91 protein-coding genes and 2 pseudogenes are annotated in these 108,656 nt (G+C 71.8%); 37 read left to right on the plus strand and 56 right to left on the minus strand.

Annotated features, from left to right (window positions below; all coding sequences use genetic code 11):
- Positions 1 to 156 precede the first annotated feature (156 nt).
- Complete coding sequence (locus MYF83_RS29940) at positions 157 to 1,215, minus strand: Gfo/Idh/MocA family protein (protein WP_248964088.1); 1,059 nt, start codon at positions 1,213 to 1,215, stop codon at positions 157 to 159.
- Here MYF83_RS29940 and MYF83_RS29945 point away from each other — a divergent pair.
- Both MYF83_RS29945 and rfbB read left to right on the plus strand, forming a co-directional pair.
- On the plus strand, positions 1,214 to 1,972 hold the full coding sequence (locus MYF83_RS29945; RefSeq protein WP_248964089.1) for an SDR family NAD(P)-dependent oxidoreductase: 759 nt from the start codon (positions 1,214 to 1,216) through the stop codon (positions 1,970 to 1,972). The genes MYF83_RS29940 and MYF83_RS29945 overlap by 2 nt on opposite strands.
- Positions 1,973 to 2,098: 126 nt before the next feature.
- Positions 2,099 to 3,097 (plus strand): dTDP-glucose 4,6-dehydratase, encoded by a 999-nt coding sequence (gene rfbB, locus MYF83_RS29950; protein WP_248964090.1) that lies wholly within the window; start codon positions 2,099 to 2,101, stop codon positions 3,095 to 3,097.
- Between the two features lie 21 nt (positions 3,098 to 3,118).
- Here the strand turns inward: rfbB and MYF83_RS29955 are convergent, their stop codons facing one another.
- Entirely contained in the window at positions 3,119 to 4,186 is a 1,068-nt protein-coding gene (locus MYF83_RS29955) for a glucose-1-phosphate thymidylyltransferase (RefSeq protein WP_248964091.1), read from the minus strand.
- Positions 4,183 to 5,409: a nucleotide disphospho-sugar-binding domain-containing protein gene (locus tag MYF83_RS29960; protein WP_248964092.1), complete on the minus strand. Its 1,227-nt coding sequence runs from the start codon at positions 5,407 to 5,409 to the stop codon at positions 4,183 to 4,185. Before MYF83_RS29960 ends, MYF83_RS29955 begins: the two co-directional genes overlap by 4 nt.
- Positions 5,410 to 5,674: 265 nt before the next feature.
- On the opposite strand from MYF83_RS29960, the gene MYF83_RS29965 reads away from it, so the two are divergent.
- Both MYF83_RS29965 and MYF83_RS29970 read left to right on the plus strand, forming a co-directional pair.
- A complete protein-coding gene (locus MYF83_RS29965) occupies positions 5,675 to 6,829 on the plus strand; it encodes a cytochrome P450 family protein (RefSeq protein ID WP_248964093.1) in 1,155 nt (384 codons plus the stop codon).
- A gap of 28 nt (positions 6,830 to 6,857) precedes the next feature.
- Entirely contained in the window at positions 6,858 to 7,904 is a 1,047-nt protein-coding gene (locus MYF83_RS29970) for a methyltransferase (protein ID WP_248964094.1), read from the plus strand.
- Between the two features lie 19 nt (positions 7,905 to 7,923).
- Here the strand turns inward: MYF83_RS29970 and MYF83_RS29975 are convergent, their stop codons facing one another.
- From MYF83_RS29975 to MYF83_RS29995, 5 genes are all read right to left on the minus strand, one after another.
- Complete coding sequence (locus MYF83_RS29975; RefSeq protein ID WP_248964095.1) at positions 7,924 to 8,892, minus strand: TAXI family TRAP transporter solute-binding subunit; 969 nt, start codon at positions 8,890 to 8,892, stop codon at positions 7,924 to 7,926.
- A 16-nt stretch (positions 8,893 to 8,908) separates the two neighbouring features.
- Complete coding sequence (locus MYF83_RS43970) at positions 8,909 to 10,291, minus strand: HAMP domain-containing sensor histidine kinase (RefSeq protein WP_248964096.1); 1,383 nt, start codon at positions 10,289 to 10,291, stop codon at positions 8,909 to 8,911.
- A 33-nt stretch (positions 10,292 to 10,324) separates the two neighbouring features.
- The gene (locus tag MYF83_RS29985; protein ID WP_308201516.1) at positions 10,325 to 11,005 is read right to left on the minus strand and encodes a response regulator transcription factor; all 681 of its coding nucleotides are present in this window, start codon (positions 11,003 to 11,005) and stop codon (positions 10,325 to 10,327) included.
- A 562-nt stretch (positions 11,006 to 11,567) separates the two neighbouring features.
- A complete protein-coding gene (locus MYF83_RS29990) occupies positions 11,568 to 12,773 on the minus strand; it encodes an acyl-CoA dehydrogenase family protein (protein WP_248964098.1) in 1,206 nt (401 codons plus the stop codon).
- A gap of 4 nt (positions 12,774 to 12,777) precedes the next feature.
- Positions 12,778 to 13,809, minus strand: coding sequence for a phosphotransferase family protein (locus MYF83_RS29995; RefSeq protein WP_248964099.1), 1,032 nt, complete (start codon positions 13,807 to 13,809; stop codon positions 12,778 to 12,780).
- A 276-nt stretch (positions 13,810 to 14,085) separates the two neighbouring features.
- Between MYF83_RS29995 and MYF83_RS30000 the strand changes: the two genes are divergently transcribed.
- Both MYF83_RS30000 and argG read left to right on the plus strand, forming a co-directional pair.
- Complete coding sequence (locus MYF83_RS30000; protein WP_248964100.1) at positions 14,086 to 15,120, plus strand: TetR-type transcription factor C-terminal domain-containing protein; 1,035 nt, start codon at positions 14,086 to 14,088, stop codon at positions 15,118 to 15,120.
- 202 nt (positions 15,121 to 15,322) lie between these two features.
- A complete protein-coding gene (gene argG / locus MYF83_RS30005) occupies positions 15,323 to 16,774 on the plus strand; it encodes an argininosuccinate synthase (RefSeq protein WP_248964101.1) in 1,452 nt (483 codons plus the stop codon).
- A gap of 106 nt (positions 16,775 to 16,880) precedes the next feature.
- Here argG and MYF83_RS30010 read toward each other — a convergent pair whose 3' ends face one another.
- The 5 genes from MYF83_RS30010 to MYF83_RS30030 all read right to left on the minus strand — a co-directional run bounded on the left by MYF83_RS30010 (position 16,881) and on the right by MYF83_RS30030 (position 22,602).
- The gene (locus MYF83_RS30010; RefSeq protein WP_248964102.1) at positions 16,881 to 17,810 is read right to left on the minus strand and encodes an acyl-ACP desaturase; all 930 of its coding nucleotides are present in this window, start codon (positions 17,808 to 17,810) and stop codon (positions 16,881 to 16,883) included.
- Between the two features lie 238 nt (positions 17,811 to 18,048).
- Complete coding sequence (locus tag MYF83_RS30015; protein WP_504974853.1) at positions 18,049 to 18,405, minus strand: four-helix bundle copper-binding protein; 357 nt, start codon at positions 18,403 to 18,405, stop codon at positions 18,049 to 18,051.
- Positions 18,406 to 18,779: 374 nt separating this feature from the next.
- Positions 18,780 to 19,865: a CaiB/BaiF CoA transferase family protein gene (locus tag MYF83_RS30020; RefSeq protein WP_248964104.1), complete on the minus strand. Its 1,086-nt coding sequence runs from the start codon at positions 19,863 to 19,865 to the stop codon at positions 18,780 to 18,782.
- A gap of 228 nt (positions 19,866 to 20,093) precedes the next feature.
- Complete coding sequence (locus tag MYF83_RS30025; RefSeq protein WP_248964105.1) at positions 20,094 to 20,759, minus strand: TetR/AcrR family transcriptional regulator; 666 nt, start codon at positions 20,757 to 20,759, stop codon at positions 20,094 to 20,096.
- Positions 20,760 to 20,874: 115 nt separating this feature from the next.
- Positions 20,875 to 22,602 (minus strand): IclR family transcriptional regulator domain-containing protein, encoded by a 1,728-nt coding sequence (locus MYF83_RS30030; RefSeq protein ID WP_248964106.1) that lies wholly within the window; start codon positions 22,600 to 22,602, stop codon positions 20,875 to 20,877.
- 334 nt (positions 22,603 to 22,936) lie between these two features.
- Between MYF83_RS30030 and MYF83_RS30035 the strand changes: the two genes are divergently transcribed.
- The 5 genes from MYF83_RS30035 to pcaDC all read left to right on the plus strand — a co-directional run bounded on the left by MYF83_RS30035 (position 22,937) and on the right by pcaDC (position 28,417).
- On the plus strand, positions 22,937 to 24,118 hold the full coding sequence (locus MYF83_RS30035; protein ID WP_248964107.1) for a thiolase family protein: 1,182 nt from the start codon (positions 22,937 to 22,939) through the stop codon (positions 24,116 to 24,118).
- A gap of 8 nt (positions 24,119 to 24,126) precedes the next feature.
- A complete protein-coding gene (gene pcaH, locus MYF83_RS30040) occupies positions 24,127 to 24,930 on the plus strand; it encodes a protocatechuate 3,4-dioxygenase subunit beta (protein WP_248964108.1) in 804 nt (267 codons plus the stop codon).
- A complete protein-coding gene (pcaG, locus tag MYF83_RS30045) occupies positions 24,927 to 25,499 on the plus strand; it encodes a protocatechuate 3,4-dioxygenase subunit alpha (protein WP_248964109.1) in 573 nt (190 codons plus the stop codon). The genes pcaH and pcaG overlap by 4 nt, the downstream gene beginning before the upstream one ends.
- Entirely contained in the window at positions 25,486 to 27,048 is a 1,563-nt protein-coding gene (gene pcaB, locus MYF83_RS30050; protein WP_308201517.1) for a 3-carboxy-cis,cis-muconate cycloisomerase, read from the plus strand. Before pcaG ends, pcaB begins: the two co-directional genes overlap by 14 nt.
- Positions 27,049 to 27,124: 76 nt before the next feature.
- The gene (pcaDC, locus tag MYF83_RS30055) at positions 27,125 to 28,417 is read left to right on the plus strand and encodes a bifunctional 3-oxoadipate enol-lactonase/4-carboxymuconolactone decarboxylase PcaDC (RefSeq protein WP_248964110.1); all 1,293 of its coding nucleotides are present in this window, start codon (positions 27,125 to 27,127) and stop codon (positions 28,415 to 28,417) included.
- 34 nt (positions 28,418 to 28,451) lie between these two features.
- Here pcaDC and MYF83_RS30060 read toward each other — a convergent pair whose 3' ends face one another.
- The 5 genes from MYF83_RS30060 to MYF83_RS30085 form a co-directional block, all read right to left on the minus strand.
- Positions 28,452 to 31,553 carry a glycoside hydrolase family 2 TIM barrel-domain containing protein gene (locus MYF83_RS30060; RefSeq protein WP_308201518.1) on the minus strand — a complete coding sequence of 1,034 codons (3,102 nt, stop codon included), beginning with the start codon at positions 31,551 to 31,553 and terminating at the stop codon, positions 28,452 to 28,454.
- Positions 31,554 to 31,739: 186 nt separating this feature from the next.
- Entirely contained in the window at positions 31,740 to 31,955 is a 216-nt protein-coding gene (locus MYF83_RS30070) for a hypothetical protein (RefSeq protein WP_248964111.1), read from the minus strand.
- 71 nt (positions 31,956 to 32,026) lie between these two features.
- The gene (locus MYF83_RS30075; protein ID WP_248964112.1) at positions 32,027 to 33,184 is read right to left on the minus strand and encodes an acetyl-CoA C-acetyltransferase; all 1,158 of its coding nucleotides are present in this window, start codon (positions 33,182 to 33,184) and stop codon (positions 32,027 to 32,029) included.
- Between the two features lie 9 nt (positions 33,185 to 33,193).
- Complete coding sequence (locus MYF83_RS30080) at positions 33,194 to 33,811, minus strand: TetR/AcrR family transcriptional regulator (protein WP_248964113.1); 618 nt, start codon at positions 33,809 to 33,811, stop codon at positions 33,194 to 33,196.
- 15 nt (positions 33,812 to 33,826) lie between these two features.
- Positions 33,827 to 34,660: an SDR family oxidoreductase gene (locus MYF83_RS30085; RefSeq protein WP_308201519.1), complete on the minus strand. Its 834-nt coding sequence runs from the start codon at positions 34,658 to 34,660 to the stop codon at positions 33,827 to 33,829.
- 45 nt (positions 34,661 to 34,705) lie between these two features.
- Here MYF83_RS30085 and MYF83_RS30090 point away from each other — a divergent pair, with 45 nt between their 5' ends.
- The 3 genes from MYF83_RS30090 to MYF83_RS30100 all read left to right on the plus strand — a co-directional run bounded on the left by MYF83_RS30090 (position 34,706) and on the right by MYF83_RS30100 (position 37,816).
- Positions 34,706 to 35,545: an enoyl-CoA hydratase gene (locus MYF83_RS30090; RefSeq protein WP_248964114.1), complete on the plus strand. Its 840-nt coding sequence runs from the start codon at positions 34,706 to 34,708 to the stop codon at positions 35,543 to 35,545.
- Positions 35,535 to 36,662, plus strand: a complete 1,128-nt coding sequence (locus MYF83_RS30095) for an acyl-CoA dehydrogenase family protein (protein WP_248964115.1) — start codon at positions 35,535 to 35,537, stop codon at positions 36,660 to 36,662. The genes MYF83_RS30090 and MYF83_RS30095 overlap by 11 nt, the downstream gene beginning before the upstream one ends.
- Before the next feature lie 137 nt (positions 36,663 to 36,799).
- Positions 36,800 to 37,816: an acyl-CoA dehydrogenase family protein gene (locus MYF83_RS30100; protein WP_248964116.1), complete on the plus strand. Its 1,017-nt coding sequence runs from the start codon at positions 36,800 to 36,802 to the stop codon at positions 37,814 to 37,816.
- A 112-nt stretch (positions 37,817 to 37,928) separates the two neighbouring features.
- Here MYF83_RS30100 and MYF83_RS30105 read toward each other — a convergent pair whose 3' ends face one another.
- From MYF83_RS30105 to MYF83_RS30120, 4 genes are read right to left on the minus strand one after another with little or no spacing between them, the layout of a single operon-like run.
- A complete protein-coding gene (locus tag MYF83_RS30105) occupies positions 37,929 to 38,990 on the minus strand; it encodes an NAD(P)H-dependent flavin oxidoreductase (RefSeq protein ID WP_372500278.1) in 1,062 nt (353 codons plus the stop codon).
- On the minus strand, positions 38,990 to 39,745 hold the full coding sequence (locus MYF83_RS30110) for a CoA-transferase subunit beta (RefSeq protein WP_248964117.1): 756 nt from the start codon (positions 39,743 to 39,745) through the stop codon (positions 38,990 to 38,992). The genes MYF83_RS30105 and MYF83_RS30110 overlap by 1 nt, the downstream gene beginning before the upstream one ends.
- Entirely contained in the window at positions 39,742 to 40,599 is an 858-nt protein-coding gene (locus MYF83_RS30115; RefSeq protein ID WP_248964118.1) for a CoA transferase subunit A, read from the minus strand. Before MYF83_RS30115 ends, MYF83_RS30110 begins: the two co-directional genes overlap by 4 nt.
- A complete protein-coding gene (locus tag MYF83_RS30120; protein ID WP_248964119.1) occupies positions 40,599 to 41,348 on the minus strand; it encodes an enoyl-CoA hydratase family protein in 750 nt (249 codons plus the stop codon). Before MYF83_RS30120 ends, MYF83_RS30115 begins: the two co-directional genes overlap by 1 nt.
- Before the next feature lie 113 nt (positions 41,349 to 41,461).
- Between MYF83_RS30120 and MYF83_RS30125 the strand changes: the two genes are divergently transcribed.
- Positions 41,462 to 42,364 carry an SDR family oxidoreductase gene (locus MYF83_RS30125; RefSeq protein ID WP_248964120.1) on the plus strand — a complete coding sequence of 301 codons (903 nt, stop codon included), beginning with the start codon at positions 41,462 to 41,464 and terminating at the stop codon, positions 42,362 to 42,364.
- A gap of 100 nt (positions 42,365 to 42,464) precedes the next feature.
- Here the strand turns inward: MYF83_RS30125 and MYF83_RS30130 are convergent, their stop codons facing one another.
- Positions 42,465 to 44,066 (minus strand): FadD3 family acyl-CoA ligase, encoded by a 1,602-nt coding sequence (locus tag MYF83_RS30130; RefSeq protein ID WP_248964121.1) that lies wholly within the window; start codon positions 44,064 to 44,066, stop codon positions 42,465 to 42,467.
- A 299-nt stretch (positions 44,067 to 44,365) separates the two neighbouring features.
- On the opposite strand from MYF83_RS30130, the gene MYF83_RS30135 reads away from it, so the two are divergent.
- Positions 44,366 to 45,133, plus strand: coding sequence for an SDR family oxidoreductase (locus MYF83_RS30135; RefSeq protein WP_248964122.1), 768 nt, complete (start codon positions 44,366 to 44,368; stop codon positions 45,131 to 45,133).
- A 218-nt stretch (positions 45,134 to 45,351) separates the two neighbouring features.
- A complete protein-coding gene (locus tag MYF83_RS30140; RefSeq protein WP_248964123.1) occupies positions 45,352 to 46,116 on the plus strand; it encodes a hemerythrin domain-containing protein in 765 nt (254 codons plus the stop codon).
- Here MYF83_RS30140 and MYF83_RS30145 read toward each other — a convergent pair.
- The 8 genes from MYF83_RS30145 to MYF83_RS30180 form a co-directional block, all read right to left on the minus strand.
- Positions 46,099 to 46,239 carry a hypothetical protein gene (locus MYF83_RS30145; RefSeq protein ID WP_248964124.1) on the minus strand — a complete coding sequence of 47 codons (141 nt, stop codon included), beginning with the start codon at positions 46,237 to 46,239 and terminating at the stop codon, positions 46,099 to 46,101. The two genes, MYF83_RS30140 and MYF83_RS30145, sit on opposite strands and share 18 nt — an antisense overlap.
- Positions 46,240 to 46,464: 225 nt before the next feature.
- Complete coding sequence (locus MYF83_RS30150) at positions 46,465 to 47,652, minus strand: lipid-transfer protein (RefSeq protein ID WP_248964125.1); 1,188 nt, start codon at positions 47,650 to 47,652, stop codon at positions 46,465 to 46,467.
- Positions 47,649 to 48,125, minus strand: coding sequence for a MaoC family dehydratase (locus tag MYF83_RS30155; RefSeq protein WP_248964126.1), 477 nt, complete (start codon positions 48,123 to 48,125; stop codon positions 47,649 to 47,651). The genes MYF83_RS30150 and MYF83_RS30155 overlap by 4 nt, the downstream gene beginning before the upstream one ends.
- Positions 48,122 to 49,300, minus strand: coding sequence for an acyl-CoA dehydrogenase family protein (locus tag MYF83_RS30160; RefSeq protein WP_248964127.1), 1,179 nt, complete (start codon positions 49,298 to 49,300; stop codon positions 48,122 to 48,124). The genes MYF83_RS30155 and MYF83_RS30160 overlap by 4 nt, the downstream gene beginning before the upstream one ends.
- Positions 49,300 to 50,358, minus strand: a complete 1,059-nt coding sequence (locus MYF83_RS30165) for a bifunctional MaoC family dehydratase N-terminal/OB-fold nucleic acid binding domain-containing protein (protein WP_248964128.1) — start codon at positions 50,356 to 50,358, stop codon at positions 49,300 to 49,302. The genes MYF83_RS30160 and MYF83_RS30165 overlap by 1 nt, the downstream gene beginning before the upstream one ends.
- 2 nt (positions 50,359 to 50,360) lie before the next feature.
- Positions 50,361 to 51,521, minus strand: a complete 1,161-nt coding sequence (locus MYF83_RS30170) for an acyl-CoA dehydrogenase family protein (RefSeq protein WP_248964129.1) — start codon at positions 51,519 to 51,521, stop codon at positions 50,361 to 50,363.
- Positions 51,522 to 51,556: 35 nt separating this feature from the next.
- Complete coding sequence (casI, locus tag MYF83_RS30175) at positions 51,557 to 53,212, minus strand: steroid-22-oyl-CoA synthetase (RefSeq protein ID WP_248964130.1); 1,656 nt, start codon at positions 53,210 to 53,212, stop codon at positions 51,557 to 51,559.
- A 174-nt stretch (positions 53,213 to 53,386) separates the two neighbouring features.
- A complete protein-coding gene (locus MYF83_RS30180; protein WP_279340251.1) occupies positions 53,387 to 54,148 on the minus strand; it encodes an SDR family NAD(P)-dependent oxidoreductase in 762 nt (253 codons plus the stop codon).
- A gap of 225 nt (positions 54,149 to 54,373) precedes the next feature.
- On the opposite strand from MYF83_RS30180, the gene casG reads away from it, so the two are divergent.
- Together casG and MYF83_RS30190 are read left to right on the plus strand one after the other, a co-directional pair.
- Positions 54,374 to 56,056, plus strand: a complete 1,683-nt coding sequence (gene casG, locus MYF83_RS30185) for a steroid-24-oyl-CoA synthetase (RefSeq protein WP_248964132.1) — start codon at positions 54,374 to 54,376, stop codon at positions 56,054 to 56,056.
- A gap of 399 nt (positions 56,057 to 56,455) precedes the next feature.
- Complete coding sequence (locus MYF83_RS30190) at positions 56,456 to 58,789, plus strand: chondroitinase family polysaccharide lyase (RefSeq protein ID WP_248964133.1); 2,334 nt, start codon at positions 56,456 to 56,458, stop codon at positions 58,787 to 58,789.
- A 288-nt stretch (positions 58,790 to 59,077) separates the two neighbouring features.
- On the opposite strand, the gene MYF83_RS30195 is transcribed toward MYF83_RS30190, so the two are convergent.
- The 3 genes from MYF83_RS30195 to MYF83_RS30205 form a co-directional block, all read right to left on the minus strand.
- The gene (locus MYF83_RS30195) at positions 59,078 to 59,494 is read right to left on the minus strand and encodes a hypothetical protein (protein ID WP_248964134.1); all 417 of its coding nucleotides are present in this window, start codon (positions 59,492 to 59,494) and stop codon (positions 59,078 to 59,080) included.
- 87 nt (positions 59,495 to 59,581) lie between these two features.
- Positions 59,582 to 60,292, minus strand: a complete 711-nt coding sequence (locus MYF83_RS30200; protein WP_308201520.1) for a neutral zinc metallopeptidase — start codon at positions 60,290 to 60,292, stop codon at positions 59,582 to 59,584.
- Positions 60,293 to 60,379: 87 nt separating this feature from the next.
- On the minus strand, positions 60,380 to 63,568 hold the full coding sequence (locus MYF83_RS30205) for an ATP-binding protein (protein WP_248964136.1): 3,189 nt from the start codon (positions 63,566 to 63,568) through the stop codon (positions 60,380 to 60,382).
- A 75-nt stretch (positions 63,569 to 63,643) separates the two neighbouring features.
- On the opposite strand from MYF83_RS30205, the gene MYF83_RS30210 reads away from it, so the two are divergent.
- Positions 63,644 to 64,531 (plus strand): hypothetical protein, encoded by an 888-nt coding sequence (locus MYF83_RS30210; protein WP_248964137.1) that lies wholly within the window; start codon positions 63,644 to 63,646, stop codon positions 64,529 to 64,531.
- An 88-nt stretch (positions 64,532 to 64,619) separates the two neighbouring features.
- On the opposite strand, the gene MYF83_RS30215 is transcribed toward MYF83_RS30210, so the two are convergent.
- Both MYF83_RS30215 and MYF83_RS30220 read right to left on the minus strand, forming a co-directional pair.
- On the minus strand, positions 64,620 to 65,360 hold the full coding sequence (locus tag MYF83_RS30215) for a metallophosphoesterase family protein (protein ID WP_248964138.1): 741 nt from the start codon (positions 65,358 to 65,360) through the stop codon (positions 64,620 to 64,622).
- A gap of 186 nt (positions 65,361 to 65,546) precedes the next feature.
- Entirely contained in the window at positions 65,547 to 66,707 is a 1,161-nt protein-coding gene (locus MYF83_RS30220) for a steroid 3-ketoacyl-CoA thiolase (RefSeq protein ID WP_248964139.1), read from the minus strand.
- A 237-nt stretch (positions 66,708 to 66,944) separates the two neighbouring features.
- Between MYF83_RS30220 and MYF83_RS30225 the strand changes: the two genes are divergently transcribed.
- Complete coding sequence (locus MYF83_RS30225; RefSeq protein WP_248964140.1) at positions 66,945 to 67,877, plus strand: 3-oxoacyl-ACP reductase; 933 nt, start codon at positions 66,945 to 66,947, stop codon at positions 67,875 to 67,877.
- Positions 67,878 to 67,914: 37 nt separating this feature from the next.
- On the opposite strand, the gene MYF83_RS30230 is transcribed toward MYF83_RS30225, so the two are convergent.
- The gene (locus MYF83_RS30230) at positions 67,915 to 68,691 is read right to left on the minus strand and encodes an SDR family oxidoreductase (RefSeq protein WP_248964141.1); all 777 of its coding nucleotides are present in this window, start codon (positions 68,689 to 68,691) and stop codon (positions 67,915 to 67,917) included.
- Between the two features lie 179 nt (positions 68,692 to 68,870).
- Positions 68,871 to 69,503 carry a TetR/AcrR family transcriptional regulator gene (locus MYF83_RS30235; RefSeq protein ID WP_248964142.1) on the minus strand — a complete coding sequence of 211 codons (633 nt, stop codon included), beginning with the start codon at positions 69,501 to 69,503 and terminating at the stop codon, positions 68,871 to 68,873.
- A 156-nt stretch (positions 69,504 to 69,659) separates the two neighbouring features.
- Between MYF83_RS30235 and MYF83_RS30240 the strand changes: the two genes are divergently transcribed.
- On the plus strand, positions 69,660 to 71,204 hold the full coding sequence (locus tag MYF83_RS30240; RefSeq protein ID WP_248964143.1) for an FAD-dependent oxidoreductase: 1,545 nt from the start codon (positions 69,660 to 69,662) through the stop codon (positions 71,202 to 71,204).
- A gap of 117 nt (positions 71,205 to 71,321) precedes the next feature.
- Here the strand turns inward: MYF83_RS30240 and hsaA are convergent, their stop codons facing one another.
- Positions 71,322 to 72,488 carry a 3-hydroxy-9,10-secoandrosta-1,3,5(10)-triene-9,17-dione monooxygenase oxygenase subunit gene (gene hsaA, locus MYF83_RS30245; protein WP_248964144.1) on the minus strand — a complete coding sequence of 389 codons (1,167 nt, stop codon included), beginning with the start codon at positions 72,486 to 72,488 and terminating at the stop codon, positions 71,322 to 71,324.
- 272 nt (positions 72,489 to 72,760) lie between these two features.
- Between hsaA and MYF83_RS30250 the strand changes: the two genes are divergently transcribed.
- Entirely contained in the window at positions 72,761 to 73,915 is a 1,155-nt protein-coding gene (locus MYF83_RS30250) for a 3-ketosteroid-9-alpha-monooxygenase, oxygenase component (RefSeq protein ID WP_248964145.1), read from the plus strand.
- On the plus strand, positions 73,912 to 74,178 hold the full coding sequence (locus tag MYF83_RS30255) for a ferredoxin (protein ID WP_248964146.1): 267 nt from the start codon (positions 73,912 to 73,914) through the stop codon (positions 74,176 to 74,178). The genes MYF83_RS30250 and MYF83_RS30255 overlap by 4 nt, the downstream gene beginning before the upstream one ends.
- Positions 74,179 to 74,303: 125 nt before the next feature.
- On the opposite strand, the gene MYF83_RS30260 is transcribed toward MYF83_RS30255, so the two are convergent.
- The 4 genes from MYF83_RS30260 to MYF83_RS30275 form a co-directional block, all read right to left on the minus strand.
- On the minus strand, positions 74,304 to 75,788 hold the full coding sequence (locus MYF83_RS30260; RefSeq protein WP_248964147.1) for an FAD-dependent oxidoreductase: 1,485 nt from the start codon (positions 75,786 to 75,788) through the stop codon (positions 74,304 to 74,306).
- Positions 75,785 to 76,696: a VOC family protein gene (locus tag MYF83_RS30265; RefSeq protein WP_248964148.1), complete on the minus strand. Its 912-nt coding sequence runs from the start codon at positions 76,694 to 76,696 to the stop codon at positions 75,785 to 75,787. Before MYF83_RS30265 ends, MYF83_RS30260 begins: the two co-directional genes overlap by 4 nt.
- Positions 76,697 to 76,952: 256 nt before the next feature.
- The gene (locus tag MYF83_RS30270; protein ID WP_308201521.1) at positions 76,953 to 77,378 is read right to left on the minus strand and encodes a DUF742 domain-containing protein; all 426 of its coding nucleotides are present in this window, start codon (positions 77,376 to 77,378) and stop codon (positions 76,953 to 76,955) included.
- A 65-nt stretch (positions 77,379 to 77,443) separates the two neighbouring features.
- Entirely contained in the window at positions 77,444 to 80,185 is a 2,742-nt protein-coding gene (locus MYF83_RS30275) for a sensor histidine kinase (protein WP_248964149.1), read from the minus strand.
- 426 nt (positions 80,186 to 80,611) lie between these two features.
- On the opposite strand from MYF83_RS30275, the gene MYF83_RS30280 reads away from it, so the two are divergent.
- The 4 genes from MYF83_RS30280 to MYF83_RS30295 are packed head-to-tail and all read left to right on the plus strand — an operon-like array spanning position 80,612 to position 85,574.
- Entirely contained in the window at positions 80,612 to 81,694 is a 1,083-nt protein-coding gene (locus tag MYF83_RS30280) for a quaternary amine ABC transporter ATP-binding protein (RefSeq protein WP_248964150.1), read from the plus strand.
- The gene (locus MYF83_RS30285) at positions 81,691 to 83,586 is read left to right on the plus strand and encodes an ABC transporter permease (RefSeq protein ID WP_248964151.1); all 1,896 of its coding nucleotides are present in this window, start codon (positions 81,691 to 81,693) and stop codon (positions 83,584 to 83,586) included. The genes MYF83_RS30280 and MYF83_RS30285 overlap by 4 nt, the downstream gene beginning before the upstream one ends.
- Positions 83,587 to 83,603: 17 nt before the next feature.
- Complete coding sequence (locus MYF83_RS30290) at positions 83,604 to 84,587, plus strand: ABC transporter substrate-binding protein (RefSeq protein ID WP_248964152.1); 984 nt, start codon at positions 83,604 to 83,606, stop codon at positions 84,585 to 84,587.
- Between the two features lie 48 nt (positions 84,588 to 84,635).
- Positions 84,636 to 85,574, plus strand: a complete 939-nt coding sequence (locus tag MYF83_RS30295) for an ABC transporter substrate-binding protein (RefSeq protein WP_248964153.1) — start codon at positions 84,636 to 84,638, stop codon at positions 85,572 to 85,574.
- A gap of 262 nt (positions 85,575 to 85,836) precedes the next feature.
- Here MYF83_RS30295 and MYF83_RS30300 read toward each other — a convergent pair whose 3' ends face one another.
- The 7 genes from MYF83_RS30300 to MYF83_RS30330 all read right to left on the minus strand — a co-directional run bounded on the left by MYF83_RS30300 (position 85,837) and on the right by MYF83_RS30330 (position 93,571).
- Complete coding sequence (locus MYF83_RS30300; RefSeq protein WP_248964154.1) at positions 85,837 to 87,021, minus strand: acyl-CoA dehydrogenase family protein; 1,185 nt, start codon at positions 87,019 to 87,021, stop codon at positions 85,837 to 85,839.
- 8 nt (positions 87,022 to 87,029) lie between these two features.
- Positions 87,030 to 88,052, minus strand: a complete 1,023-nt coding sequence (gene dmpG, locus MYF83_RS30305; protein WP_248964155.1) for a 4-hydroxy-2-oxovalerate aldolase — start codon at positions 88,050 to 88,052, stop codon at positions 87,030 to 87,032.
- 19 nt (positions 88,053 to 88,071) lie between these two features.
- The gene (locus MYF83_RS30310) at positions 88,072 to 88,974 is read right to left on the minus strand and encodes an acetaldehyde dehydrogenase (acetylating) (protein WP_248964156.1); all 903 of its coding nucleotides are present in this window, start codon (positions 88,972 to 88,974) and stop codon (positions 88,072 to 88,074) included.
- A gap of 10 nt (positions 88,975 to 88,984) precedes the next feature.
- Positions 88,985 to 89,785 (minus strand): 2-keto-4-pentenoate hydratase, encoded by an 801-nt coding sequence (locus MYF83_RS30315; protein WP_248964157.1) that lies wholly within the window; start codon positions 89,783 to 89,785, stop codon positions 88,985 to 88,987.
- 147 nt (positions 89,786 to 89,932) lie between these two features.
- Positions 89,933 to 91,027, minus strand: coding sequence for a ferredoxin--NADP reductase (locus MYF83_RS30320; protein ID WP_248964158.1), 1,095 nt, complete (start codon positions 91,025 to 91,027; stop codon positions 89,933 to 89,935).
- 4 nt (positions 91,028 to 91,031) lie between these two features.
- Entirely contained in the window at positions 91,032 to 92,705 is a 1,674-nt protein-coding gene (locus MYF83_RS30325; RefSeq protein WP_248964159.1) for an FAD-binding protein, read from the minus strand.
- Entirely contained in the window at positions 92,702 to 93,571 is an 870-nt protein-coding gene (locus tag MYF83_RS30330; protein ID WP_248964160.1) for an alpha/beta fold hydrolase, read from the minus strand. The genes MYF83_RS30325 and MYF83_RS30330 overlap by 4 nt, the downstream gene beginning before the upstream one ends.
- 248 nt (positions 93,572 to 93,819) lie before the next feature.
- Here MYF83_RS30330 and MYF83_RS30335 point away from each other — a divergent pair, with 248 nt between their 5' ends.
- Positions 93,820 to 94,407 (plus strand): flavin reductase family protein, encoded by a 588-nt coding sequence (locus MYF83_RS30335; RefSeq protein WP_248964161.1) that lies wholly within the window; start codon positions 93,820 to 93,822, stop codon positions 94,405 to 94,407.
- A 66-nt stretch (positions 94,408 to 94,473) separates the two neighbouring features.
- Here the strand turns inward: MYF83_RS30335 and MYF83_RS30340 are convergent, their stop codons facing one another.
- Complete coding sequence (locus MYF83_RS30340; protein WP_248964162.1) at positions 94,474 to 95,364, minus strand: IclR family transcriptional regulator; 891 nt, start codon at positions 95,362 to 95,364, stop codon at positions 94,474 to 94,476.
- A 387-nt stretch (positions 95,365 to 95,751) separates the two neighbouring features.
- Here MYF83_RS30340 and MYF83_RS30345 point away from each other — a divergent pair, with 387 nt between their 5' ends.
- Positions 95,752 to 97,422, plus strand: a complete 1,671-nt coding sequence (locus MYF83_RS30345; RefSeq protein ID WP_248964163.1) for an alpha/beta hydrolase — start codon at positions 95,752 to 95,754, stop codon at positions 97,420 to 97,422.
- Positions 97,423 to 97,458: 36 nt separating this feature from the next.
- Here the strand turns inward: MYF83_RS30345 and MYF83_RS30350 are convergent, their stop codons facing one another.
- On the minus strand, positions 97,459 to 98,757 hold the full coding sequence (locus MYF83_RS30350; RefSeq protein ID WP_248964164.1) for an acyl-CoA dehydrogenase family protein: 1,299 nt from the start codon (positions 98,755 to 98,757) through the stop codon (positions 97,459 to 97,461).
- A gap of 71 nt (positions 98,758 to 98,828) precedes the next feature.
- Between MYF83_RS30350 and MYF83_RS30355 the strand changes: the two genes are divergently transcribed.
- The 3 genes from MYF83_RS30355 (at position 98,829) to MYF83_RS30365 (ending at position 101,553) form a co-directional block, all read left to right on the plus strand.
- Positions 98,829 to 100,019: an acyl-CoA dehydrogenase family protein gene (locus tag MYF83_RS30355; RefSeq protein ID WP_248964165.1), complete on the plus strand. Its 1,191-nt coding sequence runs from the start codon at positions 98,829 to 98,831 to the stop codon at positions 100,017 to 100,019.
- Between the two features lie 124 nt (positions 100,020 to 100,143).
- The gene (locus MYF83_RS30360) at positions 100,144 to 100,647 is read left to right on the plus strand and encodes an MFS transporter (RefSeq protein WP_248964166.1); all 504 of its coding nucleotides are present in this window, start codon (positions 100,144 to 100,146) and stop codon (positions 100,645 to 100,647) included.
- A 51-nt stretch (positions 100,648 to 100,698) separates the two neighbouring features.
- The gene (locus tag MYF83_RS30365) at positions 100,699 to 101,553 is read left to right on the plus strand and encodes a shikimate dehydrogenase (RefSeq protein ID WP_248964167.1); all 855 of its coding nucleotides are present in this window, start codon (positions 100,699 to 100,701) and stop codon (positions 101,551 to 101,553) included.
- A gap of 574 nt (positions 101,554 to 102,127) precedes the next feature.
- Here the strand turns inward: MYF83_RS30365 and MYF83_RS44800 are convergent.
- Positions 102,128 to 102,190: pseudogene (locus MYF83_RS44800) on the minus strand (hypothetical protein); the annotation flags it as partial.
- Positions 102,191 to 102,202: 12 nt separating this feature from the next.
- Here MYF83_RS44800 and MYF83_RS30370 point away from each other — a divergent pair.
- Positions 102,203 to 102,454: pseudogene (locus tag MYF83_RS30370) on the plus strand (VOC family protein); the annotation flags it as partial.
- Between the two features lie 115 nt (positions 102,455 to 102,569).
- Here the strand turns inward: MYF83_RS30370 and MYF83_RS30375 are convergent.
- On the minus strand, positions 102,570 to 103,106 hold the full coding sequence (locus MYF83_RS30375) for a MarR family winged helix-turn-helix transcriptional regulator (RefSeq protein WP_248964169.1): 537 nt from the start codon (positions 103,104 to 103,106) through the stop codon (positions 102,570 to 102,572).
- An 83-nt stretch (positions 103,107 to 103,189) separates the two neighbouring features.
- On the opposite strand from MYF83_RS30375, the gene MYF83_RS30380 reads away from it, so the two are divergent.
- The 3 genes from MYF83_RS30380 to MYF83_RS30390 all read left to right on the plus strand — a co-directional run bounded on the left by MYF83_RS30380 (position 103,190) and on the right by MYF83_RS30390 (position 107,445).
- Positions 103,190 to 105,496 carry an LLM class flavin-dependent oxidoreductase gene (locus MYF83_RS30380; RefSeq protein ID WP_248964170.1) on the plus strand — a complete coding sequence of 769 codons (2,307 nt, stop codon included), beginning with the start codon at positions 103,190 to 103,192 and terminating at the stop codon, positions 105,494 to 105,496.
- 102 nt (positions 105,497 to 105,598) lie between these two features.
- Entirely contained in the window at positions 105,599 to 106,873 is a 1,275-nt protein-coding gene (locus MYF83_RS30385) for an SNF2-related protein (RefSeq protein ID WP_248964171.1), read from the plus strand.
- On the plus strand, positions 106,828 to 107,445 hold the full coding sequence (locus MYF83_RS30390; RefSeq protein WP_248964172.1) for a C-terminal helicase domain-containing protein: 618 nt from the start codon (positions 106,828 to 106,830) through the stop codon (positions 107,443 to 107,445). Before MYF83_RS30385 ends, MYF83_RS30390 begins: the two co-directional genes overlap by 46 nt.
- On the opposite strand, the gene MYF83_RS30395 is transcribed toward MYF83_RS30390, so the two are convergent.
- Together MYF83_RS30395 and MYF83_RS30400 are read right to left on the minus strand one after the other, a co-directional pair.
- Positions 107,446 to 107,739: a hypothetical protein gene (locus MYF83_RS30395; RefSeq protein ID WP_248964173.1), complete on the minus strand. Its 294-nt coding sequence runs from the start codon at positions 107,737 to 107,739 to the stop codon at positions 107,446 to 107,448.
- Positions 107,740 to 107,820: 81 nt separating this feature from the next.
- On the minus strand, positions 107,821 to 108,656 hold an 836-nt coding region (locus tag MYF83_RS30400), incomplete at its 5' end, for a biotin/lipoyl-containing protein (protein ID WP_308201522.1).

Raw genomic sequence — 108,656 nt, forward strand, 5'->3', positions numbered from 1 at the left:
CATGGGATGGCTAGGCCCGGTCCTGGACGTCGCCTGACCTGGCCGTATCCCGTCCGCCCTCGCACTCGTATCCATGGCCGAAGTATCTCAGCGACTTGCTGTGCACACGCACGCAGCGAGATCGTTTACAGACCAGGCACGCAACAGCCTCTATCGCTAGCCGAGCCCGCGCGGGCGCAGTCCTGAGTGCCGGTAGAAGCCGTCGATCAGCCGCAGGGTCGCCGCCGCGTTCTCCGGACCGGTCCGGACCCGCCCATGCGAGAGGACGGCTGCGGCGAACGCCCGGAGCTGGGCGAGGTAGGTCGGCTCGCCGGGCACGCGCTCGCGCCGCGTCTCGCCGCCGGCGCGCAGGACCAGGCGGTGGAACACCTGCGGCATGAGGTAGCCGCTCACCCGCAACTCGCCGCGTTCCCCGGTCACCCGGACCGATATCGACGGGCGGGCCGCGCTCCACAGCGAGCACCGGAACCGGCCGGTCGCCCCGCCGGGAAAGACGCACTCCCCGGTCATGGCACGGTCGACGCCGGGGCCGCGCAGCAGCGCCCGGGCTCCGGTCACCACCGGCTCGCCTGGGCCGACCAGGCGCAGGCAGTCGATCGCGTAACATCCGGCGATCATGGTGGCGCCACCGCCGAGCCCGTAGTCGTACAGGACACCGTCGAAGCGCGGGACGGGCCAGCAGTTGGCGGTCTCCACGTGGATGATCGGCCCGAGCGCCTCCCGCGCGAGGACGCGCATCCGCTCGGCGAGCGGGTGATGGCGGTAGTGCATCCCCTCCATGACGACCAGGCCGGTCCGGCGGGCCGCGGCGGCCACCTCCTCGGCCTGCCGGGCGTTCGCGGCCAGTGGCTTCTCGCACAGCACGTGCTTGCCCGCCTCCAGCGCGCGCAGCGTCCACTCGGCATGCGCGGCGTTCGGCAGCGCGATGTAGACGGCGTCCACGCCCGCGTCCTCCAGCAGCGCCTGGTAGCCGGGCCGGACGCCGGGAACCCCATGGCGGGCCGCGTAGCGGCGGGCCCGTTCGGGATCGCGGGCCGCGACCGCGACCACCTCCACCTCGGGAACGGCCCGGGCCGGGCCGAACAGCGCCTCCGGCGCGACGCGCGACGCGCCGAGCACTCCCATCCGCACCACCCGCATGCCGCGACGGTAGCGGCCGGCTTTCGAGCCGACCTCGAGCCGTCCTGCAGGAGGCGTCGTTAGCGTGCCGACCATGTCATCAATGGATGGGAAGGTCGCCCTGGTCACCGGGGCGAGCAGGGGAATCGGCGCGGCGATCGCGCGGGAGCTGGCGGCGCGCGGCGCCGCCGTGGCCGTCAATTACCGGAACTCCGCCGACGGCGCCGAGCAGGTGGTCAAGGAGATCACGGCCGCGGGCGGGCGTGCCCTCGCCGTCCAGGCGGACGTCACCGACGCCGGCGCCGTGCGCGAGATGGCCGAACGGGTCGGCGCCGGGCTCGGCCCGGTGGATGTCCTGGTGCTCAACGCGCACGGCTTCGACGAGAAGGTACGGGCGCTGCCGCTCGAGGTGGACGTCGAGGCGCTGGTCGACGTCGTCGGCGGGCAGCTGCGCGCGGCCATGCTCCCCGTGCAGGCCTTCGTACCGGGGATGGCCGAGCGCGGCGGCGGGTCGGTGGTCTTCGTCTCCGCGCTCATCGCCCGTGACCCGTGGCCGCTGTCGATCACCCACGGGGCGGCCAAGGCGGCGATGGAGCTGGCCGCCAAGGTGCTGGCGCGGACCGAGGCCCGGCACGGCGTCCGGGTGAACACCGTGATCGCCGGCATCACCCGTACGCAGGCCTCCGCCCAGATCCCGCAGGACAAGCTGGACAAGCAGGCCGCCCTCATCCCGATGCGGCGGATCGGCGAGCCGGAGGACGTGGCGCGCGCCGTCGCCGCGCTCGCCGGGGACGACACCGCCTACGTGACCGGCGCCTTCGTGCCCGCCTGCGGCGGCGCGCTCATCTTCTGACCGCCACGCCTTCCGAGCGCCACAGCTTCTGACCGCCACGACGCCGGCGGGCCCGGCGGGCCCGCCGGGGCCGGCCGCGACCTGACCTCTGCCCGGCGTCGAGTGCCATCGGCCAGCATTCCGGGCATGAGCACTCTTCTCGTGACCGGCGCGGCGGGTTTCATCGGCGCCAACTTCACCCGGTACTGGCGGCGCGCGCACCCCTCCGACACGATCGTCGCGCTCGATCTCCTCACCTACGCCGGCGACGAGGGCAACCTCGCCGGCCTGGCCGGGGAGATCGTCTTCGTCCAGGGCGACATCGCCGACCTCTCGCTCGTGACCGGCCTGCTCCGCGAGCACCGCGTCGACGTGGTGGTGCACTTCGCCGCGGAGTCGCACAACAGCCTCGCGGTACTGGATCCGGGGCTGTTCTTCCGGACCAACGTGCTCGGCACCCAGACACTGCTCGACGCCTGCCGGGTCGTCGGCGTCAGCCGGTTCCACCACGTGTCCACCTGCGAGGTGTACGGGGACCTGGCCCTGGACTCGCCCGACGCCTTCACCGAGGAGTCGCCGTACCGGCCGCGCACGCCCTACAACGCGAGCAAGGCGGGCGCCGACCACGCCGTACGGGCCTACCACGAGACCTACCGGCTGCCGGTCACCATCTCGCACTGCGCCAACAACTACGGCCCGTACCAGTTCCCGGAGAAGGTCCTGCCCCTGTTCGTCACCCAGGCCCTCCTCGGCGAGCCGCTGCCGCTGTACGCCTCGACCGGCAACCGGCGGGAGTGGATCCACGTCGAGGACCACTGCCGGGCGATCGACGACATCGTGCACCAGGGCTGCGACGGCGAGGCCTACCACGTGGGCACCGGGGACGAGGTGAGCGTCGAATGCCTCGCCGACCTGGTGCTCGACGAGCTCGGCCTGCCCGCGGACCTGAAGACGATCGTCCCCGACCGGCCCGGGCACGACCGGCGCTACCTGCTCGACTCCGGCAAGATCCGGAGCGAGCTCGGCTGGAAGCCGCAGGTGCCGTTCGAGCCCGGGGTGCGCGAGACCATCCGCTGGTACCGCGACAACCGGGCGTGGTGGGAGCCCCTGCTCGGCCGGCGCCCCGTCCACGAGCCTGGCACCTGACGCTCGGCGCCCAGGGCGCGTTCAGCGGTCCAGGCGCACCAGGCTGTGGTCCCCGAGGACGAGCCGGTGCGCCTTGGGCGCGCACTCGGCGAGCGCCACGGTGACGTCCTTGCCGACCAGCGAGTCCTGGATGCGGCGGACGCCCCGGATGACCGAGCGTTCCATGACGATGGAGTACTCGATCTCGGTGTGGGACAGCTCGCAGTTCGCGCCGATGGAGGTGAACGGGCCGACGTAGCTGTCACGCACCCGCGTACCGGCGCCGATCACGAGCGGGCCGACCAGGTGGGACCCGCTCACTTCCGCCCCCTCCTCCACCACCACCCGCCCGCTCACCCGGGTGCCGGCGCAGACGCGCCCGCTGACGCGGTGCGCGACCGTCTCCAGCACCATCCGGTTGCATTCGAGCATGTCCTCGACCCGCCCAGTGTCCTTCCAGTAGCCGGAGATGACGTGCGACCGGACATCGGCGCCCCGGTCGATCAGCCACCGGAGCGCGTCGGTGATCTCCAGTTCGCCGCGGGCGCTGGGCTCTATGGCCCGGACCGCCTCGTGCATACGCGGCGTGCACAGGTACACCCCGACGATCGCCAGGTCGCTCACCGGGTGCGCCGGCTTCTCCGCGACGCCGACCACCCGCCCGGCCGTGTCCAGTTCGGCGACGCCGAAGTTACTCGGATCGGGCACCTTGGTGAGCAGGATGTCCACGTCCGGCCGGGAGACGCGGAAGGTCTCGACGAAGCCGGCGATGCCGTTGACGATGAAGTTGTCCCCCAGGTACACGACGAAGTCGTCGTCGCCGAGGAAGTCGCGGGCGATCAGCACGCAGTGCGCGAGGCCGAGCGGCGCCTCCTGCGGGATGTAGGTGACGCGCAGCCCGAAACGCGACCCGTCGCCCACCGCCGCCCGCACCTCGGCGGCGGTGTCCCCGACGATGACGCCGGCCTCCCGGACGCCCGCCTCCCGCAGGGCCTCCAAACCGTAGAACAGCACCGGCTTGTTGGCGATCGGCACGAGCTGCTTGGCCGAGGTGTTGGTGATCGGCCGGAGCCGGGTGCCTCGGCCGCCGGCGAGCACCAGTGCCTTCATCGCGCTTCCGTGCCGGCCAGCTTCTCCAGCACCGGCACGAGCCCGGCGGGCGCCGGCTGCCGCTGGATGTCGGCCTGGACGCGCCGCGCCGCCTCGCCGTACGAGGGGTCTTCGAGCAGGCCCGCCACGATTTCGCGCACGCGCTCGGCCGTGGCGTCCGCGGGGAACAGGTGGTGCCCGGCGCCGGTGGCGGCGAGCTGCTCGATGCTGATGCGCGGCTCGGGCACCTCGGTGATGCCGAGCTGGGGAACCCCGCACACGGCCGAGGTGAGCGTCGTCCCGGCGCCGCCCTGGTGGACGATGGCCGCGCAGGTCGGCAGCAGCATGTGCAGCGGCACCCAGTCGACCAGGCGCACGTTGCCCGGCAGCTCGCCGAGGTCTCGCCGCAGCTCGGCCGAGCCGGCGAAGATCACCTCGACGTCGAACCCGGCGACGGCGCCCACCACGCGGCGGACCAACTCGGTCACGCTCTCGCCGAGGATTCGCTCCTGCGTGGTGCCCCAGGTGACGCAGACGCGGGGCCGTCCCGGGGGTTCGAACAGCCAGTCCGGAGACGCGCCGGGCCCGTTGTAGGGCACGTAGCGCTCCTGGTAGCGGTTGAGCGAGGCGGGCGCGGGCCGGATCGCCAGGCCCTCCTCCAGCCGCAGGATCGGGGGGCAGGGGTCGATCCACGCGGTCGGGTGGTGCCGCGGCTCCACGCCGAACCGCTCGAACAGCTTCAGGAAGCCGGGGAGCGGTTCGCTCCCGAGGTCCTTCATCTCGATGCGGAGCAGCCCGGGCGAGCCGAACATGTGCGCGACGGTGGGGACTCCAAGGACCTGCCCGGTCACCGGCCCCGCGAAGGTGACCGGGTCGTGCACGATGACGTCGGGCCGCCAGGCCCGGCCGTACGCCACCAGGTCGTCGACCATGGCCTCGCACATCGCGAACTGCATGTTGGCGAGGTTCTCGAGCATGCCCGACCACGCCGCCCGCTGCTGCTCTTCGGGGGTCTCCGCCTTGACGTCCCGTTTCGGCGCGAAGTCGCCGCGCGCGAGCATGGCCGCCAGGTCGAGGTCGTGGCCGACCGCGACGGCCGGCAGCCCCGACTGCGTGATCGTCTCGACCAGTGAGGGGGTGCTGGCCATCCTGACCTCGTGTCCGGCGGCCATGCAGGCCCAGGCGAGGGGGACCATCGGGTAGAAGTGCGGACGCTCGGCGAACGTGGTGAAAAGCAGGCGCATGCTGATCGCCCTTCTCGGATCCGTGAACAGGCCGTGCGAAATGCTCCCGGCGCGGCATCGAGTGCCGGTCGAACAGCGGTCGAGCGGGCTGCCCGCCCGTCCTCGCGGGAGCTCTGCGGCCGTCCGCGCAAGGACCTGTCCACCAGTCCACACGAGAGCTCTCCGCCCGTCCTCGCGAGAGCTCTCCGCCCGTTCTCGTCTCCCCCTCGAGGGCGCGTCGTCTTAATCGGGGATCTGACGCCTCACCTCACTATCGGAGCAAGACATGGACGGAAACGCCCTCACGGCCGCCGTTCCCTACGCGCCCGGATTCCAGGCCGACCCCTACCCCGTGCTGGCGCGGCTGCGCGAGACCGACGGGGTCGTGCCGATCCCCCACCCCTTCCTCGACGTCTCCACCTGGCTGGTCCTGCGGTACGCCGCGGTCCGCTCGCTGGTCACGAACGGACGGGTGGTCAAGCCGGTGGAGGAGGGCGAGCCCCCCTCGCTCAACAGCGCGCCGCCCGACCACACCCGCCTGCGCAGGCTGGTCCAGCAGGGCTTCTCCACCGGCAGGATCGAAGGCATGCGCTCCCGCGTCCAGCGGATCGCCGACGACCTCGTGGACGGCTTCGCCGGGCGCGGCGAGGCCGACCTCATCGCCGAGCTCACCGGCCCGTTGCCCGTCATCGTGACCGCCGAGATGCTCGGCGTGCCCGCCGGCGAGCACGACGAGGTGCGGCGGCGCACCGCCGGGTTCCTGCACGGGGAGTCGGCCGAGGGACGCGACGAGTCGTTCAAGCTGTCGTGGGAGTACCTCGTCGACCTCGTGGCCGCCAAGCGCGCCAGGCCGGGCCCTGACATGACCAGCGCGCTGATCGCCGCCCGCGACGACGAGGACCGGCTCAGCGAGGACGAGCTCGTGCGGATGCTGCTGACCCTGCTCGTGAACGGCTTCGCCACCACCATCTGGTTCATCGCGAGCGCCGTGCACGCCCTGCTGGCCGACCCCGGCCAGCAGGAGCTGCTGCGGCGACGGCCCGATCTGCTGCCCGGCGCGGTGGAGGAGACGTTGCGGTGCGAGCCGGTCGTCAGCGGCGTCACCTGGGTGGCCGACGAGGACCTCGTCGTGGACGGTGTGCGCATCCCGCGCGGAGACCTGCTCATCACCTCCTTCCAGTCGGCCAACAGGGACCCGAGGGTCTTCGCCGATCCCGACCGTTTCGACATCTCGCGCAGCCCCAACCCCCACCTCGGTTTCTCGCACGGCATCCACCGCTGTCTCGGCGCCCCGCTGGCCCGGATGGAGACGCGCATCGTGCTCGCCACCTTGCTGCGCCGCCTTCCCGGACTGGCCCTGGCCCGCGAACCGCGCTGGCAGCCGAACAAGGTCGTGCGCGGCCTGGAAGAGCTGCCCGTGACCTTCACCCCCACGCCCTGACACCGCGAACACCGTAGAGAGGCATCAGATGACGACGATTCCGTCCGCCCCGCACGTCAGCGACGTCGCGGCGGCCACCGCCATCGTGCGGCTGAACACCGCCTACACCGCGGCCAGGACCCTGCACAGCGCCGTGGAGCTGGGCCTGTTCGAGATGCTGGCCGAGGGCCCGGCGACGCTGCCGCAGATCCGCGAGCGGCTCGGGCTCCATCCCCGCATGGCGGCCGACTTCCTCGACGCCCTCGTCGGGCTCGGCCTGCTGCTCCGCGACGACGACGGCGGCTACGCGAACGCGCTGAGCACGGCAAAGCTCCTGGTGCCCGGAACCCCCGACTACATCGGCGGCACGGTCGCCAAGAGCGCGCGCCACCACTACACGATGTGGGGTGCGCTCACCGAGGCGCTGCGCGACGGCCGGCCGCGGTCGGCCGGGCTCGCCGACAAGGAGGCGATGAAGCGGCTCTACGGCAACCCCGAGGCCACCCGCGAATTCCTCGGCCACATGGACGCGCACAACGGCTTCTGCGGACGCGAGGTCGCGCGGTGCGTGGACTGGGGTCGGCACCGCTCCTTCGTCGACGTCGGCGGCGCGCGCGGCAACGTCGCGGCGCAGATCGTGGGCCGCCATCCCCACCTGCTGGGCGGCGTCTTCGACCTGCCGGCGCTGGAACCCCACTTCGACGAGCACGTGGCGCGGCTCGGCGTGGCGGACAGGGTGACCTTCCACCCCGGCGACTTCTTCGCCGACGAGCTGCCGGAGACCGACGTCGTGGTCATCGGGCACGTGCTGCACGACTGGCCGGTGGAGGTGCGGCAGATGGTCATCGAGAAGGCCTTCCGCGCGACCCGGCCAGGCGGCTTCCTCGTGGTCTACGACCAGATGATCGACGAGGATCGGCGCGATCCGCATCCCCTGCTCACCAGCCTCAACGTGCGCCTGGTCCGCGAGGGCGGCTCGGAGTACGCGGTGGCGGAGATCCGTGACTGGGCCGAGAAGGCGGGCTACAGGTTCGCCTACTCCGTCCCGGTCGCCACCATCGGCGACGACACGGTGTTCGTGGCCGCCAAGGACTGAGCCTTCCGAGCACAGTCCCTCACAGCGTCGTCGAGGACACCGACTTGACCTCACGGTAGTAGCGGATCGCGCCGGGGTGCAGCGGGGCGGGGGCGGTGAAGATGGCCGTGCGCTCGTGCAGGTGCTGGGCCTCGGCGTGGGCCGCGGCGAACTCGCCGCGGGCCTCGAACAGCACGCGGGTCAGCCAGTACGCCTCCCCCGGGTCCATCCGGTCGTTCACGACCAGCAGGTTGTGGATGCCGACGGTCGGCACGCTGCCCTGGGACAGGTTGTAGGTCATCGCGGGGATCGTCTTGCGGACGTACACGTCCTGGTAGCGCCGCTGCAGGATCTCCACGTACTCGCCGAGCGGGATCACGTGGATGGGTTTCGCGGCGGACAGGCCGGCGATGGCCGGAGTCGGCAGCCCGCCGGAGAAGAAGAACGCCTGGATCCGGCCGCTCACCAGCGCCTGCACCGAATCGGCGACGCTCAGGTGCAGCCGCTGGAGCCCCGAGAAGCGGGCCATGCCCAGCACCCGGTTGGCGACCAGTTCCGTGCCGGAGCCGGGGGCCCCGACGCCGACGTGGTGGCCGGACAGGTCGTCCAGGTGGTCCACGGAGGTGCCGCGGAGGCTGACGATCTGCACGTAGTCGTCGTAGATCTGGGCGAGCGCGGAGAGCGGCAGGGGCCGGGTGAACGGCGGCAGGCCGGCCACCGCGAGGGCGACCGAGTCCAGGCTGGCGAAGGCGACGTCGGCCATGCCGTCGGCGACCAGCTTGAGGTTCTCCACCGACGCGGCGGTGGCGCGGACCTCGGTGTCGGAGCCCCACTGGCGGTGCAGGTGGCCGGCGAGCGCGCGGCCGAGCTCGTAGTACACGCCCCCCTTGCCGCCGGTCGCGATCACCAGCCGCCGCAGCGGGGGGCGGCCCGCGGAGCAGGCGTTCAGGGCCATCGCGAGCGGGAGCGCGAGAGCGGCCCGCCGGGTCAAGGGTGGGGTGAGCCGCATGGCTCCTCCTCGGATCTCAAGATGAGGTGGCGCTCGGCAGCGGCAGGCGGACGCGGGCGTCGACGCCGGACGGCTCCGCCACGCGCAGTTCGAACCGGCCGCCCATCCGGGTGACGAGCGTCGCGCAGATGGCGAGGCCGAGACCGGAGCCGGGTTTGCTCTCGCTGCCCGGTCCTCGCCAGAAGGGATCGGTGGCGCGTGCGGCCGCCTCCGGTGACATGCCCTCGCCGTCGTCGAGGACCCGGATGTCCACACACCCCGGGTCCTCCGGGTCCTCCGAGTCCAGGACCTCCACCTGGACGGTCACGGTGGTGCCCGGCCCGCAGAACTTGATCGCGTTGTCGATGAGCGCGTCCAGTACGTGGATGAGCATGCCGCCGCTCGACACGGCGGATGCCGAGGCGCCCCCGGTACGGCGCAGCCGTACGCAGTGGCGCGCGGCGAGCGACTCCCACGCGAGGATCCGCTCGGTGGCGATCGCGCCCACGTCCTCCACGCATGTAGTGACCGTGTCGGACTCGGCCCGGCCCAGGGCGAGCAGCCCGTCGCAGATGCCGGTCAGCCGGTCGACCTCCTCCAGGGTCTCGGTGAGCCGGGTCGCGCCGGAGGAGTACTCCTCGCAGAGGCTCTCGAGCTGGAGGCGCAGCACCGCCAGGGGGGTGCGCAGCTGGTGGCTGGTGTAGGAGATGAAGGCGCGCTGCTTGTCGATGAGCTCCTCGATCATCTTGGCCATGGTGTTGAACGAGGTGGCGAGGTTGCGCAGCTCCTCCGGCCCGGTGGAGGCGTCGGTGCGCCTGGTCAGCTCCCCGGCGGCGATGGCGTTGGCGGCCTGGTCGAGCTGCCGGACCGGGCGCAGGATCCAGCGCGCCATGGGCTCCACGACGAGGCGCGCGAGTCCGAGAATGACCAATCCGCCCAGGACCAGGATCAGCCACCACGTCAGCGTGCTCATGCGGGCACGGTCGGTGGGCGAGAGCGTCACGGCCGCGCCGACGACCTCGCCCTCCACGACGATGGGCACGGCGACGACCAGAGCCGAGGTGTCCCACGGCCAGATGAGCGACGGTGAGCTGGCGCGTTCTCCCGACAGTGCCGTCTCGATGTCGTCCTTCTCCGCGACGCCGATGCCGGTGCCGGGCCGGGTGTCGGCCGCGATCCGGTTCTCGCGCGTCACCAGCACCGCTCGCACCCCGTACAGCGTCTGGTAGCGGTCCAGCTCGGCGGCGATGTCGGTCATCGGGTGGGTGGCGGAGGTGGGCTGGGCGAGGTGCGCGAAGCGTTCGGTGTCGCTCTGCCTGTCCAGGACCATGGTCTGGGTTATCGACTGGGCCGTCACCATCGCCGCCGGGATGGCCAGGCACAGCAGCGTGAGCACGATGAACGAGAGAAAGATCACCACCAGACGTCTCCGCATGGCCCGCCCAATCCCGAATCATCCGATGTGGCGCGTGGACTCCATGTCCGAGGGCACGACGATGCGATAGCCGACGCCGCGGATGGTCTGGATCAGGCTGGGGCGGCCGAGCTTGGCGCGGAGGTTGGTGATGTGCACGTCGAGGGTCCGCCGCGCGGCCTGGCCGGTGTCGTTCCAGATCTCCAGCAGCAGGTGGTCGCGGCTGACGACCTCCCCCGGGTTGGCCATCAGGCGGGAGAGCAGGGTGAACTCCTTTCTGGTGAGGGCGATCGGGGTGCCTCCGCGAAGGACGGTGTGGTTGACGTGGTCCACCGCGACGTCGCCGACCTGCACCGCGCCGACCATTCCGGTCCTCGGTCTTCGCATCACCGCCTGCATCCTGGCCTCGAGCTCGGCCATGCTGAACGGCTTCACAAGGTAGTCGTCGGCGCCGGTGCGCAGGCCGAGCACGCGGTCGTGCTCGCTGGCGCGGGCCGAGAGCATGATGATCGGCACGTCGCTGAACTCGCGGATCGAGCGGCACACCTCCAGTCCGTCCTCGTCTGGCAGACCCAGATCGAGGAGCATCAGGTCGTACCCGAACGTCTCGCGGGCCGCCGCTCCCGATGCGGCGTGGACCACGTCGTAGCTATGGCTCCTCAATAAGGAACCGAGAGCTTTTGCCATGCGTTCGTCGTCCTCAATCAGAAGAACCCGCACGCCGCCCCCAGATTATGAATGCGAACTTATCGTCCCATACTCATATAAAAGACCGACCATGACCATGATCTTGGACCTTAACTGATCGTCAGATCCATCTGTCATGACAGAATTTCGTTCGGCAGCAGGGGTGCCGCGCGCACAATCTCGACCGGTCCACCAGGCCCTGAGCCGCCCGCAGGCCCGTTCCACGGCCCGGGCCTGCGGAATCCGGCGACGCCCCACGGCGTGACGCGCCCCGGCCGGCGCCCGCCGGCCGGAAGGCGGCCTCGGATCGGCGGTCCACACTTCACCAAAACGGAGATTCATCAACGGCATAGCCTAAACAGTGCGATTCACCTCAAGTCGCGACTTTACTCCCCGGGTACGCTGTCGGCCGCATCAGGAAAGGTGGGGATATCGGATGCCTCTCGCCCCAGGAACGCCCGCGTGAGCGGCGCATGACATAGTTAAACTTTCACCTATTACCACCGGGGGACACCGCCGGCACCTGCCTGAAGCAGCGGATCCTCTGCCCGGGACGAGCGGCGCGGCGGACGAGGATCGACCGGGGTCCAGGGTGTCAGCCGACGTAGGGGCGTTCGCGTCTGAGCTCCTCGCGGGCGATCGAGCGGCGGTGCACCGCGTCGGGCCCGTCGACGATACGCAGGACGCGGGCCCAGGCGTAGAAGTAGGCGAGCGGAGTGTCGTCGCTCACGCCCATGCCGCCGAAGACCTCGATGGCCCGGTCGATCACCTTGGTCGCCATCGCGGGCGCGGCAACCTTGATCGCCGCGACCTCGGTGCGCGCGCCCTTCGCGCCGTACTTGTCGATCAGCCAGGCGGTCTTGTACACGTACAGCCGGGCCTGGTCGATGTCGATGCGCGACTGCGCGATCAGTTCCTGGACCACGCCGTGCCCCGACAGGTGCGAGCCGAACGCCACCCGGGACTTCGCCCGGTCCACCATCAGGGCCAGCGCGCGCTCGGCCATGCCGATCGCCCGCATGGCGTGGTGGATCCGCCCAGGCCCGAGACGCGCCTGGGCGATCATGAACCCGTCGCCCTCTCCCGACAGCAGGTTCTCCGCCGGGACCCGCACGTCGCGCAACACGATCTCGGCGTGGCCGTGCTGGTCGTGGTAGCCGAAGATCGGCAGGTCCCGCACGATCTCCAGGCCCGGGGTGTCCCTCGGCACCAGGATCATGGACTGCCGGCGGTGGGTGTCCGCCTCCGGGTCGGTCTTGCCCATCACGATGAACACCTGGCAGCGCTCGTCCGCCGCGCCGCTGGTCCACCACTTCCTGCCGTTGATCACGTACTCGCCGCCGTCGCGGACGATGCTCGTCGTGATGTTGGTGGCGTCGGAGGACGCCACGTCCGGCTCGGTCATCGCGAACGCCGAGCGGATCTCCCCGTCCAGCAGCGGCTCCAGCCACCGCTTCTTCTGCTCCTCGGTCGCGAACAGGTGCAGCGTCTCCATGTTGCCGGTGTCGGGAGCCTGGCAGTTGATCGCCTCGGGCGCGATCACCGGCGACCATCCCGAGATCTCGGCGACCGCCGCGTACTCCAGGTTCGACAGCCCCGAGACCGCGGGCAGGAACAGGTTCCACAGCCCGCGCTTCTTCGCCGAGTCCTTCAGCCTCTCGAGCACCGGCGGGTGGGCGTGCGGGTGGTTCTCCGCCCGCCAGCGCTCGTACTCCTTCTCCGCGGGGAACACCTCCTCCCGCATGAAGTCCCACATCCGGGCGCAGGCTTCCTCCGCCTTCGGCGACAGCGCGAAATCCATGTCCTCAGCCTTCCTGTCCGAGCCTGGCCAGGCCGCTCTCCGCGATCCTTCGCACCTCGCCACCGAGGTCGCCGAAGTCCTGCCCGGCCATCGCCCCGGCCGCCACCCGCGCGGCGATGCCCTGGGCGATCACGGCATATTTGAAATGGGCGAACGCCTCGTAGAACGCGACGTCACCGAGCGGGACGTCCATCCGCGCGGCGTAGCGTTCCACCAGGTGCGCCCGCCCCGGGAACCCCGGAGTGCGCGACACCGCCGGTATCAACGGCTGCGGCTTCTCCCCCGCCTCGCGCCAGTAGAACAGCAGCAGCCCGAGGTCGGTCAGCGGATCGCCCAGCGCCGACAGCTCCCAGTCGAGCACGGCACTCACCCTCGACGGGTCGCCGAGGTCCATCAGGCAGTTGTCCAGCCGGTAGTCACCGTGCACGATCGAGGAACGCCCACCGGCCGGCATCCGCCGCGCCAGCAGGCGGCCGAGCGCGTCGACCGCCTTCACCTCACGGGTCTTGGACCTCTCCCACTGGCCGGTCCACCGCCGGATCTGCCGCTCCAGGAAACCGGCCGGACGCCCGTAGTCGCCCAGGCCGACCGCCTCCGGGTCCACCGAGTGCAGATCGGCGAGCACGTCGACCAGCGCGTCCACCAGCGCGACCTTCTCCCGATCGGTCTCGGCGTACCCCTCGGGCAGCCGGTCGCGGATGATGTGACCGGCGACCTTCTCCATCACGTAGAAGGGCACGCCCAGCAGGTCGCCCATGGGCTCGTGCAGGACCACGCGGGCCACCGGCACCGGCGTGCCGGCCAGGGCCCGCTGGATCCGCGCCTCGCGGCCCATGTCGTGCGCGCTCGGCAGCAGATCGCCCGACGGGGGCCGGCGCAGGATCAGCGCGCCGGCCTCGCTGGTCAGCTGGAAGGTCAGGTTCGACTTGCCGCCGGCGATGAGCGCGGCCGCGAGCGAGCGCCACCGCTCGTCGCCCGTCGCCTCGGCGACGACCGCTCCCAGCCGGTCCGGCCGTACCAGGTCGTCGATGCTCATCGCGCCTCCCCCCGCAGCTCGCGCCGCAGGATCTTCCCGGTCGAGGCGCGGAGCGGTTCCTCCATCATGGGGACTTCGGTCACGTAAGAGCCCTCCTGAACAGACGAACAGATCGATCGCTCGCCAATCGACCACAAAAGCAAGCCTCACACTGCACCATACGTGCTGTCCAGCGGCATTCACGTAGTTTTCACCCGCGATCGGATTCGCCTGCGACTGTTCAGATATTCTGAACAGGTGAACACTCCGGCAGACCAGAGGCCGACCGTAGACCCGGTGGCGCCCACCGGACGGAAACCGACTGTCGAGCACAAGCCGACCGCCGAACCCGGACCGAGCGCAGAGCCCGGGGCGGCCGGCGAACACGGACCGAGCGCAGAGCCCGGGGCGACCGGCGGGCAGGGCCCGAGCGCCGGGCAGGCCGTACGGCGGCACCGGCTCACGCTCGGCGTCTCCCTGCGCGAGCTCGCCAGACGGCTCGCCGTCAGCCCCGCGACGGTCAGCGCCATCGAGAACGGCCGGACCGGGATGTCGGTCCAGCGCCTCCACCAGATCGCCGCGGCTCTCGGCGTACCCGCGACCACCTTCGTCGAAGATCCCGCCCGCTCCCCGGACCCCTGGGAGACCGTCCCCCAGGCAGGATCGAACCCCGCCGAGGCGGGACCGAGTGCCGGCGTGAAAGGGCCGGCGAGTTCTCTGGTCACCGGTGGCGGTACCGGCAACTGGCGCGAGTTCGGACCGCTGCCCATCGACAGCGTGCTGGCCGGCGCCATCCGCGCCTTCGTCGCCACCGGCTACCACGGAGCGAGCATGCGCGACATCGCACGGCAGTCGAGCATGAGCGTCCCGGGGGTCTACCACCACTACCTCAGCAAGCAGGACCTGCTGTCGAAGATCCTCGACCTCACTATGACGGACCTGATCTGGCGGGTGGAGAGCGCGCGCGACGAGGGAAGGGACCCGCTCGAACGGATCGCGCTCGTGGTCGAGGCGATGGCGCTCTTCCACACCCGCCGCAACGACCTGGCGTTCATCGGCGCCAGCGAGATGCGCAGCCTCGAGCCCGCCAACCGCCGGCGCATCGCCGCGATGCGCGACCACGTCCAGCACCTGCTGGACGGAGTGATCGACGCCGCCATCGCCCAGGGCCTGCTCAAGATCGGCGCCGACACCCGCAACGCGGGCAAGGCCATCGCCACGATGTGCACCGGCCTGCCCTCATGGTTCCGCCTCGACGGCCCCACCACCCCCGAACAGACCGCGAGACAGTACGCCCAATTCGCGCTCCGCCTGCTGGGAACCAGCACCTAGTTGTACGGACCACTGACGCTGGAGACGGCAGGGAAGCACCAGCAGCCCGGCCACACTGCGTAATCCCAGTTGGCGAGAGAGGCATTTGCGCGATACATCCGGGATCACACCGACCACGCGGCCTGACTTGACCCCAGCGCGAATCGCTCACACTGCGGCCAGGCGTGCATGGTCATGCACTGATGTGTATATAGTTGTGCTCATGTCCAAGGTGCTCACCTCCCTTCCAGTCGGTGAACGTGTCGGCATCGCCTTCTCCGGCGGCCTCGACACTTCGGTAGCGGTCGCGTGGATGCGGGAAAAGGGTGCCGTGCCGTGCACCTATACCGCCGACATCGGCCAATACGACGAGCCCGACATCGCCTCGGTGCCCGGGCGCGCCACCGCGTACGGCGCGGAGGTCGCCCGGCTGGTCGACTGCCGGGCCGCCCTCGTGGAGGAAGGGCTCACCGCCCTGGCCTGCGGGGCGTTCCACATCCGCTCCGGTGGCCGCGCCTACTTCAACACCACCCCGCTCGGGCGGGCCGTCACGGGCACCCTGCTCGTACGCGCGATGCTCGAGGACGACGTGCAGATCTGGGGCGACGGCTCCACCTTCAAGGGCAACGACATCGAGCGGTTCTACCGCTACGGCCTGCTCGCCAACCCCTCCCTGCGGATCTACAAGCCGTGGCTGGACGCCGACTTCGTCAGCGAGCTCGGCGGTCGCAAGGAGATGTCCGAGTGGCTGCTCGCCCACGACCTGCCCTACCGGGACAGCACGGAGAAGGCCTACTCCACCGACGCGAACATCTGGGGCGCGACCCACGAGGCCAAGGCGCTCGAGCACCTCGACGCGGGCATCGAGATCGTCGAGCCGATCATGGGCGTGCGGTTCTGGGACCCGGCCGCTGAGATAGCCGCCGAGGACGTCACGATCGGGTTCGAGCGCGGACGACCCGTGACGATCAACGGCAAGGAGTTCGCCTCCGCCGTCGACCTGGTGCTGGAGGCCAACGCCATCGGCGGCCGGCACGGCCTCGGCATGTCCGACCAGATCGAGAACCGGATCATCGAGGCCAAGAGCCGGGGCATCTACGAGGCGCCGGGAATGGCGTTGCTGCACGCGGCGTACGAGCGGCTCGTCAACGCGATCCACAACGAGGACACCCTCGCCGCCTACCACGACCAGGGACGGCGCCTGGGCAGGCTGCTCTACGAAGGCCGCTGGCTGGACCCGCAGTCACTGATGCTGCGCGAGTCGCTGCAGCGCTGGGTGAGTACGGCGGTCACCGGCGAAGTGACCCTGCGCCTGCGGCGCGGTGACGACTACTCCATCCTGGACACTTCCGGACCGGCGTTCAGCTACCACCCCGACAAGCTCTCCATGGAACGGACCGAGGACTCCGCCTTCGGGCCGGTCGACCGCATCGGCCAGCTCACCATGCGCAACCTCGACATCGCCGACTCCCGCGCCAAGCTTGAGCAGTACGCCAGGCTCGGCATGGTCGGCAGCCAACCCCCGGCGTTGCTCTACGCCGCGCAGACGGCCTCGACCGAGCTGATCGGCGCGATGCCCGAGGGCGGAGCCGAGGCGATCGCCTCCAGCGGACAGGTCCCCGGCGAAGACGACGAGCTGCTCGACCACGCCGCGATGGAATCCGGCACCGACTGACCGCCCCCCGACGCCTGGCCGTCGAGGCCGGGAGGACATCCACGGCGCCCTCCCTGCCTCGACGAGGCTCTATTTCCGAACTGCTCGGATGCGAGCAGGGGCTTTCCTACAAGGCGGCCTGGCGGGTGCGGCGGGCTTCGCGGCGTTCGACGAAGCGGGAGGCGGAGACCTCCAGGCGGGTGAGGAACTCCGACAGCTCTACGCGCGCCTTGTCTCCCTCGCCGTCGAGGTCGGCGCGGTCGAAGACGGCCCACTGGCGCAGGACGGGCATGAGGACGTCGTCGAGGTGCAGGCGAAGGTCGTAGATTCCGGCGTTGGCGATGGTCATGGCCTTGCGGGTGAAGCCTTCGATGCCGGCGCCGGGCATCTGGAAGGTGGTCACCACGTCGGTGACGGCGCGCATGGTCTGGCCCGGGCTGAGCTGGAAGGCCGCGTTGAGCAGGTTGCGGTAGAAGAGCATGTGCAGGTTCTCGTCGGCGGCGATCCTGGCGAGCAGGCGCTCGCAGTCCGGATCCTGCGAGACCTTGCCGGTGTTTCGGTGGGAGACGCGGGTGGCGAGCTCCTGGAAGGAGACGTAGGCCAGCGAGTGGAGCACGCCTTCGTAGGAGTTGGTGAACCCCTCCCCCATGTGCAGCATGCGGGCCCGCTCGAGGGCGACCGGGTCGACCGCGCGCGTGACCGTCAGGTAGTCGCGGATGGCGGTGCCGTGCCGGCCCTCTTCGGCGGTCCACCGGTGCACCCAGGTGCCCCAGGCGGCGTCGCGGCCGAAGGTCGTGGCGATCTCGTGGTGGTAGCTCGGGAGGTTGTCCTCGGTGAGCAGGTTGACGATGAGGGAGACCCGCGCCTCCTCGGGGATCGAGGAGTCGGTCTCGGCCCAGGCGTCGCCGCCGAACACGCCGTTGTAGTCGCGTCCCTGTGACCATGGGACATACTCGTGCGGAAACCACTCCTTGGCCACCGTGAGATGCCGGTCGAGCTCCCCGGCCACCACGGGCTCAAGCTCGACCAGCAGTTCGGTGTCGGTGAACTCTCGCACAGTAACTTCTCCCCACGTGGGCTACGAAACCGTAACCTACGCTAGCGTAAGTTCCTCCCTTCCGCGTCGCCGGGCAGGCCGCGTGTACACGGGGGAGAGAGATCGAACGCACGAAGCCCAGGTCTCCTATGGATCGGGAGCCTGGGCTTCGCCTCATGAGGGCCGGTCGATCTCCGGCGCGCCCAGGGCCTCGACGGCCCAGCCGCAGGAGCGCGCCCGAGATCTCGCGCGGCGGATCTCAGGCCGGCATGGCCGCCATGACGCGGCACGCCTCGGAGCACGCCTTGCACGCCTCACCGCAGCGCTTCATCATCGGGTCGCTGCTCATGGACATGCATGCCTCGGCGCACTTGGCGGTCACCTGGGCGCACATCTTGGCCATCTCCATGGCCATCGGCGACTGGCGCATCATCATGTCCGCGCACAGGCGGGTGATGTCGGAACAGTCCATGAGCGCGCCCATCATCGTCCGGTCGACGTGCTGGCCGCCCTGCTGCAGGCAGTACGTCATGGTCTGCTCACAGAGACTGTGGCTTTCCATGCACGCGTCAATGCATTTCTGCATTTCGGGACTGAGCTGTCCCTCTTTTCGCATAGTTCCTCCTCGTTAGCGACCTGCCCCACCGGGAGGCATGATCAATTCCCCTCTCATCTCGATGAATACCCTCGAACCGGATGGAAGGGCCGGGCGTTCTCCACGTTTTAACCGGCATTGCGATCATTTGGCGACGTTGGTCGGAGATCGGCCAGAGTCGAGCCCGGGCAGTGCCCGTATGCTCACCGCACGGGGGGACGGCGGTTGCCGAGGGCGCGAGAGAGCGCCAGGGCGGCGGTGTGCACCGCCGCGGGGGCGACCTGGTTCATGCGGTCGTCCTCGGGGCGGAAGGCGCCCAGCACCGTGACGACGCGCTGGAGGAAGGAGCCGTCGTCGCGTCGGGGAGGACATACCCGCCAACGGGCCTGCTCCGCTCAGGTCCAGGCGTCGATCGCCGCGCGGATGTCCTGGACCTCTCCGCTGGTCGCGGTCGCTTCCGCGTCCGCGGAGCGGGAGAACCGCGGCGCCGGCGCGGCCACCACGTCGTCGCCGGCCGCGGCGAGCGAGCCCCGGGCGGCGATGTGCGGATGGGCCGGCGCCTCGGCGAAGGTGAGCACCGGGGTGACGCAGGCGTCGGTGCCGGCGAAGAGCCGGGCCCAGTCGTCCCTCGGCCGGGTCCGGAACACCGCGGCGAAGGTGTCGGCCAGCGTGCCCCACCGCGTCCGGTCGTTCTGGTCCGGAAGCGACTCGGCGGACAGCCCCAGTCCCTTGAGCAGCAGGGCGTAGAACTGTGGCTCAAGGGCCCCGACCGCGACGAAGCGGCCGTCGGCGCACTCGTAGGTCCGGTAGAACGGCGCCGCGCCGTCGAGGAGGTTGCCGGCCCGCCGATCGTCCCACTGCCCCATGGCCCGCAGTTCCAGGATGGGCTGGACCAGGGCGCTCACGCCGTCGACCATGGCCGCGTCGACGACCTGCCCCGCCCCGGAGCGCTCCCGCTCCCACAGCGCGGCGAGGATCCCGGTCACCAGGAACATCGAGCCGCCGCCGTAGTCACCGGCCAGGTTGAGCGGCGGCACCGGATGGTCCGCCGGGCCGACCGCGTGCAGGGCGCCGGTGAGGGAGATGTAGTTGATGTCGTGTCCGGCGCTCCGCGCGAGCGGGCCGGACTGCCCCCACCCGGTCATCCGGGCGTACACCAGCCGCGGGTTGCGCTCCAGGCATGTCTCGGGCCCGAGGCCGAGCCGTTCGGTCACCCCTGGGCGGTATCCCTCCAGCAGGACGTCCGCGCGGTCGACCAGGTCGAGCACCGAGGCGAGGCCGGCCGCGTCCTTCAGATCGGCGAGCACGGTGGTGCGGCCGCGCAGCACGTGCGAGGTGTGCTGGTACTCCGCCGGTGGGGCGCTCGGGCGCACCACGCGGACGATTTCCGCACCCAGGTCGGCGAGGACCATGCCCGCGTGCGGCCCGGGACCGATCCCGGCCAGCTCGACGACCCGGAGTCCTGCCAGTGGTCTGCTCATCCGCGCTCCAGTCAAAGGATCGTCGTGGACACCGCTCGCTCGGCGGCTCCCCTCATCCCGCCTCCAGGGCGGGTCCATGCGTCAGCCTCCAACTTATTAGTTAGCGATCGCTCAGTCTAGGGCGTTTGGTGGGATATGTCGGAAATTCAGCCCTCACGGCCTGCGGGCTCGGCGTCCGCGCGGGCACCGTGTCCGCGTGCGGCTGGCCGAGTCGGGTTCGCTCGGGCGTCAGGCGGGCTTCTCGCCCATGCTGCGCCACCGTTCGAGCAACTCGGGGACGGCGCCGACCGTGTGCCCCGCGATGTCCAGATACCGGTGGGCGATCTCGTCGACCGTCAGCCGGCCGTCGGCGCGGTACCAGGTCGGGATCGCCTGGACCATGCCGAACAGGGCGCGCACGGTGTCCTTGGGCAGCGCCACGTCGAAGACTCCTGCCGCCACCCCGCCCCGCACCGCGTCCAGCAGCATGACCTCGATCTCGTCACGCCTGGCCGTGTACCTCTGGCGCAGCTCCGGCGACAACGACCGGATCTCGGCGTCCAGCGACGCGATCTTGTCGCTCTTCGCCATGAAACGGACCACGCACTCGATCAGGTTGGCGAACCGCACGGCCGGATCGCCGGACTCGGCCTGGGCCGCGCGGCACATCCGCCACAGGCGGTCGATCGACGAGTCGAGCAAGGAGAAGAGGATCGCCTCCTTGTTCTGGTGGTGGTAGTACAACGCGGGTACGGTGACCCCGACTCGACCGGCGATGTCGCGAACCGAGGTTCCGTGGTAACCCTGCTCGTAGAACGCGTCCAAGGCGGCGGTCAGAATCGGGGACAGGGCCAGCGCCGGCGACTCACGCCAGTCCAACTCCTCGTCGGAGTGCGCGGCAGGGGTGGAGATCATGGGCCCATTCTATCGCCTTATCTAGCGTTCGCTATGTGCGTTCAGGCGGGCGGCCCGCAGACCGTCTCGCCGGCGAGGCCGTCCCCGGTAGACCTCGTCCAGCGGTGCGTTGCGTTCAGCCGAGCGGGAGCCGGACGAATCGGCCGGCGACGTGCAGGTCGCGCTCGATGCGGGACGCGGCCTCACATAGCGGCGGCACCACGGTCTGGCGGGCCTGCTCGGCGGTGCGGCGGCTCGCGTGCATGGAGACGTTGACCGCCGCGACGACCGCCCCCGCGCGGTCGCGCACCGGGACGGCGACGGAGCGCAGCCCCTCCTCGAGCTCCTGGTCGACCAGGGCGTACCCGTCACGGGCGGTCTGGTCGAGAATCGCCGCCAGCCGCTTAGCCGAGGTCACGGTGCGGCGGGTCAGCGGGCGGGCGTCCACCCGCGCGAGGAAGGCGGCGCGGCCGGCCGGGGACAGGCCCGCCAGCAGGACGCGCCCCATCGACGTCGCGTACGCCGGGAACCTCGTGCCGGGGGTGATGTCGACGCTCATGATGCGCACGGTGGGCACGCGGGCGACGTACTGGATGTCGTCACCCGCGAGGACGGCCATCGACGCGGAGTCGTGGACCTGCCCGGCCAGCCAGGCCAGGTGCGGCTGGGCGATCTGGGGCAGCGTGAGCCTGGACAGGCAGGCGAAGCCCAGGTCCAGGACCCTCGGCGTCAGCCGGAACAGCCTGCCCTCCCCCGCCACGTAGCCGAGGTGCTCCAGGGTGATCAGGGCACGGCGGGTCGTCGCCCGGGCCAGCCCCGCGGCCTCGGCGAGCGCCGTGAGCGGCGCCTGCGGGCCTGCCTCCCCGAAAGCGGTCAGGACGCGCAGCCCGCGCGCGAAGGACTCCACGAACTCCGGACCGCCCCCGCGCTTCTCGGCATGCGCCGGCGACCCGGCGGGCACGGCCGCCACCGCCCCGGAGGAGGGCACGCCGAACGACGCGCCGCCCGCCGCCCCGGAGGAGGAGACGGCCGGGGACGTGGTCCCCACCGGGCCGGAGTACGGGCCGGCGGTGGACAGGGCGGCCTCCATCGCCGTGACCGTCTCGCGCAGCCGTGGCAGGACGGCGTCGCGCAGGGAGGCGGCGCTGTGCCTGCTGGTGTGGCTGACCACGCTCACGGCGCACACGTCGTGCCCGGCGCCGTCGCGCACCGGCATCGCGATGGCGACCAGCCCCGGCTCGATCAGCTGGTCGTCCAGCGACCAACCGTCCCGCCCGGCGGCGGCGATCCGCTGCTCGAAGGAGGCCGCGGCCCGCTCGACGCCCCCCGGCAGGACGGGGAACGCGGCGTCGCCGGGATCGGCCGACCGGCGCAGCCGCCACCGCCGCCGGTCGTCCTCCGTCCAGCCGGCCGCGAACAGCGCCCCGGGGGCCCCGCTCTCGGCGGGGATCAGATCGCCGACGTGGAAGGCGACCGACATCGCCCGCCTGCGGGTCACCTGATGGACGAAGCGCGTGCCGTCCCGGTCGGGGACCGCCAGGGAGACCGACTCGTCCAGCTCGCCGGCGAGCCGGTCGGCGAGCGGACCGAGCAGGGCGGGCAGCCGGGACGCGGCCAGGTAGGCGTTCCCCAGCTCCATCAGGGCGGGGGTGAGCACGGCGTCCCGGCCTTCCTGCCGGAGGTGGCCCAGGACGGCCAGCGTGTGCAGGACCCGGTCGACGGTCGATCGCGCGAGCCCGGTGTCCCGCACCAGGTCGCTGACGCCACGCCGCCCGCGCGCCACGGCGAGCGCGCGCACGACGGCCAGCCCTCGCACCAGCGGACCCACCGCCTCTTCCGGCGGCGCGGTGATCGCGTCGGTCATGCGCTCTCCATGGTGGGCGGAGCCTGGCCCGAGCCGTACCGTCCGGGTCGTTGACAGGTCCCGAGTCCAGGTACCAGACTTTATGGCACTATAATGAACAAAAGTTCGCCACGCGAACAGATTAGCAGAATACCCAGCCAATGCGTCGACGGGCCGTGGCCCTGCCGGTGCGAAGACGAGGGACATGGCCGACATCCATGCGCTCCCCCACGCGGTGGCGGAGCCGATCCGCGGCGGCGACGCGCTCAAGGCCGCCTGAGCCGTCCGCCATGACCCAGCCGCACGAGCCCGAGGAGCGCCGCGCAATGACCCAGCCGCCTGAGGGGATCCACGCATGACCGAGGTGTACATCGTCGACGCCGTCCGTACCCCGTTCGGCAAGTACGGCGGCGCGCTGTCCCGCGTCCGGCCGGACGACCTGGCCGCCCACGTCGTACGCGCGCTCGCCGACCGCAGTCCCGGCCTGGACCCGTCGCGCGTCGACGACGTCTTCTTCGGCAACGCCAACGGCGCCGGAGAGGAGAACCGCGACGTCGCGCGCATGGCCGTCCTGCTCGCGGGGCTCCCGGTCACCGTCCCCGGCACGACCGTGAACCGCCTGTGCGGCTCGGGCATGGAGGCCGTCATCCAGGCCGCGCGCGCGGTCGCCGCCGGTGACGCCTCCATCGCCGTGGCGGGCGGCGTCGAGTCCATGTCGCGGGCGCCCTGGGTGATGCCCAAGCCCGAACGCGCCTTCCCCGCCGGCCACCAGGAGCTGTACTCCACCACCCTCGGCTGGCGCATGGTCAACCCGCGCATGCCGGCCGAGTGGACCGTCCCGCTCGGCGAGGGCGCGGAGCTCATCGCCGACAAGTACGGGATCACCCGCGAGCAGCAGGACGCGTTCGCCCTGGCCAGCCACCAGAAGGCGGCCCGCGCGTGGAAGGAGGGCTCCTACGGCGGCGAGATCGTCCCCGTGGAGGGCGCCGAGCTCGCCCGTGACGAGGCCATCCGCGACGACACCTCGATGGAGTCCCTGGCCAGGCTCAAGCCCGCCTTCCGTCCCGACGGCGGCACCGTGACCGCCGGGAACTCCTCGCCGCTCAACGACGGCGCGGCCGCGCTGCTGCTGTGCGACGAGGAGGGGCTGCGGGCCGTCGGCCGCGAGCCGCTCGCCCGGATCCGGGCCTCGGCCGTCACCGCCATAGAGCCGCAGTACTACGGGCTCGGCCCCGTCGAGGCCGTACGGCGGGCACTCGCCCGCGCGGGCAAGGGCCTGGACGAGCTGACCGTCTTCGAGCTGAACGAGGCGTTCGCCGCGCAGTCCCTCGGCTGCCTCGCCGAGTGGCCCGGCCTCGACCCGGAGATCGTCAACCCTCGCGGTGGCGCCATCGCCATCGGCCACCCCCTCGGCGCCTCCGGAGCGCGCCTGGCCGGGGCGGTCGCCCACCAGCTCGCCGCCGCCGGCTCCGGCACCGGCCTGGCGGCACTGTGCATCGGCGTCGGGCAGGGTCTCGCCCTGGTCCTGGAAAGGTAGAGCGCACCATGACGACCCTCCCCCAGACCCCATCCCCCGAACAGGGGACGCCGCTCACGCAGGAGGTCATCAGCGCCGAGATCGCCCAGGCGCGCCAGGCCTACGTCAAGGCGGTCGAGGGCGGCGCGCCGCGCCGGGACCACCCCGACCGCGCCTACCCGCCCTACCGCAGCAGCGTGCTGCGCTACCCGCGGCAGCCGCTGGTCGACGTCCGCGACCCCGAGGCGGTCGAGCTGAGCGGCCCGGTGTTCGGCGTCACCGACGTCACCGACGTCGACTGGGACCTCACCCGGCAGCATCACGGCGAGCCCCTCGGCGAGCGCATCCACGTCACCGGCCGGGTGCTCGACCGCGACGGCCGGCCGGTGCGCGGCCAGCTCGTCGAGATCTGGCAGGCCAACGCCTCGGGCCGGTACGCGCACCAGCGCGACCAGCATCCGGCGCCGCTCGACCCGAACTTCACCGGCTTCGGCCGCTGCCTCACCGACGACGAGGGCCGTTACTCGTTCACCACCATCAAGCCGGGCCCTTACCCCTGGCGCAACCACGTCAACGCCTGGCGGCCCGCGCACATCCACTTCTCGCTCTTCGGCACCGCCTTCACCCAGCGGCTGGTCACGCAGATGTACTTCCCCGGCGATCCGCTGTTCCCCTACGACCCCATCATGCAGTCGGTGACCGACGACGCCGCCCGCGAGCGGCTCGTCGCCTACTACGACCACGATCTGTCCACCCCCGAGTGGTCACTCGGCTACCGCTGGGACATCATCCTGTCCGGCCCGTCCGCCACCTGGATCGAGGAGAGCCGATGACGCAGCAGCCCACCGCGTCCCAGACCGTAGGACCCTTCTACGGCTACGCCCTGCCCTTCGCCGGGGGCGGTGACATCGCCCCGGCCGGGCATCCCGGCACGGTCACGGTGCACGGCCGGGTCTTCGACGGGGCGGGCCGGCCCGTACCGGACGCCATGCTGGAGTTCTGGCAGCCGGCCGCCGACGGGTCACGGGCCGGAGCCCCGGGATCGCTGCGCCGCGACCAGGTCACCGGGGCGGTGATCGGGCGGCACGGCCTGGACTTCACCGGATTCGGGAGGGTCTCCACCGACGCCGACGGGCACTACGCGATACGCACGCTGCCGCCGGGCGGCGCGCCGTACATCTCGGTCTGCGTTTTCGCCCGCGGCCTGCTGCACCACCTGTTCACCCGCGTCTACCTGCCCGAACTCACCGACCCCGCCGCCGAGCCGCTGCTTTCCGCCCTCCCGGCGCACCGCCGCGCCACGTTGATCGCCGTCCCGGAACGCGAGAAGGTCTACGGGTTCGACATCCGCCTGCAGCACGACGGTGCGCACGAGGAGACGGTGTTCCTTGCCTTCGACTGACGGCTCCGAGTCGCGCCCACCGGCCGTCGAGCCGGCAGGTGGCGGCCAAGACGGGGCCGCGGACGCCGGCGGTGACCATCCGGCGGACTCCGGCCCGAGCGGGCCGGCCGACGTGGGGTTGCTCGCACCGGTGTGGGCGGGGTCGGCCGTCGAGGCGGCGACCGGGGACGCGGCGTTCGTCAGAGGCATGCTCGACGCCGAGGCGGCGCTGACCCGTGCCCAGGCCACGGTGGGCCTCGCCCCGGCGTCCGCCGCCGCCGCAGTCACCGCCGCGGCGGCCGGCACGGCGCGGTACGACTTCCGCGACCTGGCCCTGCGCGCCCGTTCGGGCGGCAACCCGGTCATCCCGCTGGTCGCCGACCTCACCGCGGCCGTCGCCGAGCGCGAGCCCGACGCCGCCCCGTACGTCCACCGGGGCGCCACCAGCCAGGACATCTGGGACACCGCGGCCATGCTCGTGGCGGTGCGCGCGCTCGAGCCGGTGCTGGCCGACCTGGAGCGAACGGCACACGCCCTCGCGGCACTGGCGGCCGCGCACCGCGACACCCCCATGGCCGGCCGCACGCTCACGCAGCACGCCGTGCCGACCACGTTCGGGCTCAAGGCCGCGGGCTGGCGCAGCCTCGTCCTCGGCGCCCGCGACCGCCTCGCGGCGGTCCGGGCAGCGCTCCCCGCCCAGCTCGGCGGCGCCGCCGGCACGCTCGCCGCCTTCCACGCCTTCGAGGAATTCGAGGACGGGGGCGCCGCCGGGGAGTCCGGCACCACGCCGGAGACCGGCACGGCCGCGGACGTCCGCGCCGCCGGGGGAGGCCCGGCCGGTGACATCGGGCTGCGGCTGGTCGCGGCCTTCGCGGCGGAGACGGGGCTCGCCGAGCCCGTGCTGCCGTGGCACACCCTGCGCGCGCCCATCGCCGACCTGGCCGGGGCGCTGGCGTTCGCCGCGGGGGCGCTGGGCAAGCTCGCGGCGGACGTGCTGCTGCTGTCCCGTACCGAGATCGGCGAGGTCTCCGAGCACGGTGGCGGCGGCTCCTCGGCGATGCCGCACAAGGCCAACCCGGTACGGGCCGTGCTCATCGCCGCGGCCGCCCGGCAGGTGCCCGCGCTGGCCGGCGTGCTCTTCGGCTCGCTCGCCGCCGAGGACGAGCGTCCTGCGGGAGCCTGGCACGCGGAGTGGCAGCCGATGCGCGAAGCCCTGCGCCTGGTGGGCGGCGCCGCCGATGCCGCCGCCGAGCTGGCCGAAGGGCTCCAGGTGCACCCGGCGCGCATGCGGGACGATCTCGCCCTGACCGGCGGCCTGGTCGTCGCCGAACGCCTCACCATCGCCCTGGCCGCCGTCATCGGCCGTGAGCGGGCCAAGCGGGTCGCGACGCGGGCATCCCGCCGCGCCGCCGAGGAGGGCGTCGGCCTGGCCGAGGCCCTGCGGGAGGAGCCGGACGCCATCGCGGCCCTTCCCGGGGACGGCCCGCGCGACCTCCTCGACCCGGCACGCTACCTGGGCTCGGCGGGCCCCTTGGTGGACCGCGCCCTGCGCGAGCAGGAGCCATCGTGACCGCCGTCGCCTCCCCGCCGCCGGAGAAGGAGACGACCATTCCGACCACCATCGCTTCCCGCGCGGAGACCACGTCATGACCACTGCCGCACCCCGCATGCTCCACCACCGCGTGGACGGACCGGCCACGGCGCCGCCGCTCGTCCTCGGGCCCTCGCTGGGGACGAGCCTGGCCGTCTGGGAGCCTCAGGTCTCCGCGCTGGCGCGTCACCACCAGGTGATCCGCTGGGACCTGCCCGGGCACGGCGGCTCACCCGCCGATCTTCTGCCGAGCACCGCGCCGGGCGCGACCACGGTCGCCGACCTGGGACGGCTGGTCCTCGGCCTCGCCGACGCGCTGGGCGTGGACCGCTTCGCGTACGCGGGCATCTCGCTCGGCGGAGCCGTCGGCCTCTGGCTCGCCCTTCACCACCCCGACCGGCTCGGTTCGCTGGCCATGGTGTGCTCTTCGGCGCGCTTCGGTGAGCCGGAGTCCTGGCACGAGCGCGCCGCCCTGGTGCGGGCCAAGGGCACCGATCCTCTGGCGGACACGGCCACCGCGCGCTGGTTCACCCCCGCGTTCGTGGACTCCCCGGCCGCGGCGGCGCTGACGGCGGACCTGCGCGCCGCGGACCCGGCCGGGTACGCCGCCTGCTGCGACGCGCTGGCCGGGTACGACCTGCGGGCCGAGCTGCCGGATGTCACCGTGCCCACGCTGGTGGTCGCCGGTCGCGACGACCCGGCCACCCCGCCTCGCCATGCCCGCGAGCTGGCCGACGGCATCCCGGGGGCGTCCCTCACCGAGGTCGCGCACGCCGCGCACCTCGCGGGCGTCGAGCGCCCGGCCCCCGTACTGGCCGTCCTGCTCGCACACCTGGCCGCCACCACCGGGCCGGCCGCGGATCCCGCCATCGCGTCCACCCCCGGCCACTCCGCCGGACCCGCCTCTGGCGCGCATGACGACTCCGCCGGCTCCGCTCCGGCCGCCGGGCGGCCGGGCGACGACCGCTCCCGGCACGAGGCCGGGATGGCCGTGCGCCGGGCCGTGCTCGGCGACCGGCACGTCGACCGGGCCGTCTCCGGCACCACGGCCTTCACCGCGACGTTCCAGGACTTCATCACCCGCTACGCCTGGGGTGAGATCTGGACCCGTCCCGGCCTCGACCGGCGGACCCGCAGCTGCGTCACGCTCACGGCCCTGGTGGCGCGCGGCCACCTGGAGGAACTGGCCATGCACGTGCGCGCCGCGCTGCGCAACGGGCTGACTCCGGAGGAGATCCAGGAGGTCCTGCTGCAGACCGCCGTCTACTGCGGGGTCCCGGCGGCCAACGCCGCGTTCGCCGTTGCCGACCGGGTGCTGCGCGAGGAGGACGAGGAGCGCCCGGCGTAGAGCGCGGGGAGAGGCCCGCCGGGTAGCCCCGGCGTCATCGGCGGCCGGTGGCCGGACCCGGCGGGGTCAGGCGCAGCTCGAAGGACGCCGCGGTGAGGCGCACCTCGTGTGCCGCCGGGAGGGCCGGGCCGCAGGACGCGGAGCCGATGCCCTGCTGCGCCAGATCTACGTGCAGGTACAGGACGTCCTCGGCGACCAGCGACCCCTCGTGCGGCGTGCTCGCCAGGCGGTGCGGCGAGTACCGGCTCGCGGTGAAGCCGAAGAGCGGCTCCCCCGCCAGCCTGACCCCGCCGCCGGGGCCGGCGGCCTCCACCCACGCGACGTCGAGCCGCTGCCCGTTCTCCTGCGGCCTGGCGTACGGAGTGTGCAGGTCGGCGACCGCGCGGCGGTACAGCCCGAACCGGGACGCCGAGCGCGTGTCGGCGTAAGCCTCGCCGGGGCCGCCGCCCAGCCAGGTGACCGAGTCGTACTCGGCGGGCAGCTCGAACGTCCAGCCGAGCCGGGCCACCGGGTGCTCCCAGGAGCCCTGCGGCGTAACGGCGATCGAGGCGGCGAGCACGCCGCCGTCGGCCCGCCACCGGTACCGGGTGAGGACGCCGTCCCGGAGTCCGGCCGCCGCGGTCCGCACCGTGAACTCGACCCCGTCGGGCTCCTCCCGCGCCGAGACGAGCCGGTGGGTGAGGCGGTGCAGCCCATCGGCCTCCCAGATCGCGGCCGGCGTGCCCTCCGGGTAGCGGCCCAGCCGGTCGTTGTCGGTGGGGGCGCGCCAGAGCTCCAGCCGGGGTCCCGCGACGCGCGTGCCCGCGAGTTCGCGCAACTCGCCGCGCGTCAGGTCGAAGACGGCCGGGCCGAGGCGAAGCAGCCGACCGTCTCGTACCGGCGCGACCGGTGCCCGCGTCAGGACCTCCGGCGAGGGCGCGGCCGGCCGAGGCTCACCCGGCTGGTACTCACCTGGTCGAGGCTCATCCGACTGGTACTCACCCGGCCGAGAGTCAGCCGGCTGGAATCCGCCCGCCTCTGGGGCGTCCGGCCGGGGCTCGCCAGGATGGGGGTCGGTCAGGGGGATCTGGCCCCAGGCGACGAGATGACCGGCGGGCGCCCAGGCGGTGGCGGCGGCCAGTCGCGCGCTCAGGTTGAGGAACGACCGGCCGGGGCCGGCGAGGGCCGCCGCGTCCGCGGGGACGTCCAGCTCGACGCTCTCCCACGGGGACAGCTCCGGCACCGCGAGGCCGCCCTTGCCCGCCTCTACGCCGTCGACCTCGACGGTCCAGCCGAACTCCAGGTGGGTGATGCCGATGTGGTCCTGGACATTGCGGACCCTCAGGCGTCCCGGGCCGGCCGCCTCCATGCGCACCGGCTCGATGATCTTGGCGTACTCGGCCATGCCCGGCGACGGAGTGCGGTCGGCGAACATCAGCCCGTCGCAGACGAAGTTGCCGTCGTGCGGCGACTCGCCGAAGTCCCCGCCGTACCCGAAGATCGCCCGGCCCCGCTCGTCGGTGGTGGCCAGGCCGTGGTCGATGTACTCCCACACGAACCCGCCCATGCACCGGTCGCTGGACTCCAGCACCTCGCGGTACTCCAGCAGCCCGCCCGGGCCGTTGCCCATCGCGTGCGCGTACTCGCACAGCATGTACGGCTTCGCCCGCCGGGCCGCGTCCTGCGCGGCGTCGGGCAGCGCCGGCTCGGCCCGCCGCGCGATGGCTGCCACCTGCCCGGCCGCCGGGTACATCTGGGACCACACGTCGCTGTAGCGGGTCTCCTGGTCCCCCTCGTAGTGCACGGGCCTGCCCGGGTCCGCCCGCTTCGCCCAGTCGTACATGGCGGCGAGGTTGGCGCCGGTTCCCGCCTCGTTGCCGAGGGACCACATGACCACGCTCGGGTGGTTGCGGTCGCGGGCCACCATGCGCCGCATCCGGTCGAGCAGCGCTTCGCGCCACATCGGCTCGGCCGGCGGGTTGCGCTCCCAGCCCCGCGACTCGAACCCGTGGGTCTCCAGGTCGCACTCGTCGACCACGTACAGTCCGTAGCGGTCGCACAGGTCGAGGAAGTGGGGATGCGGCGGATAGTGCGAGGTGCGCACCGCGTTCACGTTGTGCCGCTTGAGGATGAGCACGTCGTCGAGCATGTCCTGGAAAGTGAGCGCCCGGCCGCGCTCGGGGTGGAACTCGTGCCGGTTCACCCCGCGCAGCAGCACTTTGCGACCGTTGACGAGGAACGTGCCGCCCTCGATGGCGACGCGGCGGAAGCCGGCCGCGACGGTGACCCCACCGGCCGGCGTGGCGATCATCACCTCGTACAGCCGCGGGGTCTCCGCGCTCCACGGCTCGACCCGGCCGGCGGCCAGGTCCTCTCCGGTACGGCCGGACACGCCCAGCTCGGCGATCTCCACCGAGGCGGGCACGTCGGACTCGACGCGCAGCAGCCCGTGGCCGGTGGCCGGGTCGTAGCCGGCGTGCACCACCACGTCGGACGGCACTCCTGCCGGCAGCAGTTCCAGGCCGGCCGAGCGGAAGACGCCCGACAGCCACCACATGTCCTGGTCTTCGAGATAGCTCGCCGCCGACCACTGGTGCACCCGTACCGCCAGCACGTTCTCGCCGTCCACGAGGTGGCCGGTGACGTCGAACTCCGCCGGCAGCCTGGACCCCACGGTCAGGCCGAGCGGCTCGCCGTTGAGCCAGACCACGGCGGTCGAATCGACGCCCTCGAAGCGCAGCACGACCCGCCCGCCCGCCGCCACGGCGGCCCGCCAGTCCGCGCCGAGCAGGAACGACCGCCGGTAGGAGCCGACCGGGTTGTCGTCCGGGACGTGCGGCGGGTCGACCGGGAACGGGTACTGGACGTTGGTGTACCAGGGGCGGCCGTACCCGTGGAGCTGCCAGTGCGAGGGCACCGGCAGGTCGTCCCAGCCGCCGTCGTCGAACCCGGGCGCGGCGAAGCCGGCCGGCGCCCCGGCGGCCCGCTCCGCCCAGTGGAAGCGCCAGAGGCCGTCGAGCTCGACCCGCGGCCCCGGACCGGAGATGGCCGCCCGAGGGGCGCGCGTGCCGACCGGCGGCCCGGTCCAGGCGAGGTAGGCGGGAGTACCTTCGGGTGACAGGTCGTCGGAGAGCAGGGCGTCCAGATCACGCGGCACTGGTGGTCCTCTGGTCGTCGGGGAACCGGCTCTGCGCGAGCCGGGTCACGTCGGCCGGTCAGCTCCGGATCGGTCGACCGGTTCCGGATCGGTCGGTCCGTCTCCATGCTGGGAGCCGCGCGCGTCGAACGCCGCCCGGCCTGAGCGGGTGTCTCGCCACTCCGCCCGGCCTGAGCAGGTGCCTCGCTACTCCGGTGGGCGGGCGAAGAACTCGAGGTGGGAGCAGTGGGTGCAGCGGTACGCGTCGATGATCCAGCGGGGCTTGCCCAGCCGTTTGGCGCCGCCGAAGACGCCGCGTTCGAGCGCTCCTTCGATCCAGCGCGCATAGCCCCGGGATCCCTCGCCACTGTCCTCGACGAAGCCCGGCTGCAGGTCCCGCCGGTCACACTGGCTGCATCTCATTCACCGCAGTCTGCCAGGAGAGCCGCCTTCCTGACCATCGGCGCTCTCCTGGCACGACAGGGTGAACCGGCCTAAAGGCGTTCGATGACGGTGACGTTGGCCTGGCCGCCGCCCTCGCACATCGTCTGCATCCCGTACCGGCCGCCGGTGCGCTCCAGCTCGTGGAGCAGGGTGGTCATGAGCCGCGCGCCGGTGGCGCCGAGGGGGTGGCCGAGGGCGATGGCGCCGCCGTTCGGGTTCACCCGCGCCGGGTCGGCTCCGGTCTCCTTCAGCCAGGCCAGCACGACCGGGGCGAACGCCTCGTTGATCTCGACCACGTCCATGTCGGCGATCGACATGCCGGTCTTCTTCAGCGCGTACGCCGTCGCGGGGATCGGGGCGGACAGCATGCGGATGGGGTCCTCTCCGCGCGCGGAGATGTGGTGGACGCGGGCGCGCGGCAGCAGGCCGTGCGCCTTCACCGCCGCCTCCGAGGCGATCAGCAGCGCCGCCGCGCCGTCGGAGATCTGCGAGGCGAGCGCGGCGGTGAGCCGTCCGCCCTCCTCCAGGGGCTTGAGCCCCGCCATCTTCTCCAAGGAGGTGTCGCGGCGCGGGCCCTCGTCGGCCGACACGCCCTCCAGCGGGGCGATCTCGCGCTCGAAGCGTCCCTCGTCGATCGCCCGGATCGCGCGCTGGTGGGACTCGAAGGCGAACGCCTCCATGTCCCGGCGGGAGATGTCCCACTGCTCGGCGATCATCTCGGCGCCGCGGAACTGGGATACTTCCTGGTCGCCGTACCGGGCCCGCCATCCGCGCGAGCCGACGAACGGCCCCTCGGTGAAGCCGAGCGCGTCGGCGGCGCCGCGCAAGGCGTACGCGATCGGGATCTGCGACATGTTCTGCACGCCGCCGGCCACCACCAGGTCACTCGTGCCCGACATCACGGCCTGGGCCGCGAAGTGCACCGCCTGCTGAGAGGAGCCGCACTGCCGGTCGACGGTGACTCCGGGCACCTCCTCGGGCAGCCCGGCCGCGAGCCACGCGGTGCGGGCGATGTCCCCCGCCTGCGGGCCGACCGTGTCCAGGCAGCCGAAGATCACGTCCTCCACCGCCGCCGGGTCGACCCCGGAGCGGGACATGAGCTGGCTCAGCGCGTGCGCGCCCAGGTCGGCGGGGTGAACCGCGGCCAGGCCGCCGCCCCGCCTGCCCACCGGGGTGCGCACCGCCGCGACGATGTATGCCTCCGCCATCGGAACTCCTCAGGTTGTCAGGATCCCTTCCAGGACCATCGCGATGTACTGCCTGGCGATCTCGTCGGCCGACAGCCGGCCGTCGCTGCGGTACCAGCTCGCGGCCAGCCAGACCGTGTCGCGGATGAAGCGGTAGATCAGGCCGGTGTCGAGCTCGGCACGGAACATCCCGTCGGTGACGCCCCGGTCCAGGATCGACAGCCACGTCTCGCGGAACCGCCGCTGCGAGTCGAGCAGGTACGAGAAACGGGGGTTCGTCGATAGATGCTTGGACTCGTTCTGGTAGATCACCACGGCCGGCCGGTATCGGTCGATGCAGCGGAACGACTCCACGATCAGCGCCTGGAAGGTCTCCCTGGCGCCGAGGCCGGCGCCGATCACCTCGTCGTAGGCGGTCCACATGTCGTTGAGGAAGACCGAAAGGATCTCGTCGACCATCGACTCCTTGGAGTCGAAGTGGTAGTACAGGCTCCCGCCGAGCATGCCCGCCGCGTCGGCGACCTCCCTGACCGTCGTGGAGGCGTATCCACGGGACGCGAACACCTCGGCCGCGGTCGCGAGGAGCTCGGCCCGTCGCCCCGCTCGGGCGACGGCGGTGCTCTCGGAGTCTCGGCGTCGTGGGCTCATCGGAAAGTCGACCTCTCAGGGGTGCTGGCTGGAGACCGAGACGACCTCCCCGGTCATGTAGGAGGAGTAGCCGCTCGCGAGGAAGACGATAACGTTGGCCACCTCCCAGGGTTCCGCGTACCGGCCGAAGGCCTCCTTGCGGGTCAGCTCCTCCAGCAGCTCCTCGGTGGTGACCTTCGCCAGGTGCGGGTGCATGGCCAGCGACGGGGCCACCGCGTTGACCCGCACTCCGTACGGCGCGGCCTCGATCGCCGCGCACCGGGTCAGCGCCATGACGCCCGCCTTGGCCGCGGCGTAGTGGGCCTGACCCTCCTGGGCCCGCCAGCCGATCACCGAGGCGTTGTTGACGATCACGCCGCCGCCCCTCGGTTGCATGCGGGCCAGCGCGGCCCGGGTGCAGCGCATGGTGCCGGTCAGCGTGACGTCGAGCACCCTGGCCCACTGCTCGTCGGTCATCTCCACGAGCTTGGCCGTGCCGCCGAGCCCGGCGTTGTTGACCATCACCTCCACCGGGCCGAACCGCTCCTCGGCGGTGGCCAGCAGGTTCTGGACCTGCTCCTCGGAGGTGACGTCGCAGGGAACGGCGGTGACGCGGGCCGCGCCGAACTCCTTCTCCAGCCCGGCCAGGCCTTCCCCGAGCCGCCGTTCGTGGGCGTCGCTGATCACCACGCGCGCGCCCTCCTCCAGCATGCGCCGGGCGCAGGCGCCGCCGATGCCGGTGCCGGCCGCGGCGGTCACCACCGCCACCCGGTCGCGCAGCAGGCCGTGACCGGGTATGTATGCCGGCGGCGCGCCGGCCGTCGCCCGGGCCCGTTCCGGGACGGCCGGGTCCTCCTCGCTGAGCTTCACGTGGGTTACTCTATCAAATACTTGTTAGAAAGAATCGAGGGTCTCATGACCGTAGTGCGCTACGAGCGGCGCGGACCCGTGGCGGTCGTCACCATGAACCGCCCGGAGTACCGCAACGCGCAGAACTCCGCGATGACCTACGCCCTGGACGAGGCCTTCTACCGGGCCGTGGCCGACGACGAGGTCAAGGTGATCGTCCTGGCCGGCGAGGGCAAGCACTTCTCCGCCGGGCACGACATCGGCAGCCCCGAACGGGACGCGCACGTTTCTTTCGACCGCAAGGCGTCCCTGTGGTGGGACCACGTGGGCAAGGAAGGAGCGGAGAGCCGCTTCGCCCGCGAGTCGGAGGTCTACCTCGGCATGTGCCGGCGGTGGCGGGAGATCCCGAAGCCCACGATCGCGATGGTGCAGGGCGCCTGCATCGCCGGCGGGCTCATGCTCGCCTGGGTGTGCGACCTGATCGTCGCCGCCGACGACTCCTTCTTCGCCGATCCCGTGGTACGGATGGGCATCCCCGGCGTGGAGTACTTCGCGCACCCCTGGATGATGCCGCCGCGCGTCGCCAAGGAGTTCCTGTTCACCGGCGGCCGGATGCCCGCCTGGCGCGCGTACGAGGTGGGCATGGTCAACCGCGTCGTGCCCCCCGCCGAGCTGGAGACCGAGACCCTCGCGCTGGCCGAGCGGATCGCCACCATGCCGCGCATGGGCCTGGCCCTGACCAAGAAGGCGGTCAACCAGGCCGAGGACCTGCAAGGCATGCACGCCGGGATGGACTCGGTGTTCGGCCTGCACCACCTCGCCCACGCGCACAACGCCGAGACCTCCGCCGACTCCCTGGCCGGGATGGACCCCAAGAGCATGAAGGCGGCCGCCGATGGATCTTGATCTCTCGGCCGTCGAACCCTTCCGCGCCGAGGTCCGCGCGTGGCTGCGCGCCCACGTCCCCGCCACCCCCCTGCCCTCGCTGGAGACCGAGGAGGGCTTCGCCGCCCACCGCGCCTGGGAGCGCGAGCTGCACGCGGCCCGCCTGGCGGTGGTGTCCTGGCCGCGCGAGTACGGCGGGCGGGACGCGACCCCGCTGGAGTGGCTGGTCTTCGAGGAGGAGTACTACGCCGCCGGGGCGCCGGGCCGGGTCGGCCAGAACGGCATCAACCTGCTCGCGCCGACCCTGTTCCAGCACGGCACGCCCGAACAGCTCGCCCGCATCCTGCCTCCGATGGCCTCGGGTGAGGTGATCTGGGCCCAGGCCTGGTCCGAGCCGGGCGCCGGCAGCGACCTCGCCTCCCTGCGCGCCACCGCCACCCGCGCCGACGACGGCTGGCTGCTGAACGGCCAGAAGACCTGGAGCTCGCGCGCCGCCTTCGCCGACCGGGGATTCGGCCCGTTCCGCTCGGACCCGCAGGCCGAACGGCACCGCGGCCTGACCTACCTGATGTTCCCGCTGGACGCCGACGGGATCACCCGCCGGCCGATCGGCCGCATCGACGGCAAGCCCGCCTTCGCCGAACTGTTCTTCGACGACGTGTTCGTGCCCGACCGCGATGTCATCGGCCGGCCCGGCGAGGGCTGGCGCGTCGCGATGAGCACCACGGGCAACGAGCGGGGACTCACCCTGCGCAGCCCCGGCCGCTTCCTCGCCGCCGCCGACCGGCTGCTCGAGCTCTGGCGCGCGCACGGCGACCCCGCCGACACGGCGCTGCGCGACCGGGTGGCCGACGCGTGGATCAAAGCCCGCGCCTACCGGCTCAAGGGCTTCGAGACGATCTCCCGTACCGAGGACGTCGGGGCGGAGTCCAGCATCAACAAGATCTTCTGGTCCGAACTGGACCTGGCGCTGCACGAGACGGCCCTCGACCTGCTCGGCCCGGACGGCGAGCTGGCGGGCGAGTGGCTGGAGGGCTACGTCTTCTCCCTCGCCGGCCCGATCTACGCCGGGACCAACGAGATCCAGCGCGACCTCATCGCCGAACGCGTCCTCGGCCTCCCCAGAACAGGACGCTGAAACATGCGCCACCACACACGCGCGCGCGGGCGGAACCACTCGTACGACCACCGCGCCGTACACGAGCGCGACCGCGCACATGGCCGCATGCGGGAACACGACACGACCAGGACGATGAGGACGATCGGGAGGCGGCCGTGAGGTTCATCCTCGACGCCGAGCAGAAGCTGTTCGGCGAGACCCTGGACAAGCTGCTGACCGAGGCCGGCACGCCGGGCGTGGTCCGCGACTGGGCCGCCGGGACGCACGAGCCCGGCCTGGCCCTGTGGCGCTCGCTGGCCGGCGCCGGGGTCCTCGCGATCGCCGTGCCCGAACACGCGGGCGGCGCGGGGCTGCTCCCGGTGGAACTGGTGACCGCCTTCCACGAGCTCGGCCGGCACGGCGCGCCGGGGCCGTACGTCGAGACCGTCGCCGCCGCCGTCCTGCTCGACCGGCTGGGCGACCAGCCGCTCACCGGGGTGCGGGGCGATGGACCCCTTGCCGCGGCGTGGCTGCCCCGGATCGCCGAGGGCACCGCCGTCGTCTCCCTCACCCTGCCCCCGGCCGTCCCATACGCCCTGGACGCCGACACCGCCCACCTGGTCCTCACCGCGGACCGCCAGGTGTTGCACACCGCCACCCCCCGCGAGCCCTACCGCTCGCTGGATCCGGCCCGCCGGCTCTTCACCGTCGTGCCGGGCGATGTGCCGGCTTCCGGTCCGGCGGTGGCGGTGGCCGCCGCCGAGGCGTACGACATGGGTGTGCTGGTCTGCGCCGCCCAGCTCGTCGGGATCGGACGCCGGCTGCTGGAGGTGACGGTGGAGTACGCGAGGACGCGGCGGCAGTTCGGACGGCCGATCGGCGAGTTCCAGGCGGTCAAGCACCACCTGGCGAACGCGCTCGTCGGGCTGGAGTACGCCCGCCCGCTGGTACACGGCGCGGCCCTTGCCTGCGGCTCACCGGACTTCCCGCGCGAGGTGTCCGCGGCGAAGGTCGCCGCGTCGGAGGCCGCCTACACCGCGGCCAAGATCGCCCTCCAGGTGCACGGCGCCATCGGCTACACCGACGAGTACGACCCCACCCTCCTGATCCGTAAGGCCCGCACCCTGCACACCGCCTGGGGCTCCCCCACCACCCACCGAGCCCGCCTCATCACCACCTTGACCCGAATCTGACTTTCGGTCCGGCCATGGAGGAGGCAGGCGACTTGCGAGACGCCGCGCTCGGGCGGGATGTCGCCGTCCTGCCGGTAGGTCGCCCTGCCTGCACAGCCGGGTCGTATGGCGTTCAGTCAATTGGCTTCGTGCCCAGCGCGCGCAGGACGTCGGTGGCTTGGGTGATGATGGTGTCGATCAGCTCTTCGCAGGCCGGCAGGTCGTTGATGAGGGCCACGACCTGGCCGGAGGCCATTACGCCGAGGTCGGGGCGGCCGTCCACCATGGCGGCCTTCAGGAGCATCGGGGTGTTGGCGGCCATCAGGACCTGGGACCAGCTCAGCTCCTTGCCGTGCTTCATGGCGAGGCCGTCGCGGATCATCGCGGGCCAGGACATGCCGGAGATCTTCTTGAACCGCGCGGCGTTGCGGACCGCGCGGACCAGCCCCGACACCGTGCCCGATCGTTCCAGCCCGTCCACCAGCGATGTGCGCAGCACCCGGTGCGGCATGCCGTCCACCTGGCGGGTGACCACCGTCTCGGACATGCCGAGGTAGGCCTGTTTCACCGCGTCCGGAACCGAGCTGTCGGAGGTCAGCAGGAAGCGGGTGCCCATCGCCACGCCGGCCGCGCCGTACGCCAGGGCCGCCGCGAGCCCGCGCCCGTCGAAGAAGCCCCCGGCGGCGATCACCGGGATGTCCACCGCGTCGACGACCTGGGGCAGCAGCAGCGTGGTCGCGACCGGGCCGGTGTGGCCGCCGCCCTCGCCGCCCTGGACGAGTACCGCGTCGGCGCCCCAAGCCGCGACCTTCTCGGCGTGCCGCCGGGCGCCGACCGACGGGATCACCACGACGCCCGCGTCCTTCAGCTTCGCGATCAGCTCCTGGCGCGGGGCCAGGGCGAACGACGCGACCTTCACCTGGTTCCTGATGAGCAGCTCGACGCGCTCGCCCGCGTCGGAGGCGTCGGCGCGCAGGTTGACCCCGAAGGGTGCGCCGGTGCGGGAGCGGACCTCCTCGATCGCCGAGGCGAGCTGGCCGAGGGTCATCGTGGCCGAGGCGAGGATGCCCAGCCCGCCGGCGTTCGCCACCGCGGAGACCAGCCGTGGGCCCGCCACCCACCCCATACCGGTCTGCACGACCGGATGGCGGACCCCGGTGAGACGGGTCAGCGGCGTGTCCAGCATCTGCCCGATCACGCCCGGACCTCCCGGTCGCGCGCGGACGCCGGGTCGAGTACCTCGCGGATCAGCCGCAGTTCCTCATCGGTGGGACGCCGGGTCTCCGGGACGTCGCCGCCGATCTCCAGGTCGAACCCGGTCGCGGCCGACACCTGGCCGACGTCGACTCCGGGGTGCACCGAGACCAGCCGCATGGACCCGTCCGGCGTGCGGAAGTCGAACACGCCGAGGTCGGTCACCACGCGGCGCAGGGCGTGGAAGCGGGAGGCCTCGGGCCCCAGCTCGGCCGCCCGGTCGAAGCCGACGCCGCTGACCATGTCGACCTTCGGCACGAAGACGCGGGTCGAGTGCCGGGGGATCCAGTAGCTCGTCGGGTTGCAGATGGTGTTGCCGGGGGCTCCGCGCGCGCCGAGAAGCTGTGAGCTCGGCCGCGCCCAGTCACCGATGGCGGAGATGTTGGTGTTGCCGTGCCTGTCGATCTGGGAGGCGCCCATCATCACGTGCCGCCGCCCGTTCTGCACCAGCCACAGGTGCTCGCGGAAGGGCAGCCACCCTTCGACGGCGCCGGCGGGCGCGCCGAGCGGCACCGGCTCCGCCGTGAGCAGCGCGCCGCCGTCGGTGGTGAGCAGCCCGGGCTCGAACGTGAGCCGGGCCAGCCGGGCTCCCAGGATCGAGCAGGTGCCCATCGCCGCGGCCAGCATCTCGCCGTCGCCGCGCCACGCCTCGGCGCAGGCGACCACGCAGACCTCCGCGCGGGTCGCGCCGTTCATCGTCGCTCCTCCTCGTGCCACTGGCGTACCGCCTCCTGGTAGGCCGCCTCGTCGCCGGACAGGAAGCGGCCGGTGAACTCCGCCCACGCCTCCGGGCCGGCCGCCGAGGCCGCGTAGTGCCGCTGGAACGCCTCGTCCCGGGGCTGCCCCGGGCCGCGGTCGGTGAAGTGGCCGCCGTTCGGCGTCTCGGCCACCCCCGTGACGTGCATGCGGCTGACCAGCAGCGTCTGCGGCGGGCCTGCCAGCTCGCCGGGCTCGACCATCCGCTCGCAGGACAGGTAGCAGCGGACGGCGGCCTTGGCGAACAGGTCGTCCATGTAGGGGTCGGGGCCGAGGTACTGCCCGTTGCCGCGCGTGTCGGCGAGGTCGAGGTGCACGAGGGCCGCGTCCAGCGTCAGCGCGGGCACCGCGACCAGCTCCTCCCCGTCCTCGAACGGCGAGCGGACGGTGCGCAGGCCGGGGTTGACCCGCATGACGTCCGAGCCGAGCCCGGCCCGGGTGGGCAGGAACGGCAGCCGGTGCGCCGCGGCGAGCAGGCCGAACATGAACATGCCCTCGTCGTACTCGGTGAAGTGCACCGCCCCGCTCTGGCGGGCGGCCCTGAAGTGCGGTTCGAGGGCGATCGAGTCGAGCGTCACGAACGGGGCGGCCACCCGGCGGACCTTCCCCGCCGCGCACAGCAGCCCGACGTCCGGCCCGCCGTACGACACGATGGTCAGGTCGGTGAGGGAGGAACGGCAGATCGCCCGGACGAGGGCCATCGGCTTGCGCCGCGAGCCCCAGCCGCCGATCCCGATCGTCATGCCGCTCTCCAGCGAGCCGACGATCTCCTCGACCGACATCACGGCGCCCATCACTTCACCCCGTCGGCGACGAAGGCGTCACGGTGCCGGTCGCCGGCGCCGGTCAGGTTGAGCTCGAACGTGAAGCCCTGCTCGTACCGGTAGCTGCGCTTGACGTCGACCGGGTCGATGCCGTTCAGGGACTCCTTCGCCCGCCGGATGACCTGCGGATCCTTGGCGGCGATCTGGGCCGCCACGGCGAGCGCGGCGTCGCGGAGCCGGTCGGCGGGCACGACCTCCAGCACCGAGCCGAACGCGTGCAGCTGGGCCGCCGTGACGTTGCGGCAGGTGTACACCATCGCGCGCATCAGGTGCTGGGGCACCAGCCGGGCCAGATGGGTGGCCGCGCCGAGCGCGCCGCGCTCCACCTCAGGGAGCCCGAAGTAGGCGTCCTCAGCGGCCACGACGATGTCGGCGTTGCCTGCCAGGCCGACGCCGCCGCCCAGGCAGAACCCGTGCACCGCCGCGATCACCGGGACCTCGCAGTCGTAGACCGCCGCGAAGGCCGCATAGCAGCCCCGGTTCGCCCCCACCAGCGCGTCGAAGCCGGCGCTCGCCTGCATCTCCTTGATGTCCACCCCGGCGTTGAACCCGCGCCCCTCGGCGCGCAGCACCACGACGCGCGTGCCGGGGTCGCGTCCGGCCTCCCGCAGGGCGTCGGCCAGGTCGAACCAGCCTCGCACGGTCAGCGCGTTGACCGGTGGCGCGTCCATGACGACCTCGGCGATGCCGTCGCCGTGACTGCTCGTGGTGATTCCCATAAGCCACCTTTCGACCTAACATTTGTTAGAAATTTACGCTAGCAGAGCGGACCGTCTTTCTCGACGCCGCCGGCCGGCCGGTTTCCCCGGCGAGACCAGAAGGAGAGCACAAGATGATCTGCAAGGACCGGGTCGTCATCGTGACCGGCGCCGGACGCGGCCTCGGCCGCGCGCACGCGCTGGAGTTCGCCCGGCAGGGCGCCCGGGTCGTGGTCAACGACCTCGGCGTGGGCCCCTCGGGCGAAGGCGGTTCCGATGGGCCGGCGCAGGCCGTCGCCGCCGAGATCCGCGCGCTCGGCGGCGAGGCGGTGGCCGACCGCTCCGACATCGCCACCGGCGAAGGGGCGCGGCGGCTCGTCGCCACCGCCCTGGAGCGCTTCGGCCGGCTCGACGTGCTCGTCAACAACGCCGGGTTCCTGCGCGACCGCATGCTCGTGAACCTGACCGAGGAGGAGTGGGACGCCGTGACGCGCGTTCACCTCAAGGGTCACTTCCTGCCGTTGAAGCACGCCGGGCTGTACTGGCGCGCCGAGTCCAAGGCCGGCCGCCCGGTGGACGCCCGCGTCATCAACACCTCGTCCGGGGCCGGGCTGCTCGGCAGCGTGGGACAGGGCAACTACGCGGCGGCCAAGGCCGGCATCGTGGGGCTCACCCTGGTCGCCGCGGCCGAACTCGGCCGGTACGGCGTGACCGTCAACGCCATCGCCCCCGCCGCCCGCACCCGGATGACCGAGCGGGTCTTCGCCGCGACGATGGCCGCCCCCGAGGACGGCGCGTTCGACGCCATGGCTCCGGAGAACGTCTCCCCGCTGGTCGCCTGGCTCGGCTCGGCCGGGTCCAAGGACGTGACCGGGCGGATCTTCGAGGTCGAGGGCGGCCGGATCTGCGTCATGGATGGCTTCCGCCACGGCCCGGTCGCCGACAAGGGCGCCCGATGGGACGCCGCCGAACTCGGCCCCGAGATCGCCGCCCTCCTCACCAAGACCCCCCCACCCGAACCGGCATACGGCACCTGACCCGCGCCCGAGCGAGTGTGACCACGGCCGGACTCAGGGGCGAGGGGTTGATGACGGATCGGGGGCCGAGGGTGCTCATGACGGATCGGGGGGCTGGGGCTCATGACGGATCGGGAGTGATCCGGGCCAGTTCCGCCTTGACCACCTTGCCCGTCGCGTTGCGCGGCAGGCCGGCGATGATGACGACCTCGCGCGGCACCTTGAAGTTCGCGAGCCGCTCCCGGCAGTAGGCGACCAGTTCCCCGGGTGTGATGACCTCGCCCGGGCGCGCCACCACATACGCCCGGCCGACCTCCCCCAGCCGGGCGTCCGGGACGCCGACCACCGCGGCCTCGGCGACCCGCTCATGGGCGGCCAGTACCTGCTCGATCTCGGCCGGGTACACGTTGAAGCCGCCGACCACGAACATGTCCTTGGACCGGCCGGTGATGGTCAGGTTGCCCCGCTCGTCGAGCCGGCCCCGATCCCCCGTCAGCAGCACGCCGTCCCGCACCGTGGCCGCGGTCGCTTCCTCGTCGTCCAGATATCCCAGCATCACGTTGTGGCCGCGGACCAGGATCTCGCCGTCCTCCCCCACCGGAACCGGGGCGCCCTTGGCGTCGGCCACCACGACCTCCACCCCCTCGATGGGACGGCCGGAGGTGGTGGCCACCGTCGTATCATCGTCCTCCAGCGAGCAGGCGGTGACCGTGCCGCACGACTCGGTCAGCCCGTACGCGGTGAGGACCTGCGGGAACAGCTCCGCGCGCATCCGCTTGACCAGGGCGACCGGAACGACCGCGGCGCCGGTCACCGCGAGCCGCAGCGAGGACAGGTCGAACCGCGCCCGTTCCGGCGCGTCCAGCATCGAGATGTAGATGGTCGGCGCCCCGGGCAGGACGGTGATCTTCTCGGCCTCGATCAGCCGCATCGTCTCGCCGGCCTCGAAGACCGGCTGGAGCACCATCGTGGCGGCCTGAAGCAGGCACGCGAAGACCCCCGCCTTGTAGCCGAAGGAATGGAAGAACGGGTTGACGATCAGGTAGCGGTCGCCCTGGTGCAGCCCGGTCCTGCCACACCAGGCCTGATAGGTGCGAACGTTCTGGCGGTGGGTGCACATGGCGCCCTTGGGCCTGCCGGTGGTGCCGGAGGTGAACAGGATGTCGGCCACGTCGTCGGGCCGCACCGCCCGGGCGCGTGCGACCGCCTCCTCCTCCGGGACCGCCGCCGCCCCGGCGAGGAAGTCCTCCCAGCTCCTCGCCCCCGGCCGTGGCTCCGCATCGTAGGTCACCACGGCCGTGAGGGCCGGCAGCCCGAGCATTCCCGGCCCGGCTTCCGTGCCGGCGGCCTTCGCGAGCATGGCCAGGTAGTCGTTGCCGAGGAAGCCGTCCTCCACGAAGAGCGTCCGCACGCGGCTCCTGGCGAGCATCCACCGCGCCTCGTCGCCCTTGTACCTGCTGTTGACCGGGACCACGACCGCTCCCACGCTCAGCGCGCCCAGGGCGGTCACGATCCACCGCAGGCTGTTCGGCGCCCAGATCCCGATCCGGTCCCCCGGCTCAGCCCCGAGCGCGATGAAGCCTCTCGCCGCCTCGCGCACCCGGGCCTGCAGCTCCGCGTAGGTCAGCCTGGACGTGCCGTCCACCACGGCCTCCACGTCCGGGAACTCCTGGGCCGCCCGGGCAAGGACGCCGGGAATCGTCAGTGCCTCGTTGTCGCGCATAGCTCCCCTGCTCAGGTGCGGACGCCCTCCGCTTCCGGTGGCGTCTTCGTGGTGCGGGCGACCGCCGCGGTGCCGCCCGCGGTGGCACCGTGCGATGCCGCCCACGGGCGTCGAGACGGACACCGCGCGGCGCCGGCCGTTGGGAGTCGTTCGGACATCGCGCGGTGCCGCCCATGGTGTCGCGGCGATCGGGCTCAGCGGGGCGGCCGTCCCGCTGGCCGGTACCGCTCCCGCCGTCCGGCGGCGGCCGGCCCTACCCTCCGAGGGACTTGTGCGGCGGACACTGCGGGGAGGACAGGGTGGACGTGACGGTGGACTTCAGCGGCCGGGCCGTGCTGGTCACCGGGGGGACCAAGGGCATCGGCTACGTGATCGCCGAGAGCTTCCTCGCGGCAGGCGCGGGCGTGGTGGTGTGCGGGCGCAACGAGCCGGAGGTGTTGCCCGCCGCTGGGGGCAGGACCGCCCGTTTCATCCCGGCCGACATCCGGGACGCCGCTGCCGCGGCCGAGCTGGTGGAGCGGGCGGCCGGGCACCTTGGACGACTCGACGTGCTGGTCAACAATGCCGGCGGCTCCCCGTCCGCCGACGCGGCCACCGTCTCGCCACGGTTCGTCGAGCGGATCATCGACCTGAACCTGCTCGCCCCGTTCTATGTGGCGCAGCCCGCCAACAAGGTCATGCAGGGGCAGGAGACCGGCGGCTCGATCATCAACATCGGCAGCGTCTCGGCCGTGGACCCCCAACCCGGCACCGCCGCCTACTCGGCCGCCAAGGCCGGCCTGCTCGTGCTCACCAAGGCGCTGGCGCTGGAATGGTCCCCGAAGGTACGGGTCAACCACATCACTACCGGCCTCATCCGGACCGAGGCGGCGGCGTCGGTGTACGGCGAGGACGGGGGCGCGGCCGTGGCCGGGCTGATCCCGATGGGACGGATGGCGGTGCCGGCCGACGTGGCGAACACCTGCCTCTACCTGGCCAGCGACCTCGCCTCCTACGTCACCGGCGCCGACATCGCGGTACACGGCGGCGGCGAGGTCCCGGCACGTTACGTGTTGACCCGGCCCTGAGCTACGCCCATGACGGCCGGGCCGGTCAGCGTTCCGAGCCCGGCCAGGTCGAGGCAGTGCTTGGCCGATGCCGGATCCGGTACGCGGACCGTACTGCACACGCCGCAGATGAAGCATTTACCCACGTGACAGCGTGCCGCCCGGCGGTGCGGGGGACTCTCATGATCACACCTGAGTGCGTAAGAGAAACCTAAGAACCGGGCAAAAACGGAGATATCGTGGAAGATCGCCACTCGCCGGCGGTGCGCCGCCGTGACCTGCTGAGCCTGTCCACCGCCGCCCTAGCCGGCACGGTACCTCTCGCCGTCTACGCGGGATCCGGCACTCCGGCTCTCGCGGCGGCACGCGACGAGCACGTTCACCGGCAAGGGCACAAGCCGAAGGTGACACCGCCGGAGGACCTCATGCGCGAGCACGGCGTGCTGAAGAGGATCCTGCTGGTCTACCGGGAGGGGATCCGCCGGATCGAGAACGGCGAGGAGGGGATGACCGCCCAGCCGCTCAACGCCGCCGCCATCATCATCCGTGACTACATCGAGCGTTGCCACGAGCACCTGGAAGAACGGCACGTGTTCCCGCAGCTGCGCAAGGCGGGCGAACTCTGCCACACGGTCTCGATCCTGGAGTTGCAACACAAGCGCGGACGCGACCTGACCGCCCGCATCCTGGACGCCACCCGCGATTCTTCCAGTGCCTCGGCCCAGCGTTGCACCCTGGCGTCCGACATGGCCGACTTCATCCGGATGTACGAGCCGCACGAAGCCTGGGAGGACACCGTGGTGTTCCCCGCCTTCCGAAAGGTGACACCCGCCAAGGAGTTCCGCCGGCTAGGTGAGCTCTTCGAACGCGAAGAACACCGCCGCCTCGGCCCACGCGGCTTCGCCGGGGTCGTCGACGAGGTGGCCGACATCGAAAAGGCCCTGCAGATCCACGACCTGTGCCAGTTCACCCCGGAAGACATCGCCTCACCGGAGCAGGGGTAAGGTACGGCGCCGTGAGCGACGCCTTCTGCGTGCGCCGCCGGTGTCGTCCTCGACGTGCTCGGCCCTGACGAGCACGACGCCGCCGTCCGGCAGTTCGAGCTCCACGACCTCGGTATCCGCCACCCTGTGCCCCTCTCGGCCGGCCCACCCCCGCGGACAGCTTGGCTCGGCCCATCATCGGGCACAAGAGATCCCGGTGACCGGCCTTATGCGCAATTGACCGCACGTCAGCCGAATCACCCCGCAACCGGCGGCCGGGCTCGCCGGACAGCGCCGGCCGCGAACGACCCGGCGCCGAAGTACGTGCACGCTCCCTCGCCCAAGGGAGGTCGGCCGTGTCTGTCCCGCTCATTCGCCGGGACCCAGCACCAGGCCGCTGGTGGGTACGCCTGTGCCCGCCGTGACGAGTACGTTGCGCGCGTCGGGAGGCTGGTTCACGGAGGTGCCGCGGACCAGCCGGACCGCTTCGGCGATGCCGTTCATGCCGTGCAGGTACGCCTCGCCGAGCTGGCCGCCGTGGGTGTTGAAAGGCAGGCGCCCGCCCAGCTCGAGGTTGCCCTCGGCGATGAAGTCCTTCGCCTCTCCCCTGCCGCAGAAGCCGAGCTCCTCCAGTTGCGGCAGGACCAGTGGCGTGAAGTGGTCGTACAGGATCGCCGCGCCGATGTCTTCGGGAGCCAGGCCGCTCTGGCCGTACAGCTGCCGGCCGACCAGCCCCATCTCGGGGATGCCGCTGATCGTGGGCCGGTAGTAACTGGTCATCATGTGCTGGTCCTGTCCCGACCCTTGCGCGGCGGCGAGGACGACCGCGGGCGGGTGCGGCAGGTCGCGCGCCCGCTCCGCCGAGACCACGACCAGCGCCTGGCCGCCGTCGGTCTCCTGGCAGCAGTCCAGCAGCCGCAGCGGCTCGGCGATCCAGCGCGAGGCCTGGTGGTCGGCGAGGGTGATCGGCCGCTGGTAGAACCAGGCCGCCGGGTTGGCGGCGGCGTGCGCGCGGTCCACCACGGCCACCCGGCCGAAGTCCTCGCTCGTCGCGCCGTACTCGTGCATGTAGCGGCGCGCGAACATGGCGACCCACTGCGCCGGCGCGGACAGGCCGAACGGGGTCATCCAGGAGTAGGCGGCGCGGTCGGCACCGGTGTCCATCGGCCGGTCGGCCTGGCCGAGGCCGTAGCGTTCGCCTGAGCGCTCGTTGAACGCCCGGTAGCAGACGACCACCTCGGCGACGCCGGTCGCGACGGCCATGGCCGCCTGCTGGATCGTGCCGCACGCCGCGCCGCCGCCGTGCGGGATGCGGGAGAAGAACGTCAGCTCTCCGATGCCGGTGTTGCGGGCTATGTGGATCTCGGAGCTGGTGTCGGCGGTGAAGGTCACCATCCCGTCGACGTCGGACGGCTTCAGCCCGGCGTCGGCGACGGCGGCGAGCACGGCCTCGCAGGCGAGCCGCAGCTCGCTGCGGCCTGAGTCCTTGGAGAACTCGGTGGCGCCGATGCCGGCGATGGCCGCCGCGCCGGACAGGGGGTGTTGGCACGGGTTCACCGCACTGGCCCATCGCCGCCGGGTAGCTGCACGGCGACGGATCCTGTGACGTGGGCGCCCAGACTGTTGAGGCCGCGGACGGCGATTTCGACCCGGTGGCCCTCGTCGTGCTTGGCGGTGACGGTGCCGGTCAGCACCATCGTGTCGCCGGGGTGGTTGGGCGCACCCAGCCTGATCTTGATGGCCTTCACCACGGCGGCGGGCCCCGCCCACTCGGTGACGTACCGGTCGACCAGCCCGTTCGTGGTCAGGATGTTCATGAAGATGTCCCGCGATCCCCGCTCGACGGCGAGGTCCGGGTCGTGGTGGACGTCCTGGTAGTCACGGCCGGCGATCGCGGTCGCCACGATCATGGTGCGGGTCAGCGGGATCGCCAGCTCCGGCAGCCGATCTCCCACCGCCACCTCGCCGTACATCCTCCCGGACGGCGCGCCGATGCCGGATGTCGTACCGGCCGGGGACGGCGTGCTCATGAGGTCACCGCGGTGGCGAGTACGGTGCCGAGGCGGGCGAGGTCGGCGCTCGGCCCGCCCAGTGTGCCGGCGATCTGCCTGGCCCAGAGGAAGTACCGGTGCACGGGGTAGTCGACGTCGACGCCGATGCCGCCGTGGACGTGCTGCACCCGGTGGGCGACGGTCAGGCCGGCGTCGCCGGCCCACCACTTGGCGACCAGCACGGCGGCAGCGGCGGCACGTGTCGAGGTACCGGCCGCCGCATCGTCGTCCGAGGTGCCCGTCGCCTCGGTGCCTGCTTCCTCGAGGGTGGTGATGGCCTGCCAGAGGCATACGCGCATGGCGTCGATGTCGATGTAGCAGTCGGCGAGCTGGTGCTGCACCGCTTGGAAGGTGGCCAGCGGGCGGCCGAACTGCTCGCGTTCGCTGAGGTAGGTCACCGCGTGCCGCAGCGCGCCCTGGGCGACGCCGAGCTGGACCGCCGCGAGCGCGACGGTGGCGCGATCGACGATCCACTCGACGGCGCCGCCGCCGGGCGTGCCGACCGCCTGCGCGGGCGCGCCGGTCAGGATGAGAGTGCCGGCGAGGTCGTGGGTGGTGGTCTCGGCACGCTCCCAGGCGACGCCCTCGGCATCGGAGGCGACCAGGAACAGGCCCGGTCCCGCCTCGGTAATCGCCGAGACCAGCACGTGGCCCGCGCCGGTGGGCGAGGGGACGACGGCCTTGGTCCCGGTCAGCCGCCAGCCGCCCCGGGTGAACGCACCGTCCCCGTCCCGGTGGGCGGTGCAGTGTGGTGTGGTGGGGTCGGGCGGGCCGAACTCCTCCAGTGCGACGGTGAGCCGGGACGAGCCGTCCGCCGCCCCGGGCAGGAGGCTCGTGCGCTGCTCGGCGGTGCCGTACTCGGCGATCGCGAGGGCGCCGACGGCGGCCGGCCACAGCGGGACCGGGGCCACGAAGCGGCCCTGCTCCTCCAGCAGGACGCACAGGGCGTCAAGGCCGAGACCCGCGCCGCCCGCCTCCTCCGGCAGCGCGATGCCGAGCAGGCCCGCCTTGCCGAGCTCCGCCCACAGTTCCTCGTCGAGGTGGGTCGGGGAGTGCTCGACGGCGCGGACCCGGTCGGTGGTGGCGCGATCGGTGAAGATCTTGCTCGCCAGGCCGCGGACGGCTTCGAGTTCTTCGTCCAGGGTGAAATCCATCAGGGCTGATCCTCCTGCGCGACCGGCCGGAACACCGGCAGGGAGAGGCCGGGGTCGGCGTCGAGCCATTCAAGGGCGACGGGCATGTCGATCGTGACCTCTTCGGGGCGGACGCCGACCAGGTCGGTGATGAGCCGCGTGTCTTCCTCCAGTTCCACGACCGCGACGACCAGGGGGTAGGCGAACGCCGGGTGGCGGGGATGGTGGTTGACCACGAAGCTGTGGACGCGCCCCCGGCCGGACGACTCGACGGTGTCCCACTCGAACGAGCCGCACTTCGGGCAGCATGGCCCGGGCGGGTGGCGGAGTGCGCGGCATCCGGCGCAGCGCTGGATGACCAGCCGGTGCTCGCTCGCGGCCTCGAACCAGAAGGCGTTGTCCCGGTTGACGGCCGGGCGCGGCCGCAGCACCTTGGGCGGTTCGACCTGGGCGTCCGCCGCTGTCGAGGTGGGCCGGGCCGTGTTCGGGTCCCCCGGGTCCGCGGGCTTATGGGAGCGGTCCTTCGGGCGGAAGCGCAGGGTGCGCCAGCGCTGTACGGCCACGGTGGCGCCGTTGTGGTCTGTGTAGGTCCGCACGGTGGTCACGAACCGCCCGGCGCCGAGGGCGGTGGCCTTCTCGGGCGAGATCGACTCGACGACCTCCCGCACGCTGACGTGGTCGCCGGGGACGAGTTCGCGGAGGAACTCGAACTCGGAGTCGGTCGCCACCACCGAGGTGTAGCCGCCCTCGTGAAGCAGGGCGGCGAGTTCCTCGGCTCCGGGGCCGCTCCCCCGGCCCGCCACTGTGGCGGCGTACCCGCGCATCGTCCACGCCTGCGCCATCGACGCCGGCGCGACGACGCCCGGCCGGCCGGTCGCGCGGGCGGCCGCCTCGTCCAGGTAGACCGGATTGCGGTCGCCCATCGCCTCGGCCCAGTGGCGGATCATCGGCACGTTCACCGGGTCGGGGCCGGGCTTGGGCGGGACGAGTTCGCGCCCGGCGAAGGCCCGCAGCCGCTCCTCGTAGCTCGCGCCAGGTGTCCCCCGCTCACCCTGCTCGGCGCCCGCCGGCTCGCTCATGTTCAACGTCCCGTCCGGGGCAGGCCGAGGCCCTGGGTGGCGACCATGTCGCGCAGGACCTCGTTCACTCCGCCGCCGAAGGTGTTGACGATGCCCTGCCGGGAGAGCTGCTCGATCTGCCCGGCGAGCACGGCGCCCGGGGACCCGGGACGGATCCGCCCGCCGGCGCCGATGATGCCCGTCAGGGTGCGCTGCACGTCGATGTGGGTCTCGGTGCCGTAGATCTTGGCGGCGCCGGCGTCCGCGCCGGTCAGGGCGTCCCGCGCGACGGCGTCGGTCATCTTCCAGTTCATCAGCCGCATCGCCTCGAGCCGTGCGTAGGTGCGGGCGAGGTCGCGCTGTACCCACGGCAGCTCGATCGTGCCGTTGTCCTTCGCCCAATCCAGGACGCGCTCCCAGAGCTGGATCATCCGGCCGCCGAGCGCCGCCAGGCCGACGCGCTCGTGGTTGAGCTGGTGGGTGATGAGCCGCCAGCCTCCGTTGACCTCGCCGACGACGTCGCCGGCGGGCACCCGGACGCCGTCGTAGTAGGTGGCCGTGACCACCATGCCGCCCACGCACTGGATGGGGCTCCAGGAGAATCCGGGCGCGGCGGTGGGGACGATCAGGATGGAGATGCCCTTGTGCTTGGGCGCGCCGGGGTCCGTCCGGCAGGCCAGCCAGACGTGGTCGGCGGTGTTGGCGCCACTGGTGAAGACCTTGTTTCCGTCGATGATCCACTCGTCGCCGTCCCGGACGGCGCGGGTGGTGAGCGAGGCCAGGTCGGTGCCGGCGCCGGGCTCGGTGTAGCCGATGGCGAAGACGATGTCACCGGACAGGATGCCGGGCAGGAACCTGCGCTTCTGCTCCGCCGAACCGTGGCTCATGAGGGTGGGGCCGACGGTGTTGACGGTGACGAACGGGAAGGGGAGCCCGGCCCGCTGGACCTCGTCGAAGAACACGTACTGTTCCTCGATGGACCGGCCCTGCCCGCCGTACTCGGCCGGCCATCCGATGCCGAGCCAGCCGTCGGCGCCGAACCGCTTGACCACCTCGCGGAAGCGGGCGCCGCCCACGCCTTCCTCGCCGGCCCGGCGCCGCTCGTCCTCTGGCAGCAGGCTCGCGAAGTACTCCGGCAGTTCGGCGCGCAGCCGTCGTTGCGCGGGGGTCTCGCGCAGATCCATGTACCGCTCTCCTCCTCGGCCGTCGGGCCGCGTGTCTAGGGCAGGAAGCGCAGGCGCCCGCTCGCGCGGAACTCCTCGCGCAGCGCGTCCTTGTCCTCGCCGGTCATCAGGGTGTACTCGGGGGCGCCGCGGCCGGCCCAGCGGTAGACCGGGTCGCCGGTCCGCCAGCCGTCGTGCCGCATCTCCTTCTTGCGCAGCTTGCCCGAGCCGGTCGCCGGCAGCGCGCGGGAGACGCGGACGAACCGCGGGGCCCCCTTGGTGCCGAGGTCGGCCTGCCCGGCCAGGAAGGCGGGCAGGCCGAGGTCGTCGAAGGCGGAGCCCTCGGGGATCTCGATCGCGGCCATCACCTGGTCGCCGGAGCGCGGGTCGGGCACGCCGAAGACGGCGGCGGCCACGATGCGCGGGTGCCGGCGAAGCACGCGCTCGGTCAGCAGCGCGGAGATGTTCTCGCCGTCCACCCGGATCCAGTCGCCCGAGCGCCCGGCGAAGTGGAGGTAGCCGGCCTGGTCGAGGTAGCCGAGGTCTCCGGTCCAGTACCAGCCGTGGCGGACCCGCTCGGCGTTCGCGGCCTCGTTGTTGTAGTAGCCCTCGAACTTCGCCGCGCCGTCGACGTCCACGATCTCGCCGATGGCCTCCTCGGTGTTGGTCACCCGGCCGTACGCGTCCAGCATCGCCGGGGGGCAGACCCGCCGGGTCCGCGGGTCGACGACCCTGACGCCGGCGTGCGCCGGCCGGCCGAGCGCGCCCGGGGGGCCGTCCGGGGCCAGCTTGATCATGCCCGCGCTCTCGCTGGACCCGTAGGCCTCGACGAGCCGGCATCCGAAGCGGCGCAGGAAGCGGGCCTGGTCCTCCGGTGAGGCCTCGGTGCCGAAGCCGTGCGTGAGCGTGGTTTCGGCGTCGCCGGGCAGCTCCGGCGTGGCCAGGACGTAGGCGATCGCCTTGCCGACGTAGGTGAAGAACGTGACGCCGTAGAAGCGGACGTCGGGCAGGAACCCGGAGGCGGAGAACTTCGGTGTCAGCGTGACGGTGGCGCCCGCGGCCAGCGACGGCGCCCAAAGTCCCATCACCGCGTTGCCGTGGAACAGCGGCATGCAGCAGTAGGTGACGTCGTGCCGCCGGACGTCGTACTTCTCGGCGTTGGCGTGGCCGAGCCCGGCGAGCCGCCCCTGGGAGCACCGGGCCGCCTTGGACGCGCCGGTGGTTCCCGAGGTGAACAGCAGCAGCAGCTGGGTCTCCGCGGTGATCTCCGGGGCGCGGGACGGCTCGCGAGCGTGCGCGGCGACCAGCCCGGCGTACTCCGCGCCGTCGACCAGCAGGAAGCGGTCGCGCGGCACGCCGATGTCCAGGCCGTCGAGCAGCTTCAGGCCGGCCTCGTCGGTGACGAGGAGTCCCAGGTCGGTGTGCCTGACCTCCTGCTCGAGGGCGGAGCCGCGCCGGGTGGGGTTGACCCCGACGATCGTGGCGCCGGCCAGGGCCGCCGCGCCGAGCCAGAAGATGTACTCGGGCACGTTGTCGAGCAGGACCCCGATGTGGAACGGCCCGCCGTCGCGCAGGTCCCGCGCCAGGGATGCGCGGGCCGCGCTCTCGCGCACCACCTGGTCCCAGGTCCAGGTGCGCTCGCGGGTCCGCAGCCCGGGATGGCCGTCGCCGTCCCGGTCGAGAAGCAGGTCGGCGATCGTCTCTCGTCGCACCGTCGTGGCTCTCTCCTCAAGGCTCCGGCTCACTTCTCAGCCCTGCTCGTCCGGCAGGGATGAGGTTAGTCAGCGGGACCGGCCGCCGAGCGGCCGATCCCGCTGACCGGAAAGCCGCCGTCGCCCGGATACGACGCCCGGCGCGGCGGCCGCCCGGCGCCCGGCCAGGTGAGGTCACCCGAAGTGGGCCTGCCCGCCGTCGAGCGGCACGGTGGCGCCGGTCAGGTACCGCATGTCCGGCCCGACGAGGACGGCCACGGCCCGGCCGATGTCCTGCTCGCAGTCGCCGACGTAGCCGAGGGGGATCGTCCGGCGGAACTCCTCGGCCTCCTCGGGGTTGTTCTCGGTCCACCACTTCAGCCCCGGGGACAGCGCGTGCGGGGCGACGCAGTTGACGCGGATGCCGTCGGAACCCCATTCGACCGCGGCGGTACGGGTCAGCGAGCGCAGGGCCTGCTTGGCCGCCGCGTACGCCCCGTAGGTGCTCAGATCCCACCGGACCATGGCCGAGGTGACGAGGTTGACGATGCTGCCGCCGCCGCGCCGCTTCATGTGGGAGTGGCACGCCTTCATGAACGCGAAGGCGGCGAAGGGGCCGCTGCGGAAGCCTTTCTGGAAGCCGGCGTCGCTCATCGACAGCAGCGGGCCGAAGGAGCCGGAGTAGGCGTTGTTGACCAGGGTGTCCACCCCGCCGAACCGCTCCACGACGGCGTCGACCACCGCGGGGGTGGCCTCGGTGTCGCTGACGTCGCACAGGAAGGGCTCGGCCGCCGCGCCGCGCTCGTGGATGAGCGCGCAGGTCGTCTCGAGTTTGGCCATGGTGCGTCCGAGCACCGCGATGGACGCGCCTTCCGTGGCGAGGGCGAGCGCGATCCCCTGCCCCACGCCTTGACCCGCACCCGTGACAATCGCGACATTTCCCTCGAGGATTCCCATTACTTCCCGTTCCGCCGGTGGACCGCAATAAGTGGTGTCTACCGGCCCGCTCCGAGCGAGCCGTCCCGCTGACCGGAAACAGGCTCACCGAACGGAAAGCATCCGCCGTGAAGCAGTCCCGGTCACCGGGAGCGGATCCCCGGCCTGCCCTCCGATGGCCAGAATGAGCGCCGAAAGACGCACGCCGGCGTCGCGGCGCGGCAGCGGGAGAGGGAGAGGGAGCTGATGGGGACGTCGACAGATCCGAGAGCCGCCGCGATGGCGGCGGTGGCCCGCTTGACCGGCCCCGGCGGGGACTTCGAACTGGCCGAGGAGGAGGTCCTCGGCGCGCGCATGACGGTCTTCGCGAACCGCCGGCCCAACCTCGGGGAGGTGCTCGCCGCGTCGGCCGGGTTCGGCGACCGCGACTACATCGTGACCGCGGACGAGCGGCTGAGCTTCGGCGAGCACGCGCGCCAGGTCGCCTCGCTGGCCATGGCGCTGCGCGAGGACCACGGGGTACGTCCCGGCGACCGCGTCGCCATCGACGCGGCCAACCGGCCCGGCTGGATCGTGTCCTTCTGGGCGGCGGTCGCCGTGGGCGCGATCACTGTCGGCTACAACGCGTGGTGGTCGCGCCAGGAACTGGAGTACGCCCTCGGCCACACGACCCCGAAACTGCTGATCGCGGACACCAAGCGCGCCCGGGACGCCGAGCAGGCGGGGGCGGCGGGCGCGGGCACGACGGTCCTCACCCTCGAGGAGGACCTTCCCCGGCTGGCCGGCCGGTACCCGGACGCGCCGCTGGCCCCGCACGCCGCCGCCGAGGACGACCCGGCGGTCATCATCTACACCAGCGGCACGTCCGGCCGGCCGAAGGGCGCGGTGCACTCCCACCGCAACCTCACCTCGGTCATCGAGTACCACCGGATGAACGACGCGCTCAGCAAGGCGTTCGGCGATCCCACCGACCCGGCGCGGCGGCGCTACCTGCTCGCGCTGCCGCTGTTCCACATCGCGAGCCTGCACAATCTCGCCGTGCCCCGCCTGGCGACCGGCAGCGCGGTCGTCATGCACCAGGGCGCCTTCGACGTGGACCGGGTGCTGCGGCTGGTGGAGAAGGAACGGGTCACCAACTGGGGCGCCGTGCCCACGATGGCCAACCGGCTGATGGAGCACGGCGACCTGTCGGCCTACGACCTGTCCTCGCTGACCGCCTTCTCGCTGGCCTCCGCGCCGTCCTCACCGGCGTTCCAGGAGCGGCTGCGCACGGCGTTCCCGGTCGCCCGGCAGGCGCTGGTCGACAGCTACGGCCTGACCGAGTCCTCCACCGGGATCACCGTCGCCTCGCCGATGGACCTCCAGCAGGCCCCCGGGACGCTGGGCCGCCCGATCGCCACGGTGCGGGTGGAGATCCGCGACCCGGAGGGCAACCCGCTGCCCGAGGGCCAGGAGGGCGAGGTCTGCGCCCGCAGCCCGTTCAACATGCTCGGCTACTGGCAGGATCCCGAGGCCACCGCGCGGGCCGTCCGCGAGGACCGGTGGCTGCACACCGGCGACATCGGCATGGTCGAGGAGGGCCGCCTGCGCCTCACCACCCGCCGCTCCGACCTGATCCTGCGCGGCGGGGAGAACGTCTACCCCGCCGAGGTCGAGTATCCGCTGGCGGAACACCCGGGCGTCCTGGAGTGTGTCGTCCTCGGCGTCCCGCACCACGATCTCGGCCAGGAGGTCGCGGCCGTGGTCGTCACCCGCGCCGGGCACCGGACGGACGAGAAGGAGTTGCGCGCCTACCTCGAGGACCGGCTCGCCTACTACAAGATCCCGTCCCGGTGGCGGATCACCACCGAGCCGCTGCCCCGCAACGCCACCGGCAAGGTCATGCGCCACCGGGTGGAACTTCCCATCACCGGCCAATCGACTTCCTGAAGAATTTCTCCATATCCCTTTACCTGCCCCCCGGCGCTCGCGTTTCATACGCCTATCCCGATCTTCAGGAGGGCGCCGTGCTCGAGATCACTCGAAGGACCGTGCTGAGGGCCGGTACGGCGGTCGCGGCGGGGTCGGTCCTGCCGAACGCCGGCCCTCCGGCCGAGGGCGATCTCGGCCGGCGGGCCCCGGCGAATCTCAGCCGGTCAGACCCGGCCGATCTCGAGCAGCGCGCCCTGGCGATGAGCCCGCCGGTCTTCCTGCTCGAGACGGCCGTCCCGCCGCAGATGGCTCCGGGGGACGGCTCGGCGCTGGCTGTACCTCTTCGACAGGCTGCTGGCCGGGGCCCGGCCGGACCCGGCCCCGCCCTCGGCGGAGGAGACGGCCTCGCTGCGCGCGATGCACTCCCGCTACCACGACGAGTACCTCATCGCGCCGGTGAAGGTGGACGACGCCTCGGTCGCCGCCCTCGCCGCACAGACCGGCGCGCTCACCGGCCGTCCCGTCCACGCCTACCAGTCCCAGATCTACCCGCCGGAGATCGCGACCGAGCTCAAGGCGTTCGCCGACCCCGTCACGCTGAAGTCCTGCACCGACCTGATGAAGAGCCTGGCGCAGGCCCATCAGGCGGCGGGCGCCGGCCACCGTGCCACGCTGGCGTCGCTCTACCTGCGCGTCGTCGCCCACCTGCGCGAGCAGGGCTGGACCCGGGGCAGTTGCCAGGGCACCATCCACCACCTGGGCTACGACATGCGCGGCTACTACGACTCGGTCTACCTGATGCGCGACGCGCTGCGCGAGGCCGGGCTCCTCGAGGAGGTCCGCGCCGATCTGGCGTGGTTCACCGGGCTCGGCCGGATCTTCCGCGGCTGGCGGCACCGGATGGCCCACGGCAGCATCATGGACATCTTCAACACGACCTTCCGCGGCATGCTCGCCGCCGTTCTGCTCCGCGACACCGAGGCGGAACAGGTCGCCTACCTGCGGGTGCTGCGCGACTGGCTGAACACGGCCCTGCTGCCCACCGACGGCATCCAGGACGGCGTCAAGGTCGACGGGTGCGCCTTCCACCACGTGGGCTTCTTCCCCGACTACGTCCGCGACGGCTTCACCGGCCTGGCCCCGCTGGTCTACGTGATGAGCGGCGGCGCGTTCCGCATCTCGCGGGAGGCCCACGAGTCGCTGAAGAAGGCCCTGCTCACCATGCGCGTGTACGCCAACAGGACCAACTGGCCGATCTCGATCAGCGGCCGCAACCCCGGCGGGGCGACCTCGCTGTCGATCGTGCTGTACCAGTGGCTCGCGTTCGCCGGGACCCCCGGCGGCTCCGGCGACGTGGACCCCGAGATCGCCGCGGCGTTCCTGCGGCTGCTGCCCGCCGCGCCGACCTCGCAGCAGAAGGAGCTGGCGGCACGGCTGGCCGCCCGCGGCGTCACCGCCGAGCCCTCCCCCACCGGCAACTGGGCGCTCAACCACGCCGCGCTGGCCGTGCACCGGCGCGGCGAGTGGCAGGTCACCGTGCGCGGCCACAACCGGTACCTGTGGAGCACCGAGGTGTACGTCGGCGCGAACTGGTACGGCAGGTACAACACCTACGGGCAGATCCAGGTGCTGCACCGGGGAGACCCGGTGGGCAACGCCGGCAGCGGCTACTCCCAGCCGGGCTGGGACTGGAACCGCAGGCCGGGCAGCACGGTCGTCCACAAGCCGCTTGAGGAGCTGCGCGCCGACCTGACCGGCGCCATCGAGGAGATGCTGCTCACCGACGCGCGGTTCTGCGGCGCCCACACCATCGACGGCCGTCACGGCATGTTCGCCATGGACCTGCACGAGCATCCGAAGTACGACGGCTCTTACCGCGCCCGCAAGTCGGTCTTCCTGTTCGACGACCGGATCATCGCGATCGGCACCGGCATCCAGAACGCCGACACCGTGAACGAGACCGAGACGACCCTCTTCCAGACCCGGCTGGCGGCCAGGACGGCGCCCACCTACGTGGACTCCGTGGAACCCGTGGTCGCCTTCCCGCACGACGCGCCGGACCTCTCGCCGCGCTGGCTGCTGGACGACAAGGGCATCGGCTACCACCTGGCGGCCGGTCGGCGGGTGGCGCTGCGCCGCTCCACCCAGGCGTCGCGCGACAACGCCACCGAGCAGCCGACGAGCGGTGACTTCGCCACCGCCTGGATCAGGCACGGCGCCGCGCCGCGCGGCGGCCGGTACGAATACGCGATGCTGGTGAACACGACGCCCGGCAGGATGGCCGCGTTCGCCGAGGCGATGGAGGACCCCGCCCGCGCGCCGTACACGGTGCCGCGCGCGGACACCTCGGCGCACGTGGTGACCGACCGGGAAACCGGCATCACCGGCTACGCGGTGTTCGAGCCGGTGGACCTCACCCATGGCCCGGTGCGAAAGGTCGACACGCCGTCGATGGTGCTAATCCGCCCGGACGGGGACGGGTTGGTGCTGTCGGTGTGCGACCCGGACCTGAGGCTGTACGGCGGCATCGACCCCGACCAGTACGAGCGGGGCCGGTACGTCGGCCACTACAGCCCTTGGTCGCGGCCGTGGCTGACCGCGCCCAGCCATCCTCATCTGCTGCGGGTGACACTGGAGGGACGCTGGCGCCCGGACGGCGAGCAGCGATGCCGGACGACCATCCGGGGAGATCGCACCGTGGTCGAGTTCACCACCGCCCACGGCCGCCCCATCCAGGTACGGCTGCGTTAGTCCGGGCCTCGGTTCCCGCACGGGGCCGGAGGTCACCGGGCCCCCGCCCGGGGCCCCGGGGTGAGCGGCACATCACCGGGCGTAGCCCGCGAAAGGCGGTGATTCGCCGCATAATAGAGATGTCGCTACGTCTCGGGGGCCGTCCAGAGGAGCCCTATGACGTCCGCGGGTCATCCCCGGATGGCCCCGGTCGTCGCCGGGAACATGCGGAAGATGATCGGCGGCTGAGACCGTCCCGCGTCCCAGCCTGCCTTCGGGCGCGGCCTCGCCGGTGCGGCTCCGCCCGCTTCATCCGCAAGGGGAAAGGTGCCATATCTTCAGCATCGCCCGTGGAACCCGATCCGGGCAGCCACCGGTGTCACCCAGATACGACCACGCGCCCTTGCCCCGCTTGCGCCAGACGTGCGGGCCGTCTTGGTAACTGATCGGATCTCCTTTGATGCCGATCTGGCCGAGAGCCCAATAGACGTCCTTGGCGGGCGTCGCGCCTTTGATCTTCCCGTAGTAGACAGAGCTGGGACCGTCGACCTTGCTCCGGTCGACGTTCCCGGATTTCCGCCAGTACGCGTCGGCGAGGCGGCGACGGATGGTCTCGGTCAATTTCAGGTTCACGGCTTTTCCCGCGGCATTGTGAGCCGCGGGAACGGCACGCGCGGCGAACGCCACATCGGCGGTGAGGCTCGTTCCGAGGATGACGGTCGTCATTGTCACGGCCGTCAGGGCGGCTCTCTTCATGATCACCAATTTCCGGGAGAATGGCGCCCCGCCGTTCGGCGGGAAATTCGATACGGTCTAGGTCAGGCAGCCGTACACGCCGTATCCGGCGCCTCGGGTGAACGCCGCGATTCGCTGGGAGGCGCTTCCGTGGTCGCTGGCCCTGGTCCAGGGCGTCTTGTCGGCCAGCGCTCCGAGCGCGTCGGCCAGCTCTTCGACGTCGCCGTTCTCGAACCGCAGGATTCCGTCCCGGGCGGCTCCGTAGAGCGCCACCCCTGCCAGGCAGTCGGCCTGGAGCTCCTTGGCCCGTGACACCAGCCGCTGGTCCAGCAGCGCCTGGACGGCGTGACCCCACTCGTGCGCGATGATCAGATAAACCCACGCGTCTCCCGACCGGTAGCCGCGTCTCATGAGCGTGATGTCCCATGCGATGTAGTGGCCCTGTCCGCAGTACCACGCGTTGTTGTATCCGAGCCGTGCTCCGTCGCAGTACGGGGCTCTCCGCCCTCCGCCTCCGTAGGCGCCGAATATCCTCGGACGGGAATACCTTCCGGTGAAGTAGTACGGCCAGTGGGACGCCCAAAACTGATTGACCACGTCCACGGCGGTAGAAATGTCCTGATTCATGCTATCCAGCTGAACGGTGGACATCTCGGCTCTGGACGCGACGGACGTGGAAGCCGCGCTCGCGGTGGCGCCGAGTTCGGTCGAGAGGAGGGAAACACAGGAAACGATCGCGAGAGTCAGCCAGGTCATCACCCGTCGTGGCACGCGAAGACCGCCTTTCATCGGCCGGGCCCCACCGATAAGGGTAAATGTCGGTCTTCATTAGTGAAAGATGGAAGACATTACGAATCTGCCGCGCCGGCACCGGCTTCAGAATGGGAGGAAACGAGCGAGGGCCGTCTCGGCCTGGCGCAGCAGGAGCACGGAGCCTTGCGCGCCCGCCACGACCATCGCCTCCCGCAGCGGGGCCGACGCCTCCTGCGGAGACCTGCCGCGGGCCAGGAGCGCCAGCGCCCGCAGGTGCAGGTTCCTGGCCTCGAAGGCGCGCTCTCCCGTCCTGGCGGCGAGCTCGTCGGCCTCGTCGAGCCGGGCCAGCGCCGCGCCCGGCTCGTCCCGCCGGAGCTCCAGCTCGGCCAGCATCCCCAGGAAGCAGGGCCGGTTCAGCAGCGTGCCGGTACGGGACAGCTCGTCCAGCCCTTCTCTGACGCGCGCGATCCCGGTCTCCGGCTCACCCAGCTCCGCCTCCGCCCAGCCGGCCAGGATCGAGCCCATCACGCTGATAGGGGTGATGGAGTGCCGGCTCACCCGTTCGAGAGCCGCGGTGGCGTGTTCCCTGGTGAGGCCGGCGTCGCCGCGAATCCACGCGAGCCGCGCGGCGAAGATCAGGGCAAGGCCCTCCGGGACCGGGCGCGCGAGCGTGGCGGCCCGTTCCCGGGCCTCGCGGTCCAGGCGATCGGCCTCGGCGTCGTCTCCCCGCAGCGCCGCCGACAACGCGGCGATGGACCTGCCGTGCACCCGCGGATCGTTGAACCCGAGCGCGGCGGACACCTCCCCCGCGCGGTCGGCGAGGCCGATGCTCGACGTCAGCAGCTTGCTCGCCAGGTGCTGCTCTCCCCTGAAGAACACGATCATGCCCCGCGCGTGCACGGCGGCGAGCGCGGCCAGCGCGTCGTCGGGGTGCTCGGCGAGATCCAGGGCGATGCGCTCGGCCTCGTCCAGCTGCCCGCCGTTGATCCGCGCGACGCAGAGCCCCCACGGCGCGGGAACCCACTGGGCGCTCCGCAGGGCGCTGCGCGGGCTGAGATCGCGGGCGCGCAGGAAGGCCGCACGGGCCTGCGGGCTCGCGTACCCGTGCCTGCCGGCCAGCAGCGTGCCGAGCCGGACCTGGATCCGCAGCTCCTGGTCGATGCGGTCCTGCTCGCCGGGCAGGGCCCGCGCGAGCTCCAGGGCACGCCGCAGCAGCGTCTCGGCCTGCTCGTAGGCCAGGGTGCTCTGCGCCCGTCTGGCCGCCTCGAACACGTGCGGGAGCGCGACCGCCGGGCCGGTCACCGGCCACGCCTCCCACAGGTGGTGGGCGACCTCGTCGACGTCCGCGCCGGCCCGCAGCATGGCGAGCCCGATCTTCTCGTGCAACCGTGCCCGCCGCACATGGCCCAGCTGGTCGTACAGCGTCTCGCGGACCAGAGGGTGGGCGAACCGGTAGCGGCCGACCACGGCGGGGTCCTCTACGAGCAGGCCGGTGACGACGGCGGTCTCCAGGCTCTCCAGCAGGCGGTCCTCGTCCAGCCCGGTGACGGTGCGAAGCGGCGCCATGCCGAACTCCTGCCCGGCGACGGCCGCGATCGAGAGCATGCCCCGGGCGGAGTCGGGCAGCCGGTGCCAGCGGCGGCGGATGACGTCCCGGACCCCCGCGGGGATCTCCCGGGCCAGCCTGTGGCGGATGTCCTGGTCGGTGAGGGCGCGTTCGCTGCGCAGCATGCGGGCGAGCTCGGTGACGAAGAACGGGTTCCCGCCGGTCCGCTCGTGCAGGACGGCCAGGAGCTCGGGCGACGCGGCGGTCTCCGTGCAGTTCTTGACCAGCATGGTGACGTCGTCGATGTCCAGCGGGCCGAGCTGGAGCCTGCGCGTGCGCCGTTCCCGCACCAGGGAGGCCAGCAGGTCGCGGATGGCGGTGGTGTGCTCGTCGTCGCGCAGGGTCGCGATGAGCAGGACGGACGCTCGCCGCGTCTCGGCCGCGAGGTAGCCCACGAGCTGTACCGAGGGCAGGTCGGCCCAGTGCAGGTCCTCGAACACCAGCGTGAGGGACCGACGCTCCGCCAGCTTCACGACGACGCGCGCGATGGCGTCGTAGATCGGGACGCGTATGTGCTCGGAGTCGATCCGCGGGAAGCCGTGATCGGGGCGTGCGGTGGCGTTCACCAGCTCGGGGACCAGCGGTGATAGCAGCGGCGCGTACGGGCGGGCCGCGCCGGCGAACGCCTCGGGCAGTTCCTCGGCGAGCCGCCTGAGGAGCTGTACCCCGAGCCAGTACGGCGGCGTCGCCGCGTCCTCCACCGCGCGGCTCCACACGACCAGGGACCCGTGCGCCGCCGCGCGCGAGGTGACCGCCTCCGCCAGCCGGGTCTTGCCGATGCCCGGCTCGCCCACCAGCAGGATCGTGCGTCCCTCTCCCTCGAGGACCGCCTTCAGGTCGGTCTCGGCGAGGGTCAGCTCCAGGTTCCGGCCGACGAGCCGCTCGGCGGGGAAGGCGGGGGACCGCTCGGGCATGGTCAGGGGCGTGATCTCGGGAAGGGCGGGGTCGAGTGCGGCGGACTGGCTGAGGATCTCGTCGAACCGCCGGCGCAGCGCCGGTCCGGGGTCGATGCCGAACTGGTCGGCCAGCGCGAGCCGCACCGTGTGAAAGGCGTCCAGGGCCTCCGACTGGCGTCCGGCCCGGTACAGGGCGAGCATGCGCAGCGCCACCAGGCTCTCCCTCAGCGGATGTTCGGCCGTCAGCCGCTCCAGGTCCTCCAAGGCCTCCTGGTGCAGGCCGAGGGCCAGCAGGCTCTCCGCGTGCGTCTCCATCGCGATCAGGCGCAGGTCGCCCAGCCGCTCCGCCTCCTGCCGCGCGAAGGCGTACTCGGCCAGGTTCTCGTACGGCGTCGCCCGCCACAGCGCGAGGGCGCCCGCGAGGACGGCGCGGGCGTCGGCGGGCCGCCCCTTGGCGAGCAGGCTCCTCCCCTCCTTGACGGCGTCCTCGAAGACGAGCGCGTCGACCTGGTCACGGGTGACGGCGATCTTGTACCCGGGCGGCTTGGTGACGATGACCCGGGGAGGCTCGCGCGGGGCTCTGCAGGCCTCGATGACGGTGCGCAGGTTGGACACGTACGCGTGCACGGTGCCGGTCGCGGTGGGGGGAGGCAGGCTCTCCCACACCTCCTCGATGATGCGGTCGAGGGACATCACCTGGCCCGCGCGGGTGAGGAGCACCGCGAGGACCGCCCGCTGTTTCCGAGGTCCGAGGGGTAGCGGCCGGCCCTCCTCGGAGACCTCGAGCTGCCCCAGGACGCGGAACTCCATCGGACCCCCTTGGATGGCCATATCCGTGTACGTCCATGCATAGGACTTCCGAGCCGCCGGGACAACCCGATATTCGTGATCAGCGCGATCGAGGTGATGCTCTGCATCCGGGGCGGCCGGTTCGCCGAGGCCGAGACCCTGGCCGCCGCCTGCGCCCAGCGGGGCGTGACGGCGGGCGACATAGACGCCCACGGATGGTACCGAGCCCAGCTCGGGACGATCCGCTGGTACCAGGGCCGCCTCCCCACGCTGTCGGATCTGGTCAACTCCCCGACGCTCAGCACGATCGACAACGCCACCTTCGCCGGCCTCGCGGTCGCGGCGGGAGACCGCGAGCTGGCGGCCATCATGCTGGCTCGCGTGCGCGGCCGGGACCTCGCGCGCCTGCCCCGCTCCAGTAGCTGGCTCATATCCATGTACGGCGTGGTGGAGGCGGCGCATCTGCTCGCCGACACCGAGACCTCGGCCCAGGCCTACACCCTTCTCGCCCCCTTCGCGCACCGGCCCGTGCTGGTCAGCCTGGGCGTCGCCTGCGTCGGATCCGTCCACCACTGCCTCGGGGTCGCCACGCTGACCACCGGCGACGTGGACCAGGCCATCGGCCACCTGCGCGCGGCGGTCCGCGGCAATCTCGCGCTCGGGCACCGGCCGGCCGTCGTCCTGTCCCGGGCCCGCCTCGGCCAGGCGCTGGCGCTGCGGGACGGGCCCCGCGCCGAGGAGGCCCGGCGGCAGCTCGCCTACGCCGCGCAGGACGCGGCGGCGCTGGGCATGACCATGCCCAGCGTTCACGGGGGAGATGGACGGCGGGCGCGAAAGCTGGGAACAGCGCGCCCGCGAGGCCTCGTACGTGCCTCATCCCGATGTGACGAAGAAGGTCCGGCTCCTGGTCGCGGCCGACCCCGACACTCTGTCCGGCAAAGCCCGCAAGGCCCGCGGCTACGGCATCCCCATCGTCACCCCTGATGCCTTCGCCCGCATGATCGAATAATCACAGCGAGAAGAAGACCGTCCCCTCCTTCCGGCGCACCCTGTGCGCCGGTGCGGGGGTGCTTCAGCGTCCTTCGGACCTGGCGAAGACTGTGAGCGCCTCGGAGTCGGAGTAGGTGGTGGTCACGTATTCGGCCACCCACTGCTCGATCTCCTCGAACCCGCTCTCGGCGACCAGCCGGTCGGCGGCGGCCCGCGTGTCGAACGGGGTGCGACGCAGGGTCACCGCACCACTGGCCGAGTCGAGCAGCGCCCAATGGGCGCCCGCCGTGCCGTACGGCATGCCGACGGACCCCGGATTGACCACGAGCCTGCGGTCCACGAGCCGGACGAACGGCATGTGGGTGTTGCCCAGGACCACGCTGTCGGCGGTGACGTCGCCGAGCACCTCGGCCCATCGGGCGAGCGTGCTGTCGACGAGGATCATCTCGTCGTCCGCGCGCGGCGTGGCGTGCACGAACAGGGTGGTGCCCAGCATGCCGAGGTCGAGCACCTGCCGGGCGGGGAGGGCGGCGAGCAGTTCGACCTGGTCCGCACGGAGCCGCTCGCCCGCCCACTGGGAGATGGCGTACTCGCACCGCTTGCCCGCGGCCACCTCCACGAGCTCCCGATCGGCGTTGCCGTTGACCCACAGCGCCCGCCGCCCCAGCGAGATCAGCAGATCGAGCGTCTCCACCGGCTGAGGGCCCGCGGCGACGTCGCCAGTGAGGACGATCAGGTCGGCCGCGGCCACGTCAGGTTCGGCCAGCACGGCCTCCAGCGCTGGAAGCACCCCATGGATGTCGGAAAGCACGGCTACCCGCATGCCCCCACTGTGCCCGGCGATCCCGCCGTACAGCGCGGCGTTCGCGCAGCGCGGATCAGGTGCGGTCTGCCCACTTGCCGACGAGCCCGCCGTACAGCGCGGCGTTCGCGCAGCGCGATCGGATGCCGCCGTCCTCCTTGCCGCGCGGAGGCGACTGCGGCGCCTGCCCGTCCCGGTGTCGTGGTCTCAGATTCGCTCGATGATGGTGGCCGTGGCGTGGGCGCCGCCGGCGCACATGGTGATCAGGGCGGTGGAGGCGCCGGTCCGTTCCAGCTCGTGCAGCGCCTGGGTGATCAGGCGGGCGCCGGTGGAGCCGACGGCGTGCCCGAGGGCGATGGCGCCGCCGTTCACGTTGACCTTGTCCATGTCGGCCTCGTGGGCCTGTGCCCAGGAGAGCACGACGGAGGCGAACGCCTCGTTGATCTCGACCAGGTCGATGTCGGACAGCGTCATCCCCGCGGCGCGGAGCACGTGCGCGGTGGCCGCGATGGGCCCGTCGAGGTGATAGTAGGGGTCCGAGCCGACCATCCCCGAGGCGACGATGCGGGCCCGCGGGCGCAACCCGAGGCCGCGCGCCCTGTCCGCGCTCATCAGCAGCACCCCGGCCGCGCCGTCGCTGATCTGTGAGGAGTTGCCTGCCGTGTGGATCCCGCCGGGCAGGACGGGCTTCAGTTTCGCCAGCGCCTCGGCACTGGTGTCGCGCAGTCCCTGGTCCCGCGTGACGGTGGCGGTCTCCCCCGTCGGCCCGTCGGGGCTCATCACCGGCGCTTCGACCTCGATGATCTGCCCGTCGAACCTGCCCTGCGCCCAGGCCTCGGCGGCGCGGCGCTGCGAGCGCAGGCCGAGCGCGTCGGCGTCCGCGCGGCTGACGCCGTACTTGTGCGCGATCCGCTCGGCGGCGCTGAACTGGTCGGGCATGTCCAGCGACCAGGTGTCGGGGCGGGGGCTGCCGGTGCCGGGCGTGATCGCCTGGCCGAGGAAGACCCGGCTCATCGACTCGACGCCGCAGCCGATGCCGATGTCGACGGTGCCGGAGGCGATGAGGCCGGCGACCAGGTGCACCGCCTGCTGGGAGGAGCCGCACGCGCAGTCGATCGTCGTGCAGGCCGTGGTGTGCGGCAGGCCGGCGTGCAGCCACGACTGGCGGGTGACGTTGTTGGACTGCTCGCCCGCCTGGGTGACGCAGCCGCCGATCACCTGGCCGACCAGGTCCGGCTCGATCCCCGCCCGCTCGGTCAGGCCTCTGTGCACCTGGCCGAGAAGCTCGGCGGGGTGCAGCCCGGACAGCGTGCCGTTGCGCTTGCCGACCGGCGTGCGCACCGCGTCGACGATGACGGCCTCAGCCATGACTTCTCCTCGGTCGGGTCTTCCCGCAGGCTCGCCACCTGCGACGTCATGGAAGCGAGGCTAGAATTGATTCCGTTTTGACCGAGGGCGGTGTCCCGCTCAGTGGTCGCGCCCGCCGCGCCGCCTCGGCCGGGGAGGGCGGGTCGCGCACCCACTCACCGGGACCCGGAGCTGAGCTGAAACTGGAATACATACTAGTTTCCGAGCCACGTGATCCGACCGAGCAGGAGCGTGCACATGGGCTCGAACACCAGCCTCGCGGGCAGGACCGCCGTCGTCACCGGCGCGGGCGCCGGCCTCGGACGCTGCGAGGCGCTGGCCCTCGCCGAGCGGGGCGCGAACGTCGTCGTCAACGACGTGGGGTCGGCGGCCGAGGACGTCGTGGTCGAGATCAAGCGGCTCGGCGGGGAGGCCGTCGCGGTGACCGGTGACGTGGGCGACTGGTCCATGGGCGACCGCCTGGTGCAGGCGGCGGTGGACACCTTCGGCGGCCTGGACATCGTGGTGAACAACGCGGGCGTGCTCCGCGACAAGATGCTGTTCAACCTGGCGGAGTCCGACTGGGACGACGTCGTGCGGGTCCACCTCAGGGGGCACGCGGGGGTCTCCCGGGCCGCGGCGGCGTACTGGCGCGCGGCGAGCAAGGCCGCCGGCGGGCCGGTGTACGGCCGGGTCGTCAACACCTCCTCCGAGGCGTTCCTGTTCGGCTCGGCGGGCCAGCCGAACTACGCGGCGGCCAAGGCCGGCATCGTCGCGCTGACCCTCTCCACCGCCCAGGGCCTGGCGCGGTACGGCGTGCGCGCCAACGCGATCTGCCCCCGGGCGCGCACCGGCATGACGGCGGGGGTGTTCGCCGAAGGCCGCGCGGCGGGCGGGCTGGACATCCTGGCGCCCGAGCGGGTGGCCACGTTCGTGAGCTACCTCGCCTCCCCCGCCTCGGAGAAGATCAACGGCCAGGTGTTCGTCGTGTACGGCGACATGGTCGCGCTCATGGCGGCCCCGGTGGTCGAGCGGAAGTTCACCGCCGAGAGCGGCGCGTTCTCGGTCGAGGAACTCGACGCGCAGCTCACCCCGCATTTCCAGGACCGCGGGCCGTACCGGACCTACGCGGCCTACAGCGTGGCCGAACTCGACACCACCGGAACGCAGAACCCCGCCGCCCAGGGCTGACGTGTACGGCGAGTGCTCGATCTTGGGTCCGTCACTGTCAGTAGACGTCGGGGCCGCGGAGGGTGGCCTCGGCGCCGCCGTCCACGAAGACGATCTGGCCGGCCATGTGGGAGTTCTCCGGGGCGATCAGCCAGCGCAGGGCGTCGGCGATCACCTCGGGCTCGGCGTGGCCGTTCAGCGGCATCGGCACCGCCTGGTCCATGACGGCGCGCATCGCCTCGTCCTCGAACAGGGGCGCCGTCATCGGGGTGAGCACGACGCCCGGCGCGACCGCGTTGAGCGGGATGGCGCACCCGGCCCACTCGGGGGAGACCGCCCGGCTCCGCAGCCAGCGGGCGAGCGCGGACTTCGACGACGGGTAGAGCTTCCACCCTTCGCCGCGTTCGGCGGCCCGCTCGGCCAGCGCGACCGCCTGCGGCTCGGCGCCGTCCAGGCAGGCCCGCACCACCTCGGGGTCGGCCGGCTGGACGGCCGAGATGGAGGCGACCGCGGCGGCTCTCGGCTTCGGGGCCCGGGCCAGCGCCGGGCGCAGCCCTTCCAGGAGCGCGGTCACGCCGAAGAAGTTGACCCGGACCGTCTGCGCGGTCATCCCCGAGACCCCGGCGCAGGCGACGACACCGTCCAGCACGCCGTCCGACCTGGCCAGCACCGACTCGACGGCCAGCGCGCGGCCCTCAGGAGTGGACAGGTCGGCGCAGACGTCCGCGTCCTTGAGGTCGACGCCGATCACCTCGTCGCCCCCGGCCCGCAGCGAGGCGGCGAGCGCCTTGCCGATGCCCGAGCCCGAGCCGGTCACCGCGATCCTTCGAGTCACGTCGTCGCTCCTTGAGGTCAGAGTCACGTCGTCGCTCCTTGAGGTCAGAGTCACGTCGTCGTTCCGTGAGGTCAGAGTCACGTCGTCGTTCCGTGAGGTCAGAGTCACGTCGTCGTTCCGTGAGGTCAGGGTCACGTCGTCGTTCCGTGAGGTCAGGGTCGCGTTGTCGCTTCGTGAGGTCAGGCCCGGCCGGCCGGCTCGGGGACGGCGTTCGAGCGGGGTGCGAGCAGGAGCCGGGAGGCGATGCGGATGTCGCTCTCCGCGTCGGGGATCGAGATCCGCCCGTTGAGGCTCGACTGCAGTACGCCGTACCAGCACTGCATGAGCAGCCGGACCAGCGTGACGTCCATGACGGTGGGGTCGCCGACGCCGAGCGTCCGCAGGACGATCTGGCTGAAAGTGGCGTCGATGCGCCCGGCGTCGGCGACCGCGGCGGCGCTGGCGGCGTTCGCGGACTGGAGCATCGCGGTGGCGAGCGCGGGCCTGCGCAGCAGCTGCCGGCTGGCCAGCACGAGCACCTCGCCGGCGGCGTCCTCCGGGCTGGTGCCGGGATCGGGCCGCGGCACGGTCTCGCTGAACCGGTCGATCTGCTCGGCCATCAAGGCCGTGAACAGGTGGGTCTTGGAGGGGAAGTACCTGTACAGCGTCGCGATCGCGACGCCGGCCGCCTTGGCCACCTCGTGCATCTGAACGCGCTCGAGCCCCTTCTCGGCCCCCATCCGCGCCGCGGCCCGCAGGATGCGCAGGTGCCGGGCCCGCTGCTCCGGCGAGGTCGGCTCGGCCGGCGCCCTGACCTCGGCGATTCTCGGCACGCTCGCTCTCCCCTTGGTCGGTCCGGATATCGCAACGACGATACACACGGCGACCGGCGTACCCGCCAATCACCCATACCGGTGAGTGGGACGGGCTCTCCGCCGCATCCCCCGCTGCGCTTGCCTAGGTACCGCGACCGGCGGGAGGAGACGGGCATGGTGGCTGCCGAGCGGTGGGACGGCGAGTACGACGTGGTGGTGGCCGGGTCGGGCGCCGGGGCCATGACCGGCGCGCTGGCGGCGGCGGCGAGCGGGCTGCGCACGGCCGTCCTGGAGCGGACGGCGCTGCTCGGCGGCACCTCCGCCTACGCGGGCGCGGCCGTCTGGCTGCCGGGAAGCGCCGTGCAGCAGCGCGCCGGGATCGGGGACTCGACCGAGTCTGCGCGCGCCTACCTGATGGCCCTGATCGGCGAGGCGGAGGCCGAGCGGCGGGAGGCGTTCCTCGCGACCGCGCCCGAGGTCGTCGCGTTCCTCGAACGCGACCCGGCGATCGAGTTCGAGTGGCGGCCCTTCCCGGACTACTTCCCCGCCCCGGGCCGCGCGGAGGCCGGGCGCTCCCTCGTGCCGCTGGACCTGCCTGCCGAGCGGCTGGGCGCCCTCGCCGCCCTGGTGCGCCCGCCGGTGGAGCGCGACCGCACCGGGCGCGGCCACGGCGGCGGCCCGCTGACGGCGGGGCGGGCGCTGATCGGGCGGCTGCTGCTCGCCCTGACCGCGACGGGGAACGGCACCGTGCGCACAGGCACCTCGCTCACCCGGCTCATCGTCGAGGACGGCCGGGTGACCGGGGTCGAGGCGGCCACCTCCGGCGGCCCGGTGCGGTTGCGCGCCGCCCGCGGCGTCCTGCTGGCCGCGGGCGGCTTCGAGGGCAACGGCGCCATGCGCAAGGAGAACGGCGTGCCGGGGGCCGCCGAGTGGTCGATGGCCCCGGCGGGCGCGAACACGGGCGACCCGATCCTCGCCGCCGTCGCGGCCGGGGCCGCCACCGACCTGATGGAAGAGGCGTGGTGGTGCCCGGGGGTCGCCCTGCCGGACGGCCGGGCCGCGTTCACGCTGGGCTTTCACGGCGGTCTCATAGTCGACGGGACCGGCGCGAGGTTCGCCAACGAGTCGCTGCCGTACGACCGGATGGGCCGGGAGATGGCCGCCGCGCCCGGCCGCATACCGGCGTACCTGATCTTCGACTCCCGCTTCGGCGGGCGGCTGCCGGCGATCTCGCTGCCGGCCCTCCCGGCGGAGGAGCACCTGCGGGCGGGCACCTGGGTGCGGGCCGGCGACCTGGAAGAGCTGGCCGGGCGCCTCGGCGTGCCGCCCGAGGCCCTGACCGCCACCGTCGAGCGCTTCAACGGCTTCGCCGCGCGGGGCGTCGACGAGGACTTCCATCGGGGCGAGGACCCCTATGACCGGTTCTTCACCGGCGGCTCGGAGAGCCCGAACCCGTGCCTGGTCCCGGTGGACCGGCCGCCCTATTACGCGGCGCGCGTGGTCCTCGGCGACCTCGGCACCAAGGGCGGCCTGCGCACCGACCCGGACGGCCGGGTGCTCGACCGGGACGACCGGCCGATCCCCGGCCTGTACGCCGCGGGCAACACCAGCGCGTCGTTCTCCGGCCGCTGCTACCCGGGCCCGGGCATACCGATCGGTTCCGCCATGGTGTTCGCCTATCGGGCGGCGAACGCCATGGCCGGGGCCGGTAACCGCTGATCGGGACACCGGCCGGCCTGCACGCCTCAGCACCGCCTGCACGCCTCAGCACCGCCCGGGCGCCGGCCGGCGATCGGCTGCCGCACGGCCGTCCCCCACCGGGTGCGGTGTGCCGCCTCAGACCAGGTTGTCCTCGATGGCCAGGCCGAACTCGCCCTTGCCGTACATTGCGAGAGCCCGCTCGACGTCGTTGGCGACATGCACGCTGCCCGCGTGGGCGTCCCGCCAGGCGCGCTCGAGGGGGTTGCCGCGGCTGAGCGAGTTCCCGCCGGCGGTCTTGAACAGGATGTCGATGGCCGTGAGCGCCCGCTCGGTCGCGCGGACCTGGTCCCTGCGGGCGCGCAGCCGCAACTCCATCGGGATCGGCTCGCCCCGGACGGCGTGCTCGTACACCTCGCGCACGTTGCGGTCGGTCTGCAGGACGGCCGCGTCGATCTCCGACGCCGCCCGGGCCACCGCGACCTGGGCGAACTGGTCCTCGGCGAACCGGCCTCCGCCCAGGCTCAGCCGTACGCGGTCGCGCATGGACGCGACGTAGGACCGGTAGCACCCCGCCGCCATGCCGATCACCGGCGCGGTGATCGCGGTGGTGAACACCGTCCCGAACGGCATCCGGTACAGCGGGCCGGTGTTCACCTTCTGGCCGGGGCCGCGGAGCTGCGCCTGCTCGTAGTTGCGCATGGTGCGGTGGGCGGGCACGAACGCCTGCTCGACGATGATGTCGTTGCTGCCCGTGCCGCGCAGCCCGATGACGTCCCAGACGTCGTCGATCGCGTAGTCCGCGCGGGGCACGAGCACCGTCATGAAGTCGACCGGCTTGCCCTGGTCGCCCACGACCAGGCCGCCGACCAGCGCCCACGACGCGTGCTCGCACCCGGAGGAGAACCGCCACCGGCCGGAGAGCCGGTACCCGCCCTCCTCCGGGATCAGCCGCCCGACGGGGGCGTAGGAGGAGGACACCAGCGCGTCGGGGTCCTCGCCCCACAGCTCGTCCTGCGCGGCCTCGTCGAACAGGCCGAGCTGCCACGGGTGCACGCCGAGCACGGAGACCACCCAGCCGGTGGAGCCGCAGACCGCGGAGATCTCCCGGACCGCCTCGAAGAAGCTCACCGGGTCGCTCTCGGTGCCTCCATACCTCTTGGGCTGCAGCATCCGGAAGACGCCCGTCTCGACGAGCTCGCGGATCGCCTCCTCCGGGACCCGCCGGCCCTCGTCCGTGGACCGCGCCCGCTCGGCGATCTTCGGCAGCAGCCGGCGGACCGCGTCCAGGACCTCGTTGCTCATCGAAACTCCTTAAGCGTGGAGACCTCCGCCTTGAGCCGGGGGAGGGAACGCGGCACGGTGTGGAATGGTGTCTTGGAATCCCCCTCGTTCACGAGGGGAAGGACTCGGCTCTCCGTGTCACGCTCGTCGGACAGATGCCGTCCATGATGGTGCGCCGCGCCGTCGCCCGCGCGTCACGGCCATCCCGGCCAATGGGACTCGACGGTCCGGCGGGCAGCCGCACCTCCTACCTTGGCGAACTGAGAACGCGTGTCCTGAAGGGGTGGGTCGACGTGACCGCAGTAGAGGCCGGGAACAGCGGCGTCCGCAGGATCGAAGCCGAGGCGGTGCCGACGCGCTACGCCAGAGGCTGGCACTGCCTCGGCCTGTCCGCGGGCTTCAAGGACGGCAGGCCGCACACGGTCAGCGCCTTCGGCCAGAAGCTCGTGGTCTTCCAGAGCGGCAGCGGCGCGATCAACGTGCTGGACGCCTACTGCCGGCACATGGGCGCCGACCTGTCCAAGGGGACGATCAAGGGCGAGGAGATCGCCTGCCCGTTCCACGACTGGCGCTGGGGCGGCGACGGCCGCTGCAAGAAGATCCCCTACGCGCGCCGCGTCCCGCTCCGCGCCCGCACCGCCGCGTGGACCACCATGGAACAGGACGGCCTGCTGTTCGTCTGGAACGACCCGGAGGGCAACCCGCCGCCGCCGGAGGTCACGATCCCCCGCATCGAGGGCGCCACGCGCGACGACTGGACCGAGTGGGTCTGGAAGGAGATCGTCGTCGAGACGAACTGCCGCGAGGTCGTGGACAACATCGTCGACATGGCGCACTTCTTCTACGTGCACTTCTCGTTCCCGACGTACTTCAAGAACATCTTCGAAGGTCACGTGGCCACGCAGATCATGAAGGGCAACGGCCGGCCGGACGCCCGCCGGCCGGCCAAGGCCGGCGAGCCGCAGATGCTCGGCAACACCTCGGTGGCGTCGTACCACGGGCCGTCCTTCATGATCGACGACCTGACCTACCACTACGACGACATGGACCTCAAGTCCGTGCTGGTCAACGCCCACTACCCCATCGACGGCAACTCGTTCATGCTGCACTCGGGCATCATCGTGCAGCAGAGCGACAAGCTCTCCAAGGACGCGGCCGAGGCCATGGCGCAGAAACTGGGCGACTTCATCCTCAGGGGCTTCGACCAGGACGTGCAGATCTGGAAGCACAAGACCCGCATCGACAACCCTCTGCTGTGCGAGGAGGACGGGCCGGTCTACCAGCTCCGCCGCTGGTACGAGCAGTTCTACGTCGACGTGGCCGACGTCAAGCCCGAGATGGTGGAGCGCTTCGAGTTCGAGCTCGACACCACCCGCCCGGTCGAGGTGTGGAAGCAGGAGGTCGAGGACAACCTGGCCCGCAGGGCCGCGGAAGGCCGGCCGGCATGACGGTCCGCCCGGACGACCGCCTGCTCGACGGCGCGCCCATGCAGCCGCTGTGCTGCCGGCAGTGCGGCGCGGAGGTCGAGGTGCGCAAGGCGAGCTGGCACCAGACGAGCGTCCAGTGGAACGCCGAGGCCGTGAGCGCCTGCCTGGAGCGGCGCGCCAGCTCTCTCGGCGACGGCTCCGGCGTCTTCCCCGGCTGTACGGCGCTGCGCGACTCGATCGCGCGAGCGGCGCTCGAGGGCGTCATCGCCGTACCGGAGTCCTGAGGCCTCATCGCCTCCGGGGCACGCGCCGGCCCGCGTCGGTCGTCACGGGCCGGCCCGCGTCCGTCACGGGCCGGTGCTGCTCGTGTCACCCGCCGGACGCCTCGCCGGCCCCGGCCGGTGATCGTTCAGCCGGCCGCCTTGCCGTCCCCGGCGGCGGCGCGGCCGGCGCGGCGGCCGAAGAACGTGCCCTCGCCGAGCGACGTCCCGCTGACGTATCCCTCTCCGTGGATGCCCGCGGCGGTCCGGCCCGCCGCGTACAGACCCGGGATGGGCCGTCCCGAGTGGTTCAGCACGGCGCCGTCGGCGGTCGTGTGCAACCCGCCGAGGGTGAAACCGGCGACGCCGGTGCCCTCCTGGTCGTTCCCGCCGAACCCCGCCCGGGGATCGGCGGCGGCGAACGGCGGCTTGAGCGGCCGCAGCCACTTCGCGGCCTTGTGGAAGTAGGGGTCCTCTCCGCGCTCCGCGTGGTGGTTGTAGGCGGCGACCGTGTCCTCCAGCGCGCCCGCCGGCATCCCGAGCGACTCCTCCAGCTCGGCGAGGGTCTCCGCGACGTACCGCGGGCGCACGCCCCACAGATCCTGCGCGGGGATGGACTCGTAGCCCTCCTCGTCGATGATCGCCCAGTACGGCCCCGGCTGGTGCCGGACCGCGGCGGCGCTGAACAGGCCGGGGTAGACGTCCTCGTTGACGAACCGCCGGCCGAGCGCGTTCACGAGCAGCCCGCGCACGAGCATCGCCGGCAGCGCCGTCAGCGCGATCTGCACGACCGACATGCGCCGGGTGGCCGCGCCGGCGGCCGCCGCCATCCGGATGCCGCCGCCGTCGTCCAGGCCGTCGCTGACCTTGCCGTGGCCGAGGAGCACCGGGGCATGGTCCGCGAGCATCTCCTCGTTGTCGACGAAGCCGCCGGTGGTGAGGACGACCCCCGTGCGGGCGCGGTAGGTCACCGGCGTGCCGTACCGCTGCGCGACGACCCCGACGGCCCGGCCGTCCCCGTCCATGACCAGGTTGGTGGCGCGGGTGTCGGTGTGGCGGGCGGTCCCGGCGGCCTCCGCCGCCTCGACGAGCCGCTGCATGAGCAGCCAGCCGCCGAAGGACTCGGTCGCCGGCCGGTGGCCGCGCGGCGCCGGCCTGGCCAGGGTGTTGTACGGCCAGGCGTTCTCCCCCAGCCACATCAACCCGTCCGTCGTCGGCGGCATCCAGCTCGGCGCGTCGTACAGCGACTCGTTGAAGGTGAGGCCCCGGTCGCGGAACCACTCGAAGTGCTCGACGCTCCCGTCGCAGTACAGCCGCAGCTTCTGCTCGTCGGCGTGCGGGCCGAGCGCGGCGGCGAGGTAGGCGAACATGTCGTCCGGGTCGTCGTCGAACCCGCAGGCCCGCTGCACGGCCGTGCCACCGCCGAGGTACAGCTCGCCTGCCGACATCGCGGACGACCCGCCGGGCCCGCCGGCGCGTTCCAGCGCGAGGACCTCGGCGCCCGCCGTCGCGGCCTCGAAGGCGGCGGCGGCGCCGGCGCAGCCGAAGCCCACGACGAGCACGTCGCATTCGTGGTCGAACGCCGCGACCGAGCTCGCGGGGACGGGATCGACCGGCGGCAGGGCTCCGCTCACGACTTGGGGACGAAGGTCGCCAGCGGCTCCGAACCGGACCAGTCGTGGCCCCAGTAGCTGTCCGCGGTGATCTCCTCGGCGGTGTAGTAGGTCTCGTCGACGCGCATGCCCTCGGTGCCGTACTCGATGTCCCAGCCTCCGGGGGCGCGGACGTAGAAGGACACCATCTTGTCGTTGGTGTGCCGGCCCAGCGTGGAGGAGATCGAGAAGCCCAGCTTGCCCACCCGGTCGAGCGCCATCCCCACCGCGTCCAGGCTGTCGACCTCGACCATCAGGTGCACCAGGCCCGGGTCCCCGGTGTAGCCGGCGGGGCAGATCGCGAGGCTGTGGTGGCGCTGGTTGACGCCGAGGAAGCGCACCCGCCGCGTGGACTTCCTGCCGCCGACCTTCATGGCGCCGCGCGGCAGGAAGCCGAGCACCTCGGTGTAGAAGGAGATGGTCTCCTCCATCGCACTGGCGGGGAGCACCACATGGCCCATCCCTTGCGGGCCGGTCACGAACCGCTGCGCGAGGCCGGTGACGACCGGGCTGTGGTCGAGCACCGGGCCGAAGAATACCTCCACCGGGACGCCGGCCGGATCGATGAAAGTGATCACCTGCTCGGCGTCGCGCTCGGCCGCCTCCTCCGCGGAGAGCACCTTGACCGGCGTGCCGGACGCCTCCACCGCGCGGCCGACGGTGGCGAGCGCGAACTGGTCGCGGACCTCCCAGCCGACGGCGAGCACCCGGTCGGCGTCGCCGGGGAGCACGACGAGCCGCGATCGACGCTCGTCCATGCGCAGGTACAGGCCCTCGGGGTCGGGCCCGGATCCCTCGGCGAAGCCGAGCCCGTCGATCACCAGCTCGCGCCAGCGCCCGATGTCGCGCGTCTGGACCTTCAGGTAGCCGAGTCCACGGATCTGCGTCACTTGTCCTCAGTCCAATCTGCCGGTGTCGAGGTCGAGCATCAGAGCCCTCCGGCCTTACCTGGAGCGGGGCGGCCTCTCGTCGTCGCTGCCCAAGGTGGCAGACATCGCGGCCGGCCGCCCCCGGCCTCCCGCTGAGTGAGAGTCGCCTACGCGGTCCGGCCGCGCTGCGCGGCGCCCCTCCGCGGGGCGGCCCCGGGCGCGCCCCGACCCGGAACCACCCGACTGCGACAACTGCAGCGACAGGCCTAGGCCGCCCTCAGAGCCTGCGTAGTCCTATGAGCACCCTTTCCAGCAGGTTCTGGTTCGGCGCGCCGGCGTCCAGCTGCGGCTGGTAGATCCGGAGGAGCCCCTCGTACGCCATGTCCGCGATGAGCACTCTGGCGACGCCCAGCGGCATGCCGAGCAGAGCGGAAACCTCGGCCACTGACCTGATCTGCCCGCACAGCTCGCTGATCGCGCGGTACTCGCGGGTGTAGGTCGTGCCGAGCTGGATGGAGGTGGCCGAGGAGACCAGTGCCTCGATGGCCAGGTCCGTGCGCGGCGCCGTTCGGCCGCCGGTGAGCGAGTACATCCGCACGAGTGAGCTCTGCGGCTCCGGTGCGGGCTCGGGGTCACCGTAATGCGGGGACCCCTGCGGTCCATAGCCGTACGGCGAATCGCCGCCATCATTCCACGATGCCACGATGCCCTTCCATGACTACTAGGGACTCGCCGACGATGATTCCGCGCACATGTCCGTTCGCTCGTTCACGACTCCTCCTCGTTCCTGATCTCAGCCCGGCCCTTCCTGATGCCCTGCTGGAAGCTTGCGAGCCTGCTGCGTATCCGGTCAGGGGAGATGGGGGGCGCGGGCGAAGGGGGCGCGGAGGCGGCCGGAGCCACGGTGCCCGGCACGAGGTTGGCCTTGGGCTCTCGCTTGGGCAACCCGGACGCGGTCACTCCGCCATGGCTGGGCTCGCTCACCGCCGCTGCGGCCCGCCAGCCGGAGTCGGCCGGTGAGGACCAGACGTCGCCGGTGGCCGGCTTCTCGGCGGCGGGCTTTGCGACGGCAGGCTTCGCGGCGACGGGCTTCTCGACGACGGGTTCCACCTTTTTGAACCATCCGGACTCGACCGACGCGAAGATCGGCAGGTACTCCTCCTCGCCGGTGTCCATCGGCGAGGTTTCGAGCCTGGGCAGCGGGCGGGTGGCGTCCATCTCCCTGGGATCCCTGCGCAGCTCTTCGCGCAGGCGGCGGTCGAGCGGGCCTGGCTGGCTGAACGCCGGGAAGTCGGCGGAGGGCGGACCGACGGGGCCGAAGGCCCCTTGATCGAAGGGGGAGGCCTCCACCGGCGGCGTGCTGTCGAATGCGAACCACGTCCCGTCGGTCCGGGGCCCCTCCCTTGTCGGCACGCTCGCCGGCCTCGGGTGCGACCGGTCGAGAGTGTCAACCGGGGGCGGGGGGTCCAGCGAGGGATGCCCGTAGCCCGCGGGGCCCGTCGGGGCGGAGATGGTCGCCTGGGGCGTCACCGGAGTCTGCCCAGGGATCGGGGCGAGCAGGGTCTCGGGGATGAGCACTATGGCGGTCAGCCCGGCGACGTCGTGCTGGCGGAGCTGGATGCGGATGTTGTGCCGAAGGGCCAGCCGGCCGACCACGAACAGTCCCATGCGGCGAGAGACCGACACGTCGACCACCGGCGGGTTGGCCAGCCGCCAGTTCGCCTCGCCGAGATCGGCGGCATTCATGCCGATGCCCTGGTCGGTGATGGAGATCATCAAGCCGCCGTCGTCGATGCGGTTGCTGGAGATGACCACCTTGGTGTCGCGCGGGGAGAACGACACCGCGTTCTCCACCAGCTCGGCGAGCAGGTGGACGATGTCGCTGACCGCCTGGCCGGCGATGGCGACTTCCGACCGCACATGCGTCACGACGCGGTCGTAGCTCTCCACCTCGCCCTGAGACGCCCTGACCACGTCGATGAGCTCGACCGGCTGGCTCCACTTGCGCGCGGCGTCCTGGCCGGCGAGGACCAGCAGGTTCTCGCTGTTGCGGCGCATGCGGGTGGCCAGGTGGTCGAGCTTGAACAGGTCACCGAGCCGGTTGTCGTCGCGCTCGCCGCGCTCGAGCCGCTCGATCAGCGTCAGCTGCCGCTCGACCAGGGCCTGGCTGCGCCGCGACAGGTTGACGAACATCGCGTTGACGTTGGCGCGCAGCTGGGCCTCGTCACCGGCCAACCGTACGGCTTCGCGGTGCACTTCATCGAAGGCCCGCGCCACCTCGCCGACCTCGTCCTTGGTGAAGACGCCGATGGGTGCGACCTCGGAGGGGACCGCGCCGCCGCGGGATTCGCGCAGCCGCTGGACGAAGTCCGGCAGCCGTCGCCCCGCGATCTCAAGGGCCTCGCTCCGCAGGAGGCGCAGCGGGCGCTCCAGCGAGCGGGCGACTCCCGTGGTGATCAAGAGCACGACGATCAGCAGGGCGGCCACGGCGGCGGCGACCACGTAGGCTCTCTGCTGCTCGTTGGAGCTGAGCTCCTCGGTGCGAGTGACGATGGCCGTGGCCTGCCGCTGCTCGACCGTGCGCAACGCATCGACGACGACCTTCATCGCGTCGAACCACTCGCGGGCGTCGTCGCGCTTGCTCCGGTCGAGACCCCTCAGCGAGACGCCGGAGCCGGCCCTGATCAGTATGAGCTCCCGGAGGAACTGCGCCCGCTCGGCTGACCCGGCGTTGACCGTCTCGTCATAGAAGCGGCGCTCGTCTGAGGTGGCGTCGTCGGTGAAGGCCTTGCGTTCGTTCTGCTCTCGTGCCAGCTCGCCGAGGAACCGCTGGAGCTGATCCTGTTCGAATCTGCCCGCCACGAGCACCGTTGTCAGCAGCGCATGTTGCAGCGACACGCTCTCCTTGGCGCGGGCCAGTGCGTCGAGCGTCACGGACTGCTGGACCAGCACGTCGTCCTCGCTGCCCTTCCCCAGCTCGTCGTTGATCGAGATCAGATCGCCGATGACGGTGGTGTAGAGGTCGATGGCGGCGCCCGGCAACAGCTCCGAGTCGAGCGCCTGGTTGCGCAGTTCTGACAGGTCGTCGAGCCGGGTCAGCACGGTCTCGATCTCGTCACCGGTGCGGCTGTTCGTGTAGCCGCCAAGCAGGCGGGCGCTCTCGCGTACCTTCTCGGCCGCCTTGTCGACCTCGTTCATCTGATCGCGCACGGCGGAAGCCGCGCTGGTAGGGCGCCCGAGCGCGATGTACCAGGAGGTGCGCGCGCGTTCGGCGGAAAGTCTGTGGGTAAGCGCTCCCACCCGGTCGGAGAACTGGGCGAGCAGGTTGGCTTGGCTGTACGCACCCGCGGCGCTGGTCGAGTTGATGACCTGCACGCCACCGAGGAGCACGGCGGCGGCCGTCGGAATCAGGATCAGGGCCACGAGCCGTGCGCGCACGCGCCAGTTGCGCAGCCGCCAGCCGCCGCGCTCAGCGGCCCTCGGCTGCTGCTCGCCGATCTCAATGCTCACCGAACGCAACCTCTCGCGCGATGTCGGCGTATGTGTGTGCGGGGGTCTCATTGGTGAGGCTCTTCGGAAGATCCCAGCAAGTGCCCGCTATTTGAACACATCAGCACCACTAGGGCCAACAGAACATAACGTGACAAAAGATAGCCATGCGACGAGAGCATAGGGAAGGCCTGCGGTCCGCATTCGGGCTTCACGAAAATGTGATTAAGGTATACATGCAACCATACATCACTTTATGTGGCCTTTTAGGTGTTTGGTGCGTTCCATAATCGGCTGTTCCTGGTAACGACCCGTAGGCGCCCTGGTCTCTGGAAGATCACGACGTTGTGACTTGCGTTGTTTAGGTCATAGGTTTGACCCCCGCCGAGCCTGCCTCGGCAAATCGGACGGCGCCGAATACGAGGCCGCGAGCTTCTGGAGGAGAAAGTGGCAGCCGAGCGGAGTTCTGCTTCCGACGGTGCGGTAATCGAGGTCGCCGGACTGTGGAAGATCTTCGGCCCACGGTCCGAGAGGGTGCTGGCCTGCTCCGACAAGGACCTCGACCCCGCCGCGCTTCGAGAGAAGACCGGCTGCACGGCCGCCGTCAGGAACGTGAGCTTCCAGGTGCGACCCGGTGAGGTTTTCGTCGTCATGGGCCTGTCCGGCAGCGGCAAGTCCACCCTCGTACGCTGCCTCACCCGCCTCATCGAACCGACGGCAGGCGAGATCAGGATCGGCGGGGAGGATGTCGGCAGCGCGTCCCCTGCCCGTCTGCGCGAGCTGCGCCGCCACCAGGTCAGCATGGTGTTCCAGCACTTCGGCCTGCTGCCGCACCGGCGGGTGATCGACAACATCGCCTATGGCCTGGAAATCCAGGGCATGGCGAGGGCGGACAGATACAGGCGCGCCCGAGAGATCCTCACCTTGGTCGGCCTCGACGGTCACGCCGACTCCTATCCCGACCAGCTCTCCGGCGGCATGCGGCAGCGCGTGGGCCTGGCCAGGGCGCTCGCGGTCGATCCACAGGTGATGCTGTTCGACGAGCCGTTCAGCGCGCTCGACCCGTTGATCCGCAGGGACATGCAGGCCGAGGTGATGCGGCTGCACCGCGAGGTAGGCAAGACCATGGTCTTCATCACGCACGATCTGTCGGAGGCGCTCAAGCTTGGCGAGCGCATCGCGATCATGCGTGACGGTTCGATCGTGCAGCTCGGCACGGCTGAGGAGCTGGTGGGCGCGCCTGTCGACGACTACGTGGCCGACTTCGTCCGCGACGTGCCAAGAAGCCATGTGCTCTCGCTGCGCTGGATCTGCCGCGATCCCGAATCCGATGAGCACCTCGACGGTCCCGTACTGCCCGCCGACATGATCATCAGGGATGCCATTCCCGCGTCGACCGCCTCCGCCAGGCCGATCAGGGTCGTCCAGGGGGACGAGCTGGTCGGTGTGGTGGACCGCGTCGACATCCTCACCGCCATGACATCCGATGCGGGGGCGCCTGCCGTACACGCAGAGAAGGCGAGCGCGTGAGCGCGCCCGCCGTGCCGGTCACGGCGCCTCAAGGGACCCTGCGGTTACCCCGCTGGGCCGTGCTCGCGGGCATCGCGGTCCTGTTCACCGTTGGTTACCTTCTTTACCGCGGCACCGGCACGCTCCCGCACGACGACGAAGCCGCGCCCTTTCTCTTCATCAACGACGCGCGGGAGACCATCGACGCGGGCCGGAACGAGAACCCGCTCTTCCTCTACTTGATCAACTACCTGCGGCTGTTCACCGCCGGCCTCTACGACCTACTCGAGGTCGGCCTGACCGCCCTCGGCTGGCCCGGGCTGATCGGCGTGATGGGCGCGCTCGGCTGGCTCGCGGGCGGCTGGCGGATCGCGCTGCTCGCTGCGGCCGGGTTCGTGTCGTTCGGTGTGCTAGGCCTGTGGGAGGCCAGCGTGCTGACGCTCGCCCTCATCGTCGCCGCAGTGCTGCTCGCGCTGGTCGTCGGGATCCCGCTGGGCATCTGGACGGGCGGGTCGGCGCGGGTGCGCAGGTTGATCACCCCGGTCCTTGACGTCATGCAGATCATGCCGACGTTCGCGTACTTGGCGCCGATGGTGCTCTTCTTCCAGATCGGACCGGCCTCCGCGACGGTCGCGACGCTGATCTACGCCCTGCCGGTCACGATCAGGATCACGGCGCTCGCCATCGAGCAGGTCTCACCCACCGCCATCGAGGCGTCGGCGTCGCTCGGCGCGACCCGCCGGCAGACCTTGCGCAAGGTGCAGCTGCCGATGGCGCGGGAGACGATCGCGCTGGCGATCAACCAGACCATCATGATGGCGCTCTCGATGGTCGTCATCGCCGCGCTGATCTCCGCGCCCGGCCTCGGCTCCGACATCGTCCGCGGCCTGTCCAGAGCGAACGTCGGCTTCATGCTCCCCGCAGGCGTCGCGATCGTGATCATGGCGATCGTCCTGGACCGGATGACCATGGCCGCGGCCCGCAGGCGCGTCTCCGACCGCGTCAGCTACGTCGCGGCCGGGATGCTGGCGCTCGCCGGCCTGGCGCTGGCCGCCGTCCTGCCGGCCGAGTTCCCCGAGGAGTGGCGGATCAGCTTCGCCGGTCCGGTGAACGACGCTGTCACCTGGGCCAAGTTCAGCTGGTACGACGTCACCACGGCGATCAAGAACATCAGCAGCGAGGCCCTGCTCAACCCGCTGCAAGGGCTGCTCACTTCCGCGCCGTGGTGGCTGGTCGCCGCCGCGGTGCTGGCCGTGGCCTGGTGGTCGAGCGGGGTACGTCCGGCATTGACCGCGCTCGGCTGCCTGGTCGCGATCGCACTGCTCGGCCTCTGGGAGCACGGCATGGAGACGCTCACCACCGTGCTCGTCGCGGTGGCGCTCACCCTGCTCATCGGGCTCCTGCTCGGCATCGCGGCGGCGCGCTCGCTCAGGTTCTCCGCCGTGCAGCGACCGCTGCTCGACGCGGCGCAGACCATGCCCGCGTTCGTGTACCTGCTCCCCGCGCTCGCGTTGTTCGGCGCCACCAGGTTCACCGCGATCTTCGCCTCGGTGATCTACGCGGTGCCACCGGTGGCACGCCTGGTCGAGGAGGGCATACGCGGCGTCCCGCCGACCGTGGTGGAAGCGGCGGTCTCCACAGGATCCACCTCGGGGCAGTTGCTGTGGAAGGTGCAGTTGCCCATGGCCCGCAGGGCGATCCTGCTCGCGGCCAACCAGGGCATCGTCATGACCCTCGCCATGGTCGTGGTCGGCGGGCTAGTGGGCGCGGGCGGGCTCGGTTACGACGTCGTATCCGGTTTCGTGCAGCGCACCGACTTCGGCATGGGCTTCACGGCAGGCGTCGCCACGGTGCTGCTCGGGATCATGCTCGACCGCATCACGCAGGGTGCCGACAGGCGCCCGTCCCCTTAGAAGAAGAAGAGGAACGCATGAAGATCGGAAGTAGGGTTCACCTGCTCGCCGGTGTTCTCACCCTTGGAATCGCGATCGCCGGATGCGGCGGCGCCAAGGTGGGTGAAGGCACCGGTTCAGCGGCCCCGCAGGCGAGCTCGGGCGCACCGGCGGCCGCCGGCACTGTCAAGATCGCCATCAACCCCTGGGTCGGATACGAGGCCAGTGCCGCCGTTCTGGCCCACGTCTTGGAGAAGGAGGGCGGGGTCAAGGTCGAGAAGAAGGAGCTGACCGAGCAGGTCTCCTGGGAGGGCTTCGAGACCGGCGAGGTCGACGTCATCGTCGAGAACTGGGGCCATCCCGAAGAGGTGAAGAAGTTCATCGACGAGAAGAAGGTCGCCCTCTCCGCCGGTTCGACCGGCAACAAGGGGGTCATCGGCTGGTACGTCCCCAAGTGGATGGCCGACCGGTACCCCGATATCACCGACTACAAGAACTTGAACAAGTACGCGGACCTGTTCAAGACCTCCGAGTCGGGTGACAAGGGCCAGCTGCTGTTCGGTGACCCCTCCTACGTCAGCAACGAGGAGGCGATCATCAAGAACCTCAAGCTGGATCTCAAGGTCGTCACCGGCGGCAGTGAAGCGGCGCTGATCGAGGGCGCCACCCAGGCTCAGCAGCAGAAGAAGCCGCTGCTGTTCTACTTCTGGAACCCACACTGGCTGTTCAGCCGGGTCGAGCTGGCCCGCGTCAGCCTGCCCGCGTACACGGAGGGCTGTGACGCCGACGCCAAGAAGGTCGCCTGCGACTACGCGGAGCTCGACCTCGACAAGATCGTCAGCAAGAAGTTCGCTGACACCGGTGGCAAGGCCTACCAGATCGTCAAGAACTTCCAGTGGACCAACGAGGACCAGAACTCGGTGGCCAACGACGTACAGAACAATGGCCTGTCCGCCGAGGACGCCGCCAAGAAGTGGGTCGACGCCAACCCTGCCAAATGGCAGGCGTGGATCCCTCAGTGACATGACGACCGTGGCCCCCTGCCCGGGGGCCACGGTCCGGAGGCTCTGATGAGAACGAAACAGTTCGCCATGGCCCTCGCGATCTGCGTGATCCTGACCGGCTGCACGTCCGAGGAGCCGGGATCGGCCGCGAAAGGGTCCAAGGGTACGGTCAGGATCGCGATCAATCCCTGGGTCGGATACGAGGCGAGCGCCGCCGTGCTGGCCTATCTCCTGACGCACGAACTCGGCTACAAGGTGGAGACCAAGGAGCTGCCCGAGGCCGAATCCTGGGAGGGGTTCGAGAGCGGCGATATCGACGTCGTCGTCGAGAACTGGGGCCACCCCGAGTTGAAGAAGAAGTTCATCGAGGACAAGGGGGTCGCGGTTTCCGCCGGGCTCAACGGCAACAAGGGCGTCATCGGGTGGTACGTCCCCAAGTGGATGGCGGACAAGTATCCGGACATCACCGGCTGGCAGAACCTCAACAAGTACGCCGGCCTCTTCAAGACCGCCAAATCCGGAACCGCCGGTCAGGTGCTCGACGGCGACCCGTCCTTCGTCACCAACGACGAGGCTCTGGTCAAGAACCTCAACCTGAACTACAAGGTGGTCTACGCGGGCAGCGAGGATGCTCTCATCAAGGCGGCCAAGGAGGCCACCGCGCGCAAGACGCCGCTGCTGATGTATTTCTACGAACCGCAATGGCTGTTCACCGAGATCAAACTGGCCAAGATCAATCTGCCCCCTTATGCCATCGGCTGTGATGCCAGTCCCAAGAGGGTTGCCTGCGACTACCCGCCCTACCTGCTCGACAAGATCGTCAGTAAGAAGTTCGCCGGCACCGGCGGCAGCGCCTATGAGCTGGTCCGGAACTTCGTCTGGAGCAATGACAACCAGAACGCGGTCGCCAACGACATGACCAACAAGGGCATGTCCGCCGAGCAGGCCGCAAAGAAATGGGTCGAGGCCAACAAGCTCATATGGAAGGACTGGCTGCCCAAGTGACCCTCACCAGTCCTTCGGTGGCCAGGCGGTCGAGCGGGCCGTAGAGGGTGCCCGGCCCCAGGCGGACTGCCGGGGGCCACTCCTATGGGAGCGGCCCCCGTGCTCAGTGGGTGAGCCGTGTGGGTCACAGGATCGGCTCGGCCTCGCCTACCGGCTGCCTGGTCCAGGCGCGCGCTGCAAGCCGCCGGCGAAACAGAGTCCCTTCTCGTGGACCTCGCAAAGGCCATCACCTTCGGCTTCGGCTGCGCGCGCCCGGGCCGGGTCAGATCATTGAGCGCATTGGGCCGTGGGGGGGTTCGATGTCGAGTTGGGTCAGGGCGGAGACGTGGAAGACGGCTCCGGGGACGTGGATGGCGTGGGTCAGGCCGACGTGGGCGTCGCGCCAGAAGCGCTGGATGGGGTTGTCCATCCGCATGGCGTTGCCACCCGACCGTGCCACGATCTCGTCCACGGCGCGCACCGCCCGCCAGGCCGCCTGGACCTGGGTGCGGCGGCCGACGGCGCGCTCGTCGAAGGTGACCTCGCGGCCGGCGGCCACGATGTCGTACATCCGCGACGCGTTGTCCAGCAGCGCCGACCGCGCCGCGGCGATGTCGGCCGCCGCCTCGCTGATCGCGTAGAGCACGTACGGATCATCCTTGATCTGGGTGCCGGTGATCTGGACGCGTCCCTTCTGATAGGCCATGTGGTGCGCGAGCGCGCCCTCGGCGGCGCCGATCACCGCGGCGGTGATGCCGAGCGGGAACGCGGCGGAGAACGGCAGGTGGTAGGTCGGGTTGGTCAGGCCCGCCTCCTTGGCCGCGGTGCCGTCGACGACCTTGGCGTACGGGATGACCCGGTGGTCGGGGACGAAGGCGTTCTCGACGATGACGTCCTTGCTGCCGGTGCCGCGCAGGCCGACCACGTCCCAGGAGTCCTCGACGATCCGGTAGTCCGACCGCGGGAGGATCAGGTGCAGCGACACCGGCGGCCGGGCCATCTTGCCCTCCTGGTCGCCGAGCATGCCGCCGAGGAAGATCCAGTCGCAGTGGTCGGTGCCGGAGGAGAACTGCCAGCGGCCGTTGAAGACGTAGCCCCCCTCGACCGGCCGGGCGATGCCCATCGGCGCGTAGGGCGAGGCGATCCAGGTGTCCTGGTCCTCGCCCCAGACCTCCTCCTGCACCTTGGGGTCGGCGTACGCCATCTCCCACGGGTGCACGCCCACGACCCCGGCCACCCAGCCGGTCGACCCGTCCAGGCTCGCGAGCTTCATGACGGTCTCGGCGAACTCGCGCGGGTGGAACTCGAAGCCGCCGTAGGTCTTCGGCTGGAGCATCCGGATGACGCCGGCCTCGCGCAGCACCTTGGCGGCCTGGTCGTCCAGCCGGCACAGCGCCTCGTTCGAGGGGCCGAGCGCGCTGATCTCCTCGGCCCGTTGTGTGATCGCTTCGAGTACCCGGTTGGCCATGTCGTGTCTCACTTCTTCGCCGCGAGGGCGACTGCGATTTCGATGAGCTGGTCTTCCTGGCCGCCGACGAGGTTGCGGCGACCGGCCTCGAGGAGGATCTCGGCGCCCGGCACGCCGTACTTCTTGGCCTGGCGGTCGGCGTGCTTGAGGAAGCTCGAGTAGACACCGGCGTAGCCCATGGTGAGCGACATCCGGTCGAGCAGGCACTCGCCGTCCATGATCGGCCGGACGACGTCCTCGGCGGCGTCGATGATCTTGATGGTGTCGATGCCGGTGCGGATGCCGAGCTTCTCGGCGACGGCCGCGAACGCCTCCACGGGCGTGTTGCCGGCCCCGGCCCCGAACCTGCGGGTCGAGCCGTCGATCTGCACGGCGCCCGCGCGCACGGCGATCACCGAGTTGGCGACGCCGAGGCCGAGGTTCTCGTGGCCGTGGAAGCCCACCTGGGCGTCCGGCCCCAGCTCGGCCACCAGCGCGGCGACCCGGTCGCCGGTCTGCTCCATGATCAGCGCGCCGGCCGAGTCGACGACGTACACGCACTGGCAGCCGGCGTCCGCCATGATCCGGGCCTGCTCGGCGAGGGCCTCGGGCGGCCGGCTGTGCGCCATCATCAGGAACCCGACCGTCTCCAGGCCGAGCTTCCTGGCCAGGCCGAAGTGCTGCACGGAGATGTCGGCCTCGGTGCAGTGGGTGGCGATCCGGCAGACGCTCGCGCCGTTGTCGGCGGCCTCGCGGATGTCGTCCTGGATGCCGAGGCCGGGCAGCATCAGGAAGGCGATCTTCGCGCGCTTCGCCGTCGCCACCGCCGCCTTGATCAGCTCCTGCTCCGGCGTGTGGCTGAAGCCGTAGTTGAACGACGAGCCGCCGAGCCCGTCGCCGTGCGTGACCTCGATCACCGGCACGCCCGCGTCGTCGAGCGCGCCGACGACCGACCGGACGTGCTCGACCGTGAACTGGTGCCGCTTGGCGTGCGAGCCGTCGCGGAGCGAGGAATCCGTGACCCGGATGTCGAGGTCGGCGCTGTAAGGCATGGGTCGATCTCCCTGGTGTCTAGGAGCGCTCGGAGAGGATGCGCCGCGCGAAGCCCTCGCCGACCTTGGTGGCGGCGGCGGTCATGATGTCGAGGTTGCCGGAGTACGGCGGCAGGAAGTCCCCCGCGCCCTCGACCTCGAGGAACACGGCGACCCTGGCGAGCCCGCCGCTCATCGGCGTGGGGTCGTCGAACTGCGGCTCCGCGCGCAGCCGGTAGCCCGGCACGTACGACGCCACGGCGGCCACGACCTCCTTGATCGAGACGGTGATCGCCTCCCGGTCGGCGTCGACGGGGATCGCGCAGAACACCGTGTCCTGCATGAGCATCGGCGGCTCGGCCGGGTTCAGGATGATGATCGCCTTGCCCTTCCCCGCGCCGCCGATCGTCTCGATGCCCCGTCCGGTGGTGCGGGTGAACTCGTCGATGTTGGCGCGGGTCCCCGGACCGGCCGACGGTGAGGCGACGCTGGCGACGATCTCGGCGTAGGCCACCTCGGTGACCCGCGAGACCGCGTGCACGATCGGGATCGTCGCCTGCCCGCCGCAGGTGATCAGGCTGACGTTGGGCGCGTCGAGGTGGGCGCCGAGGTTGACGGCGGGCACCACGGCGGGCCCGAGCGCCGCGGGGGTCAGGTCCACCGCCTGGATGCCGAGGGCCAGGTACTTCGGCGCGTTCTCCTTGTGGACGTACGCCGAGGTCGCCTCGAAGACGATGTCGGGCCGTTCGCCCTGGTCCAGCAGCCGGTCGACGCCCTCGGCCGAGGCGGTCAGGCCCGCGGACTCCGCGCGCTTCAGCCCGGGACTGTCCTGGTCGACGCCGATCATCCAGCGCGGCTCGATCGCCTCGGAGCGCAGCAGCTTGTACATCAGGTCGGTCCCGATGTTGCCCGAGCCGACGATCGCGGCGGTCGCCTTGGTCACTGTGTCACCCTCATTCGAATCGCGCGGTCACGGAGCCGAGTCCGGCGAACTCGGCGCGGAAGGTGTCGCCGGGCCGCGCGTCGACCGCCCTGGTGCACGACCCGGGAAGGACGACGTGCCCGGCCTCGAGCTTCACCCCGAAGGAGGCCACCTTCCTGGCCAGCCAGGCCACGGCCGTGGTCGGGTTCCCGAGGACGGCGCTGGTGTTGCCCCTGGCGATCTCCTCGCCGCCTGCGTAGAGCACGGCCTCGATGTCGGCCACGTCCAGGCCGGCGGCGTCCAGCTCGGCCGGGCTCATCCGGGCGGAGCCGAGGAGCACTCCGGCGGAGGAGGCGTTGTCGGCGATGGTGTCGGCCAGGCGGATCCGCCAGTCCCTGACGCGGCTGTCGATCAGCTCGATGCTCGGCACGACGTAGGCGGTGGCGGCCAGGACGTCCTCTTCGGTGCACCCCTCCCCCGGCAGGCTCGCCCCGAGCACGTACCCGATCTCGACCTCGACCCGGGGGTAGCAGTACCGGCCCGCCGGGATCGGAACCTCCTCCGAGAGCACCATCGTGTCGAGCAGGTGGCCGTAGTCGGGCTCGTCCACGCCCATCATGCGCTGCATCACCGGGGAGGACAGCCCCACCTTGTGCCCGTACACCCGGGCGCCCGCGGCGAGGCGGCGCCGGATGTTGGCGAGCTGGATCTCGTAGGCGTCCACCGCGTCGATGCCAGGGCAGGTGTCCGTCAGCGGCTCGATCGGCTCCCGATCACGCTCCGCCGCCCACAGCCGTTCGGCCAGGGACGCTCGCCGCGCCTCATCCAGCATGCGGTCCTCCCGCGTGTCGGGTCTCGTACCGCGCTCGCGCCGCGGTTCGATGGGGATGGTCAACGGTGGTGCAAAGCTTCCCGTCATGGCGTCCCGGCCGGGGCCCGCTTCCCGCTCAGTGGGAGCCGCGCGAGACGGGGAACGGGATCAACCGTCGTAGGTGACCTTGAGCCGCTCGCTGACCGGGATCGCCTGGCAGGACAGGATCAGGCCGTCGGCCAGGTCCTGCCGGTCGAGCACCGTGTTGCGCTCCATGGTGACCTCGCCCTCCAGCAGCACGCAGGCGCACGCGCTGCAGGAGCCCTCGCGGCAGGAGTACGGCGCGTCCATGCCGGCCGCGAGCAGGACGTCCAGGAGCCGGTTGCTCCTCGGCCAGGCGACCGTCCTGGTCTCCCCGTCCAGCTCCACCTCGACCGTGCTCGCGGGGCCGGAGGCGTCGATCGGCGCGACGGACCCGGTGAACGGGTCGGTGGCCAGCGACTCGAAGCGCTCGACGTTGACGCGCGGGACGCCCAGCCGCTCCAGGGTCCGCGTCGCGAGATCCATGAAGGGTCCCGGTCCGCAGACGAACGCCTCCCGGCCGGCGTACGGCCGGGCCAGCGTGGCCAAGCCCGCCTCGGTGGGCAGGCCCTGCACCGACTCCAGCCAGTGCACGACGGTCAGCCGCTCGCCGTACTCGGCGGCCAGCGCGACCAGCTCGTCGCGGAAGATCACCGACTTCTCGTCCCGGTTCGCGTACAGCAGGGTGACCGCCCCGGTCCCGGCGCGCAGGCACGACTTCAGGATCGACATGACCGGCGTGACGCCGCTGCCGCCGGCCAGGAGCAGCAGGTCCTCGTCGAGCGAGGCGGGGGTGAACGTGCCCGAGGGCCGCAGCACCTCCAGCACGTCGCCCTCGGTGACGTTGTCGCAGATCCAGTTGGAGGCGTAGCCGCCCGGGGTGCGTTTCACCGTCACCTTGAGCTTCTCGTCGCAGACCGGCGAACTGCTGAGGGAGTAGCAGCGCGCCGCGCCGCCCTCGCGGGTGGTGGGCACCCGGATGGTGAGGAACTGGCCGGGCCGGTAGCCGAACCTCGCGTGGTCGCCGTCGGCGGGCTCCAGCACGAGCGAGTGCGCCTCGGCGGTCTCCCGGATCACCTCGATGACCCGCACCGCGAGCGGTCCCGGCTGCGGCGCGCGTTCACCGGCCGGCGGTCCCGGCTGCGCCCCGCCTTCACCCGCCGGCGGTCCCGGCTGCGTCATGCCCTCACCCGCCCGTGGTCCCGTCCATGCGCGACCGCTCGGCCGCGTGCCGGGCGGCGATGTACCCGAAGACGATCGAGGGGCCGATCGTGGCGCCCGGACCGGCGTACTCGTTGCCCATCACCGACGCCGAGGCGTTCCCGGTGGCGTACAGGCCCTCGATGACCGAACCGTCCTCGCGCAGCACCCGGCTGTGCTCGTCGCACACCAGCCCGCCCTTGGTGCCGAGGTCTCCCACCTCGACGCGGACGGCGTGGTACGGCGCCTGGTCGATCACGTCGAGGTTCGGGTTCTTCAGCGTCGGGTCGCCGTAGTAGCGGTCGTACGCGCTGTCGCCGCGCCCGAAGTCCGCGTCCTTGCCGGCCCTGGCGAACCCGTTGAACCGCTCCACCGTCTCGGCCAGCGCGTCCGCCGGGACGCCGATGCGCCCGGCCAGCTCGGCGATCGTGCCGGCCTTGAACGCGATGCCCTGCTCGTAGAACTCCTTCGGGATCGGCATCCCCGGGAGGATCTGCGCGAACGGGTAGCGCGCCCGGGCCTTCGCGTCCATCACGAACCAGGCGGGGACGTGCCCGCCCGCGAGCTGGTCGTGCACGAAGTTCACGTACGGCGAGGACTCGTTGGTGAACCGCCTGCCCTCCGCCGACACGATGATCGACGGCGGGATGCACCGCTCCGACACCAGCGGGATGGTCGCACCGGCGGGGTGCCGCACGGCCGGCATCCACCAGGCGTCGTCCATCAGGTCCAGGGCCGCGCCGAGCCGCTCGCCCGCCTGGATGGCGTCGCCGGTGTTCTCCCGGGCGCCCATGCCGAAGTCGGCCCGGGCGCCCTCGGGCAGGTACTTGGCGCGCATCTCCTTGTTGTGGTCGAAGCCGCCGGCCGCCAGCAGCACGCCGAGCCTGCCGCCGACGCGCACGGGCTTGCCGTCGCGCTGGGCGACGATCCCGGTGACGGCGCCGTCCTCGCCGGTGACCAGGTCGGTCATGGGGGTCTTCAGCCAGAGCGGGATCCCCGCGTCCTTGAGCGCCATCCGCATCCGGGCGACGAGCGCGCGCCCGCCGGTCGCCATGTGGCGGCGGCGGACCAGGTTGGAGGAGACCCGCCAGGCCGCGACGACCGAGGCCCAGCGTCCGCGCCAGGTGCGCTTGACCATGGCCAGGTCGTGGTAGTCCTTGCTGGTCACCCACAGGCCGAGCGGGCCCTTCATGCTGTTGGGGCGCTGGTGCCGCTCATCCTCGCCGAGCTTGCGGGTGTCGAACGGGAGCGCCTCGATCGATCGGCCCCGCGGCCGGCCGCCGTCCAGCTCGGGGTGGTAGTCGGAGTAGCCCTTGGTCCAGAAGAAGCGCATCCACCGGCTCTGGCCGAGCAGCTTCATCGCGGCCGGGCCGTGGTCCACGAAGGCGTCGAGCCGGGCGGCGGGCACCCGTCCCCCGGTCAGCAGGTCGAGGTAGCGGCGGATCGACTCGCGGCTGTCGTCGTGGCCCTTGGCGCGCAGCGTCGGGTTGTTGGGGATCCAGATGCCGCCGCCGGAGACGGCGGTGCTCCCGCCGTACTTCGAGCCCTTCTCGACCACGACCACCGACAACCCGCCGTCGTGCGCGGTCAGCGCGGCGGCCATCCCGCCGCCGCCACTGCCGACGATGACGAGATCGAACTCGTGGTCCCAGTCGCTCACCGGTCGTCCTTCCTGGTCAGGAAGGCGAGCACGACGCTCTCCCAGGCGGCCTTCTGCTCGATCATCACCCAGTGGCCGCAGTTGGGGAACACGTGCAGCTCGACGTCGGGGATGGTCCGCATCGGCACGATCGCCATGTCCAGCGGGCTCACCCGGTCGTCACGCCCCCACGTGATCAGCGTCCTGGCCTTCAGCCTGTGCAGCATCGCCCAGTACGGCGGGGCCTCGGATCTGGCGGCGGCCGCCGTACGGGCGGCGAACGCGGCCCGGCCGTACATGCGGCGGGCGGCGGCCAGCGTGGCCGGGTCGGTGGCCTGGGCCCAGCGCTCCTCGATCAGCTCCTCGGTGACGATCGCCGGGTCGTGGACCATCGAGGTGAGCCACTGGACGAGCGCCTCCCGGCTCGGCCGCTCGGTGAACTCCATGAGCAGGTTGATGCCTTCGCCGGGGCCCGGGCTGAACAGGTTCTGCCCGATGCCGCCGATGGTGACCAGCCGGCGCACCCGGTCGGGGTGCGCGATCGCCACCTGGGTGGCCACGATGCCGCCCATCGAGTTGCCGATCACGTCGACCTGCTGGAGGCCGAGCCCGTCCAGGAAGCGGGTCACCGCGCCGTGCGCGGCCACCATCGGATGCTGGTCGGTCGGGTCGCTGACCCCGAAGCCGGGGAACTCGAGGACCAGGCATCGGAAACGCTCTGCGAGGACGGCCAGGTTGCCGCGGTAGTTCCGCCAGCCGGTGACACCCGGACCCGAGCCGTGCAGGAGCAGCAGCGGCGGGCCGTCGCCGGCCTCGTGGTAACGCAGCACGCCCTGCCCGGTCGCCAGTTCACGCGCCGTCGACTCGTAGGTCAGCTCGGTGGTCATCGCCCGTCCTGTTGATAGGAATGTCGGCTTCCGGGAAGCTAACCGACATGGCGGACGGGCGTCATGATCATCCCGATCAGCGAGACCGGGGCCGGGCCACCGGACGGCCGGACGGGCCACCGTCCCGGGTGGCGAACCCCTCCCACTCAACGGGATCCCGCTGTCTGGGCGCCGCCTTGGGGTTTGTAGGTTCATCGCGTGAGCCGCCGCGACGCGGCGGGTGTGACTCCGCACCCGAGGGGACCCCCATGACCGCTGCATCCGCCGACTCCGCGCTCACAACGCCCCCATCAGGCGCCACCGCGCCCACCCCTTCGGAGTTCCGGCGCGCGATGGGGCTGTTCGCGAGCGGCGTGACGGTGGTCACCGGCATCGACGGCGGGGAGCCGGTGGGCTTCGCCTGCCAGTCGTTCGCCTCGGTGTCCCTGGAGCCGCCGCTGATCCTGTTCTGTGCCGACCACAACGGCCGGACGTGGCCGAGGATCAAGAGATCGGGACGGTTCTGTGTGAACGTGCTGGGCGAGGACCAGGTCGACCTCTGCGGCCGGTTCGGTTCCAGCAAGGGCAAGAAGTACGAAGGGCTCGACTGGGAGCTCTCCCCATGGGGCGCGCCGGCGCTGCCGGGCGTGCTGTTGCGCGTCCACGCCGAAGTGCGGGACGTGCACGTCGCCGGCGACCACGACGTGGTGATCGGCGCGGTCCTCGCCTTGGAGCAGGTCATCGAGCAGCGCCCGATGCTCTTCTTCCAGGGCCGGTTCGGCCTCGACCGGCACGAGACGCCCGATCAGGCGCCCCTCGGCCCCAACCTGTGGGGCTGGGGCGACCACTGGGGGTGACCCGGCCGTGCGGGACCCCGGCGGGGTACGCCCGCCGCCCGCCTCCGCCGCCCGCCGCGGAGGAGCTCAGAGCCAGTCGCCGTTCTGGCCGACGGCCAGGAACCGGTTCATGGTCTCCATGGACCACGTCCGGTCCGGCGTCCGGCCGGCGTAGCGGGACGCCCGCGAGGTGCGCTGATCGGAGAAGAGCGCGAGCGCGGTCTGCCGCACGGCGTCGAGCACGAGCGGGGCGACCTTCTCCAGCGGCGTCCGGGCGTCGCCCACCAGGGAGATGCTCGCCACCGGCCCCTCCTGGCCCCGGATGGCCGCCGCCACGCAGGAGATGTCGGGGAAGCACTCCCCCCGTTCGAAGGCCAGCCCCTGGCGCTGCCGGATCCGGTTCAGCTCCTGGTGCAGGGTGTTGATGTCGGCGATCGTCTGGTTGGTCAGCCGGCTGATGGAACCGCCGATCAGCGCGTCGACCTGCTCGGGCTCCAGCCAGGCGAGGATCGCCTTGCCGAGCGCCGTGCAGTGGGCCGGCGCCCGGCCGCCGACGCGGGAGGGAACGGACGTGGCGAACCGCCCGCCGACCTTGTCCAGGTAGAAGACGTCCGAGCCGTCGAGGACGGCCAGGTGGACGACCATCCCGGTCCTGATCTGGAGCCGGTGCAGCAGCGGCGCGGCGGCCTCGCGGATCTCGCCGTGGCTTCCGTCCCTGCCTCCGAGGCCGAGGGCCCGCTTGCCCAGGCTGTAGCCGAAGGAGGTGTGATCGAGCCAGTCCAGCCGTACGAGCTGGTCGAGGATCCGGTGCGCCGTCGAGCGCGGGAGGTGGGTGCGGCGGGCCACGTCCTCCAGCGTCAGACGGGTGGAGCGGCCGGTGAACTCATCCATGATCAGCGTCATCCGCTCGACCATGGAGGGCGGCAGCTCTCGCCGTCCGGGGACCGCGGGCTCGGATTCAGCGCTGAGAGCGGGCATCACACCTCCCAAAACTGAAATGAATTCTCGCTTGGAATCTAGCAACGAGACGCGGCCGAGGGAAGAGGCGGCAAAGCACCCATAACCGGCCCGCCGCCTGACTCCGGTCAGCGAGACCCGCAGGCACGGCTTCTTCCTCCTCCACTAGAAAGACTTCCGCCGGCGGGGTCAAGACGATCGGGTCCGGTAGCCGGCCGCCCCAACGGCCAGGCCGGGCGAACCGGTCTCGCATACGCCGTCCCGAGACGAAGGTCTCCGATCGCGCCTCCACCGGCGCCGGAGCGGGGGACCTTCGTGCCGATTGTCGGGAAAGCGGTAACCTGACCGCCGTCGGGCCCCACGGCCGAGCCGCGAGCCTCGGGCCTTTACTGAAGGGGGAGCCGGCACGTGGCGGCGATCGGGGGCCCGGTGGGGAATGGCGGGCGTGGGCGGATCGCCCTGCGGCTGGACATGGCAGGGAGCATCCTGGCCACGATCTTCTTCTGCCTGTCCCTCACACCATCGCTGCTGCCGCGTTCGTGGTTCCTGCAGGGCCTCATCGCGGGGGTGCTCTCCGCGACGGGCTACCTGGTCGGGGTGATCCTCAGCGCGGTCGTCCGCCGGATCACGTCCTGGCGCCCGGGCCCCGAGCGGCTGCGCATCGTCCGGTGGGTGATCTCGATATTGGGGTCCGGCCTCTGCGCCGCCTCTTTGGTCCTCGGCGTCGGCTTCCAGCGCGAGATATACGCGTTGATGGGGTTACATCCGCCCGAACGGCTGGGCTACCTCGGCGTGCCCCTGGTGTCGACGGCCGTGTTCCTGGCGTTCCTCGCCCTCGCCCGGGCGTTCCGGGTCGCCGCCCGGGCGCTGGGCCGCGTCCTCGCCAGATGGATCCCGCCCTCGGTCGCCCGGTTCGGCGGGGTGCTCGGCGTCACGTTGCTGGCCTTCTCCCTGACAGACGGCGTCCTCACCGAGGCACTGCTCAAGGGGGCCGACAGCAGCTTCGCCGCGCTCAACCGCGAGACCAGTCCCGGCACGTCACCGCCGCGGGCGGCCACGCTGTCGGGCGGCCCCTCCTCCCTGGTCTCCTGGGCCTCTCTCGGCCTGGAGGGCCGTGACTTCGTCGCGGGCGCGGCGGCGCCGGACGAGCTGCGGAGGTTCAGCGGGCGCCCCGCGACCTCGCCGATCCGCGTCTACGCGGGGCTCGACTCCGCAGCTACCGTGCAGCGGCGGGCCGCCCTGGCCGTACAGGAGCTGGAACGCACCGGCGCGTTCAGCCGCAAGGTGCTCTGCGTGATCACGACGACGGGGACGGGGTGGGTGGATCCGCAGGCGGCCGCCGCGCTGGAGTTCATGTACGGGGGCGACACGGCGCTGGTCTCCATGCAGTACTCCTACCTGCCGAGCTGGCTGTCGTTCGTGGTGGACCGGGAGCGCGCCCAGGCGGCCGGACGGGAACTGTTCGAGCAGGTGTACGCCCGGTGGGCCCGGCTTCCCGCGGGGCACCGCCCGCGGCTGCTGATCTTCGGGGAGAGCCTCGGGGCGTTCGGCGCCGAGTCGGCGTTCAGCGGCGACCAGGACCTGCGCGCCCGCACCGACGGGGCGCTGTTCGCCGGCCCGCCCGACAGCAGCCAGCTGTGGCGCAGGTTCGTCGACGAGCGCGACTCCGGCAGCCGGGAGGCGCTGCCCGTCTATCGCAAGGGCGAGACCGTGCGGTTCGCCAACCGGCCGCCCGACCTCACCTCGCTGACCTCACTGTGGAGCACGCCGCGGGTCGTGTACCTCCAGCACCCCTCCGACCCGATCGTGTGGTGGACACCCCGCCTCATCCTCCACAAACCGGACTGGCTGCGGGAGCGGCGCGGAGACGACGTGCTGCCCGAGATGCGGTGGTACCCGTTCGTGACGTTCTGGCAGATCACAGCCGATCTGGCGGTCTCCCTGGAGGCGCCGCCCGGGCACGGCCACGACTACGCGGGCGAGGTCGTCGCCGCGTGGGCGCGCATCGCACCACCGGACGGCTGGGACGACCTCCGCACCGCCGCCCTCACCGGCCTCCTCCAACACCCCCCTCTGTGACAGACGACCCGGGGACGGGAGACGGCGGCGGGGAGGTCAGGGACGGATCTCGCGGGGTAGGCCGAGGACGCGTTCGGCGATGATGTTGCGCTGGATCTCGTTGGAGCCCGCGTAGATCGTGTCCGCGCGGGAGAACAGATACAGCCGCTGCTCGTCGCTCAGGTCGTACGGCGGCCCGTCGGCGATCATCCCGGCGGCGCCGAGCACGTCCATGGCCAGCTCACCCAGCTCCCGGTGCCAGGTGCCCCAGACCAGCTTGGAGATGGACGACTCCGGGCCCGGCGCGCCGGCGGCGATGCCCGCCATGGTGCGCACGGCGTTGAGCCGCATGGCCTCCAGCCCGATCCAGGAGCGGACGAGCCGGTCGCGCAGCAGCGGGTCGTCGAGGGCGCCGGTCTCGCGGGCCAGCGCGATGATCCCTTCCAGCTCGCGGCGGAAGCCCACCTGCTGGCCGAGGGTGGCCACGCCGCGCTCGAAGCCCAGGGTGGCCATGGCGATCTTCCAGCCGTCGCCGGGGGCGCCGATGATGTTGGCCGCGCCGGTGACCGCGCCGTCGAAGAAGACCTCGTTGAACTCGCTGGTCCCGGTCATCTGGACGATGGGCCTGATGTCCACCCCGTCCTGCCGCATCGGCACCAGAAGGTAGGACAGCCCGTGGTGACGCGCGGATCCCGGCTCGGTGCGGCACAGCACGAAGCACCAGTCGGCCTCCATGGCCAGCGAAGTCCACACCTTCTGCCCACTGACCCGCCACCGCCCGCCCTCCTCCCCACCGTCCAGCCCACCGACCGACCGTGGGCCGCCACCCTGCCCACCAACCGACCCGCCACCACCATCCCGCTCGCTCCCTGCCGCACGGCCGCCACCCTGCCCGCCGACGGCCCCATGGTCATCGACGAGTTCCGCGCGGGTCTGGACGTTCGCGAGGTCGGAGCCGGCGCCAGGCTCGGAGTAGCCCTGGCACCACAGCTCCTCGGCCGCGACGATCGGCGGCAGGAAACGGGCGCGCTGCTCATCGGTGCCGAACGCGATGATCGTCGGGCCGAGCAGGTTCTCGCCGATGTGGTTCACCCGGGCGGGCGCCCTGGCCAGCGCGTACTCTTCGTGGAAGACGACCTGCTCCTCGACGCTCGCGCCCCGGCCGCCGTATCGCTCGGGCCAGCCCAGGCAGGTCCAGCCGGCCGCCGCCATGTGCCGCTCCCAGGCCAGGCGGACGTCGAACGCCTCGTGCTCGCGGCCGGGCCCCCCAAGCCCCCGCGCCCCCGCGAACTCGCCCGACAGATTCTCCTCCAACCAGCCCCGCACCTCGGCCCGGTAGGTCTCGTTCGGCTTCACGCCTGGCACTCTACCAAACGGTTGTTAGATAATAGCGAGGGAACGCTCCGCCGAACTACCCTGGGACCGCCATGATCGTGACTGACGAGCAGGAGGAGTTGCGGCGTACCGTCCGTGCTCTTCTCGAGCGCAACCCCCCGGCACGGCCCGCGGCCGACGGTGTGCCGGGCTACGACGAGGGTGCCTGGCGGCTGCTCGCCGGGCAGGTCGGCGCCTTCGGGCTCGCCGTACCCGAGGAGTACGGCGGGGCGGGCTGCACACCGGCCGAGACCCACATCGTGTGCGAGGAACTGGGCCGCGCCCTCACCTCGGTGCCCTACCTCGGCTCGGCGGTCCTCGCCACCCAGGCCCTGCTCGCCTGCGGGACGACCGCCCCGCTCCCCGGCCTCGCCGACGGCACCCTCGTCGGCGCCCTCGCCTGGGCCGAGAACGGAACCTGGGACCCGGCCGCGATCCGGACCCTCGCGACGGACGGTGAGCCGACCGCGACCAGGGAACGGACAGCAGAGCCGGCTGGGGGCAGAGAACCGGCGGCGGAGCTGGTCGGGGTCAGGGAGCCGGCGGCGGAGCTGGTCGGGGTCAAGGAGTATGTGCTGGATGGGGCACGGGCCGATCTGTTCATCGTGCCCGCGCGGACACGGGACGGCGACCTCGCCGTCTACGCCGTCGAGCCGTCAGCTCCGGGCGTGCGGGTCGAGCCGCTGGTGACGCTCGACCGGACCAGGCCGCAGGCCCGCGTGACCTTCCAGGCCGCCCCCGCGCGGCTGCTCAGCACCGACGGCGACCGCGTCTGTGAACGGCTGCTCGCGGTGGCCGCCACCGCGCTCAGCGCCGAACAGCTCGGCGGCGCCGCGCGCTGCCTGGAGATGACCGTCCAGTACGTGAAGACCCGGGAGCAGTTCGGCCGGCCGATCGGCTCGTTCCAGGCGGTCAAGCACCGGCTGGCCGACCTGTACGTGCTGGTCGAGTCGGCCCGGTCGCTCAGCTACGACGCCGCCCGCGCCCTCGCCGAGGACGCCCCCGACCTGGCCGTGCGCGCGTCGACCGCCCAGGCGTACTGCGCCGAGGCGTTCTCGGCCGTCGCCGCCGAGACCGTCCAGCTGCACGGCGGCATCGGCTTCACCTGGGAGCACGAGGCGCACCTGTACTTCAAGCGCGCCCACTCCTCCGCCCACCTCTTCGGCACCCCCACCTGGCACCGCACCCGCCTCGCCCCGACCGTGCTCGGCCCTTGGCCGGGAGACCTCAGTCGCCGCCTCTGACCCGCCAGCTCGCCGAGGAGGCCGAATACGGCAGGCTGTGGCGCGGCCTGTTCCGCGACCTGGACGGGGTCTGGGCCCTGTCCTTCGCCGTCAACACCATCAAGCTGGACAGGTCCGCCCTGCTGTGGGTGAGCGTCCTGGCCAACACCGTGGCCCTGGCGGCCATCCCCTGTGGGCCACGCTGTCGGACCGGATCGGGCGCAGGCCGGTGTTCATCTTCGGCACGGCCGGCTGCGCCGTGCTGATGGTCGCCTACCTGTGGGTGATCTCCTTGGGCGGTTACGCGCTCATCTTCATCGTCGGCGTCCTGCTGCTCGGGGTCGTCGGCAGCGCGGCCAACGGACTCCAGCCGGCGTTCTACGGCGAGATGTTCTCCACGCCCGTCCGGCTGTCGGGCGTGGCGATCGGAACCCAGATCGGCTACGCCATCGCCGGGTTCTCCGCCACCTTCGCGGCCTCGATCGCCGGCCCCGACGGCACAAACTGGCAGGGAGTCGCGGTGCTGGCGGCCGTCCTGTGCGCAATTCCCGTCATCGCCGCGGCGACCGCGCGGGAGACGTACCGCATCCCGACCGAGCGGCTGGGTATGAAGCCGGCGAAGGGAGCGCCGGCGGAAGCGCCCGCCTGACCCGAACGGACCCCCACCCATCTGTCCCGGTTGCTGGAGAAGAAGGCAAGGATGGCCTCCCACCTGATCGGCCTGATCGGCTCGGGCGTCGGCCCGTCCCTCAGCCCCGCCCTGCACGAGCGGGAGGCCGACCACCACGGTCTCCGTTACCTCTACCGGGTCATCGACATCGCGCGGCTGGGCCTCGGCCCGGCCGCGGCCGGTGACCTGGTGCGGACGGCGCGCCGGCTCGGCTACACCGGGCTCAACATCACCCACCCGTGCAAGCAGACGGTCATCGAGCACCTCGGCGAGCTGTCACCGGACGCCGAGACGCTCGGCGCGGTCAACACCGTGACCTTCGACGGGGAGCGTGCCATCGGGCACAACACCGACTGGACCGGGTTCGCCCGGTCGTTCGCACGGGGGCTGCCGGACGCGGCGACCCGCAGGATCGTGCAGATCGGGGCGGGGGGCGCGGGAGCGGCGGTCGGGCACGCGCTGCTGACGCTCGGCGCCGACCACGTCGTCCTCGCCGACGCGCTGCCGGAGCGGGCGGAGTCGCTGGCCGCCGAGCTCGGGCGGCGCTTCGGCGCCGGGCGCGCCGGCGCCGTGTCCCTCGCCGAGGCGGGCCGCCTGCTCGACGGCGCGGACGGGCTGGTCAACGCCACCCCGGCGGGGATGGCGGCCTACCCGGGGACGCCGGTGCCGGTCGAGCTGCTGCATCCCGGCCTGTGGGTCACCGACGTCGTCTACCGCCCGCTGGAGACCGAACTGCTGCGGAACGCGCGCAGGCTCGGCTGCCGCACGCTCGACGGAGGCGGCATGGTGGTCTTCCAGGCCGCGCACGCCTTCCACCTCTTCACCGGCATCGAGCCCGACGCCGAACGGATGCTCGCCCACCTGACCGATCTCGTCGCCGCCTGAACCCGGGAGAACGGCATGCGCACGTCCATCGCCATGTGGCGCTGACCCAGCCCTGGCACCACTTCGACGAGGCCGTGCTGTTCTACCGCGCCGTCCTCGGCCTAACCGAGAGCCAGACAGTCACCTGATCGGGCGGGCAAGTCCGTCGGCAGCGGCGTGCTCGTCGAGGCGGCGGGCCAGCGCGCGCACGAGATCGCGCAGGGCGGCGGGGTGTTCGATGACGAACGGACGGTCCAGAGCGGCGAGTACGGGGGGGAATCCAGTCCAGCCGTTCGGCTCGAATCCGGACGTGGACCCATCCGGTGCGTTCGTCGGCTGCCGCGGGGCCGTTTGAGCCGTCGGGGCGGGTGTCGCCTGTGTCGGCCCGGTTGGCGTCGTCGGGTGTGGCCGTGGCCGGGATCGTGGACAGGGTGGCGATTTCGGCCGGGAGGTGGCTGCGAATGTGCTGGACGCTGTCGCGGATCCGCAGCGACACATCGTGGGTCCAGGGCGTGTGTGCGAGGCTGTCCAGCACTGTGGCCACCGGGTCGAATTCTGCCGGGACGACGAACGAGCCGGACTGCACGGTCATGGCGGCGATCCGGTCCAGCCGGAAGGTGCGTACCTCCCCCCCGGCCGGGTCGGCGCCGGTCAGGTACCACCGTCCTGCAGCCGCACCGTGGCACTGTTCGGCGCCGACTCCGCCCGACCGGCCGCCAACCGCACGGTGATCACCGAATTCCGCGTGGCCGACGTCGACGCGGAATACCGGCGTCTGACGCCCCTCGGCTGCGAGTTCGTCCAGAAGCCGACCACGATGCCGTGGGGCAACCGCTCCCTCCTCTTCCGGGACCCCGACGGGAATCTGATCAACTTCTTCACGCCCGTCACTCCCGACGCCGCGCAGAGGCAAGATCGCTAGGATTTGTCGTCAAATGCCACGCCCACATCAGGAGCAATGTGAGGGCGATGGCTGCCTCGTGGACCACCACGTTGAACGATGACTCCTCGGGCCACGGGGTGCGACCGGCGGCCGGTCAGCGGGTCCGCGCGGCCTCGTCCGGGTAGGCGGCGGCGCGTTCGGCGCGGCAGGCGGGGTCCTCCTCGGCGGCGCGGGCGAGCCGGTCGGACAGCAGGGCGGCGACCTCGGCGAGGTGCGCCATGCGGTCGGTGCCGAGCGTCTCGAGGACGAAACCCCGGACGGACTCCTCCCGGACCTGCCGCGCGCGCACGGCGGCCTCACGGCCGGCGACGGTGAGCGAGATGTCCCAGCCGCGGGCGTCCTCGGTGCAGGCGACGCGTTCGAGCAGGCCGCGCGCGCTCATGCGGGCGACCTGGTGGGACAGCCGGCTCTTCTCCCATTGCAGCGCCCAGCGCAGCTCCAGCGCCCTCATGCGCGCGCCCGGGGCGTCGAGGAGGGCGTCGAGGATCTGGTAGTCGGCCTCGGACAGGCCGGTGGCCCGGGTGAGCTCGCGGGCGAGGTGGCTGGCGAGCTGCGCGTGGACGGTGGTGTAGCTCCGCCACACGTCCAGGTCCGGCGTGCGGGCGCTCGCCGGTGGCTGCTGGACGGTCATGGTCCCACCTTACGTCAGGGAGGTTGATACGTCACCCAAAGGCGGTATGGTTGATATGTCTACTATTTCTGGTGGAGGAGCTCATGCCCGACTATGGTCACGATCTGCGGTTCGGGTCGTTCATCACCCCGCAGAACCGCCGTCCCGAGGCGCCGGTCGACCTCGCCCGGCTGAGCGAGCAGGCGGGCCTGGACCTCGTCACCTTCCAGGACCACCCCTACCAGCACGGATTCCTGGACACCTGGACGCTGCTGAGCTGGGTGGCCGCCAGGACCGAACGCGTGCACCTCGCCGGCAACGTCCTCAACCTGCCGTTGCGCCCGCCGGCCGTGCTGGCGCGCTCCGTGGCCAGCCTTGACCTGCTCTCCGGCGGGCGCATCGAGCTCGGCCTGGGCGCGGGGGCCTTCTGGGACGCGATCGAGGCCATGGGCGGCCGGCGGCTCACCCCCGCACAGAGCGTGGAGGCGCTGAGCGAGGCCATCGACGTGATCCGCGGCGTGTGGGACGCCGACGAGCGCCGCGTGCTGCGGGTGGACGGCGACCACTACTCCGTCCACGGCGCCAAGCGCGGCCCCGCCCCCGCGCACGAGGTGCCGATCTGGCTCGGCGCGTACAAGCCCCGCATGCTGCGCCTGGTCGGCGCGAAGGCCGACGGCTGGCTGCCCTCCCTCGGCTACCTCCAGCCCGAGGACCTCCCCACGGGCAACAAGATCATCGACGAGGCGGCGGCCGAGGCGGGACGCGACCCGCGCGAGATCCGCCGGTTGCTCAACCTCACGGGCGCGGACTTCCGCGGGTCCGGCGGCGGCCTGCTGCAGGGCCCCGCCGCCACCTGGGTGGAGCAGCTGCTGCCCTTCGCGCTCCAGGAGGGCGTCAGCACGTTCATCCTCGGCTCCGACGACCCGGAGGCGATCCAGATCTTCGCCCAGGAGGTCGCCCCCGCCCTGCGCGAGGCCGTCGCCGCCGAGCGCTCCTCCATCGGCAGTGGCAGCGCCACAGGCCCGGCGCGTCCGGCGCGCGCGCTCGCGCTGCGGCGTACCGGGATCGACTACGACGCGCTGCCCGGATCGCTGGCCGCCGAGGCCGTCGAACCCGGCGACCGCGCCTACGAGAGCGTGCGCTCCTCCTACGTGTGGTCCGGCTCCCCCGGCCTGGTACTGCGCCCCTCCACGCCGAGCCAGGTGGCCGACGCCCTGGCGTTCGCGCGGCGCCAGGACGTGCCGATGTCGGTGCGCAGCGGCGGGCACGGCATCAGCGGGCGCTCGACCAACGACGGCGGCATCGTCGTCGACGTCCGCGCGATGAACGCCGTCGAGGTGCTCCACCGCGAGCGGCGGCTGGTGCGGGTCGGCGCCGGCGCCCGCTGGGGAGAGGTCGCCGAGGCCCTCGCGCCGCACGGGCTCGCCATCAGCTCCGGCGACTACGGGGACGTGGGCGTCGGCGGCCTCGCGACCGCGGGCGGCCAGGGATTCCTCGGACGCTTCTACGGGCTGACCATCGACCACGTCGTGGGCGCCGAGGTCGTCCTGGCCGACGGGCGGATCGTCCGCGCCGACGCCGGGCAGCACCCCGACCTGTTCTGGGCGCTGCGCGGCGCGGGCGGCAACATGGGCATCGCCACCTCCTTCGACATCGAGGCCATGGAAGTGGGCGACGTCGTCTTCGCGGCCCTGCTGCACGACGCCTCGGACACCGCCGCGTTCCTCCAGGCGTGGGGCCGGCTGGTCGAGGACAGCCCACGGCGGCTGACGGCCTTCCTGTCGATGTTCCCCGGCCAGGCCGCCAACCCCGTCCTCGCGCAGAGCCTCATCGTGTGGGCCGGCGACGACACCGGCGCGGCCGTCGCGGCTATCGAGCCGTTCCTGGAGCCGGCCCCCGTGCTGCAGCAGCAGGCCCAGCTCGCCCCCTACGCCGCGATCGTCGCGCCGCACCACAACCGGCACCACGGCCAGGCCCGCCTGCGCAGCCGCTCCGCCCTGGTCGACCACCTGGACGGCACCACCTCGGCAGTGGTGGCCGACCTGTTCGCGGCCGGCGACGCCGGCATGTTCCAGGTGCGCTCGGTCGGCGGCGCGGTCAACGACGTCGCCCCGGACGCCACCGCCTACGCCCACCGCACGCAGAACTTCTCCCTGACCGCGGTCGTGAACGAGTCCCGGCACGCCCGCGCCGACCAGGCATGGGAGCGGCTCGGCGTGGACGCCGTCTACCTGAGCTTCGAGTCACACCCCGACGACGGCTCCCTGGCCAAGGCCTTCCCGCCCCCGACCCTGCGCCGCCTGCGCCAGATCAAGGCCGCCTACGACCCGCACAACGTCTTCCGCCACAACTTCCCCATCCCCCCGGCGACGGACCAGCCGGCTTCGAAGACGCCTCCGGTGGCCTCGTAGCGGGCTCACGGATACCGTCATCGCCGACCGATACCGTTATCGGGGATCGATCGATACCCTCGACTCGGTCGGCGATGACGGTGGAACGGCGAGGACGTGAGCGTGGCGAGGCTGGAGGGCGGACAGCTGACCACCCGCGAAGCGGACGCCCTCTGCCGCGACGCCGAGCTTCTTCTCTCCAGCGCCCGGACGTTGCTCGGCGAGTACGCCGAGGTCCACCAGGAGGCCGGGCGGGCGCTCGGGGCGCTCCGCTCCGAACTGGCCAAGGCCGAGCTCGGCGCGATACCCGTCACCCGCCTCAAGGACGTGACCGACGGCCGGCTCCGCGTCGGCCTCCTCGAGAAGGCCGGTTACACGACGGTCCTGCAGGTTCTGGAGACCTCGCCGTACCAGCTGCAACTGCTTCCGGGAATCGGCGCGCACACCGCGCGGCAGATGCACGCGGCGGCCGGCGAGATCGCGCAGGCGGCCGAAGAGGCCGCCGGCATCCGCATCGACGTCGAGTGGCGCGACCCGAAGACCACCGACCTGGTGATCGCGCTCCACCGGCTGGTGGACGCCGGCCCCGACCTCCCCCGCGCCCGCGACATCGCACGCGACCTGGACGAGCGGCTCGCACCACTGCTCGCGGACGCGCGCCCGGCGCGCGGGCGGCTGCGGATGCTGTTCGCCGGTTCCGAGCGCCGCGACCGGGCCCGCGAGGCGCTGGCGACGATGGCGCGCCTACTGGACGGCGCCCGCGACATCCGGCTCCTGATCACCCAGGTCACCACCGACCTGCTCCGCCCACCGGCGCCGGAGTTCGAGGCGTGGACCGACTTCGAGTTCCGCTCCCCCGAGTACTACGGCGTGCTCGCCGAGCTGGCCGGGGAGCCCATTCCGGTGGACCAGGGGCTCCTGCCCGCCGACCTGGCCGCGAAGGTCAACGCCCAGGAGCTCGACGACACCCATCGCAGGGTGTCCCTGCGCGGCTACCAGGCCTTCGGCGCCCGCTTCGCGCTCGCCCAGCGCCGCGTGATCCTCGGCGACGAGATGGGCCTGGGCAAGTCGATCGAGGCCATCGCCGCTCTGGCGCATCTCAAAGCGAAGGGCGGCGACCATTTCCTGGTCGTCTGCCCGGCGAGCGTGCTGGTCAACTGGATCCGCGAGATCGAGTCGCGCAGCACCCTGAACGCCTACCCGTTGCACGGGGCCGACCGCGCGGCCGCCCAGGCGGAGTGGATCCGGCGGGGCGGCGTGGCCGTGGCCACCATGGACTCCCTCTACCGGCTGGAGAACCCCGCCACGGTCACGGTGGACATGCTCGTGGTCGACGAGGCGCACTACGTCAATTGCGCCGTGCCGCCTACGCGGCTCCCGACACCTCGGCCAAGTTGAAGCGGCTGCTCGAACTGGTCGAGGACGCGCAGGCCAACGGGCTCAAGGTGGTTATCTTCTCCTACTTCCGCGACGTGCTCGCCGCCGTCCAGGCCGCCTTGCGAGGGCGGGCGCACGGACCGATCTCCGGCGACCTCCCCCCTGTCCGGCGTCAGCGGGTCGTGGACGGGTACTCCGGCGTCAGGGGGCACGCCGTCCTGCTCAGCCAGATCCAGGCGGGCGGAGTGGGACTGAACCTGCAGGCCGCCTCTGTCGTGATCCTGTGCGAGCCGCAGGTCAAGCCGAGCATGGAGACCCAGGCCGTGGCACGCGCCCACCGGATGGGCCAGGTGCGCAAGGTGCAGGTGCACCGGCTCCTCACCGTGGACACGGTCGACCAGCGCATGCTCGAGATCCTGAGCGCCAAGACGGCGCTGTTCGACGCCTATGCCCGGCGCAGCGACCTGGCGGAGTCCAGCACCGACGCCGTGGACATCTCCGAACGGGCACTGGCCCGCCAGATCATCGAGGAGGAGCAGCTCCGGCTGAGGATCACCCCGGACGGTCCAAGGGATGAGCCGGAGCCCCTGTGATCAGAGGGTGCGCGGGCGGGTCCGGAGTTCGTTCTTGCGCACCTTCCCCGTCGGGGTGCGGGTGGAGTAGGCGAAGGACTCCAGATCGAGCGCGCCGCCGACCGGCAGTGTCTCTCCCGTCCTGACCACCTGGCCGAGGACGACGGACGCGTGCGGGTTGCGCGCAGCGGCCGCGCCGAGGAAGGCCAGCCGCTCCTGCGGATCCGGGACGCTGACGCACTCCCGGCCGGGCCACGTGCCAGTCGAATCTGCGAGGCGGTAGCCGCCGAAGGTCTCCATGTCGACGCTCAGCATGATGAGTCCTCTCGGACAATTGAGTTAACTCAGCTACCTGAAATTTAAGAATAGGCCGGGGGGCGAGGGGGGGTCAGGGCATCAGTCCTTGATCTCGCAGATCACGGAGCCTGCGGTGAGGGTGGCGCCGACGGTGGCGGACAGGGCTGTCACGGTGCCGGATTTGTGTGCGGTGAGGGGTTGCTCCATCTTCATGGCTTCGAGCACGACGACGAGGTCCCCCTTGGCGACCGTCGCGCCGTCCTCCACGGCCACCTTGACGATGGTCCCCTGCATCGGGGAGGTCACCGCGTCACCGCTCGCGGCGGCACCCTGCCTCGCCCGGGCGGCGCGCCTCGGGCTCGCCGCGCGCCCGTTCCCGTTGCCGGTCGGCTGCCGCTGGACGCCCAGCCCGGCGGGGAGGACGACCTCCAGGCGCTTGCCGCCGACCTCGACGACCAGGCGTTCCCGCTCGGCCGGCTCCGCGGTCTCGGTCGCTCCCTCGTACGGGGCGATGGTGTTGTGGAACTCGGTCTCCATCCATCTGGTGTGGACGGCGAACGACCGGCCGTCCCCCACGAACGCGGGGTCGCCGAGCACGGCGCGATGGAACGGGATCACCGTGGGCATGCCCTCGACCGTGAACTCGGCGAGGGCTCTGCGCGCGCGTTCGAAGGCCTGCGTGCGGTCCCGGCCGGTGACGATGAGCTTGGCCAGCAGCGAGTCGTAGGCGCCGGGCACCGTCTCGCCCTCGGTGTAGCCGGCGTCCAGCCGGACCCCGGGTCCCGACGGGACCTGCCAGCGGGTCAGGGTGCCGGGTGCGGGGAGGAAGTTGCGGCCGGCGTCCTCGGCGTTGATCCGGAACTCGATGGAGTGTCCGCGCACGTCGGGGTCGTCGTAGCCGAGGGGCTCGCCGTCGGCGATGCGGAACATCTCGC

It is taken from the genome of Sphaerisporangium perillae (genome assembly GCF_023276435.1).
GTDB lineage: Bacteria > Actinomycetota > Actinomycetes > Streptosporangiales > Streptosporangiaceae > Sphaerisporangium > Sphaerisporangium perillae.

What these genes read in the sequence shown, in the direction of transcription:
- MYF83_RS30015 (WP_504974853.1), bottom strand. Translation starts at nt 18,405, where the DNA reads ATGCGAAAAGAGGGACAGCTCAGTCCCGAAATGCAGAAATGCATTGAC.
- MYF83_RS30115 (WP_248964118.1), bottom strand. Translation starts at nt 40,599, where the DNA reads ATGGGCGCCGTGATGTCGGTCGAGGAGATCGTCGGCTCGCTGGAGAGC.
- MYF83_RS30110 (WP_248964117.1), bottom strand. Translation starts at nt 39,745, where the DNA reads ATGAACGGCGCGACCCGCGCGGAGGTCTGCGTGGTCGCCTGCGCCGAG.
- MYF83_RS29970 (WP_248964094.1), top strand. Translation starts at nt 6,858, where the DNA reads ATGACGACGATTCCGTCCGCCCCGCACGTCAGCGACGTCGCGGCGGCC.
- MYF83_RS30200 (WP_308201520.1), bottom strand. Translation starts at nt 60,292, where the DNA reads ATGAAAGGCGGTCTTCGCGTGCCACGACGGGTGATGACCTGGCTGACT.
- MYF83_RS30155 (WP_248964126.1), bottom strand. Translation starts at nt 48,125, where the DNA reads ATGAGCACGCCGTCCCCGGCCGGTACGACATCCGGCATCGGCGCGCCG.
- rfbB (WP_248964090.1), top strand. Translation starts at nt 2,099, where the DNA reads ATGAGCACTCTTCTCGTGACCGGCGCGGCGGGTTTCATCGGCGCCAAC.
- MYF83_RS29975 (WP_248964095.1), bottom strand. Translation starts at nt 8,892, where the DNA reads ATGCGGCTCACCCCACCCTTGACCCGGCGGGCCGCTCTCGCGCTCCCG.
- MYF83_RS30220 (WP_248964139.1), bottom strand. Translation starts at nt 66,707, where the DNA reads ATGGCTGAGGCCGTCATCGTCGACGCGGTGCGCACGCCGGTCGGCAAG.
- MYF83_RS30355 (WP_248964165.1), top strand. Translation starts at nt 98,829, where the DNA reads ATGATCGTGACTGACGAGCAGGAGGAGTTGCGGCGTACCGTCCGTGCT.
- MYF83_RS30315 (WP_248964157.1), bottom strand. Translation starts at nt 89,785, where the DNA reads ATGCTGGATGAGGCGCGGCGAGCGTCCCTGGCCGAACGGCTGTGGGCG.
- pcaG (WP_248964109.1), top strand. Translation starts at nt 24,927, where the DNA reads ATGACGCAGCAGCCCACCGCGTCCCAGACCGTAGGACCCTTCTACGGC.
- pcaH (WP_248964108.1), top strand. Translation starts at nt 24,127, where the DNA reads ATGACGACCCTCCCCCAGACCCCATCCCCCGAACAGGGGACGCCGCTC.
- MYF83_RS30240 (WP_248964143.1), top strand. Translation starts at nt 69,660, where the DNA reads ATGGTGGCTGCCGAGCGGTGGGACGGCGAGTACGACGTGGTGGTGGCC.
- MYF83_RS30300 (WP_248964154.1), bottom strand. Translation starts at nt 87,021, where the DNA reads ATGGCCAACCGGGTACTCGAAGCGATCACACAACGGGCCGAGGAGATC.
- MYF83_RS30215 (WP_248964138.1), bottom strand. Translation starts at nt 65,360, where the DNA reads ATGCGGGTAGCCGTGCTTTCCGACATCCATGGGGTGCTTCCAGCGCTG.
- MYF83_RS30295 (WP_248964153.1), top strand. Translation starts at nt 84,636, where the DNA reads ATGAGAACGAAACAGTTCGCCATGGCCCTCGCGATCTGCGTGATCCTG.
- MYF83_RS30290 (WP_248964152.1), top strand. Translation starts at nt 83,604, where the DNA reads ATGAAGATCGGAAGTAGGGTTCACCTGCTCGCCGGTGTTCTCACCCTT.
- MYF83_RS30120 (WP_248964119.1), bottom strand. Translation starts at nt 41,348, where the DNA reads ATGGGAATCACCACGAGCAGTCACGGCGACGGCATCGCCGAGGTCGTC.
- MYF83_RS30380 (WP_248964170.1), top strand. Translation starts at nt 103,190, where the DNA reads ATGCCCGACTATGGTCACGATCTGCGGTTCGGGTCGTTCATCACCCCG.
- MYF83_RS30190 (WP_248964133.1), top strand. Translation starts at nt 56,456, where the DNA reads ATGCACTCCCGCTACCACGACGAGTACCTCATCGCGCCGGTGAAGGTG.
- MYF83_RS30165 (WP_248964128.1), bottom strand. Translation starts at nt 50,358, where the DNA reads ATGAGCGAGCCGGCGGGCGCCGAGCAGGGTGAGCGGGGGACACCTGGC.
- MYF83_RS30090 (WP_248964114.1), top strand. Translation starts at nt 34,706, where the DNA reads ATGACCGTAGTGCGCTACGAGCGGCGCGGACCCGTGGCGGTCGTCACC.
- MYF83_RS30020 (WP_248964104.1), bottom strand. Translation starts at nt 19,865, where the DNA reads ATGAGCAGACCACTGGCAGGACTCCGGGTCGTCGAGCTGGCCGGGATC.
- MYF83_RS30075 (WP_248964112.1), bottom strand. Translation starts at nt 33,184, where the DNA reads ATGGCGGAGGCATACATCGTCGCGGCGGTGCGCACCCCGGTGGGCAGG.
- MYF83_RS29945 (WP_248964089.1), top strand. Translation starts at nt 1,214, where the DNA reads ATGTCATCAATGGATGGGAAGGTCGCCCTGGTCACCGGGGCGAGCAGG.
- MYF83_RS29965 (WP_248964093.1), top strand. Translation starts at nt 5,675, where the DNA reads ATGGACGGAAACGCCCTCACGGCCGCCGTTCCCTACGCGCCCGGATTC.
- MYF83_RS30180 (WP_279340251.1), bottom strand. Translation starts at nt 54,148, where the DNA reads ATGGGAATCCTCGAGGGAAATGTCGCGATTGTCACGGGTGCGGGTCAA.
- MYF83_RS29995 (WP_248964099.1), bottom strand. Translation starts at nt 13,809, where the DNA reads ATGAGCATCGACGACCTGGTACGGCCGGACCGGCTGGGAGCGGTCGTC.
- MYF83_RS30320 (WP_248964158.1), bottom strand. Translation starts at nt 91,027, where the DNA reads ATGACGCAGCCGGGACCGCCGGCGGGTGAAGGCGGGGCGCAGCCGGGA.
- MYF83_RS30340 (WP_248964162.1), bottom strand. Translation starts at nt 95,364, where the DNA reads ATGCCCGCTCTCAGCGCTGAATCCGAGCCCGCGGTCCCCGGACGGCGA.
- MYF83_RS30070 (WP_248964111.1), bottom strand. Translation starts at nt 31,955, where the DNA reads ATGAGATGCAGCCAGTGTGACCGGCGGGACCTGCAGCCGGGCTTCGTC.
- MYF83_RS29990 (WP_248964098.1), bottom strand. Translation starts at nt 12,773, where the DNA reads ATGGATTTCGCGCTGTCGCCGAAGGCGGAGGAAGCCTGCGCCCGGATG.
- MYF83_RS30225 (WP_248964140.1), top strand. Translation starts at nt 66,945, where the DNA reads ATGGGCTCGAACACCAGCCTCGCGGGCAGGACCGCCGTCGTCACCGGC.
- MYF83_RS30365 (WP_248964167.1), top strand. Translation starts at nt 100,699, where the DNA reads ATGGCCTCCCACCTGATCGGCCTGATCGGCTCGGGCGTCGGCCCGTCC.
- MYF83_RS30330 (WP_248964160.1), bottom strand. Translation starts at nt 93,571, where the DNA reads ATGACCACCGAGCTGACCTACGAGTCGACGGCGCGTGAACTGGCGACC.
- MYF83_RS30080 (WP_248964113.1), bottom strand. Translation starts at nt 33,811, where the DNA reads ATGAGCCCACGACGCCGAGACTCCGAGAGCACCGCCGTCGCCCGAGCG.
- MYF83_RS29955 (WP_248964091.1), bottom strand. Translation starts at nt 4,186, where the DNA reads ATGAAGGCACTGGTGCTCGCCGGCGGCCGAGGCACCCGGCTCCGGCCG.
- MYF83_RS30255 (WP_248964146.1), top strand. Translation starts at nt 73,912, where the DNA reads ATGACGGTCCGCCCGGACGACCGCCTGCTCGACGGCGCGCCCATGCAG.
- MYF83_RS30125 (WP_248964120.1), top strand. Translation starts at nt 41,462, where the DNA reads ATGATCTGCAAGGACCGGGTCGTCATCGTGACCGGCGCCGGACGCGGC.
- argG (WP_248964101.1), top strand. Translation starts at nt 15,323, where the DNA reads ATGTCCAAGGTGCTCACCTCCCTTCCAGTCGGTGAACGTGTCGGCATC.
- hsaA (WP_248964144.1), bottom strand. Translation starts at nt 72,488, where the DNA reads ATGAGCAACGAGGTCCTGGACGCGGTCCGCCGGCTGCTGCCGAAGATC.
- MYF83_RS30205 (WP_248964136.1), bottom strand. Translation starts at nt 63,568, where the DNA reads ATGGAGTTCCGCGTCCTGGGGCAGCTCGAGGTCTCCGAGGAGGGCCGG.
- pcaDC (WP_248964110.1), top strand. Translation starts at nt 27,125, where the DNA reads ATGACCACTGCCGCACCCCGCATGCTCCACCACCGCGTGGACGGACCG.
- MYF83_RS30335 (WP_248964161.1), top strand. Translation starts at nt 93,820, where the DNA reads ATGACCGCTGCATCCGCCGACTCCGCGCTCACAACGCCCCCATCAGGC.
- MYF83_RS30160 (WP_248964127.1), bottom strand. Translation starts at nt 49,300, where the DNA reads ATGGATTTCACCCTGGACGAAGAACTCGAAGCCGTCCGCGGCCTGGCG.
- MYF83_RS29940 (WP_248964088.1), bottom strand. Translation starts at nt 1,215, where the DNA reads ATGGTCGGCACGCTAACGACGCCTCCTGCAGGACGGCTCGAGGTCGGC.
- MYF83_RS30095 (WP_248964115.1), top strand. Translation starts at nt 35,535, where the DNA reads ATGGATCTTGATCTCTCGGCCGTCGAACCCTTCCGCGCCGAGGTCCGC.
- MYF83_RS30035 (WP_248964107.1), top strand. Translation starts at nt 22,937, where the DNA reads ATGACCGAGGTGTACATCGTCGACGCCGTCCGTACCCCGTTCGGCAAG.
- MYF83_RS30395 (WP_248964173.1), bottom strand. Translation starts at nt 107,739, where the DNA reads ATGCTGAGCGTCGACATGGAGACCTTCGGCGGCTACCGCCTCGCAGAT.
- casG (WP_248964132.1), top strand. Translation starts at nt 54,374, where the DNA reads ATGGGGACGTCGACAGATCCGAGAGCCGCCGCGATGGCGGCGGTGGCC.
- MYF83_RS30195 (WP_248964134.1), bottom strand. Translation starts at nt 59,494, where the DNA reads ATGACGACCGTCATCCTCGGAACGAGCCTCACCGCCGATGTGGCGTTC.
- MYF83_RS29960 (WP_248964092.1), bottom strand. Translation starts at nt 5,409, where the DNA reads ATGCGCCTGCTTTTCACCACGTTCGCCGAGCGTCCGCACTTCTACCCG.
- MYF83_RS30170 (WP_248964129.1), bottom strand. Translation starts at nt 51,521, where the DNA reads ATGGATCTGCGCGAGACCCCCGCGCAACGACGGCTGCGCGCCGAACTG.
- MYF83_RS30130 (WP_248964121.1), bottom strand. Translation starts at nt 44,066, where the DNA reads ATGCGCGACAACGAGGCACTGACGATTCCCGGCGTCCTTGCCCGGGCG.
- MYF83_RS30030 (WP_248964106.1), bottom strand. Translation starts at nt 22,602, where the DNA reads ATGACCGACGCGATCACCGCGCCGCCGGAAGAGGCGGTGGGTCCGCTG.
- MYF83_RS30375 (WP_248964169.1), bottom strand. Translation starts at nt 103,106, where the DNA reads ATGACCGTCCAGCAGCCACCGGCGAGCGCCCGCACGCCGGACCTGGAC.
- dmpG (WP_248964155.1), bottom strand. Translation starts at nt 88,052, where the DNA reads ATGCCTTACAGCGCCGACCTCGACATCCGGGTCACGGATTCCTCGCTC.
- MYF83_RS30025 (WP_248964105.1), bottom strand. Translation starts at nt 20,759, where the DNA reads ATGATCTCCACCCCTGCCGCGCACTCCGACGAGGAGTTGGACTGGCGT.